This is a genomic window from Clostridium rhizosphaerae (assembly GCF_016765585.1).
Lineage (GTDB): Bacteria > Bacillota > Clostridia > Clostridiales > Clostridiaceae > Clostridium_AT > Clostridium_AT rhizosphaerae.
The window spans coordinates 1,211,100-1,326,442 of the sequence record NZ_JAESWC010000002.1 but is presented as its reverse complement, the minus strand read 5'-3'; the positions used below and the strand labels follow the sequence as shown (position 1 = coordinate 1,326,442).

Genomic DNA, 115,343 nt, shown 5'->3' with positions numbered 1-115,343 from the left:
CGGTGAAAGAGGACAAGTTTCCGTAAAGGCAGTTAATAACATAAGTTTTACTGTGGAAGAAGGAGAATTTATTGGTATCATGGGTCCTTCTGGCAGTGGGAAAACTACTCTTTTAAATGTTATAAGCGGTATTGCAAAACCAACTTCCGGCTTTGTAAAAATATCAAACAAGAATATTAATGAAATGAGTAAAAATGAACTAGCAATTTTTAGGCGTAAAGAGCTGGGATTTGTGTTTCAGGAGTTTAATTTATTAGATAGCCTAAGCCTAAAGGAAAATATAATGCTTCCAATGATTTTAGATAAAAAGCCTGCGGATTATATGGAGCAAAAGGTTGAAGAAACTATGTCATTATTTGGGATATATGATATTGCTTATAAGTATCCTTATAATGTTTCCGGGGGACAGCAGCAGAGAGCTGCAGTAAGCAGAGCTATAATTAATGATCCAAGTATAATATATGCAGATGAACCTACAGGAAATCTTGACTCAAAATCATCAAAATCAATAATGGAATGTTTTGAAAAGATGAATAAGGAATTTGAAAATACCATTCTCGTAGTAACCCATGATGTTTTCTCTGCAAGCTATTGCAATAAGGTTATTTTTATTAAGGATGGAATGCTGCATTCTTCAATTGATAAGAAAGGCAGTAGAAAGGAATTTTTTGATGAGATAATGAATAGTCTTGCTTTATTGGGAGGAGAAAAGGATGACATTTAACGAGATCACCTTTACAATGTTTAAAGCAAATATTAGAAAGTATTTATTATACTTTCTATGCAATAGCTTCACGGTAATGATATTATTCACATACTTAACGCTTATGACAAATAAGAATTTTATGAACTATAATAAAGTTAATTCTGTAATTTCAAGTAACTTGATAGCACCAAGCGTAGTAATAGGCATATTTTCTGTTTTTTTTATAATTTATACCCAAAATTCATTTATTAAGTTTAGAAAAACTGAGTTCGGGCTATTTATGGTCTTGGGAATGACTAATAATGATATAGCAAAGATTATGCTTATTGAAAACTGTATAATATCTCTTGCCTCATTGGCAGCAGGCTTAATAGTCGGTACACTATTTTCCGGGATATTTTATTTTCTTGTAACAAAGATTGTTGAGGTTAACGGAGTTGGCTTTTCTATCGGCTATAAGAGCTATCTTTTTACAATATTATTTTTTTTATGTATATATATTCTTCTTATTTTAATCAATCTCATTAGCTTATTTAAATTTGATATTGTGAACCTGTTGAAAAGCTCAAGAAAGGGAGATAGGAACTTATTAAGTGGCAAGATGGTTGGATTAATCAGCCTTTTAGCGGTTTCAGCAGCTATCTTTGATTTGATAGTTAATTATAAATCAGATCAGTCGGTGGTTTTATTAAGAAGCACAGTATTATTCTTTATAGGAATGTATATGATTATTTCTAATTTTGCAGGGCTTTTATCAAAGTTATTAAAGCCCAACCCCAAGAAATATTATAAAAATATGCTTTTTATTACAAGTATGAAATATTCCTTTAATCAATTAAAAAAAGTAATTCTAGTAATATCCCTACTTATAGGTATAACAATATTTTTTACTACAATAGGACTAGAAATTGTTTCGGATTCTAAGGATTTTGGAATAAATCATAATCCTTATGACATAGCATATGCAGAGCTATATGGGAAAAACATGATACCCAAAGAAAAGTTAAACAGTATAATTGAAAATGGTGAAACTCCATTAAAATCTCATCAAACCTTGGAACTTATAAGTATGCGCAACTTAACAATTTTATCTGCTAAGGATTTGAATACTGTTTCGAAAACATCAATAAGCATACCAAAGGGCAGCTTTATTAATTTATTTCAGATAGTAGAAAATGACGGATACAAACATGATACAACGGAAATGCAGAAAGCCTACATAGAAACAAAAAGTTCAAAGCAGGTGCTTACCTCCCAAGGTTCAATAAAAAAAATATTCTTCAATAATATAGTAGCACTAAATAATTCACGTTACATAATAGTCAATGATGAGGACTATAAAAATATAAAAGCGGAAGTCAAGCCTTCAGAAATAGGACATATCAATCTTATTAACTTTGAGAATTGGAAGAAGACCGAATCTATAGCTGAAAAGCTTGAATCGGAATTAGAACAATATAATAGAGCTAATACTAGATTGTACTATGATAGTATAGATAAGGATAATGCAGCTTTTAAGCTTGTATCAAAGATCGGTGAGTATATGGAGCAAAAACAATCGGGCTCATTCCTTTTGTTTTTAATAACCTTTGTAGGAATACTCTTTTTTATATCATCATGTGTAATTTTGCATTTTAAATTGCTGACGGAATTTGAAAGAGAGAAGATAAAATACAAAAAGCTCTCCAAGATAGGAATTACAACAGAAGAAATAGAAAGAAGTGTTTCTAAAGAGCTGGGAGTATTGTTTTTCTTACCATATATACTGGGTATATTATTTTCAATGTTTTATAGTTATTCTTTATTTTCAGGTATTATTAATATAAGTTATTTGACTTCCATTGGATACCCGTTTATTTTAGGATTATTATATTTAGGATTACAATTAGTATATTATGTTCTATATAAAAAGATTTATATAAAGAAAATTATAGCTTATGTATTTTAGTTTACGATGAGTTATAAATCATAAAGTTTACGGTCTTTTCTTTATAGATATTAAATTAACAATAATTAAGCAACTATTAGTAAAGGCTTTACCAATAGTTGCTTTTTTAAGTTTTGAATATTACCAGTTGAGGCTGTCAGTTCAGTTATCTAAGTGATCTATTTTACTTGCAGTCTCAAATAGAATTATTTTTTGTTAATCTGCTTAAAGACTTCAATATTAGCCTTCAAAACATTGACTCTTGCCTCACCTAGCACTCCAAGCTGTCTGTCTTCTGTAGAGGCTTCTATGATTTTATTCAGTTCAGCTTCACTTATACCCGTAGCTTTAGCTACTGAAGGAATCTGAAGCTTTGCGGCAGCAGGACTTATATGAGGATCAAGCCCAGAGCCTGATGCAGTTAAAAGGTCTGCAGGTATATCCTCTTTTTTAACACTGGGGTTTGCTTTTAAAAACTCATCCATATCCTTCTGGATTCTTTCTGCTAAGGCAGGGTTCGAAGGAGCAAGGTTTTGAGAGCCTGAAGAAACTCCTGAGTAAGCGGTTTTTCCGTCCTTATCAGGCTTTGTATCAGCTTCGGTATAGGTATTATAATTAACAGCGGAAGGTCTTCCTTTGAAATATCTTGCATCGCTAAAGCTTTGACCTAAGACTTCAGATCCCACCTTCTGATCATTTATGTCTATAATACTTCCGTTAGCCTGCTTTGGAAAAACAAGCTGACTTAAACCTGTCATTAGAAGCGGGTATCCAATACCAAATATGACCAATAATATTATACTTAAAAGAAAAGCTTTTTTTAAAATTTTCATAAACATTCATCCTTTCACAAAAAGGCTAAGCAAGGTTTAATGCTCTTAACAGAGGTGTAATAACAATATCTATTATTTTAATACCAACAAAAGGAGCAATTAAACCACCCACACCAAAGATTAGTACATTTCTTGCAAGCAGCACCGAAGCTTTCATAGGTCTGTATTTTACGCCTTTCATTGCTATAGGAATAAGCAGCGGTATAATTATAGCGTTGAATATTAGGGCTGAGATTATAGCGCTTTGAGAAGACTCAAGTCTCATTATATTCAAAATATTCATTTGTGGTATAGCGGCAGCAAACATAGCAGGGATAATGGCAAAATACTTTGCAACGTCGTTAGCTATACTGAAAGTTGTAAGTGCTCCTCTTGTTATTAAAAGTTGCTTTCCTATCTCTACAACCTCAAGTATCTTTGTTGGGTCGGAATCTAAATCCACCATGTTCGCAGCTTCCTTTGCTGCAATAGTTCCGCTGTTCATTGCAAGACCAACGTCAGCTTGGGCTAGTGCAGGAGCATCATTTGTACCATCTCCTGTCATAGCTACAAGCTTTCCTTCTGCTTGTTCTCTTTTAATAACAGCTATTTTATCCTCAGGCTTGCACTCGGCTACAAACTCATCTACTCCAGCTTCCTGTGCAATGGTAGCTGCAGTTAACGGGTTATCTCCAGTACACATTATAGTTTTTATTCCCATCTCTCTAAGCCTGTCAAATCTTTCTACAAGACCTGGTTTGACAGTGTCTTTAAGGTATATTACACCTAAAATATTTTTATCAACACATACTACAAGTGGGGTTCCACCAAGTTTTGATATTCTTTCAGTTATTTCATCAAGCCCTTCAGGTATTGTACCTCCTAGTTCCTTGACAAAGGTTTTAATGCTGTCAGCTGCACCTTTTCTAATTTGTGTGCCATTTTTCAAATCCAAGCCGCTTTTTCTTGTTTGAGCTGTAAATTCTATAAAATCACAGTCTTCGTATTCCTTTGTATCGACGGTAATGCCAAGCTTATTGGCAAGCTCTACTATAGATCTTCCCTCAGGGGTTTCGTCTTTTATTGAAGATATAAGAGCAAATTTAGTTAACTCATCCTTAGAAACACTATCAACTGGATAAAAATCCGCAGCCATTCTGTTGCCAAAGGTTATTGTACCAGTTTTATCTAGTATCATGGTGCTTACGTCCCCGCAAGCTTCTACAGCTTTTCCGGACATGGCTATTACATTAAAGCGTGTTACTCTGTCCATGCCTGCTATACCAATAGCAGAAAGAAGTCCTCCAATGGTTGTAGGGATTAAGCATACTAAAAGGGCAATTAAGGTGGCTACGTTAATAATTACACCTGAATATGAAGCCATAGGAAGCAGTGAGATTATAACAACCAAAAATATAATAGTTAAGCTCACTAATATAGTGTTTAACGCTATTTCATTTGGCGTCTTCTGCCTTGCTGCACCTTCAACCAAGGCTATCATTTTATCTAAGAAGGACTCACCTGGAGTTGCAGTTATTTTAATCTTTAAGAAGTCGCTGACAACTTTAGTTCCACCTGTAACAGAGCTGAAATCACCTCCTGCTTCCTTGACAACTGGAGCAGATTCTCCTGTTATGGCAGATTCATCTACAGAGGCTATGCCTTCAATAACTTCACCGTCATTTGGTATAATGTCTCCTGCTTCAACTAAAACAATATCATCCTTCTTAACTTCATTTGAGCTTACAATTTTAATGCTCTCATTTGAGTTAAGAAGCTTTGCCATGGTATCCTTACGTGTTTTCTTAAGACTTTCTGCCTGAGCCTTTCCTCTGCCTTCAGCAATTGCTTCAGCAAAGTTTGCAAAGAGCACAGTAACAAGAAGAATGACAAATATTAAAGCATTATATAGCCTTAAACTTTCACTTGTATCCCCAAATAAGTTGGGAAATATAGTTAAAATCAGAGTAATTATGGCTCCAAGTTCTACTATAAACATAACTGGATTTTTAATCATAAAGGCTGGATTCAATTTAATGAAGGCGTCCTTTATGGCTTTATTTACAATTTCTTTTGACATAAGCTTATTTTTACGTTCTTTACTCATAAATAATCTCCTTCTTATCTCCAAAGGGTTAAATGTTCTGCTATTGGACCTAATGCAAGGGCTGGGAAGAAGGTTAAAGCAGCGACAATTATAATAATAGAAATCAGCATAACAACAAACATAGCATTATCTGTTCTAAAAGTTGAATCTGTAACAGGAATTGCCCTCTTCTCTGCCAAAGAAGCTGCTACCGTCAGTAAAAGTATTATAGTTAAATATCTTCCAAAGAACATCACAAGTCCTGTTGATGTATTCCAGAATAATGTGTTATCTGCCATACCTTCAAAGCCAGAACCATTATTTGCTGCAGAAGAAGCATACTGGTACAGCACTTGAGTTAAGCCGTGAAAGCCAGGATTTGATATACCAGCAAGGCCTGCTTTGGTAACGAGGGCTATAGCAGAAGGTATCAATATTATAAATGGATGCACTAATATACCTATAGCTATAAGCTTCATCTCTTTACCTTCTATCTTTTTACCAAGAAATTCCGGGGTTCTTCCAACCATGAGTCCGCACAGGAATACTGTCAGAATAATGTACATAAGCATATTCATAAGGCCTACGCCTTTCCCGCCAAAGACCACGTTAAGCATCATCTGCCATAGAGGAATTAAACCTCCAAGTGGAGTCAAGGTATCATGCATATTATTTACAGACCCAGTTGTAAAAGCTGTAGTAACAGTTGTAAACAAGGAAGAGCCTGCTATACCAAATCGGACTTCCTTTCCTTCCATACTGCCCATTACCTGACTTAAACCAAGCTTTACAAGTACAGGATTACCTGCCTTTTCAGCCAGATAGCATACAGTAAGAGAAGCTATAAATAATATGGACATAGTTGCAAATATTGTATAAGCTTGCTTCTTATTTTTAAGGGCATAACCTAATGTAAATACCAAGGCTCCTGGTAATATCATCATTGACAGCATGTTGATTAAGTTGCTAAGCGGTGTTGGGTTTTCGAAAGGATGAGCCGCATTTGCCCCAAAAAATCCTCCTCCATTTGTACCGATGTGCTTAATTGCTTCAAGTGAAGCTACAGGACCTAAAGGTATATCCTGAAGTTTTCCTTCTATAGTATGAATTGTAAGGTTAGGAGCTAAGGTTTGCGGTACACCCTGCCATACAAGCATCATAGTTACTATTATTGAAAGAGGAAGAAGCACTCTTGTATGAATTCTTACTAAGTCAACAAAGAAGTTTCCAAAGCCTTTCTTTCCGGATAAACCTCTGATAAAGGCAACAGCTGCTGCAAAACCAGTACCTGCTGAAGTAAACATTAAGTAGGTAATAGCAGCCATTTGACTAAAATAAGAGAGCCCCGATTCCCCTGAGTAGTCCTGAAGATTTGTATTTGTGATAAAACTTATGGCAGTGTTGAATGATAGCGACTGCTCCATTGGTTTTATTCCATTTGGATTTAAAAGTCCCATACCTTGTATTCTAAAAATTAAATAAACAATAAATGTCATCACAGCATTAGTAGCTATCAGTGCTAAAACATATGTCTTCCAGTTCATTTCTTCTTCTTTAATTCCTGCAACCCTGTAAATAAACTTGTCAACAGGATTAAGTATAGGGTCTAAAAAGGTTTTATCATTTACTGAAACTTTGTACAAGTATCTTCCTAAAGGAATAATAATTAAAATAAACAGCAATAATGATATTGCAATCTGTAAAATGTCCATTTTGTTTCCGCCTTTCTAAAATTTTTCAGGATTTATAAGTGCATAGCCTAAGTAAATGAAAAGTAACACTGCAATTATAATTAGAATTATCATTTTTAATCTCCACCTTATCCTTCTTCTTTATGAGATATTTGCCTGTCACACCAGTTAGTAAATAAATAAGTTATAAAGAAGCATAGTACTAATGCTCCCAAAAATATTAAATCCTTCATGGTATACCTCCTTTAAAAACAACACATTACGCAATTAGTTACAGGATTTATTATGCGTTATATGTCTAATAACATACAAAGATTATACACCCCCTGATAGTTAAAGCTCGATTATTAAAACCTGTGCCTTAATAAGCTAATATAGCTTATAGCTTCTAATTTAAAGAAATTAAGTTCTTCTTTCACAGCAAGGATTAAGTTTTCTTTGGTTTGCACCTGTACTTAAGGAGCGTTTGACTTTTGTAATTGTAAAAATTATACTAGCTTTATTAAGGGAAGCTTTAAAATTAAAAGGGTTAATTATATAGGAGAGAGGATTATGTTAAAAACCTTAAAGGGCAAGTTTTTGATCGTTTATCTGCTGCTAGTATTTATACTCGCAGTGGTAGGGGCAACCTCCATAGCTAATATCTATTCCTTAGGTAAAAGCATACAGGGCCTTATGACAGACAATTATAAAAGTATAAATGCAGCCGGTTATATGCTGGATGCACTGGAGGGGCAGAATTCTGCTGCACTGACGTATATAAATACCAATAAAAATAAAGGAATTAGCGATTTTAATAAAAACAGCGGTTATTTTTATCAATGGTATAATGTAGAGGCTTCAAATATTACCGAAAAAAATGAGAAGCAATTTGTAGAAGATATAAATAATTCTTATACAGCTTACTTAACATTATTTTCGAGACTTCAGGAAACAGCAATAAATTCGGATAATTCCAAGGTAATAAATTTTTATAATGATGAAATGTACCCTGAGTACAGCAACCTCAAGAAACTATTGAGAGATTTATCTATTCTTAATGAAAAGGCTATGTTTAGCGGTAAGGAAAGAGTAATAAATGCTTCTGAGAAGTCCATGAATATAGTTATAATTCTATCTGTGCTTTCTATAATTGGAGGTCTTACTGCGGCATGGTTATCACTAATTAAATTCCTAAGTCCCTTGTACGCTTTAAGAGATAATATGAAAGCGCTAAAGGAAGGCGAATTAAATAAGCAGACGAAAATTGTAAGTCAGGATGAAATTGGTGAACTTTCTAAGGAATTCAATGATATGACTAAAAGACTTATGCAGTTTGAACAAAGCACCTTGGGCAAGGTTTTGGCTGAGAAGAATAAGTCTTTAGCTATAGTTAAAAGTATTTCGGATCCAATAATTGTTATGGACACAAATTATAAGATAGTGCTTATAAATGAGGCTTTTGAACAGTTATTTAATCTTGAAGAAAAAATTGTCCTGAACAAGTATTTTCTTGAGGTAGTGAGAAATGGTGAATTGTATGACTATATTAAAAATATATATAACTCAGAAGAAGATAAAATAGAACAGAAGATTTTTTATTTTAATTATAACAGTAAAGACTATTATTATAATGTTCTAGTAACTAGACTAAGAGAAACAGATAATAAGAGATACGGTTTGGTTGTACTTTTTCAAAACGTAACAGGTCTTAAAGAGATAGAAAAACTTAAAAGTGATTTTATCGCTACGGTTTCCCACGAGTTTAAGACTCCGCTTACTTCTATAATGATGGGGGCAAGTTTAATTGGAGATGAGGCTGCTGGAGGTCTTAGTAAAAAGCAGCAGGAAATAGTTGAGACTATAAATGAAGAAAGTGAAAAGCTTTTGAATTTAGTTAATAATCTTCTTCATCTTTCAAAGCTGGAGTCCAGTAAATCTATATTTAATATAGAGGATTGCACTATAGAAGCTATTGTAGAAAATAGTATTAAAAGTTTTGTCAGTGAGGCTAAAGAAAGAAATATAAGCCTGCAATATAATCCTATTGGAAGCTCTATAAAGGTTAAAGTGGATTTTGATAAAACTCTTTGGGTTTTAAATAATTTAATATCAAATGCACTAAAGTTTACTGAAGCTGGAGACAAAATACTAATCAGGTCTTTTGTTAAGCAGAATAGAATGTGTGTCTCAGTTAAAGATACAGGGAAAGGTATACCTGAAGATTATGTTGAAAAGATTTTTGAAAAGTTTGTGCAGGTCAAAGGAACAGAGGATAGAGGCACTGGATTAGGACTCTCTATAGCAAAGGAAATAGTAGAAGCTCAGGGCGGGGAAATATGGTGTGAGAGTGAGCTTCATGAAGGCAGCATATTTACATTTACACTACCGCTTGAGGAAAAATTTTAGTCTTTAATGGGTATATAGGAGGTAGTCATGAAAAAAGTTCTTGTGGTTGATGATACAAAAAGTATAAAGCAGCTGCTCACAACTTGTTTGGAGTTTAGTGGTTATGAGGTTTTTACTGCTAATAATGGAATAGAGGCTTTGGAACTATTAAAAAATCAGAAGGTGGATTTAATATTCTTAGATATAAAAATGCCTGAGATAAGCGGTACAGAGGTGCTGAGAAGAATTAGAGGCCTCGGCATAGAAACTCCTGTTATAATTATGACAGCCTTTGGAACAGTTAAAAATGCAGTTGAATGCACTAAGCTTGGTGCTGTTGCTTACTTGCAAAAGCCTTTTACAGCAGAAAAGGTAAGGCACCTGCTAATTGAAGTTGAACCTTACCTTGAAGGTGATGCTGTTTCTACAGAAAAATATATTAAAAAGGTTAAAGAGCTTTTAGGAATTGGAGAGCTTGAGGAAGCCTTTAATCTGTTAAAAAAAGCTTTATCCGAGAATGTGAATAATGGAGAAATCTATAGGCTTTTAGCTAGAGTATATGAACTTAGAGGCGATTTAAAAGAAGCTGAAAAATTTTATAACTTCAGTAAGCAGTTTGAATAGAACAATGAGTAATTTGAAGCATCAGAGTTTAAGACTAAGCTTGCTCTACGTAAGCTTAAGATTTAGGCTGTTTCAAATATGGATAATAAAAATTGCCGTCTGACTTTAAAATTGGTGTTTTGATTATACGGGAATATAATCAAAATGTACTGATCATTTAAAGGGGATGGCGATTTTTATGAAGAAGTTTATTATTATAATTATATTAACAATTTCGGTATTAGTTGGATTTGTTATATTAAAGGATAAAGGTTACAACCCTTATTCAGGAACCTATATTTATACAGGTGAAGGAAATTTAATTTTAAAGCTAAAAAAGGACAATAGCTATATTCTTTATTATCCTGTTGGCAGAAGAGACGATTTTGTTAAAGGTGAGTATGAAGTAAAGGATAATAATATTGCTTTAACTCCGGACAAAGATAATATAAATAAAATTATGACTAAAGCTTTGCACGGAAAAGTTGAAGGGTCAAGGATAAGATTTGTAGAGTATGATGGCGATTTTCTAAAGCATTAAATGATTTTGTGTGAAAAGAGGACTAACCATAAAAGCAGTTGAGTAAATATACTCCAAAATCATTTACATCAGCTAAGATAAGACTTTTTGATTGTTTTTAGTAAAGAAACAACTTTTGTATTTATAAGTTATGTATTATATGATAAGAATAAGACAAACTTAAGCAGAAAGTCCTGAGGGGTTTCTGCTTTGTTTTTTCTCAGGTTGAAGCCTAATTTAGGAGGTTAAACTCCTAAGAGGATTTTAACGAGTAATTTGCTATCGAGGTGAGTGGGCTTAACTATTCCATGTTTCGATAATAGGAGGAAATTATGAATCCAATAGGTGGATTTAAAAAAATAGCAATCAAATTAGTGCAATTAATTAATAGAAATAAATCATCAGGAAATAGTGAGTATAACACTAACAAGTCGCTAATAGTGAAGTGCATAGATAAAAACGGGAAGGTAAGTCTTGTGTGTTCAAGTTCTCTAAAAAAGGGAGATATTATAGAAATCTCAGAAGGGGAAATTATACCTTGTCATGGAGAAATAGTTGAAGGAGTAGCTACTGTTGATGAATCTGTTATTACAGGAGAATCAGCCTTAGTAGTAAGAGAAGCAGGTGGAGAGGCAAGCTTTGTAACTGCTGGGACAAAGGTTGTATGCAGTACAATTAAGGTAAGAGCTCTTCATACTAATAAATATGTAAATAAAAAAGAAGTTATTGAAGATAATAAAAGAGTTAACTCTATTAACTTTATAAATTTTGAGGTGTAGTTCATGGCAAAAAAAACTCCAGACCAGTTTCTTAAGGAAATCGAAAATTCCAGCAAGGGCAGACTAAAGCTTTATATTGGAGCAGCTCCAGGGGTAGGAAAGACCTATGAAATGCTTAGAGATGCCCATGAAATGAGGGAATCAAATATCGATGTAGTTATAGGTCTAGTTGAAACCTATGGCAGGAAAGGGACTATAGAACAGGTAAAAGATCTTGAGGTTATTCCTCTAAAGGAAATACACTACAAAGGTGTAGTTCTTAAGGAACTGGATTTAGAAGTCATAATTGAAAGAAAGCCTCAAGTGGTCATTGTAGATGAACTGGCTCATACTAATGTACCTACCTCCAAGAACAATAAGCGATATCAGGATGTGTTAGAGCTCATAAATAACGGCATTAGTGTTATGACAGCAATGAATATTCAACATCTTGAAAGCCTAAATGACTATGTAAACAGGATGACCGGGGTAAAGGTTAGAGAAACAGTTCCTGATTCTATGCTTGAGCTCGCTGATGAGGTGGAAGTAATAGACATCTCTATTGATGCTCTAAGAGAAAGATTGAAAAAGGGCAAAATTTACAGCCAAGATAAAATAGAAACTGCCTTAAATAACTTTTTCAGAGTTGGAAATTTAACAGCCCTAAGAGAACTCACCTTAAGAGAAGTTGCCAATGAAGTAGATGAGCATCTTATGGAGTATAAGAACCAAAAGCATGTTGAAGGGCTTATTGGTGCTCAGGAGAAAATACTAGTATGTGTTAATCTAAACTTTAATGCAGAATATCTTATTAGAAGAGGCTACAGATTATCAAAAATGCTGAAGGCACCTCTTTATGTGCTTTATGTAAGAAGACAGGATATCACCGGAAATTTAAACAAGTTAAAAAAGCTTGCTGATTTGGCACAGCTTTGTACAAAACTTGAAGCAGAATTTCAAGTTGTTACTGCAAAGGATGCAGCGGCACCAATTATAAAATTTGCAAAGAAAAATGGAATAACACAAGTAATAATAGGTCAGTCTGCAAGAACCAGATGGCATGAGATTTTAAGAGGTTCTATAGTAAGAAAGATTATGCGCGGAACAAAATATGTAGATGTTTTAGTGGTTGCAGACCCTATGGAATAGATAATAAGAGTTGTATAATGACAAGTTAAAAAGTGCACCCCAAATGTTATTTGGAACTAACATTTGGGGTGCACTTTACTTGGTGCTCCTTCTGTTATATCACAGCGATATCATTAGAATTTTCTTAAGTTATCTGAGCTGAATATTTTGCTATAAATCAAAACAGATACTAAATCTAAAGCCATAAGCTAAGGCTTTAAGACAACCTTTATGCAATTATCCAGCTTTTCATCAAATATTTTGTAGGCATGATCTCCTCTATCAAGGGCAAGCTTGTGGGTGATTATATCTGTAGCATCAAATTTTCCATGTCTTATAAGCTCAAGGATAGGGTCTACATAGGCATGGGCAGGACATTGGCCCATCTTTAAGGTTATGTTTCTGGCAAAGAAATTACCAAGAGGGAATAGGTTGTATCTTCCGCCGTAAACTCCAACCATCATAACAGTTCCACATTTTCTTACTGCCTCAGATGATATTTCTATGGCAGACTTTGAGCCGGCCTGCAGTTTTAAAAAGCTTTCTGCAGTTTCTACTACAGACATGGCACCATCCATTCCTACACAGTCAATAACTTCATCAGCACCTCCGTGAGTGATTTCTTTAAGGTAAAGCCCGGTATTATCATGATCTTCGATATTTACGGTTTCAACTCCGTAGTTTTTGGCATGATTTATTCTATAGGGAACCCTGTCCACTGCTATAATTCTTTTAGCACCCTTAAAAATACACCATTTTATAGCTAATAATCCTACAGGTCCGCAGCCTAAAACTATAACAGTATCTCCTGGTTTTACTCCTCCCATATCTACTCCCCAGCATGAAGTAGGAAGAATGTCTGTTAAAAACAAAACCTGCTCATCAGTTAAATCTTCTGGAATTATTTTAGGTCCAACATTGGCATAGGGAACACGAAGATATTCTGCCTGGCCTCCATCGTAGCCTCCATAGGTTTTACTATAACCGAATATGGCGCCTGCCTCACCATTTGGATTTGAATTATCGCACTGACTCCAATGTCCATGCTCACAGTACCAGCAGTGACCGCAGGAAACAGGGAAGGGCACGATTACTCTATCACCTTTTTTAACCTTGGTTACATCTTTTCCGGTCTCCTCAACAATGCCCATAGCTTCATGACCAAGTACAAAACCATGAGGCAGATTGCGGATCCTGCTGTGAATCAAGTGAAGATCAGAACCACAAATGGCAGTAGAAGTTATCTTTACAATAATATCATCATTTTTTTCTATTGACGGATCTTTTACATTATCAACTTTAACATTTTTATATCCGTCATAAACGAGAGCTTTCATGTATTATATCTCCTTTGTAAATTATTTTTATAGCATCACAATTAGTTTTATTTAAATACAAAGTTTTATTCAGATGAAATATATAGAGAATACTTTTTCTTGCAGAGTGAAATGACTTGTTTAAAAGTAGATAAAATTCTGAATGCAGCGAGGTTAAAATAAAATTTACGAATTAAATAAAAAATAATTGTAAAAATATTTATATGCACTTAAGAAAGGGTGAAATAGATGTCTAAGAAGAAAGAGCAAAATATGACACAAGCTCAAAAGGAATATCAGAAGTTTGCAAAGGAGAGAGAACCTAAGAGACCGGTATTAAAAAACTGCATTAAAGCTTTTATAGTAGGTGGCGCTATTTGTGCTTTTGGACAAATACTTCAATTTGCATTTATAAAATATTTTGGGTTTACTGAAAAAACAGCAGGAAACCCAGCTTCTGCGGTAATAATTATTCTTTCCGTTTTATTTACGGGACTTGGAGTATATGACCATTTGGGACAGTGGGCAGGAGCCGGCACTGCAATCCCCATAACTGGCTTTGCAAATTCAATAGCTTCTGCAGCTATTGAGCATAAAACCGAGGGGTATGTGCTTGGAACAGGTGGAAATATGTTTAAGCTTGCTGGTTCTGTAATAACCTTTGGTGTTTTCTCAGCTTTTATTGTGGCACTTATTAAAATGTGCCTTGTTTGGTTAGGGGTGATATAAATGAAGAAAGGAAGTCAATCTTGGATATTTAATAATAATCCTGTAATTATATCGTCTTCTGCTGTTGGTGGACCTTTTGAGGCAAAAGGGGCTTTGGCAGAGGACTTTGACCTGCTGCATGATGACATATGGCTTGAACAGGACAGCTTTGAAAAAGCTGAAAAAGTGCTCTTGGAAGAGGCTTGTGACATTGCAATAAAAAAGGGTAAATTAAAGAAGGAAAATATAAACTTCTTTTTAAGCGGTGATTTAATGAATCAGATTATTACAAGCAGTTTTGCTGCACGTACAATGTCAGTTCCATTCCTTGGTGTTTTTGGTGCCTGCTCAAGCTCTATGGAGGGATTAGCTTTAGCTTCGCTTATAGTAGACAGTAATTCTGCTGATTATGTTCTAGCTGCAGCCGCTACTCATAATGCTTCTGTAGAAAAGCAGTTTAGATATCCTACAGAGTATGGAGGACAAAAACCTCCTACAGCACAGTGGACTGTTACAGGGGCGGGAGCGGCACTAGTTGCTTCCAAAGGTGAGGGACCCAAAGTTACAGCAGCAACTATAGGCAAGGTTGTTGATATGGGACTTACTGATCCTTTTAATATGGGGGCGGCAATGGCACCTGCAGCAGTACATACAATAGAAACTCATTTCAAAGATCTAAATAGAGATCCATCCTACTATGATTTAATTGCTACAGGTGATTTAGGAAGCATTGGTCATAGCATAGCTTCAGACTTATTATCTCAGCATGGATTTAATATGCCCTCTAATATATTTAAAGATTGTGGACTTTTGATTTATAAAAAAGATCAGCCTGTTTTTGCAGGGGCAAGTGGATGTGCATGTTCGGCCACCGTTACTTATGGACACTTTTTAAACAGAATGAGAAAAGGCGAACTAAGAAAAATTCTTATTGTAGCTACAGGAGCACTGCTTTCACCAATGTCCTATCAGCAAAAGGAAAGTATACCCTGTATAGCTCATGCTGTTTCTATAGAAATGTAAAGGGGTGTAGATTATGATAAAAGTTCTTTTAGCGTTTTTAGTAGGCGGTGGGATATGTGTTATTGGTCAGATAATGATGGATGTATTTAAATTAACCCCGGCCCATACGACCTCTACTCTTGTTGTTGTAGGTGCGATTTTGGGCGGTATTGGACTCTACGAACCTCTTATAAAGTTTGCAGGTGCAGGTGCCAGTGTGCCTATAAGCAGCTTTGGAAATTCGCTGGTTAAAGGAGCGTTGGTTGAGGCGCAAAGAGATGGACTTATAGGGGTGCTTACAGGAATTTTTGATCTTACCAGTTCAGGTATTACTGCTGCTATTGTATTTGGTTTCTTGGCAGCGCTGATTTTTAAGCCAAGAGGTTAGATAATATCTAAAGGTAAATCCTTAATAATAGAAGGCGCTGGTCAAAATGGTATTATAATGGAAGAAAATTTAAAAGAAACAGGTCTTGATAAAACTGGATTTACAGCCAGCTGAAAAATCAAAATATAAATGATGTGACTGAAGTTTTTTATGGCGGCTTATATGGTAATAATAAACTACATATATCAAGGAGGGCACAAAATAAAAAGGAAGAGCATGGACAATATGGAATAGAGTAATTACACTAAAAACCAGCTGTCAATTTTGATATCTGGTTTTTAATATGAATTTTTATACTGCTGATAAAATCTAGTGCAGATTTGTTACAGTGTTATGATATAATCATTATTGGGGGTGAGGAAGTGGGAGAATGGCTTTTTAAAGAGGACGAGTACACTCCAAAAGAGGATAAGGACAAGTTTGTTGATAAAAGTACTTTTGCTATTTTAAAGATTCTTTCAAATATAAAAAAACAAGATTATATTATTAAAAAAGGACAGTTTTATTCCTTAAATCCAATGTTTAAACTGTCTTTTACTATTGCAATATTAGTTTTTATTTCGCTATCAAAGAATAGTGAATTTATTGTATTATCATTATTTTCGGCACTAGTATACCTTCTTTTTTTAGACAAGGAGGATGTAAAAACAATAGTTAAATTGAGCTTAATACTGCCTGTTTTTACATTGGTAATGCTGATCCCTTCTATAATATTAGGAAATATAAGCAATTCTTTAAAAATTATATTAAAGGTTTTCACATCTATTTTACTTATAAATGTATTATCTTATAGTGCAAAATGGAGTGAACTTACAAAAGCCTTAAAGGTATTTTTCGTGCCTGATATATTTATTTTTGTATTTGATATAACAATAAGATATATTTATGTTTTAGGAGAGTCAGCACTGGAAATGCTCTATGCACTAAAACTTAAGTCTATCGGAAGAAATCCTAAAAAATATAATTCTTTATCCGGAATACTTGGAAATCTGTTTTTAAAATCAAAGGAAACGGGGGAAGAAATGTATTCAGCAATGGAGTGCAGGGGCTTTACGGGAGAATATAGTTATTCGTCAAAATTCAGAATTAGTTACAAAGACATTTTATACTGCATCTATAATATAGCTTTGATTGCAGCTTACTTTATAATATAGGAGACTAAAAAATTATGATACAGTTAAACAACTTGAGTTTTAGTTACAAAGAAATAAGTGCACTAAGTAATATAAATCTTACTATACATAAAGGTGAGTCCATAGCCTTAATCGGAGCAAATGGCAGCGGAAAATCAACCTTGCTAAAGCTGATTAATGGTATTGTCTTTCCAAGTGGCGGCAGCTACATGTTTGATGGCAAGGAAATAACCGAGGATTCCTTAGAAGAGAGCAAGTTTTCAAAAATATTTCATAAAAGGATTGGCTTTGTTTTTCAAAATTCTGAGAGCCAGCTTTTTAATTCTAATGTATATGAAGAAATTGCTTTTGGTCCAAAGCAGATGGGACTTGAAGAAGAGGAGATAGAAATTAGAGTTAGTGACTGCTTAAAGTTGTTGGATATAGAAGCTTTAAGAAATAGAACTCCGTATAATTTGAGCGGCGGAGAGAAAAAGAGGGTAGCAATAGCAAGTGTATTAGCTCTAAATCCGGAGGTGCTTATTTTAGACGAGCCAATGAATGGTCTGGACCCTAGAACAAAAAGGTTTATTAGAGAACTTATGCTTAAGCTGAATGCTTCAGGAAAAACATTAATTTGCTCAACTCATGATTTTGAGTATGTGGACGGTGTTTTCAAAAGAGCAATAGTATTCTCTAAAGATCACACAATTATAAGAGATGGCTTGTACAATGAAATTATACAAGATGAAAAATTTTTAATAGAGAACAATATCAAGTAGGGGCTGCTATAAAACAGCCCCTGATTTTTTAAAAATTCATTTTTGTAATTTCTTTAACTTTCCATTTACCTTCTGCATTTATTAAAATTACTTTCATGTCTTGAGTAGAATTAGGACCGCAATACCAACTTCCAAGTGCACTCACTTCATTATTTTTTAAAATATCCATAGAGGTTATTGATAAATGAATTCCTTGTATTCCGTTAAAATTTAAATTGTTATTCTTGTCAAACATTCCTTTGTTCTTCAAATCATTAATAGAAGAAGCAATAACATTGATATGATTTATATCGTATTTCTTCATATGATTTAATACTTGAAGCTTTTCAGAAGCAGATAAGCTTTTAAATGGTTCTGTGCTCAAATCTATTGCAACATAGCTTTTATCTTTAAGAACCGTCTGATCCTGAAGCATGCTGTCTAAAACTTCTGTGCTGATTGAAATTATATCTTTACTGCTGAGTGAGGGGGAAGAGTGTACCGTAGTTGTATTTAACAGAATTATTAGGAATAACAAAGGTAAAGTAAGTATTTTTTTCATAACTTCATCTCCTATTACAGTATTCAAATTATAGTATTTGTAAAAATTTAAATAAAAAACATGAAATTATAAAAAATATTAAATTTTAATTTGTAAACCTTAAATGAATGATTGGTTGACAATACTATATTTTGATTGTAAACTTATAATATATTTAAGTTAACAATTTATAAAAGGAGATTACATATGAAAATTACTACAAGAGAAATGATTTTTACTGCATTATTTGCTGCACTTACTGCTATTGGTGCCTTTATTAAAATTCCTATAGGAGCAGTTCCTATAACTCTTCAATTTTTATTTACAGCTTTGGCAGGTATAATGCTGGGATCAAGGCTGGGTGCTTTATCTCAATTGCTTTATGTTATAATTGGCCTTTTGGGCATCCCGGTTTTTGCCTCTGGGGCAGTTGGGTTAAATGCTGTGATTAGTCCAAGCTTTGGGTATCTTATTGGATTTGTATTAGGAGCTTATGTTATAGGAAAAGTTACAGAGAGCAGCAGAAAAGCAGGTTTTGTAAGATTATTTACAGCTTGTATTTTAGGAATGATTGTTATTTACTTAATAGGAGTTCCATATCTTTATCTTATTATAAAAAATGTAATGGGAAAGAATATAAACTTTTCAAGTGTTTTAAAAACTGGGTTTATAGTATTTCTTCCTGGTGATTTAACAAAATGTATTATTGCAGCTGCTTTGGGAGCCAAGATAGTGTCTGTGCTTAAGAAAGCAGCATAAATAAAAGGAAGCTATATTGCATTATATATAGCTTCCTTTTCCGCGTATTGAAACTTCTCCTGAAATCAGATATTCCTGTCTTCCATCAGGGTATTCTATAAGTAGTCTGCCTCCTTCATCAATATCTAAAGCTTTTGCTTCAGTATTTTTGTCTCTGTTTATAACTATTATGTTGTTATTAATTAAGGCAGATTTTTCTCTGCAAATATCTAGTGAGGCTTTAATATTATTGTTATTGATAAATTCAAGGTAAAGATATTCGAAATTATTTAAAATCCTGCCTATAAGCTCTTGTCTGCTTATTTTATGCTTTACCTCTATTTTTAATGAAGTTGCTGTTTCCTTTAGGCTTTCTGGAAATTCAGCTTCATCTATATTGACATTTATGCCTATGCCTACAATAATATAGTTTATTCTCGTAAGCTCTGCACTCATTTCTGTTAGTATTCCGCAAACTTTTTTATGATTAATAACAATATCATTTGGCCATTTAATCAAAGTATCAATATTAAGCTCACTGCAGCCATTAACTACTGATGCAGCAGCTATTTGGGTCAACTTAACTGCATCCATTGGATTTAAGTCAGGCTTTAATATTATGGACATCCAAATTCCCTTATATTTTGGAGAAACCCAGGTCCTGCCAAGGCGTCCCTTACCGCTTGTTTGCTCCTCGCTGATAATAACGGCGCCATCTACCTTTAAAGAGTCTGCAAGCTGCTTGGCCTTAACATTAGTAGAATCTAAAGAATCAAAATGCAAAATATTTCTACCGATTAAAGCAGTTTTTAAATAAGGCTTTATTTCTTCAGAGGTTAATAAATCTGGAGAAGAAACAAGTCTGTATCCTTTGTTTGATATGGACTCTATTTCATAGCCATCTTCTTTTAATTGATTTATATGTTTCCATATAGCAGTACGAGTTACGCCTAATTTTTCACTTATATATTGTCCTGATATAAAATCATTTTTATCATTTTTTAGAAGCTCTAATATATCACTTTTCAAATAAGCTCTCTCCTTATTATAAATACTTCATTTATTATACCAATAATTCTAATCTATACAAAGCAAAAATTCTATTACAGTCTTCTCCAGTAAAAATCACTCAAGATTGAACATTTTGTATAATCATTAATGTAAGAACCTTACTGCATTATATACAATGCAAAAGTGAATATATTTTTTACAACTGAAGAAGAATAAGGTAGTAGAGTATAGTTATAGGGAGGTGTAAAAGTAAGCAAATGAAAAATGGTAAATTAGATGTATTATTAGTTGATGATAATAAAGACTTAGATTTTCTTATAAAAGATTATATGGATAACACAAAAGATAGGAACGGATTACTATGTGGTTAATCCGATTTCCTTTGAGTTATTAGAAAAAAAAGATAAAACAAACCTGCCTTAATACTGAGGAAGAGATAGTAATCAGTAATCAACGATATGTTAAAGAACCTGTAGGGTTAGATGCTGAAGAAGAAACAAAGGATTTACTTAAAATTATAGGTATGCCTTTTAATATTAAAGGTTATAGATTTGTAAAAGATGCTATTTTAATGGTTTTAGAAGATAGAGAACTTTTATCCTCAATTACTACAGTTTTATACCCCGATATTGTTAAAATACACAATACTACTGCAAGCAGAGTAGAAAGAGCAATAAGACATGCCATAGAAACTACGTGGCTTCATGGAAATATGAAAGAACTGCAAAATATTTTTGGTGATTTTTCAATGTTTCATAAATCAAGGCCAACTAACAGTGAGTTCATTGCTATATTAGCTGAAAAATTAAGATTGAATTTTAAATAAGATATTTATGGCAATACTGCCAATGATTTTATAGAGTATTTATCTTTTATCGGTTAATAATAATATTGCAAACAAAAATTATTACATAATAAAAAAAGGAGGAATACATTATGTCAAATAGAAGTAATAGAGTATTAGTACCACAAGCTAAAGAAGGTTTAAACAGATTCAAAATGGAAGCTGCTAGAGAAGTAGGAGTTGGCTTGAAAGAAGGTTACAATGGAGATCTTACTTCAAGAGAAAATGGTTCAGTAGGCGGACAAATGGTTAAGAAAATGGTTGAATCCTACGAACAAGGTTTAAAATAATTAATATTTAAATCATAAAGGTGCTGTTACCGTTAACAAGGTGACAGCATTTTTATTTTTGCAATAATAGTACAGGCTATGAAGTTTGTTGTATAATATTTTAAGTAAATATTATACAAAGGCTGTGATCGATACTAATGATAAATGAATTAAGATATAAAACAAAAACAGTGCCAATGCTTAAAGATAGACTCTTTACATATTCAATTATTATAATAATGCTTAAATCCATGTTGTTTTTATCAACACTGCATACAGAGAATTCTGCCGGAATAAGCATAACTAAAATGTACTTTTCACCGCCTCCATTTATATCTCATATAATGATGGTTGTAATTTTAGCGTCTTTTGGCTGGCTATTTAAAGGCAGAAAAAGACTTAGCTTCTATATTTCAATTGATTTTATAATAAGCCTATTGCTTGTTTGTGATCTTTGGTATTATAGAACTAATGGTAACTTTTTAAGTATAAGATTTTTATACAATAGTGAATTATTTAATCCAATGAAAAGAAATTTATTTTCAGTTCATCCTATAGATGTATTGTTTTTTATAGATGTTGTACCTATAGCAGTATCAATAAGAAAAGCTAATAAGTATGTAAATTTAAAACGAAACATAAAAGCTTTTGTTATGGGTTTAGTTTTTCCATTATTATTTATAAGCTTATCTCACTATTTAATTGATAAAGTGGATATAACAAAGGGAACAATGATGATGTTTAAAAATTCCTGGGCTCCTTTTCAGACTATGTCCAATCTTTCGCCTTTAGGCTATCATGCTTATGATATATATAGGGAATTTACAGAAAATACTAGAAAACCATTAAGTGATGAGGATAAAAAAGATATAAAAAGCTGGTTTGAAAAGAAACAGGAAAGCCTTCCTGATAATGAATATAAAGCTATGTTTAAGGGTAAAAATCTTATTGCAATACAAGTTGAGTCTCTTGAGAATTTTGTTATAGGACAAAGTGTTGAGGGGCAGGAAATAACACCTAATCTAAATAGGCTTCTAAATAACAGCTTATATTTTAATAATATTTATGAGCAAAATAATAATGGTACAAGCTCAGATGCGGATCTGCTAGTAAATACTTCTTTATTTCCTGTTAGAGAAGGAGTAACATTTTTTAGATATCCATATACAAAGTATAACTCCCTTCCTAAATTGTTAGAAGGAATAGGGTATAACACAATATCAACTCATGCAGAGATAGGCGGTAATTGGAATTGGGCTGAGGTTCACAGAGCTTCCTTAGGTTTTCAGACAATAATTGATGAAAATGAATATAAGCTGGATGATTTAATAAGAGGAGATCTTTCAGACGGTTCTTTATTCAAGCAGTTTGAAGATAAATTTAAAAATATTAAACAGCCATTTTACTCTTATTCAGTTACACTATCCAGCCATGGACCGTTTAATCTTCCTGAGAAATATAAGTACTTAAAGCTCTCTAAGGAACTTAATAGTACTATTTTGGGAGATTATTTTCAAAGTGTAAGATATGTTGATGAACAGATAAATAATTATCTTCTTCAGTTAAATAAGGATGGACTGCTTGAAAATTCTATTGTTATAATATATGGAGATCATACAGGTGTTCATAAGTTTTATAATGACAGATTAAAAGATGTAAAGTTTGAAGGAAACTGGTGGCAGACTGATGACAAAAAAATACCTTTTATAATATATAATCCAAGCCTTCAGGGCAGGAAGATTGAAACTATAGGGGGGCATATCGATATAATGCCAACTATGGCTTACATGCTTGGAGTAGAGGAAGATAAATTCAAATATACTGCAATAGGTAAGATTCTGGTTAAAACTAATAAAAACTTTACAGTATTAAATAATGGAAAGATTATAGGCAATACTTATAATGAAGAAGATAAGGAAAATATGCTTAAAGGAATTAAAATATCTGATATGATAATAAAAGGTGATTATTTTAAAAATTAAATATATAATTTTTTAAAAGGAGATGCATAAATTGAAAATAGTTGTACTTGAGCCTTTAGGAATTTCAGAAGAAGAAATTCTTAAAATAGCAAAACCAATTACTGAAAATGGACATGAAATTATAGTACATAAGAATAGAATAGAAGATGTAGAGGTTCTAAAAGAAAGAGCAAAAGACGCTGAAGTTCTGGTTGTTGCCAATATGGCTTTAAAGGGAGAGGTTATTAATTCTGACAGCAGCTTAAAGATGATTTCTGTTGCTTTTACAGGTGTAGACCATGTGAATTTAAAATCTTGCAAAGACAAAAATGTTACTGTATGCAATGCAGCAGGCTATAGTACTCCTTCTGTTGCTGAGCTTACCTATGGGCTTATTTTCTCTGTACTTAGAAATATAGTCCCACTTGATAAAGGTGTAAGAGAAGGCAAAACAAAAGAAGGCTTCAGCCAATTTGATCTCTCTGGAAAAACAATTGGTGTTGTGGGAACAGGGGCAATTGGTGCCAAGGTAGCTGAAATTGCTTTAGCCTTTGGCTGCAAAGTTTTAGCTTATAACAGAAGTGAGAAAGAAAACTTAAAAACAAAGGGAGTTACTTATGTTTCACTAGATGAGCTTGTATCTCAAAGCGATGTAGTAACTATACATACACCTCTAAATGCTTCTACAAAAGGACTTATAAGCAAAGAAAAAATTTCTATGATGAAATCAAATGCAATACTTATTAATACCGCAAGAGGGCCAATAGTTGATAATGCTGCTCTTGCTGAAGCACTTAGAGAAGGCAAAATAGCCGGCGCAGGAATAGATGTGTTTGATATGGAACCTCCTCTATCACTTGATTATCCATTGTTAAGCGCACCAAATGCTGTTCTTGCGCCGCATATAGGTTTTGCAACTAAAGAAGCAATGGTGAGAAGAGCGCATATAACCTTTGGAAACATTGAAAAATGGATGGAAGGAAATCCTGAAAACTTGGTTACACTATAAGTACATTGTGAAATAAATTGCCGCAGGCTGTGGTGTAAAGACCTTAGAGCCTTGTGTAGAAAATAATATTTTACTTTCTACACCTGCTCTCGGTCTTTACACCCAGTCTATACATCTTATACGCAATTATAATTATATATTTATATGATTTACTCAACGATTGATTTTATAATTAAAACTTTTTAATCTTTGACGCTATCTAATAATGGTGTTGATATAAGCATGTTTTTGATATTGTATAAAGCAAATCTACTTCAAACCAGCATGACTCAAGTAAATATTTAAATATTTTTATAGGTTTATATATAAATATACAAATGATAAAAAGGCCAAATATTTAATCTGATTAACTAGAGATCAAAAAAAGTATTATAGGCGTGCTTTAAAGTATGTAGGGCAATGTGGAAAATAATATATAAGATTATACATTATTTTCCACAAAAGCCCTGCGGACTTTAAAGCACAGCCTGCGGTCATTTTATTTCGCAATTTTATTAAGTCTTGCATATAATAACGCTGTAGATAAAAAAATAAAAAAATTTAGAAGGCGGGGAATTTTAGTGAGTATAAAAGATATGGCAGAAAAAATTAAAGGAACAGTAATACCAAATGATGTCAAAAAAGAAGACTTTGAAGTTACAGAAGATGAGAAAAAAGAAATAACTGAGAGCAATAAGGCAGAAAATGAAGATAGGCCTATAAGTGATGAAGTTGAAGATATAAATAATAATGAAGATAATCAAAATGAAGAGCCTATAAAAATAAAGACAATGTTTGTAAAAGAAGAAGATCAAAAGACTGAAGAAACTTCCAAGGATAAAATTAAAGGTGCAGCTAAGATAGCAGCAGGAGTTGGAATTGCAGTTATAGGATTAGCAGCGGTAATTTTAAAATCAAAAAGAAAAAGATAAGATATTCTCCATATTCTAGGATTAGCGCCCAAGTCTGCCTAAAAAAAATATTTATGGATAAGGTGTAAATATATTAATTATTGGGCAGAATTTAGTTATAAACTATTGGGGAGCGTGGTAGTATGGTAAGAAAGTTGTTTATCGGGGTAGGTGCATTAACAGCAGCCGGAGTTATCAGCATGGTTGGGTATGTCAGGAAAAAATATAAACCTTTATACAAATAATATTAAAGCCCATGAAGTTTTTTATAACTTCGTGGGCTTTAATATATATAAGCAATAAAATTCTTACATTAACGATGTCACGAAATATCCAATCTTCAAGGATTTTGGGACATCGGTAATGTATTAGAACTTTTGCATTATATATTATTTCAAATTTAGTCCTTTTCTCTTTTTAAGGATATGTGCTTCTATATTATTAGCAACTTCTATAGGATCATCACCTAAAGCTATTTTTCCACCGGTAACATCTTCAGCCTTTACCGTTAAAAGTTCAACAAGCTGAGGTGCTCCTGTCATAAATGGAGTAGGAGATAAATGAGTGTATGCACCATAGGCTAAAGCAAAGATACCGTCGATAGTTGCCTTTTGTTCCATCCATTCAGGTGCGGTAACAGCTATTGGAAGGTCAGATACATCTACATCAAGATGATCAGCAAGGGCACTAACCAGCATAGAAATTCTCCCAGTATCGGTACAAGTTCCAAAGCTCAGTACTGGAGGCATCTTTAATAAGTTACATACTTCTCTTAAGCCTTCGCCTGCTATTTCATTAGCTGCAGCAAGTGTACAAAGACCAGCCACTTCAAGAGCGTGATTTCCACAGCCGCCAGCAACTACTAATATATCTTTCTTTATAAGCTCTTTTGTAAGATTGATTGTATTCCAATCCTGAGGGCCGTTTCTTAAGGTTGAGCAGTTTGCAAGTGCCACAACTCCTTTGATTTTGCCTGCAGCAATAACATCAACTAACGGATCAAGCTTGCCGCCAAGTGCTTTAAGTACAGCTTCCGTTGAAAAGCCTGCAATTGCTTTTTGAGTTATTTTAGGTACAACAGGAGTTATTTTATCTTTTCTTTTTTTGAAGTTTTCAATAGCAAGCTCAATAAGTCTGTCTGCCATATTATCAACTTCAGATGGATCATAAGGAATTTTGTGCTGAAGTCCAGGCAAATCAATAATTGTGCTTACTGATACGAGAGTTACCTGATATTTTTCAGCATACATATCTATAGCAGGAGGAGAGCAGTTTTCTTCCATAGCCATAACATCCACTGTTCCGGTAGCTAAAAGAGGTTCTATAGTAAGCCAGTTTCCCATATGTCCAACAAATACATCATCCATTTCAAATCTTTGAAGGAGCTCCTGACCTGTTTCAATAGAACCTATAATTCTAAGGCCTTTTGCACCAGCGGCCTTAGCTCTGTCTTGAACTTCTTTGCTTCTTGCTTTTTCTATGGTAGCTGCTCCTGCCCAAGGCTGATGACCATTAAACACTACATTTATATATTCGGGATCCATGATTCCAAGGTCCATATTAACTTCATGAGGCATTGGAGTTCCAAAAAGAATATCCTGAACCATTTCAAGGCCAATTTGAGTATTGTAAATTGTAGCAATACCTAGCCTTAATGCCTTCATTGCCAAGGATACATGACTGCCATCTACATTGGTTAAACAGCTTGCAACGCAGTTTTGCTCTTCATGAACAGTACCTGCAGGATAGATTCCTAGCTTTCTCCAGAGTTCTTTTCTCTTTCTTGGAGCAAAGGCTTCAACCATTATGTTTTGTTCTTCAACACCAATTCTTTGCTGATCTTCAAGAAGTATAGCAAGTTCAATTGCCATATCATTTATATCCTGGTTTGTATCAATTCCTACTTTTTCGCACATCCACTTAAGTTTATCAACATCTTTAATTTTAAATGGTGTTTTTCCTTCTGCAGTTGCCTGAAGAGTTCTAAAGGCTTCATAAGCATGATGGCTGTAGGTCCCTGCTCCCATAATGTTTTTCAATAGAAAGTTTCTCATAGCCATTGCATCAGGGCCAATTCCGCACACACCTTTAGTCTGGCCTGTTTTTTCACTTATTCTGCAAGGACCTTGCGAGCATAATTGACAGCTTAAACCTTCAAGGCAGAATTTGCAGCGTATCTTTTCCTGAGAAGTCCATCTGTCAAATACATTGGACATCCCATCTTCTCTGATTCTCTTAAGCATTTCTTCAACTGAATCGTGATAGCTGACTCTGCCTTCAGTTTTTTCTAAAATTGTTTCATTCATCGTACATTCGCTCCTTTGTTATGTATGTAACAATATCCAAATATAAGTTTTCTCATAAAATTTAGAAATATGTATGAGATGAGAGAGAAGTAAGACAGGAGCTTAAAAGGTTATATGTAAAAACATATAACCTTTTAAACATTTATATAGGTTTTTTGAAGCCTTTTCCTAAGATCTCAGAAGTATCAATTATAGTCATAAATGCATAAGTATCAGAACTTTCAACTATTGATTTTACTTTTGGAATCTGAGATAAGGTTACAACACAGTAAATTATCTTTTTAGGGCTTTTTGAATAAGTCCCGATTCCGTAAAGCAAGGTACAACCTCTCTTTAAGTCAGTTTGTATATTTTCGATAATTTCATTTTCCTTATCTGTAACTATAAGAATCATCTTCTTTATATCAAAACCGTTTATAACTTTATCCATAAATGCAGAAACTATATACATGGATATTAAAGTATAAAGGCCTCTTTCAATGCCAAAGAATATGGAGCCTATTGATACAATTAACAGGTTTATGCCAAAGGATATTTTTCCTATTTCAAAATTGTATCTTCTTCTTATAATCATAGAAATAATATCTGTTCCTCCAAGAGAACCGTGATTGCTGAATATAAGTCCAAGTGCTATTCCATGCATAACTCCGCCGCATATACAGCTTAAAATCATATCTTTAGCAAAATAGAGCTGAGAAACATTTCTGGTTAATATCAAAAATATTGATTGGCATACAGTTCCTATAATAGTAAGTATAGTAAATTCTTTATCAAGCTCTTTTATACTAAGTACAAATAAAGGAATATTAATTAAAATTATAATAATACCTGCCTGAATACCTGATAAATATTGAACTATAAGAGCAATACCGGAAACACCGCCGCTTAAAAGCTTATGAGGAATAATAAACATATTAAGACCTACGGAAGAAATAAGACTTGCAATTGCTATTATAAAAGCACGCTTTATAAGATCAGCTTTATTTAATTTCATAATTAACCCACCTCCTAATAAAATTGCTGCAGGCTGTGGTGCATAGACCTTAGAGCCTAGTGTAGAAAATAATATTTTACTTTACGATAATTTTGCGTATGTTCTAAGGCTTATAATATTGAAAAGCTAAGAGCCTCTATGAATTCGCTTTGACTACTTGTTACTTTAATAGCCGCAGGCTTTAAAACATCTTTAGTAAGCTTAAAATACTTTTAGATTGCTCAGAAGAGAGTCTCTAAGCTTTTCAATATTACTTCGCCAAGAACATGAGCAAAGTTATCAATCAAATTAAAATATTATTTTCTACGCATGCTCTCGGTCTTTACACCCAGCCTATGTAGATTTTATCTACCATAATAAGTGCCTATATAACTTGATTAAGGATTTCTCTTTATAATTAAAATTTTTAATGCCTTAACTGATTAATTAGAGAGCAGCAAAAGCATTATAGGCTTGCTTTAAAGTCTGTAGGGCAGTATGGAAAATGATATATAAGATTAATTGAGGACTTTGCCAATGTTCTTAGTGAAATGAGTTCACGAACCTTAGAACAGTCGCAAAGTAATCACTAAGATTATATATTATTTTCCACGCAAAGACCTGCCAACTTTTAAGCATAGCCTGCGATCATTTTAGCTCGCAATCTACTTATTCTTTTATACCATAAAAACCTATATTATAAAATACATTTTTTATTAATATGCACTTAACTTTCCTAAAATATATAAAGATAAGTTTGGTTAAATTAATAGAGTAAAGAGTCTTATTAACAGGAGGTAAATTTATGGATAATAATAAAGGCTTAAGAAAAACAAGACATAAATCTAATCCTGAACTTAGAAAAATTCATTTTCAAAATGGAGGTCACTTTGGGATTGAAAACGGGCATAAAATAGGAATGCATGAGCCTGAAAAACATTCTTTGCAGGCAAATAGCGAAAAGTAATATATTAGTCCATAATTTAGGTTATAATATAATCTATATTATGGATTTTTTTGTTTATAAATAATTAACAGTTTAATTATCATAAATGAATTAGAATTGACTTATGAATAAAATAAATTATGAAAGTTTATTTATAAAAAAATAGTATATAGATGAACAAAAAGAGGAGGAGATTTTTTTGGAAGACAAGAAAATTGTAAAAATTATTCCCTTAGGAGGATTAGGGGAAATTGGAAAGAACATTACAGCTATAGAATATGAGGATGAAATAATAGTTATAGACTGCGGTGTGGCTTTTCCAGATGAGGAGATGTATGGTGTAGACTTAGTTATACCGGATGTTACATATCTTTTAAATAACAAGAGAAAGGTAAAAGGATTTTTCTTAACTCATGGACACGAGGATCATATAGGTGCTCTTCCATACGTTTTAAAACAACTTAATGTACCGATTTATGGTACTAGATTAACATTAGGATTAGTAGAGCTTAAACTGAAGGAGCATGATATTTTAAATGATTGTGAGCTTAATGTTGTAGAACCAGGGGATATAATAGAAAATAAATACATAAATGTAGAGTTTATAAGAAACAGTCACAGTATAGCAGGCTCCTGTTCCTTAGCACTGCATACACCAATAGGAGTAATTATACACACTGGAGACTTTAAAATTGATTATACTCCAATAGATGGGAAAATGATGGACTTTGAAAGACTTTCAACACTTGGAAAAGAAGGAGTACTTCTTCTTATGGCTGACAGCACCAATGTAGAAAGACCGGGCTACACTGTTTCAGAGAGAGTAATTGGAAAAACCTTTGACAGAGTATTTGCAAGAGCAGAAGGCAGAATAATTGTAGCAACCTTTGCTTCAAATATTCACAGAATGCAGCAAATAATAGATGCTTCTCTTCAATATGGAAGAAAAATAGCTTTTAGCGGACGAAGTATGGAAAAGGTTTCTCAGGTTGCTATGGAACTCGGCTACTTGAATATTCCAGAGGGATATAGTATAAGTATGGATGAAATGAATAAATATCCTAATGAAAATATTACTGTTATAACAACTGGAAGCCAGGGAGAGCCTATGTCTGCCTTAGCAAGAATGTCAATGGGTACTCATAAAACTCTTAGAGTTGAGCATGGGGATTTAGTTATTATTTCAGCTTCTCCAATACCAGGCAACGAAAAGTTCATATCCAGAGTTATTAATGAATTGTTTAAAAAGGGTGCAGATGTAGTTTATGAAGCTTTTGAGGAAGTTCACGTTTCTGGCCACGCAAGACAAGAAGAATTAAAATTAATTCATACTTTGGTCAAGGCAAAGTTTTTTATGCCCGTTCATGGTGAATATAGACATTTAAGACATCATTCAAAATTAGCTCAAAAGCTTGGAAGAGAAGAATCTGATATTGCTGTTGCAGAAACAGGACAGATTGTAGAATTGTCTAAGGATAGTATAAGAATTAATGGAAAAGTTCATTCCGGCGGTGTTATGGTCGACGGACTTGGAGTAGGAGACGTTGGACATATTGTTTTAAGAGATAGAAAACATTTAGCAGAAGATGGCATCTTAACTGTTGTAGTTACTATAGAAAAAGAATCCTTCAGCGTTATAGCGGGACCAGATATTATTACAAGGGGTTTTGTCTATGTAAAGGAATCAGAAAACTTAATTAACGAAGCAAGAGAAATAGTTAGACAGGAATTAGATAAATGTTTGGATAATAGGATAACAGAATGGGTTGTTATAAAATCAAATATAAAAAATGCAGTTAGTAAATACTTGTATGAAAAAACAAAAAGAAGACCAATCATTCTGCCAATTATAATGGAAATATAAAATAAAAGACGGTTAACAATTTTGGAATATAATCTAAAACTGTTAACCGTTTTTTAAATTTATGTTAGAATATAAGTTGTGTTATATAGATTTACTTTGAAATCTATATAAATAAAAGGGGGGGATTTTTTGAATACAATTAAAAAATTTATTAGTTACTACAAGCCATATAAAGGCATGTTTTTTATGGACATGTTTTGTGCTTTAACTCTTTCAGCCATAGATTTGGTTTTTCCTATAATTGTTAGATATCTTTTGAATGATGTTTATTTAAAGGATAAGTCAACAATAATAAAATATGTGGCTTTAATCGGCGTGGCACTTTTACTTATGTATGTAGTTAAGTATTTTTGTCAGTTTTATATAACTTCCTATGGGCATATAATGGGAGCAAGAATGGAAGCGGATATGAGAAATGATATATTCAGTCATCTTCAGAGATTATCATTTTCTTACTATGATAACACTAACACAGGTAAGCTAATGTCAAGAATAGTTACAGACTTGTTTGATATATCAGAGCTTGCTCATCACGGTCCTGAAGATGTATTTATATCTATTCTAAAAATAGCCGGTTCTTTCCTAATACTTTTGAGTATAAATATCAATATAACGCTTATCTTAATCTTTATTACTTTATTCATGCTTTATTTCTCTGTTAATTATAATAAAAAAATGAAGGCTACTTTTAAGGAAAATAGAGAGAAAATTGCTGTAGTTAATGCACAGGTTCAGGATAGCTTATCTGGGATAAGAGTCGTGAAATCTTTTTCTAATGAACACATAGAAAATAAAAAGTTTCAAAAGGGTAATAATGATTTTTTAAGAACTAAAGAAGATAACTATAATTTAATGGGAAGGTTCTTCAGCATGAATGGATTCTTCCAGGGGATTTTATATTTATCAGTAGTACTGTTTGGCGGCTTATTCATAAGCATGGGAAAAATATCAACTTCTGATTTAGTAGTTTATATACTTTATATAAATATATTCCTCAATCCTATAGACAAACTTGTTAACTTTACAGAGCAATATCAAAGAGGAATTACAGGTTTTGAAAGATTCTTGGAGGTTATTAATACTCATCCTGATATAGTAGATAATAAAGATGCGGTTGAGTTAAATAAACCAAAAGGGCAGATTACTTTTCAAAATGTATCCTTCAGCTATGATAATAGAAATACGGTACTCAATAATATAAATGTAGATATTGAAGCAGGAAAAACTTTTGCTATTGTTGGACCTTCAGGAGGGGGTAAGACTACCTTCTGCAGTATAGTGCCAAGGTTTTATGAGGTCGATAAGGGTTCAGTTAAGATAGACGGAATTGATATTAGAGATATAAAGCTAAAATCTCTAAGAAATAATATAGGTATTGTTCAGCAGGATGTTTATATGTTCGCTGGAACAATAAAAGAAAATATTGCCTATGGAAAACCAGGAGCTACTGATAAAGAAATAATTGAAGCAGCGCAAAGAGCAAATGCACACGAATTTATTATGGGACTTGAAAATGGATATGATACTTATGTAGGAGAAAGAGGGGTTAAGCTTTCAGGAGGACAAAAGCAAAGAATATCTATTGCGAGAGTATTCCTTAAGAACCCTCCTATATTAATACTTGATGAAGCTACCTCCGCACTAGACAATGAAAGCGAAAAATACATTCAGCAGTCCTTGGAGGAGCTGGCAAAGAATAGAACAACAATAGTAATTGCTCATAGACTGAGCACAATAAGAAATGCCGATAATATTCTTGTTCTAACAGAAGAAGGAATACAGGAAAGCGGAACTCATGAAGAGCTTCTAGATAAAAATGGGATATACGCTGGACTCTATAATATGCAGTTTGATATTGCATAATAGGAAAAAACAATTAATAAATAGCATTGATGTTTCGGACATCAATGCTATTTTTGTTTTAATTTATTTAATTGATAATAAGTAATATAAGTAAGAGGATGAGCAATATAATTAAGTGGCAGATAAAAATTTGTTCAATACTTGTTTATCTAATTGATAGGCCAATCAGATTGGGGGATAAAAATGTCTAAAATAATAAAAAACGGTAAAATTGTTACTGCTAGTGATATATACAATGCAGATATTATTATTGATGAGGGTGTTATAAAAGAAATTGGAATAGACCTTCCTCTAAATAATCATGAGGTTATTGATGCAATGGGAAAGTATGTAGTTCCTGGAGGAATAGATGCTCATACACACTTAAACCTAGACGTTGGAATTGCAGTTGCAAAGGATAACTTTTATACCGGTACAGTTGCAGCTGCATGTGGCGGGACAACGACTATTGTAGATCACATGGGATTTGGACCAAAAGGTTGTAATTTAAAGCATCAGACAGCAGTATATCATGGATATGCTGATGGGAAGGCAGTTATAGATTACAGTTTTCATGGTGTTTTGCAGCATGTAAATGAAGAAATTCTTAATGAAATGGAAGAGATAATAAATAACGAAGGAATTCCAAGCTTTAAAGCATATCTAACCTATGACTATAAGCTGTCAGATATGGAGGTTCTAAATGTTCTGATAAGGCTTAAGGAATTAGGAGGTTTGACAACTGTACATCCAGAAAATGATGCTGCAGTAAATTATCTTAGAAGCTACTATTCTAAAAATGGAATGCTGACACCAATCTATCATGCTTTAAGCAGACCGGCAGAGTGTGAGGCAGAAGCAATAAATAAGATGATTAATCTTGCTGCAATAGCAGGAAATGCACCATTATATATAGTGCATCTTTCCTGTGAACTTGGGCTTGATTATATAAAAATGGCCTCGGAAAGGGGACAAAAGGTATATGCAGAAACTTGTCCTCAATATTTATTATTGGATGATGAAAGATATAATGAGTCGAATAATGAGGGGCTAAAATACATAATGAGCCCGCCGCTTAGAAAAAAACAGGATCAGGAAAAGCTATGGAAAGGAATCAGGGATGGTTTCATACAAGTAGTTGCAACTGACCACTGTCCTTTTGACTTTAATGGGGATAAGCAGCTTGGTAAGGATGATTTCACTAAGTGTCCAAACGGAGCCCCTGGAATAGAGACAAGAGTACCTCTTCTATTTTCAGAAGGTGTTTCCAAAGGAAGAATAAGCATTAACAAATTTGTTGAAGTTATATCTACAAATCCGGCAAAGATATTTGGCTTATATCCAAGAAAAGGTACTATAGCAGTTGGAGCCGATGCAGACTTAGTTATAATAGATCCGGATAAAGAGGTGATATTGTCAAAAAATATTCTTCATGAGAATGTGGATTATACTCCATACGAAGGTATGAAGTTAAAAGGATACCCAGTAATGACTTTGGTTAGAGGTAAAGTAGCTGCTAAAGATAATAAGTTTGTTGGTGAAATAGGATATGGAAAATTTATAAAGCGATGTATCGATAAATGTCCTCTTTAAGTATTGGATTATACCTTTGCTTCATTTATAATAAATAGAAGAAAACGGATTTAAGTTCAAGAAAAATGACAGTAAAGGAAGCGAAGGGCATTATGATTACTCGAAACCGAAACATTGATATGACAAGAGGTCCTCTGTTTAAAAAAATCTTAATCTTTGCCTTGCCAATTATGGCAATGTATATTCTGCAGCTGATGTTTAATACAGCTGACATGGTAGTGGTAGGGCGGTTTTCCGGCAGCAAGGCACTCGCAGCAGTAGGTTCTACAGGTTCTCTTATTAATCTTATTATTACCCTATTTATGGGATTGTCAGTAGGTACAACCGTCATCGTGGCTCAAGACTCCGGAGCCGGTAAAAAAGAGGATGTTAGCAAGTCAGTTCACACTTCAATCGCTATCAGCATAATAGGAGGCCTTATTGTTATGTTGGCCGGAATACTTCTTTCCAAGCCTTTGCTTAACATGATGGGCACACCAGAGGATATTATAGGGCTTTCCACGTTGTATATGAAAATTTATTTCATAAGTACTCCTGCAACAATGGTATACAATTTTGCAGCTGCTATTCTGCGCGCTGCGGGTGACAGCAGACGTCCAATGTATTATCTAGTCATTACAGGAACCCTGCATGTAATATTAAACCTATTCTTTGTAATTGTACTGCACATGAGTGTAGCAGGAGTGGCAACAGCAACGGTTATTTCGGAGTATCTTTCCGTGGTGCTTATTATAATGTGCCTAATGAGATGTGACGGAGGACTACGTTTTATACCTAAAAAAATGCGCATTGATATGGAAAAGCTGAAGATCATTGTAAGAATCGGTCTGCCTGCAGGCATGCAGGGACTTTTATTCTCTATTTCTAATGTACTTGTTCAGTCAGCGGTTAATTCTTTTGGCTCTACTATGGTTGCAGCAAGTGCGGCTGCAGGAAATGTGGAAAACTATATAGGAACTACAATGAATGCCTATTATAATGCAGCTATTTCCTTTACCGGACAGAACATGGGAGCAAAGAAGTATGACAGAATTGATACTATTGCAAAGGTGAGTACAATATTGGTATTCGCTACCTGGATACTCTTAGGAGGTGCAATTTTGCTCTTTGGAAGGCCTCTTCTAAGCATCTATACTTCCGACCCCGCAGTAATAAAACTTGGAATACTGAGAATGAATATAATGATAGTTGCATTCTTTACCTGTGGAATTATGAATGTATTTCCAGGTCTTACCCGCGGAATGGGGTATTCAATAATGCCTATGCTTTCAACTCTTATTGGTGCCTGCCTAATGAGAATTGTTTGGCTGGTTACAATATTTAAATGGTATCCTACAGAGGTTATCCTCTTTACCTGCTACCCAGTAACCTGGACGCTGGCAGGGCTTGGTCAGGTAGGGATTTATTTTTATGCAAGACATCAGATTAGAAAAAACACTGAACTTGAGGTTGAAGCAGCCAAGATGTAGAATTATTATCATCAGATTTGAAGTTAATAATGATAAACGAAAAACAGTTGGAGAGACAACTGTTTTTTTGTTTTGAGAGAAAAATTTCTTTTTTATAAGGAATTTTACAATTTCACATAGATTTCACATAATTATCTGATAATGCTGCAACAATTTGATTATATAATTTAGTCAATAAATGAAATTGTATTTGAAAATTGGGGTGAGAGAATTATGTATGGAAAAACTTATTCTTTAGTAGTGCCCGTGTATAATGAAGAGCTTGTTATTTCTGAGAGCTATAAAAGATTAAAGCAAGTTATGGAACAGACTGATGAAGAATATGAAATTATATTTGTAAATGATGGAAGCAAGGATAAAACAAGAGAAAAATTAGAGTTCATATGTGGAGAAGATGAGTGTATAAGACTTATAAACTTTTCACGTAATTTTGGACATCAAGCGGCAATTACAGCTGGTATGGAATTATCTTTAGGACAGGCTATTATTGTTATTGATGCAGATTTACAGGACCCTCCTGAAGTAATTTTAGACATGATAAGAAAATGGAAGGATGGTTATGAGGTTGTTTATGGAAAAAGAGCAAAGAGAGAGGGAGAAACCTTTTTCAAGAAGTTTACGGCTAAAGCCTTCTATAGAATTTTAGGAAGCATGACTAATATTGAAATTCCTGTGGATACTGGAGATTTTAGATTGATTGATAGAAAAGTTTGTGATGCTCTTACTTCACTTCCTGAGAAAAATAGATATGTACGAGGGCTTGTCAGCTGGGTTGGTTATAAGCAGACCTATGTAGAATTTGTAAGGCAGGAAAGATTTGCAGGTGAAACCAAATACCCTTTGAAAAAAATGATAAAGTTGGCCCTTGACGGCATAACCTCTTTTTCATACAAACCTTTGGTAATTGGGAGTTACCTAGGGGGCCTTAGCTTTGCTGCAGGACTGATTTTACTTATAACAGACATCTTAAAGTCCTTTATAAATAATTCAAAAGTATTGGATTTAGGTTTGATTCTTTCTATTAACCTTATGATGTTCGGCTTAATATTCTGCTGTATTGGTATCATGGGACAATACATTGCCAGAATCTTCGATGAAAGCAAGGCACGTCCACTTTATATTATAGACAGCAAAATCAGTAAAAAGGAGCTTCATGAAGAATATGAAATTAGCAGTGGTAAACAATCAAACCTTTAGGCATATTAACAAATTCGGTTTTGTGGGATGCATGAACACCTTGATTGATTTTGGAATCTTTTCAGTTCTAAATGGTGTGTTTGGAATTAACTATGTAGTAAGCCAGATTTTATCGTATTTAAGCGGCACTCTAAATAGTTTTTTCTGCAATAAGTTCTGGACCTTTAAAGATACGAGAACTAATAAAAAAACTTTAAATGAAATTATTCAGTTTATTACTGTTAATTTAGCCTCGCTAAGTGTGAGTATATTAGGCTTAAGCCTATTGCTTAGTAATCATTATATGAATGCATTATTGGCAAAAATCATATCAATGGCATTGGCACAGATAGTCAATTTTTTAGGATACAGGTTCTGGGTTTTTGGAAGATTTATTAAGCGTCCGAGTGCTGCTAAGAAGATTTAGTATATAAAAATATTTAGTTAAAGATTATGGATAAAGACTTAAGTAAATATCATACTGGAGGTAAGTAAAGTGAAAAAAATCAGGGAAATAAAAGAATATCTTTATCTTGCAGTCATCGTAGTATTGTCTGCTGCATTTAATTTTGCAAATTTAGGAATAGAGGGAACATCTAATCAATATTACGCAGCAGGTGTAAAGAGCATGACCATGAGCTTGAAGAACTTCTTTTTTGTATCTATGGATCCAGCGGGGTTTGTTACTATCGATAAGCCACCTTTTGGTTTTTGGATGCAGGCCATATCTGCTAAAATATTTGGTTTTAGTTGGTGGAGCATACTGCTTCCACAGGCTTTGTCAGGAGTTCTTTCTACTGTAGTAATATATATAATAGTAAAAAAATCCTTTGGCAGTGCTGCTGGATTAATTTCAACTTTATGTCTTGCGATTACACCAGTGTTTGTAGCAGTAAGCAGAAATAACACTATTGACAATCAGCTCGTATTGGTTTTACTTCTTTCTTGCTGGGCACTATCTACTGCAGCGAGGAAAGGTAAATTTAAATATCTTGTGATAAGCATGATACTTATAGGAATTGGTTTTAATATAAAAGCGCTTCAGGCATATATGATTCTACCTGCTGTATATGTTATGTACTTGCTTGCCGGCACAATATCAGTGAAAAAAAGAATTGCACATTTAGCTTTAGGTACGGCAATTTTGCTTGCAGTATCTTTTTCCTGGGCTCTTATTGTGGATTCTATACCTGCAAGCAGTCGTCCTTATGTTGGAAGCAGCAGTAATAATACAGAAATGGGTCTTATTATTGGTCATAATGGCTCAGAAAGGCTTAGCCTTGGAAGTTTATTTGGAAACAGCAATAATCAGCAGGGGCAAGGAGGACCTGGAGGTTTTAGTCAGGGAGGTCCAGGACAAGGAGGTCCCGGAAATCCAGGACAGGGAGGTCAAGGTGCACCGGGAGGCTTTGATAAGGATGGACAGGTGCGCGGAGACAGGGGGCAAGATGGAGGAAAAGGTCAAGGTGCGCCAGGCATGGGTGGAGGTCCGGGAAGCAGCAGCGGACTAGCAGGTACCTTTGGAAATCAAACTCAGGCAGGTATTACACGTTTATTCTCCAAAAATATACTCTCAGATCAAATCGTTTGGTTTATACCGCTGGCTTTTATTGGATTTATAGCAGCGGCTGTAAAAGAAAAATTGAGAATCAAATTGGATAATGATAAAAAACAGGCACTGGTTTTATGGTTTATGTGGCTGTTCCCTGAATTTATATATTTCAGCTTTAATACAGGATTATTCCATCCACATTATTTAACAATGATGGCTCCTCCAGCAGCAGCTTTATCAGGAATTGGAATTGTGACTATGTGGGAAATGTACAAAGAGGGAGGCTGGAAAGCTTGGTTCCTGCCAGCAGCTTTACTTATTAATGGCTTAGTACAGCTGATAATGCTTTCTTATTTCGTAAGCTCCTCACAGATAGTTAAGATATTGTTAGTTTTATTAATTGCCTTGTGCTTTGTACCTGCACTAATAATGATTGGTGCTAAGCTGTTGAAAAAAGACTTAACTAAAATAAATAAGCTGCTTGTGTCCTTAGGCGTAGCAGGAATTCTTGTATCACCTTTAGCAGGCTCCGGTGCTGCAATGTTTTATCCCGTAGATTCATCAAACCCTTCAGCAGGTATAGAGCTTCTGTCGTCACAGCTATTCTCAAACCAAGATTCAACTGGAGATATGATGAGAAATAACGACCGTGGGTTTGGCTTTGATAATATAAACACTGAGGATTTAGTTAATTTTTTAAACAATCACAAAGTGAATGGAAAAGCTCAAATTGTGGTAAGTTCATCAAATACTGCAGAAAACCTTACAATTAATACTGATTTATATGTTGCTTCCCTGAGCGGATTTATGGGAAATGAAACTGTTATGAGTCTGGATCAATTTAAAGCTCTTGTAAAAAACGGAGAAATACGATATGTTTTAGAAGGTGATAACGGCAGGGGAAATTCTAACAGTGAAATTATGTCCTGGGTTCAGCAAAACGGAAAGCTGATTTCATATAGTAATGATTCATCCGATAGCTCAAGCCAGAATAGCTCAGAACAATTATATGATTTAGCGGGTAGTGTTAACAATTAAGCGGGATACTTAATGTATCCTGCTTTTTTATTTTAGGTTACATAATCATTAAAAATAGTAAATTGATAAAATTTATCAACTTATCTTTGCAATTTATAAGATATCCAAATTATAAAAGAATTAGAAGACAGCAAAAAAGTAAGGGTTTAAGCCATTTGATGATAAATATAGCTCATGGTTTAATTTTTTTTGCTATATCAATATATTTGGCATGTTTATTGCTTTATATATAAATGAAAATAAATTTATAATTTGTAGGGGGTAACCACAATGATATCAAAACAAATAATAGTGGAAAATAAAACAGGAATACATGCAAGACCAGCTGCAGTGTTTGTAAAGACAGCAGCAAGCTTTAAGTCCAATATAACAGTTTCAAAGGACGGAAGAACAGGAAATGCAAAATCAATGATAAATATATTATCGTTAGGCTTAACAAAGGGCTGCAGCATAACAATTTCTGCTGAGGGTGTAGATGAAGAAACAGCTGTAGATACACTTATAAAATTAGTTGAGTCAAAGTTTGGAGAAGAATAGTATATATAATGCAATAAAGTTCTTACATTGATATTGTCACAAAATATCCATTCTTCAAGGATTTATGGGACAACATCAATGTATTAGAATTTTTGCATTGTATATAGTAAAAATTATCAACTTTTTATTTTTCTTGATAAAAAATATCAAGCTGAAGAAAATGGAGGTAAAGCCTTTGAGAATAGTATTACTAGGTGCACCGGGATCCGGAAAAGGCACCCAAGCTAAATTGATTTGTGATTATCTTAAAATTCCTCATATATCAACTGGTGATTTATTTCGTGCGCAGATAAGAGATAACACTCCTTTAGGAATTAAAGCTAACGAGTATATTCAAAAAGGTGATTTAGTACCGGATGAGCTCACAATTTCAGTAGTTAAGGAAAGTTTTAATAAAGAAGAAAATAAAGGTGGATTTTTGTTGGATGGGTTTCCTAGAAACTTGCATCAAGCAAAAACGCTTCAATTAATATTAGCAGAGAATAAACAATACCTTGATAAGGCTTATTTAATCAATGTTTCAAAAGACACCGTTTTAGAAAGAATAGCAGGCAGAAGATTTTGCAGCAATTGCGGAGCCAGCTATCATGTAAGCTTTAATCCTTCAAAACTAAAGGATAAGTGTGAGGCTTGTGGAGGAACTTTAATTCATAGAAATGATGATGAGGAACATATAGTTTTAGACAGGCTGACGGTTTACAATAAATCTATACAGCCGGTATTGAATTATTATAAAGAGCTTGGGATTCTAGAGACTATAGAGGGAAATGCTGATGCTAACGATATTTTTTATGATATATGCAGTTCCTTAAAGGCTGTATAGATAAGTTCATCCCGCTCTATAGCTGATGCAATATTACTTAAAAGAGTAATAGAATAAAGAATTCATTAATAAAATAATATGATATTTAATAAAGCTGGGGGTAGCAAAATTTGAGCCAATTATCAAAATGTCCTTTGTGGGATGATAAGCAGTCATCAGCCTGGAGTATGGTTCATGAAGCTGTTAGAAGCATTAGAGAGGGAGAGCGCAAGAAGATAAATGCTATGTGGCTTGAGGCCACAGGCTGCTCAGGCAATATTATTTCTCTTCTGGATGCGACGGACCCTGATGTATTATTTTTTCTCAGGGAAATGGTGAATCTAACCTACAACAACAGCATAATGGCAAAAGAAGGAGAAATGGCCTTTGAGGAGTTCATAAAAACCCTGGAAACAGAGTTCATATTATTAGTTGATGGAGCTGTAGCATTAAAAAATAATGGGAACTACAATATTGTTGCTAAATACAGAGGAAAGGAAATAACTGCTCTGGAGGCGGTTAAAATGGCAGGAGAAAAGGCTAAGTATGTTTTGGCTGTGGGAACCTGCGCCTCCAGCGGCGGAATTTCAGCTGCAAGACCTAACCCCTCAGAAAGTGTGAGTTTAAAAACTGCAGTAAAAAGGGATGTAATTAACCTTCCCGGATGTCCTTGTAACCCAGCCTGGGTTATGGGAACTGTTGCTCATATCATTACAAAAGGAAAACCTGAGGTCGATAATATGAACAGACCTCTTCTATTCTACGGAGTAACTATTCACGATCGCTGCCAAAGAAGATCCTTCTTCGATAATGGAATTTTTGCAAAAAAGCTTGGAGATGAGTCTTGCATGTTTAAGCTAGGCTGCAGAGGACCAATTACCAGAACCGACTGCCCTACGAGGAAGTGGAATGGCAGGGTTAACTGGCCTATCGGAGACAATACGCCGTGCATCGGATGTGCTAATTTTGCATTTCCTGATGGCATGGAACCCTTTGTAAGATATTAAAGAGCAATAGAGAGTAAAGGTGAGTTTATGAGTAGAACAATAACAATAAATCCAATCACACGTATAAGCGGCTTTATGGAGATAGAGGTAAAGGTCGAAAATAGCAAAGTAATAGATGCTAAAAGCAGCGGTCTGTTATTTAGAGGCTTTGAGAAAATGCTTTTAGGCAGATCTCCCTTTGATGCAATTTATTTTACTGAAAGAATATGCGGAATTTGTTCCACAGCACATTCGGTTGTATCGACTCTTGCACTTGAAGATGCGATTGGAGTGCAGCCTAATGAAAATGACAAAATGCTGAGAGATATTATTCATGGATGGGAGTTTATTCAAAATCATATAAGACACTTTTATCTGTATACGTTGCCGGATTTTGTACTCACTCCTGAGGTTCAGCCTGTATCTTCTGCAGGGTTATATGACTTAAGGCTCCCGGAAGCCTTGAACAAGAAAATATCAGAGGATTACCTGGAGGCTGTAAAATTCAGCAGGCTTGCCCATCAAGGACTGGCAGTGCTTGGAGGAAAGGCACCTCACAATCATGGGGTCTTTGTAGGCGGAGTAACGGAAGGCTTGGATGCTTCCAAGCTTGTTCATCTAAAGTATTTAGTTTCTGAAACAAAGGCCTTTATCAATAACAGGATGCTGGAAGATGTGAATATCATAGCTGATTACTATAAGGACTATTTTAAGATGGGCATAGGTTATGGAAATCTGATGAGCTACGGAGTATTCGACACCTATAAAGAAAAAGAAATAAGCTATGTAAATCCCGCAGTTTTGATAAACGGGCAGTTAGGTCCCTTTGAGCAGATAAAAATGACTGAAAATATATATAACTCATGGTACAAAGGTGAAACAGTTCAGGATAATCTGTTTGGAGGTTTTACAGAAGATGATATGGATAAGGCTCAGGCGTATAGCTTTGTAAAAGCGCCTCGCTATCAAGGTCATCCTATGGAAGTAGGGCCTCTTGCCAGAATGATATTAAGCGGCAATTATGAAAATAAGATATCAATGATGGACAGAACTATTGCAAGGGTTTTGGAAACTAAAAAGGTAATAGAAATAATTGAAGGCCTTCTTGAAAGAGTCAGCTTTGAACCAGTAGGACAAAGACAGTATGACATACCTGACAGCTCAAGAGGCAGCGGACTTAAAGATACTACAAGAGGCTCTTTAGGGCATTGGGTGTCTATTGAAAATAATGCAATAAATCATTACAACATAATAACGCCTAGTGCATGGAACTGCTCGCCAACGGATTCAAAAGGAGTAAGAGGAGTAATAGAACAAGCACTTATTGGCACAGAGCTTCAAAACCCTGAGCAACCTGTTGAAATAGGCAGAATTGTAAGATCCTACGACCCATGTATATCCTGCGCAACACATGTTGTCAGTGATAGATTTAAACCGGTGGAAATGATAATATGTCCGTAAAAATAATTGCAATAGGAAACAGACTCATGGGTGATGATGGATTGGCTATTCAAATCCTTGAAAAGCTAAGTGAAAAATTTGAGAAAAACTGTATGAAGGTAATCATCGGAGAGACAGACTTTGAATATTGTCTTGGCATAATTGAAGAAAAAGATTATATAATCATTGTTGATGCAACCTGGTTTGGCATTGGGCCGGGGACAGTAACAGTTAATAGTTTAAAGGATGTTTATAGATTGAATGTTAATCAAAGTCTATTTTCTCAACATGGATATAGCCTTATAAAAGCTCTTGAATTCTCCTATAGATTTATTGACGGCATAATAGTAGGGATAGAGGGTAAAAACTTTGATTATTCTTTTTCTCTAAGCAATGACATTGAAGTTTCCTTTGATAATATATGTAATAAAGTTTATGAAACAATATGCAGCAAGGTAGGAATATAAATAGGTATGGAAGCAGGGTACTGTGATGTATCCTGCATTTTTTATTTTAATATGTTAAAATAATCTTATCATGTTATTTTATGGGGGTATTTAATACATGAGAGTTGCAGTAGTTAATTTTAATTCCAAGGAAAATATTGATGATAATATCATTTTAATGAAAAAATATATATATGATGCCATCAATAATAAAGTTTATTTTATTATATTTCCTGAATTGTGTTTAACAGGTTATCAATATTATATGGATAATATAACGCTTTTAAGTAAAGAGAAATTAGATAATGTTATTGGTTTGTTTTTAGAGTTCTCAAATAAAAATAATATTTATATTTGTTTTGGGGCTCCTTCTTTTAATGAAGACAAAATATTTAATTCAGCTATAGTAATTTGCCCTGATAAAACAGTTAAGAAATATAATAAGATTCACTTATACGGCGACGAGCATAAGATATTTTCAAAAGGTACTAAGCCACTGATTCTTGAAACAGAATTCGGGAAAATAGGCTTTGGAATTTGCTATGATACCATAAGTTTCCCAGAGCTAATCAGATATTATGCTTACAAGGGTGTAAATTTATATATTAATCTTTCAGCTATTTATTTATCAGACCTAAAAAGCTCCAAAGATTATATAAAGAGAGTAATAGAATATCATGTACAAAGCAATGGCATATATTTAGCAAGTTCAAATGCTTGCGGTATACAAAGTAATGAAAAATTTTTAGGCTGCAGCTGCGTTGTTGGTCCAGATGCAGAAAATGAGATTCCCATTCATTACTACTGTAATTCTAAGTTATCAATTAAACCAAATATGTTTATAGCTGATATAGAATTAGATGAGAATTTAAGGCTTATTTATGATGGAAATAGATTTAATCAAATTCCCGATTATGATATAGAATTGTATAAATATTGGTATAATTAATATGGAATTTAGATTGAAGGTTTATTTTTAAAAAAATATTAATGAACATATTATTAAAGAGCGTGGGCAGATTTAATAAATCAAATCTGTCCACACTCTTTTGTTATATAAATTCTTAAGAAGTTATATTCTTATCTTCCTGAATAAAAAATATATTGTGCAGTCTTATAATATAAGTCATAATTGTATTATATTAGAAATTCTATCCGTGGGGTGGAGAGGATATGTTTGTAGAGAATAATGTGAATTTAAAAAATAAATTGAAAGATAAAGTTATTCTATTAACCGGAGCAGGTGGCGGGATTGGTTTTGAAACTGCGAAGGCGCTCGTTTATATGGGGGCAAAGGTTATTGCTGCTGAAATAGATAAAAGAAAAATATCTTGTGCACAAAGTACACTTGATAGTATGTTTGGTAAAAACTCTATAGAATTTTATGAAATTGATTTAGCAGATGAGAACCAAATATATGAGTTTGTTTCTTATGTGAAAGATAAATACGGAAGCATAAATATTTTATTTAACAATGCCACTATAACTGCCATGGGAGCAGTAGAAGAAGTTCCTATTAATGTATGGGACAAGAGCTATGCAGTTAATTTCAGAGCTCCGCTACTATTAACGCAATTGGTTCTTCCTCTGATGAAACAAAAAAATGCTGGAACAATTGTATTTGTTTCATCATCTGGAGCAGCACCTTTCATGGGAGCTTATGAAGTATTTAAATCAGCTCAAGTGGAACTGTCTAATACAATACGTGGAGAATTGGAAAGTACAAACATAAAAGTATACACTATTGGTCCAGGCCTTGTTAAAACAGAAACGGCGATGAAGGGAATAGAGACAGTATCAGCTCATATGGGAATTACAACTGAAGAATTTTATACAATGAATGAGCATCATATACTTGGAGTTGAAGAAGCGGGCACTGGATTTGCTTTATCAATTTTAATGGCTGATAAATACGACGGTCAGGAAATCGGTTCTGTACAGGTTTTATCTGATTTTGGCTTATTATCAAAACCAGATAATAAAGGAAATGATAAGAGTTATGACTATGAAGACATTATTTCAATTGTTTTAAATGTGGTTAAAGTTTATAAAGAACAATATAATGGATGGATGAAAAGAAATATTTTCGAACGTCAGTGGGTATTGCGTGATTTTAAGAAAACAGCAGGTCATTCTGCTGATCAGTTTCTTGAAATTATGCAAAATATCGAGCAAATGGTTATCAATAAGCAAACTCAAGAAATAAGCATATATTCACCGGAGTTTCAAAAATTGATGGGATATTATAAGAGACAGTATGTTTTGCTGCAGGGATATGAAAAAGATCCTCAAAAACTCAAGGAATATTCTGCAGCACTTTTACAGTATATTGAGGATTTAAAGACTATTTGTGATAATTTATAAGTATGTATTTTAATTATAATAAACAGAATGTTAAGGCAAACAAAACAGCTTCCAGTCTGTAATCAAGTAAAAGGGGTGTTATCTTGAAACTAGTATTTATAATCGGAAATGCTGCTGTTGGTAAAATGACTGTAGGGCAGGAGCTTACTAAAATTACTGATTTACGGTTATTTCATAATCATATGACTATTGAACCAATATTAGATATATTTGGGTACTTTAACGGAAAAGCAATAACTCGTATGAGAGAAATTATTTTTGAAGAATTCGCTGAATCTAATAATTATGGATTGATTTTTACATATATGTGGGCCTTTGATCAGCAGTCAGACTGGGACTATGTTGAACATGTAGGTGATATTTTCAGAAAGCATAATGCAGATATATATTATGTTGAGCTAGTTGCATCTAAAGAAATAAGATTGCAAAGGAATGCTACAGAAAATCGGTTGAAAAATAAAGCTTCAAAGCGAGATATTGAAATATCAAATCAAAGAATTATGAATGATGATGATAAATATCGTTGTGTAAGCAATGAGGGTGAAATTCCTTTTGAAAATTATATAAAAATTGATAATTCCAATCTTTCTGCTGAAGCTGTTGCACAGATGATAAAGGAGAGGTTTGGCTTATAAAGAACTATAAATATAATTTTACACTATTATTTAGCAACTTATTTGTATAGAAAATTATAATGGGGTGTTAAAATGCTTAAAACGGACAGAAGTGTATTAAGAGGTTTCGAAGAAAAGGATCTAGACTCTTTCATGACTTATAGAAACAATGAGGAATGGATGAAGTATCAAGGCTTTAAGAATTTAACAAAAGATGAATATAGAAGAGCATTATTAGTTCCTTTAGATATAGAAAGAGGAATGCAAGTTGCTGTTGCAAATAAAGTTACAGATGAGCTTTTAGGGGATTTATATGTAGCAAAAAAAGATAAAACTATTACAATTGGATATTCTATCAATCCAATTTATGCTCGTAAAGGTTATATAAGCGAAGTTTTGAAGGCTTTATTGCCGAAACTTGAAGAATGCTATCATGGCTGCGAAATAGTAGCAATGACTGAAAAAGAAAATACCGCTTCTAAAAATTTGCTGCTTAAATTAGGTTTTGTATATGATGGATGGATAGAAAAGTGGCAGTCAGAAGTTTACGTTTATTCAAAATTATAAAAGTCTAGGATTATGGGTATAGCGTATAGTGAGTTTAGTTATAAGGGGTATTAATATGGGAAAGTACGAAAAACTTTTTTATAAAAGAAATTTACTTGTATGTTTGGTAGTGAGTATAGTGTTGGTCCTTATTATGAGTGCAGCGCATTATTTTAATAATAAATTGAAACCTACAAGTACGCCAGCAGTATCACATGAAAATAATATAAAGCCAAATAAGCTTGATATAATCAAAGATATTGAGTATATAGCTTTGTTACAGGAAGGTGATATAAAAGGAGTTTACTTAGACAGGATTATATTTTCTAATAAGGATAGAGAATTGACAGATAAAATAAAGAATTCAATCTTATCTGGTACAGTAATTGAGAACACAGATGCAGTGCAAGAAAGTTCTAATCCATTGATTATAGGAATTAAACAAAAGGATGGAAATTACTTAGAAGGTGAATATAAAGATGGAAGAATCAATTTTTATAAACCTTTTAAAACAACTGTAAAAACTAGTAGTAGCTTTGAAGATATTATACAAGAATTTAAAGCCAGAAAACTAAGTACTGAGCCTCAGGAAATAAATTATTTAGGCCAAGTACGAAATAATAAGATAGTGGTTGAAAGAAGTAAAGCATTTTCATATGGAAATGACTCAGTATTTGAGAAGTTTAAGGGCTCAGATAAAAAGCCCGCTGAATATGAACAGGAATTGATAGATAAAGCAGTAGAACTTGGAATGGACGAGAAAAAACTCAGTAATGCGCTAAAAAAGGCAAAACAATACAAGAACAATATTAAAACGCAATACCCAGTAATAATAAATACAGGTGTATATCGAGATAAACCTTGTTTTATTCTTACATTTACATGGGAAACAGCCAACATTGGCATAAATCCAAACAAAGTTCAAAATCTTGGACACATTTTTACTGTTATATTGGATGAAGAGGGAAATGAAATTTGTTACTCAACCTGTGGATAGTTTTATGTGTAAGAATACGGATATTGAAACTATGTTTATCCAAATAGCATAACTTTCACATAATCATTTGATATTTATCCTATAATCACTAACTATAATTAGAAAGTAATAATAGGTGAGTAAAGTTGCGTAATATCATCGTAAAAATTAAGTGATGTAGTGAAGGGGTGTATTCTTAATGAACATCAGAGAAATACCAGACAGGATAAAATGGAGCATGTTTCAGGAGAAGTTAGTAATGTTCCGCTGCCTTACTCTTTTAGCATTTATATTTGCTTTCATCATAGAAAAATATATCAATTTCGAGGGAAGGCCTTCTGCATTATTTGGTTTGGTTATGATAATTTCCGGTATGTCGCTTTTTAATGTGATTTCTCAGGCTGGCATAAGCTTTGTTGTATCATCGGCAATAATCTATCTTTCGCCAATTGGACTATCAAAATTTATGTTTCATGGAGTCTCACACTTTATTTTAAATTTTGCAACAATATGGTTTAGCCATTTTGCAATAGGAGTTACTATATCATATCTTATTAAAATACATATGAACGAGCATAAAATACTATGAATTTTGTAAAGACTCTAGCAAAGACTCTTGAATCCAAAGACAGCTATACTGCATCACATTCATTAAATGTTGTGAGATACTCCAAGATAATTGCAGAGAGATTACATTATTCAAAAAAAGATTGTGATACTATATTTATTGGTGCCCTTCTTCATGATATAGGTAAGATAGGTATAAAAGACAGTATATTAAATAAACCTGCAAGGCTTACTGCAGAAGAGTATACATCCATAAAACAGCACCCTGTTATAGGTTATGATATGTTAAAGCTTATAGAAAGCTTTGAGCAAAACAAAACACTGGAGATGGTCTTATTCCATCATGAAAGGTATGACGGCAAGGGTTACCCTTACGGTTTAAAAGGAAATGAGATTCCGGAAGCAGCAGCCATTATCAGTTGCAGATGCCTTTGACGCTATGAATTCCAGGCGTATTTATCGGGAGGGTTACGAAATAAATTGCTCTATAAATGAGCTTTTGAGAAATTCAGGTACGCAATTTAATCCTCATATTGTAAATGCGTTTGTTGATTATTTAAAAGATGGAAGTGCAGATATATTGCATAAGGATATAAATATCAAGGTTGTATAGTTATGGTTAAGGTACTCGATAATTAACTGATGCCGATTTTCGCTTTTTAATAAAACACATATTTTTCACATAATTTATCTAAAATCCTCACTAAATCTTGTGTTACAATATAATAAATCCTAAAGTTGAGGTGATTAAATTGGCTAAAAAGATTTATCTAGTTGAAGATGAAAAAAGTCTTAATATATTGCTTGAAAAATATTTGCAAAGAGAAGGGTATGAAGTAACTACATTTTCAGATGGCTTAACTGCACTTGAAAAAGTAAAGGATATGCCTGACCTTTGGATACTTGATATTATGCTTCCTGGAGTTGATGGCTATGAGCTGATTAAAGCTGTCAAAGCTAATAATAAAAATACACCTGTTATATTTATGTCTGCAAGAAATGAGGAATTGGACAGGGTAGTCGGACTAGAACTTGGAAGTGACGATTATTTATCTAAACCATTTCTACCTAGAGAGCTTGTTATAAGAACTAATAAGCTTATGGAAAGAGTTTATGGAGATAATCAGGCTGAAATGGCAGATTCAGTGTTAAATATATCTGGATACAAAATAAGCAAAAATCAAAGAACAGTTTTCTTAAACGATGATGAGATACAACTTACCAATAAGGAATTTGAGCTTTTAAGCTATTTTGTTGAAAATAAAAATAATCTTATTTCTAGAGAGCAGATTTTAGTAAATGTATGGGGAGATGACTACTTTGGTTCAGATAGAGTAGTTGACGATACAATAAGAAGACTTAGAAAAAAGATGGATAAAATGGCTTTAGAAACTGTTTATGGATATGGTTATAAATTGGTGAATAAATGATGAGAAAATTCAAGAATAAGCTTAAATTTAAGTCTTTAACCATGAGGATATGGACCACTTTTACAGTTATTATATTAATAATTATTTTTTGTATTTCGCTATTATACTTATTTGCCTTTAGAAAAATAAATGAAAGCGCTAGAATTCAAGATTTGAAGGGGGTTCATGGTTTTCTGCTAAACGGTAATAACTTTAGTGCTGCAGATGCCAACAGGTTTGACGAGTTTAAAAATCTTAAAGGAAGTAATAACTTTATATTAAATGTAAATGATAGTAAAACACAAATAGAAGATTTAAATAAGAGAGATCATGTACCGCCGCAGGGTAAGGATATGACGGGACCCCGACCACAGGATTTTATTAATGATAACGAAGTTAAAATGTGGATGGCAGGTTTTGTACAAAATAGCAATATGTACGAAAAGGAATTTAATCAAACTTATAAGAATGTTAGATTTTTATTTATAATAAGCTCTGTAAATAACAGTAAATCAGGAAAGTCATATTTGATAACCTATATGCCAAATAGAGAAGATAACAATTTACTTTATATGTTTATAATAGTGGGAGTTGTTTTTATCGCTATAGGCTTTGTAGCATCAAAGATTGTGGCTCAGTTTATTGCAAAACCGCTTAAAGAGCTTGAAGCATTCACTGAGAAAATTGCACGAAAGGACTGGAAGGATCCTATAATTATAAGAAATGAAGACGAAATAGGAAGTCTTGCAGCCTCTATGAATAAAATGCAGAAAGAATTAAAAAAGGCAGACGAAGAGGAAAAGACATTTTTGCAAAGTATTTCGCACGATTTAAAAACTCCGGTTATGGTTATAATGAGCCATGCAGATGCAATAATTGATGGGGTTTATATCGACTCTGTTGAAAACACAGCTGAAATAATAAGAGACGAAGCTATTGGTCTTGAGAAAAAAATAAAGCAGATACTATATTTGAATACTCTTGACTATGTCCTTGAAAATAACAGCGAGGATACTGAAATTAACTTTAAGGAGCTTCTTCTTCACATAACAAGCAGATTTGAGGTTGTAAACAGTAAAATAGAGTGGAATCTAGACTTACAGGATATTATGGTTAATGGAAACTTAGATAAGGACAAGGTTGCTATTGAAAATATATTGGAAAATGGACTTAGATATGCAAAAGAAGAAATATCAATAAGTTTAGACAGACAGGAGAACTTTGCAGTGCTCGAAATATACAATGACGGCCCTAATATAGACTCAAAGCATATAGATCATATTTTTGACAACCTTTATAAGGATAAAACAGGCAACTTCGGTCTTGGTCTTGCTATTACAAAGAAAATCATAGATTTTTACGGTGGAGAGATAAAAGCTGTCAACAGAGAAAATGGAGTAAGCTTTATAATTAAATATCCTGTTTTAAAGGAAGATAGCCAGCAGTAATGCTGGTTATTTTTTTATCACACAAAGTTCACATATTTATTTGATACTCATGCAACAATTGGTAGATATAATCCTTATATAGATGAGAGAAGGATAGTGGAGGCATGACAATTAATAATTGTCATGGACCTATAAGGAATACAGGAGGGTTAATAATGAAAAGTAAATTGATTAAAGCTATTGTTACAGGAGTGATTGTTATTGCAGTTGGTTTTGGAGGTTATTATGGCTACAAGACTTATTTTATTGCAAAACCTGCAACAGCAACGGTACAGAATATACAGGTTACAGCTAAAAAGATGAATCTTCAGGTTACAGTTCAAGGAACTGGGTCTGCTTATGCAGCAAATACAAAGGATGTAATGCCAAATAATAATGGAACAATATCAGGATTGTCTGTTAAGGTTGGAGACACAGTAACTGCAGGACAAAAACTGTTTACTGCTGACAGTGATCAGCTGAAAAATGCAGTAACAACTGCAAAGAATAACGTAACTAAACAAAGTCTTACTTTAGCAAGTGATGAGAGTGCAGAGAAAATAGATGATAATAAAATAGCTATGGACAAGTTATCTGTAAGTGATGCTAAAACTCAATTAAGCGATGCTAATAAAGCAGTCAGCAATATGACAGTTACAGCACCTATAGGCGGAGTTATTACTGCGGTAAATAACACTAACGGAGACAGTGCTCAATCAGCAAAGGCAGTGTTAACCATAGTAGACATGACTTCAATAAAAGTAAAGGTGTCTGTAGATGAACTTAATATTAATAATGTTAAAATAGGTCAAAAATCCGAAATAAAGTTTGATGCCATAAAAGGTAAAACATACGAAGGAGCAGTCGAAACTATAGCACAAACAGGAACTACTTCAAATAATGTAACAACTTATGATGTAGTAGTAGCTGTTAAAGACCCGGCAGGAATAAAGCTTGGTATGAATGCAAATGTAACTATTTCAATTGACAGCAAGGTAAATGCATTGGCAGTACCAGTAGAGTCTGTAACAGAGAGTAATGGCAAAAAGTATGTTAGAGTAGCAGACAGCAGCACTACTTCAGCTCAAAATAGTAATAATCAGCAAGCAAGCTCAACGAAGAGCAGTTCTAATGCCGGAAAGCAGGTCGAAATTAAAACAGGACTTGAGACAGATAACTATATTGAAGTAACAGAAGGACTTACAGAGGGTGAAAAGCTTGTAGTAAAATTACCTTCCACAAGCAGTAGCTCAAACAATAGTAGAAATAATATGGGCGGCTTTGGCGGAGCTGATATGATGGGCGGCGGCAGACCAGAAGGAGGACCCCAGGGAGCACCTTCAGGAGGATCACAGGGAGGAAATCAAGGCGGCGGCAAATAATAATTTGCTAAGCTCTGTTTTATTGGGAGGTTAAAGTCCTAAATGGACTTTAACGAGTAATTTTCGAGCGGAGCGAGAGTTTTAATTACTCAGTGTTCCGACGAAAGGGAGGTTGAAGATCTAAATGAGCTTCAACGGGTAGTTTGCGAGCGGAAGCGAGCAAGTATAAACTGCCCAGTGTTCCGACGAAAGGGAGGTATATATGGAACAAAATTTAAATAAAAAAGCTATGATAGAAATGACTAATATAGAAAAGATATATAAGATGGGAAACAGCAGCTTTAAAGCTTTAGATTCTGTTGACCTGACCATATATAAAGGAGAATACACAGCAATAGTTGGCCCTTCAGGAGCTGGTAAGTCAACGCTTATGAATATTATAGGATGCCTCGATACTCCTACAAATGGTGAGTATATTTTAGACGGTCTCAATACAAAATGCAGCGACAATAAGCTTGCAGAGATAAGAAACAAAAAGATAGGCTTTATATTTCAAAATTATAATTTGCTTGCTAAACTAAGCATATTAGAAAATGTGGAGCTGCCATTAATATATTTAGGATATTCCAATAGAGAAGTAAGGGAAAAGGCAAAGCTTGCACTGCAAAGAGTAGGACTTGAAACTCACTTAAAGCATAAGCCTTCAGAGCTTTCCGGAGGTCAGATGCAGAGGGTTGCTATAGCTAGAGCATTAGTAACTGACCCTCAAATAATCCTTGCAGATGAGCCAACTGGAGCACTGGATAGCAAAACAGGAAAAGAAGTACTCAAAATGCTTACAGATTTAAATAATGAAGGAAACACTATAATAATGATTACTCACGATAAAGAAATAGCCTCATATGCTAAGAGAATGATTACAGTAAGAGATGGAAGGATTACTTCCGATGAACTTAATAAAAAGGAGATGAGAGCATGAAAATCACAAGACTAATAAGAATGGCACTATCCTCCGTTTGGAATAACAAGATGCGCTCATTTCTTACAATGCTTGGTATAATTATAGGTATTTCCTCGGTAATTGTTCTTGTAGGTATGGGACAGGGAACCCAAAAGCAGGTTAGCGACCAAATAGAGAAGCTTGGGACAAACCTTATTACAGTAAATATTACAGGAAACAGAACTCCTACGATAACAGATGAGGAGCTTGCAGATTTAAAAACTAAACCTGGAATAAAAGAAATTGCTCCTGCAATATCTCAAGGAAGTATTAATATTAAAGCTGGAGAAAAAACCAGTACTACAATACTTGAGGCATCTACACCAAACTACGCAGAAATAAGAAAGCTTACAGTAGCTTCAGGAAGATTTATAAATCAAAGAGATGTTGACAGCAGATTAAATGTGCTTGTAATTGGTACTGAAACTGCTCAAAATATTTTCGGTTACACAAATGTAACAGGAAATACAATGTATGTAAATGGTATAGAGTTTACTATAATTGGAGTACTTCAATCATCAGGAACTTCAAGTCAGGGTTCCAGCGATGATAGAATTATAGTTCCGTTATCAACAGCAGAGAGATTATTAAAAACAGCTAGTGCAAAAACATTTTATATAGAAGCAAAGAGTAAAGACAAGGTTGATACTGCAAAGGCATATTTACAGCTCTTTTTAAATAAAAAATACAAAATAAACAGTAATACGAGCAGTACAACTACAAGAAGCTATTATAGAGTAATGGATCAGACAAGCCTTTTAGATACTGCAACTTCTACAAGCAAGAGCATGACAACAATGCTTGCCGGAATAGCTGCTATATCCTTAGTTGTAGGCGGAATAGGAATCATGAATATAATGCTTGTATCTGTAATTGAAAGAACAAGGGAAATAGGAACAAGAAAGGCCATTGGAGCCAAAAGAAGAACAATACTCACTCAATTTCTTATTGAAGCAGCAAGTGTAAGCGGCTTTGGAGGAATACTTGGAGTTTTATTAGGATACTTTAGTGCCTACATTGGACAAAAGTTTTTCAGTACAACAATACTGATTTCTAATAATATTGTAATTGCAGCATTTATATTCTCAGTGCTGGTGGGTATAGTTTTTGGAATTTACCCAGCAAATAAAGCATCAAAACTTAATCCAATAGATGCTTTAAGATTTGAATAGAAATTAAAATGTTACCTAAAGTTTATAAATAAAGTTACGATAGTATATCAGAATAAATTCAAACTGGGGGAAGGCAAGATGAAATTTTTTAAGAACGTTAAATTAGGGCAAAAAATAGGTATACTTTCAGCAAGTTTTTTAATCTTTCTTTTAGTAATTGGAGTAGTATCAGTAAAGCAAATATCTAATGTTAACTCAAAGGTTATTGAATTAAATGATTCGAGACTTGCTCCCATTGTTTATTTGGATGGAATTAAATCTGACGTTGAATATATAAGAGCTCAGGCTAATTCAATAATGGATGCCAGAGGTGATGAGAAAGCTATGAAAACAGTGCAGGACGATATGGATTCTCGTGCGGCTTCTCTTGAAAAGAAGATGGAAACCTATAAAAATAATGCTGAGAATAAGACCTTCATGGAAAAATATAATGCATTTATAGCTTCAAAGGATATATTTATAAAAGATAATGGAATTGGGGCAACTCAAAATACACAGGCTAATGGACAGCCGGGACCTCCACAGGGAATGACTGAATTTGACAGCACAAAAAAAGAATTAGTTAATGCGTTAGATAAAATTATTGCGGACCAGTCTGCTGCTGCAAAAAAGACCTATAATGACAGCAAACTAGTTTACAGTAATACTATCAAGGCAGTTATAATTTTATTGGCTATATGTGCAGTTATAGCACTAGTTTTATCTGTAGTTATAATAAGATCTATAATTGTTCCTGTAGGACAGGTTACAAGAAAACTTAAAGAGGTTTCACAAAATAACGGCGATTTAACTCAAAGAATAGGTTATGAAAGCAAGGATGAGATAGGAGAACTTAGCAAAAGTTTTGACTTGTTTATAGAAAGACTGCACAGTATTATTAAAGAAGTATCTTCTTCAGCAAAAACTATCACTTCTTCAAGTGAGCAGTTGGCTTCAGCAACCAGCATCACGACACAGTCACTAGAGCAAATATCAGGTACTGTTGTTGAGATAGCTTCAGGAACCTCTGATGGTGCTGCAGCCGCAGAAGAAACAATGGCAAGCCTTTCAGAAGCAGCAAAATTTTCAGAAGCAACTTCGTTATCAAGTAAGAATACTACGGATAACAGCAGAAAGGCTGAAGATGCAGCAAAGGATAGTGCAGAGAAAATATCTGAAATTGTTTCTTCTATTAAGGAAATTGCCGTATCATCAAAAGAAGTGTCTGTAATAATTAATGACCTGGATGATTCTTCTAAAAAGATAGGTGATATAATTCAAATTATAACAGCAATATCTGAGCAGACTAACCTTTTAGCACTTAATGCAGCTATAGAAGCAGCTAGAGCGGGAGAAGCAGGAAGAGGCTTTAATGTGGTGGCAGACGAAATAAGAAAGCTTGCTGATGAGAGCAATAATGCAGCAAATGAAATTTCTAAGCTTATAAAAGAAAACCAGTCAAAATCAGCTACAGCAGTAAACTCTGTTGGTCAAGTTGAAGAAAAAGTATCGCTTGGGGTTGAAAAAGCTTCTGAGGCTTCGCGCAGCATAGAAAACATAATTGATAGTATTCAGCATATTGTAAGTGAAATAGAACAGATTGAAGATGCTAATGAGCAGCAGGCTCAAAGCACAAAAGAAATAGAAAAAGCTATAGGCAATATTGCTGATACTTCAAATGAAATAGCCGGCGGTACAGAAAACATAAGTGCAAGTATAGAAGAGCAGTTAAGCACTATGACAGAAATAGAAAAGACTACAGAAGGATTGTCAGAAATGGCTAAAAAATTAAGTGAGCTTACCTCAGGATTCACAGTATAATATTAAAGGGGATGTTTTGCAGCATCCCCTTTAAATTTATCTAGGTTTGTTTTTCCATAGTTTGTTCAGTCTATCCTTGATTCTTCCTTCCACTCCATTTTCAGTAGGCTTATAGTAAATCTTGTTCTTATGTGAATTTGGCAGATACTGCTGTTCTACAAATCCGCCAAAGGCGTGGGGATAAAGATAGCCAATTCCGCGGTCAAGCTTTTGAGCTCCTTTATAATGGGCATCCATAAGATATGGGGGAATTCCGGAATCTCTATGCTGCTTAACATCGCTAAGAGCTGAATCAATAGCCATTATGGAGGCATTGGATTTTGGTGCACAGGCAGCATAGATAGCTGCTTGAGATAGATTTATTCTGCATTCAGGCATTCCTATCATATGGGCCGCTGTCATTGCGCTTGTAGCTACAACAAGAGCCATTGGATCGGCGTTGCCCACATCTTCGGAAGCAAATATTACAATTCTTCTTGCCACAAATACAGGATCTTCACCAGCATCCAGCATCTTTGAAAGATAATAAACTGCTGCATCAGGATCGCTGCCCCTCATAGATTTTATAAATGCGCTTATTGTGTCATAGTGATTATCACCGTTTTTATCATATAAAGTCATTTTTCTTTGGATACATTCTTTAGCATCCTCTACGGTAATAACAATTTTGTTATTTTCTTTTTTTGAAGTCTTAACAGCCATATCTAAAGCATTAAGCGCTTTTCGAATATCGCCGCTGCTGTGAATAGCAAAGTATTTAAAAACATCTTCTTCAATATCCACAGAAAGATTACCAAAGCCTTTTGGACTTTTTAAGGCATTCTTCAAAGCTTTTACTACATCTTCATCATTTAAAGCCCTAAGCTCAAAAATCATAGAACGTGAAAGAAGCGCGTTATTTACTTCAAAGTAAGGGTTTTCAGTTGTAGCACCAATTAAAGTTATAATTCCTTTTTCAACTGAGGGGAGAAGTGAGTCCTGCTGTAATTTACTGAACCTATGTACCTCGTCTAAAAATAGAATTGTTTTTCTGCTGTAAAGCTTTAAGCTGGTTTCTGCATCTTGAACTATCTTTTTAACATCTGAGGTTCCGGCGGTTACAGCACTCAATTCTATGAAATTAGCTTTTGTCTGATGAGCTATAATCCGAGCAAGAGTGGTTTTGCCTACTCCTGGAGGCCCGTAAAATATTACTGAAGATATATTGTCTGTCATAATAGCTCTATAGAGCATCTTATCCTTTGCAAGCAAATGTTCCTGTCCTATGTACTCTTCGAGAGTTTCCGGCCTGACTCTTTCAGCCAATGGCTTTAAAGATGTATTATTCTTTTGATTTGCTATATCAAATAAATCCATTTCTTCACTTCCTGCATTATATTAAATTAACCTTCAATATGCTGAATTAAAACTGTAATTAGTATTATATCATACAATGAGTTAAGACATCTAGAAAGTATAATTATTGATTTATCTGATATATAATAAAATATAAAAGGGACTGGATCAAAACACCATGCAGTAGGTTTAAGATGTTTTGAACCAGCCTTTTTTATATTAGGTGCATATTAAAAATAAAATAAGTATGATATGGAAGCGTTTATTCTTCTTTTGTATTTTCAGATTCCAAAGTAACAGTTTGAGAAGCATCTGGGGATTCTTTAGGGGAAGTTGTATCTTCCTTTGGTGCCTTGGAAGCTGATTCTGTAGTTGGCATTATATCTTTTAAAACAGGAAGTTTTCCGAGCAGTCCACTAAGTATATTAGTAACATCCAGTTTTCCTTGTAATTGAGGGAAAAGCTTAACAAGATCATCTTTACTAATATATATATATTTTGATTCCTCAGGTATGTTTTTATTGCTTTCAAATTTATCAGTTTCCTTATTTAAGGGGAATTCCTCTACATTAACAAACTGTGAAAGATTTGATAACTGGCCAAGCTGTGATATAGTATCAAAAATTTTCTTATAGTTATTGTTCATAAAATTAACCTCCTTCTAAATAATTAAAGGACTGTGACAAAAGTACGTTTATACTTTTGCCACAGAGATTAGAATATATTATTGATTAACTGATTCTATTCTTCCGCCAGCTTGTCTTATTCTGTCAAATATATCTTCATACTCATGGTGGCGGCTTGTACCGCATTCTCCACTTAGGAATGGAAGCCTAAGAATCAGGCATATACCTGTAGGTGAAGTAAGTTCAATAAGATTTAATAAATTTATGGTTGTGCCTGCTGGAATAAATATACGGAATATTGTTCCAGGAAGCTGTCTGCAAGCATTTTGGCTAGTAGGCTGCAAGTAGTTTGACATCTTCGTATCCCTCCCGTAAAGTTTAATAGATTATTTCTGATAGGTCTTACGTATATCTATGAATTTTACTCTTAGTGGTGACATTCGCCACATTCTCCACCTAAGAAAGGAAGTCTTAATATTAAGCATATTCCTGAGGGCGAAGTTAATTCTACAAGGTTAAGAATATTTATAGTTGCACCTGCAGGAATATTAATTCTTAATACTGTTCCAGGAAGCTGTCTACATGGGTCTGGATCTGGATGAGGGTGTGGATGCGGACAGTGTCCTTCAGGTGATATCTCTTGTGGTTTTTCGTATTTGCGTGGATTGTAGTTGTAATTTTGCTGCATTGGTTGTCCAAATATATCGTTCATAATATACACCTCCTTTTCGTAGTACATATTATTCATAATGCCTTAAAATTGTTACTAGCAAAATTAATTACTGGAAGGATTTTTTTTATGATTGTAGAATATATAATTTCTAGAAATTAGGAATTTTGCTGTGGGAGAAGCTTGATAAAATGGAGAATGAACAGAATTTAAACAAAAGAAAATGCTTTAGAGTTTATTTAAATACACCTTTATGTTCAGAAATAACAATTTCTAAAATTGATGATAAAAAAATAGATTCAAGCAGTACAAAGATTTGTGTAAATGATATTGGACCAGGAGGATTATTATTTACATCGAATTTAAAGTTTCCAGTAAATGATACTATAGTTTTTGAGTTTTATATAAAGCTTTTAGATCAGACTATAAGGGTAGAAGGATTAATTGTTAGACAGATCTTATGGAAAAATGATTTATTACAATATGGAGTAAACTTTGAAATGGATGATGGGAAAAGAGGAAGCCTTGTAAGGATATTAAATGAATTGGCTATTAAGCTAAGGAATAAGCGATTTCTTGTGAATAGTTCAATTTGCACAAAAAAAGATATGGTAAGATGCTTAAAGTAAAGATAAAAATAGGGAGTACTGCTCAGGTACTCTCTTTTTTATGCTCAAATGAGCACGAAACATCAAAAAATGGCTTAAATTGTTAATGAAAACGTATTGACTTGAGCACAATGTTACTATATAATTAAATCAATCAATCAAAAACGTTCAAAAACAATCATAAATAATCAGAGATGAGAGTGAGTGTAAATGTTTGCTGAAGAGAGACAAGAAAAAATAGCAGAGCTATTAAAAGAAAAAAGCAGTATAAAAGTTAATGAATTATCAAATATTTTTAATGTATCTGAATCCACTATAAGAAGAGATCTTCAAGAGATGGAAGCAAAAGGCTTATTAACTAGAACTCATGGCGGGGCTGTTGAAGTTAAAAAGACTAACTTTGAACCTACCTTTGAAGAAAAAGAAGATAAGAAGCACGATGAGAAATCCGATATTGGTAAACTAGCAGCTTCTTTGATTGAGGATGGGGATACTATTATTCTTGACTCAGGAACAACAACGTTAGAAATAGCAAAACATATAAATGCAAAGAATATTACAGTTATAACCAACTCAATAGATATAGCATCAGAACTTTCAAATAAAGAAGATGTAGAACTTATTGTTACAGGCGGAACCCTAAGGAAAGTGACAAGAGCTATGGTAGGTTACTTGACTGAAAGCTCTCTTAGAAATTTTAGAGTTGATAAAGCTTTTATTGGTTCAAATGGAATATCTTTAGAAGAAGGAATAACTACTCCGAATTTTACAGAAGCACAGAGCAAAAAGGCTATGATAAATGTAGCTAACAAGGTTTTCATAGCAGCCGATAGTTCAAAATTTAATAATGTGAGTTTTTCGGTAATAAGTCCTATTAGGGCAGTTACTGCAATAATTACAAGCAGTGATTTGGATGAAACAATTATTAAAGAATATCAAGATGCTGGCGTTGAAGTAATAACTAAGGAAAATTAACTAACATAAATTGAAAGGATGGTTAGGAATACATGGTAATAACTGTAACACTGAATCCTGCAATAGATAAGACCTTAACCATTGATAATTTCACACTTGGTACAGTAAACAGAGTATCAAATATCAGATATGATATAGGTGGTAAAGGAATAAATGTATCAAAAGTTTTAAAAAATTTTAATATAGATTCAATCAGTACAGGATTTCTTGGAGGAGTATGGGAGAAATACTTTCTTGAAGAATTAAAGGATAGAGAAATTGAAACTAAGTTTATTCATATTAAAAATACCACAAGAACAAATACTAAAGTAGTAGACGGCTTAAATAAAGTTTATACGGATATAAACGAAGCAGGGCCATTTATTGAAGAAGATGAATTAAATAATTTTATAAATAACTTTGAATCTTTGTGCAATGAAGAGGATATTGTAGTTCTTTCAGGAGGAGTCAGTCCATCAATACCAGTAGATATATATGCAAAATTAATAAAAGCTGCAAAGGGAAAAGGCGCCATAACAATATTGGATGCTGAGGGAAGTCTTTTGGAAGAAGGACTTAAGGAAAAACCTGATGTAATTAAGCCAAATATTCATGAACTTAGCAAATTGATGAATTTAGCTGATGAATCTGAAGAAACTATAATAAAAGCAGCACAAGAACTTATTGAAAAGGGAATAAATAAAGTGCTTGTATCCTTAGGGGATAAGGGAGCAATTTATATAACTAAAAACAAGGTTTGCAGCTGCAGCGGATTGAAGGTGCCGGTCAAAAGTACAGTTGGAGCTGGAGATTCTATGGTAGCAGCACTTGTTTATAGTTTAATAAATAAACTTGATGAAGAAAAAACATTAAAATTTGCAAATGCCAGCGGAGCTGCATCTGTAATGCTGGAAGGTACAGAAGCTTGTACATTAGATCAAGTAGAACTCTTATTAGAAGAGACAAAGGTTTTAATAAAGAAGCTAAAGGAGGATATATAAATGGCAACTAAGGATATGTTTTCAAAAGAAAGAGTAAGTTTTAATCTAAAGGCTTCTACAAAAGATGAAGTTTTAGAGGAGCTTATACAAATATTGATAAATGATGGCAAGATTATAGATAAAGATGAATTTAAGAAAGCTGTTTTAAAAAGAGAAGAAGAATTTTCAACTGGTATTGGAATGGGCATTGCAATACCACATGGAAAAAGTTCAGCAGTAAAGGAAGCATCCATAGTTTTTGGAAGAAGTAGCAAAGGTATAGACTATCAATCAATGGATGATGAGCCAGCCCATTTATTTTTCTTAATAGCTGTTCCAGAGCAGTCTAGTGATTTGCATTTGAGAGCATTAAGTGAAATATCAAGGAAGTTAATGCATTCTGATATAAGAGAGAAAATCTCTAATGCAGATACTTTTGAAGATTTTATTAAAGTTTTCGAAGAATAGTTTTGTTATTAAAGGAAAATAGCTTGAAGATGCACTAACGGAATTATTTTATATACTATGCTTTCTGCTGTTTTCCTAAATATAAAAATAATTATATTAGGGAGGTATTATTATGAAATTTGTTGCAGTGACATCTTGTCCAACCGGAATAGCACATACTTACATGGCTGCTGAAGCCCTTTTAATGGCAGCTAAAGAACTAGGACATGAGATAAAAGTAGAGACTCAGGGTTCTGTAGGCGCTGAAAACGTTATAACAGAAAAGGATTTAATGGAAGCTAAGGCTGTTATAATAGCGGCTGATACTAACGTGGACAAGTCAAGGTTTGCTGGTATGACAATTATTGAGGTTCCAGTTAAGGATGCTATAAAAGATTCTAAAGGACTTATTGAAAGAGCAGCTAATGCTAAACCAATACAAACAAATGTTAAGAAAGCAGATGAAAAGAAAACTGAACAAAAAGAATCAAAAACAGGAGTTTATAAACATCTAATGACAGGTGTATCTTTCATGATTCCATTTGTTGTAGCTGGAGGTCTTCTTATAGCTTTAGGTTTTGCTATTGGAGGTATTTATGTTTTCAACGCTCCGGGAACTTTAGGTGAAACTTTATTTTCAACTGGAAAAGCTGCGTTTGCTTTAATGGTTCCTATACTAGGTGCATATATAGCTTACTCAATTGCTGATAGACCTGGTATAGTACCTGGTATGGTAGGTGGTTTTATTGCCTCTAACAATGGATCGGGATTTTTAGGTGCAATGGTAGCCGGTTTTGCAGCTGGATATATTGTACTTGCAATTAAGAAGTATGTTAGACTTCCAAAGTCATTACAAGGCTTGATGCCTGTACTTGTTATTCCTCTACTTTCAGCAGCTATAATGGGAATACTTATGGTTTATGTTATTGGAAAACCAATGGCATTATTTAATACTACTCTAGCAGGATGGCTGACTTCACTTAGCGGTGCAAATGCTGCATTACTTGGAATTATTTTAGGCTGCATGATGGCATTCGATATGGGTGGTCCTGTTAACAAAGCGGCATATACTTTTGCAGCTGCTACAGTAGCAAGCGGAAAACCATCAGCAATAATGGCTGCCGTAATGGTTGCAGGAATGGTTCCACCACTTGGAATAGCACTTTCAACTGTAATAGCAAAGAACAAATATACATTAGAAGAGAGAGAAGCAGGAAAAGCTAACTGGGCGCTTGGTATATCCTTTATAACAGAAGGGGCAATACCTTTTGCAGCAGCAGACCCGCTTAGAGTTATACCATCATTAATGGTAGGTTCTGCAGTAGCTGGAGCCATATCTATGATATTTGGATGTACTCTTATAGTTCCACATGGAGGAATATGGGTTTTAGCTATTCCTAATGTTGTTACTGGACTTCTTCCTTATATAATTGCTCTGGCAGCAGGTACAGTAGTAACAGCTTTAATATTATCAGCAATTAAGAAACCAATTGAAAAATAATATATAAATAGTTAATTTACCAGCCATAGTTAAGATTAATAATCTCTAACTATGGCTTTTATTTTATTCATAATATGTTAACAATGTTGTCACTTTAGCTACACGTTCTCCACATAGTATTTAATTATTGTTTATGTATTAAGCAATTAAGTTGAGGTTAAAGTTAAAATAAAAAATATAGTTTTTAAATAATATTTTAGGGGGAATAAAAGTGAAAAGCAAAATAGTAAAAGCACTTATAGCATGTATAATAGTTTTAGGGGTAGGCTTTGGAGGTTACTATGGCTATAATAAAGTTTTTGCCAAAAAAGCGGTAACAGCTTCAGTTCAATATATGACAGTGACTGCTAAGAAAACAAATCTGCAGGTCAGCGTTCAGGGAACAGGTGCAGCATATGCTGCAGTTACTAAAGATGTTATACCTAATAATAACGGAACACTAAAAGATTTAACTGTGAAGGTAGGGGATACTGTTACAGCAGGTCAAAAGCTGTTTACTTCGGACAGTGATGATCTTAGAAAGACAGTTACTACCGCTCAAAATAATTTATCAAAACAAAATATTTCTTTACAAGCTGATTTAGATACACAAGCAGCTCAGGCAGCGCAAGCGGCTGCAGCTCAAACACCGCAGGCAGGCGGACAAAATGGGCAAAGCAGCGGCCAAAGTTCAGCAAAAGTAGATGATAATAAAATAGCAATGGATAGATTAAATGTAAGTGATGCAAAAAATCAGCTAAGCTATGCAAATCAGCAGGTAGCAAAAATGGCAGTAACTGCTCCAATCGGTGGAATAGTTACAGTAGTTAACAACTCAAATGGCGATAGTGTTCAGCAAAGCAAGGCTGTGCTTACAATTGTAGATACAAGCTCTATGAAGGTAAAAGTTGCAGTTGATGAGCTGGATATTGAAAAAATTAAGCAGGGTCAAAAGGCAGAAGTTAAATTTGATGCTATAAAGGATAAGACTTATGAAGGCTCAGTTGAAACAATTGCTCAAACAGGTACAACCTCAAACAACGTAACTACTTATGATGTTGTAGTAGCAATAAAAGACCCTTCAGGAATAAAGCTTGGTATGAATGCAAATGTAAACATCCAAGTTGAAAGCAAAGACAACGCATTAGTTATACCTTCAGAAGCTATAATAGATAGAAACGGCAATAAGTTTGTTATGGTTGCGAACTCTGATAGTAGTTCAGCAAATTCAAATGGGACAAATAATGCTGCTCAAAGTAATAATCAGCAAAATCAGTCAAATAATACTCAACCATCTGCGAATGGAAACGGACAAGGTAGAAATAGAAGTACTCAAAATGGACAAGGTGCAAGAAACGGAGCTTATGGTGGAGCAGCATATGCTGGAACAAGCAAGCAGGTTCAGATTAAGACTGGTATGGAAAATGAAAACTATGTTGAAGTAACAGAAGGATTAACAGAAGGCGAGAAGGTTTTAGTACAACTTCCACAAGCAAGCAGCACTACTAATAATAATGCTAACAGAAATAACCTTGGAGGCTTTGGAGCTGGTGGCTTTGGTGGCGGAAACATGGGCGTGCAAAGAAACCAAAGCGGAGGAAATAATACAAGGAAAAACTAATCTAGGGGGGAAGGCACATGTCGGGAACTGTTAATAGCAAAGAGATTATTAGTATGAAAAATATACAGAAAATATATAAAATGGGAAGCAGCAGTTTTACTGCCCTGGAAGAAATAGACTTAAGTATTACTAAAGGTGAGTATGTAGCAATAGTTGGACCTTCTGGAGCTGGTAAATCTACACTTATGAATATAATAGGATGTCTGGATACTGCAACAGATGGAGAATATATATTAGATGGATTAAATACGAAATGCAGTGATAATAAGCTTGCAGAAATAAGAAATAAGAAGATAGGCTTTATATTTCAAAACTATAATTTGCTGCCTAAGTTAAATATCTTGGAAAATGTTGAGCTTCCATTATTATATTTAGGATATCCAAACGGTAAAATTAGAGAAAGAGCAAAGCAATCACTTGAAAAGGTTGGTCTTGAAACACACCTAAAGCATAAGCCTTCAGAGTTATCGGGAGGTCAGATGCAAAGAGTTGCAATAGCCAGGGCTTTAGTTACAGACCCTCAGATTATACTAGCAGATGAACCTACAGGTGCTCTTGACAGCAAGACTGGTAAAGAAGTGCTTAAAATGCTGACTGATTTAAATAAAGAAGGTAATACAATAATAATGATAACTCACGATAAAGAAATAGCAGCTTATGCAAAAAGAATAATTACAGTTAGGGACGGAAAAATTACCTCGGATGTATTAAACGAAAATGAGGTGACAGCATGAAATTTACAAGATTAATAAAAATGGCTTTGTCGTCAGTATGGAACAATAAAATGAGGTCTTTTCTGACAATGCTTGGTATAATTATAGGAATATCCTCTGTAATTATACTGGTTGGAATAGGAACAGGGACTCAAAAACAAATTACAGATCAAATAGAAAAGTTAGGTACTAATCTTATTACTGTTAATATAACAGGAAATAGAACACCTACTATTACTGATACAGAAATTGAGGATCTCAAAACTAAGCCAGGAATTAAACAAATAGCACCTGCATTATCTCAAGGAAATATAAATATAAAGGCAGCAGATAAATCAGGTACAACAAACCTGGAAGCTTCAACACCTAATTATTTAGAAATCAGAAAGCTGACAGTAGTATCAGGCAGATTTATTAATCAAAAAGATATTGATGATAGATTTAAAGTACTAGTAATAGGACCGGAAACAGCACAGACTTTATTCAGTACTACAAATGTAGTTGGAAGTAAAATGTATGTAAATGGTATTGAATTTACTATTGTAGGAGTTCTTAAGTCAGAGGGAACTTCAGCGGCAGGATCAAGTGATGATAGAATAATACTTCCACTGTCTACAGCAGAAAGACTGCTTAAAAACAGCAATGTAAGAAATTTTTATATTGAAGCAGAAAGTAAAGATAAGGTTGATACTGCAATGTCATATCTACAATTATTCTTAAATAAAAAGTATAAGATTAGTAACACTAATACTAATACTCAAAATACTAGAAACTATTACAGAGTTATGAATCAGACAAGTATTTTAGAGACAGCTAATTCTACTACTCAAAGCATGACAGCAATGCTTGCTGGAATAGCCGCAATATCACTTTTAGTAGGTGGAATTGGTATTATGAATATAATGCTTGTATCTGTAATTGAAAGAACCAGAGAAATTGGTATAAGAAAAGCAATCGGGGCAAAGAGAAGGACTATACTTATTCAATTTCTTATTGAAGCTGCCAGCATAAGCGGCCTAGGAGGAATAGTAGGAGTACTTTTTGGACATTTAGGTGCTTATTTAGGACAGCAGTGGTTTAAAACAACAATTGTTATTTCTAATAACATTGTACTTGCAGCGTTTATTTTCTCGGTTGTAGTCGGTATAGTCTTTGGAATATATCCTGCTAACAAGGCTTCTAAACTTAATCCTATAGAAGCACTTAGATTTGAATAAAAAATGGAGTATAATTAACTAGATTGCAAAATAAATTGCCGCAGGCTTTGCTTTAAGGTCCGTAGGGATTTGAGTGGAAAATAATATATAATCTTAGTGATTACTTTGCTACTGTTCTAAGGTTCGCGAAGTCATAAAACTAAGAGCCTCTAAGAATTCGCTTTAATTTTTGCTATCTTTAAAGCGAAGCTTCTATAACAAATTTTTATATCATATTTAATTTTTGTTAGCTCAGAAGAGAGGCTCTAAGTTTTATGACCTCACTTCACCAAGAACATGGGCAAAGTACTCAATTAATCTTATATATTATTTTCCACACTGCACTACAGACTTTAAAGTAAGCCTACAGTACTTTTGTTGATCTCTAGTTAATCAGATTAAATATTAGGCTTTGTTAAAAGCAAGTAATGGCCTTTTTATCATTCGTATATTTATATATAATCCTATAAACCTATAAAAATATTTAAATATTTACTGTAACCATGCTGGTTTGCAGTAGATTTGTTTTCTACAATATCAAAGAACATGCTTATATCAGCACCAAATATAAAAAAGTTTTAATTATAAAAACAATTGTTGAGTAAGTCGTATAGAAATATAATTATAATTGAGTATAAGCTATATAGGCTGGGTGTAAAGACCGAGAACAGGTGTAGAAAATATTATTTTCCACACAAAGCACTAAGGTCTTTATGCCACAGCCTGATGTAACTTTAGTTCACAATTTTATTACAGGAGGATTTTATGAAAGAGAAAATTCTTGTTGTAGATGATGAAGAAAGAATGAGAAAGCTTATAGTAGCTTATTTAAAAAAGCAGGGATATGAGCCCATAGAAGCAGAAAACGGTTTGGAAGCACTAAGAATTTTTGAAAACGAAAAAATTCACTTAATAGTACTTGATGTTATGATGCCGGTTATGGATGGATGGACAGCCTGTAAGGAAATAAGAAAAGTATCGGATGTACCTATAATATTTCTAACAGCTAAAGGTGAAGATGAGGATATGCTGCTTGGATTTGAATTTGGTACTGACCATTATTTAACTAAGCCTTTTGATATGAGAGTGCTTTTAGCTCATATTAAAGCATTAATTAATAGAGTTTATAATGCGCAAACTCAGACAAAAAAGGAAATTCATATTAATGGACTTTATATAGACGAATTATCTCATAAGGTTACCTTAGAGGGAGAAGTTTTGAATCTATCGCCAAAGGAATATGATTTGTTAGTGTATTTTGCTGCTAATAATGGTATTGTTTTAACTAGAGAGCAAATACTTGATTATATATGGGGTATGGACTATTTTGGAGATTATAGAACAGTTGACAGCCATATAAGGAGATTAAGAGATAAATTGGGAGAAAAGGCTAATTTGATAGCAACAATAAGGGGGGTTGGATATAGGTTTGAAGCTTAAAAGGATTAACCTTAGGAAGTTTAATTTAAAGAATATATTTATTGGAAAAGCAGGAGTTACCAGAAAGCTTTTTATTATAACAACATTAATGTTTGCTGTATTTATATTAGGAACTCTTATTATTCAATCACTATTTTTTGAAAGATTATATGTAAGTAAAAAGAAAGGTGATTTGCATGAATATGTGGAAAAGTTTAAGGCAGATTACAACAAGTCAGCCTCTGATGAGCAGTCGTTGCAAATAATAGATGAATATGAACTTACTTATAATATGAAGATTCTTATACTGGATAAAAGTTATATATTAAAGGGTGGAACCCAGATTTCTTCTAAAAGCAGAAACGATGGCTTTAGAGTAAGGGAACTTACAGACTTTGTAAGACAGATTACCACTCAATACGATAATCAGCAGATATTAAGCCTTGGTAATAGCAATAAAATATATTTAATTAACAATAAGCAGGCAGGAACAAAAGCTATTGTCGGAATCTCATCCAATATTCAAAAGCAGGAGATAATTTTTGCTTCTTCGTCGCTGCAGCCTGTTAACGAAGCTTTATCAGTAATAGAAAAAATATACCTGTATTTTAGTATAGGAGCTATCTTATTTACAATATTATTGGCATTTATTTATTCTAAAATGATTGCTAAGCCGCTCTTAAAAATTAATAATGCAGCAACAAAAATGGCTCAGCTTGATTTTACAGAAAAGTGTGATGTTGAAAGTGATGATGAGATTGGAAATGTAGCGGCTTCATTAAATTTTTTATCCGAAAATCTTCATGATGCTCTTACTTCGTTAAGAGGAGCTAATGAACAGCTTGAAAAAGATATTGAAAAAGAAAGAAATTTAGAGAAGATGAGAAAAGAATTTGTTGCTTCAGTTTCTCATGAACTAAAGACTCCTATAAGTTTGATAGATGGATATGCAGTAGGACTCAAAGATGAGATTTTTGAAGATGCAGATAAAGATTATTATCTGGATATTATAATAGATGAATCTAAAAAAATGAGTAATTTGGTTTCAGATATGCTTGATTTGTCTCACTTGGAATCAGGACTATTTAAGCTTTCAAAAGAGGAATTTAATATAACAGAGCTTATTAATTTTACTTTGAGAAAATATAAAGGCAATATGGAAGAAAGAAATATTAAACTTGAAACAAGTTTGATTGATGATATTTTAGTTGATGCAGATTGGGATAGGATGGAACAGGTTTTAACTAACTTTATTACAAATGCAATTAAAAATGTTGAAGATAATGGAACTATTTATGTAAACATGATTGAGGAGAATGGGTTTATATCAATTGAGGTAGAAAATACAGGTTCGAGCATACCTGAAGATGAACTTCCAAAGGTATGGGATAAATTCTACAAGCTTGATAAGTCAAGAAATAGGAAGCTTGGGGGAACAGGTATAGGATTATCTATTGTAAAGAATATATTAAATCTTCATGGATATGTTTTCGGAGCGTTAAACACAGAAAAAGGCGTAAAATTTTACTTTAGCATTCCTAAATATTTGCAATAAATTAGAGCATGAGAGACCTAAATAAGGGATTCTCATGCTTTTTTAAATGGTAATATAATATAGTTGCATATGCAATGAATTTGCAATATAATGATTTAGTGCCAAAATAGAATCTTGTATTAGAGTATAGGTTTATCAGATAATTTTATAGAAGTGGAGGAGTATAATGGAAAATAAAAATAATCAAGTAAATTCCAGCAGGTGGATTATACTGTTTACAATATTAATGATGACTTTTATGTCAACGCTGGACAGCAGTATAGTAAATGTAGCTTTGCCTGCTATGTCTAAACATTTAAATGTGAGCATGGCATCAATTGAGTGGGTAGTAACAAGCTATCTTATAATTATTTCTGCATCCATTCTTATGTTTGGAAGGCTGGGGGACATAAAAGGTAAAACTAAAGTATTTAAATTTGGTATTATATTATTTACTTTTGGATCTTTATTGTGTGGTATTTCCAACAGTCTTGTCATACTTGTTGCTTCAAGAGTTATACAAGCTATAGGAGCTGCGGCTAGTATGGCTACAAGTCAGGGAATTGTAACTCATGTTTTCCCAAGCAATGAAAGAGGAAGAGCTTTAGGGTTAACAGGTACTTTTGTTGCATTAGGATCTATGGTAGGGCCTCCTCTTGGAGGATTTATTATTACAGTACTTAGCTGGAAGTATATATTTTTAATAAATGTACCTATAGGAATTTTATCATTTACTCTTGGAATGAAGACTCTTCCTAAAGAAATGAATAAATTAAACGAAAAGTTGGATTTCAAAGGAACCATATTATTTGCTGCATCAATAGTTTTGATTTTTGGTTCATTAACTCAAGGGCAAAATACTGGATACAATAACCCAGCTATAATAACGGGTTTTGTTTTAGCAATAGTATCAATGGCTGCTTTTTTAATAGTGGAAAAGAAGATTTCTATGCCATTATTAGATCTTGAGATATTTAAAAACAAGCTGTTTTCTTTAAGTATTTTCTGCGGCTTTGTAACTTTTATTGCAATTGGTTCATCAAATATTATTCAGCCATTTTATCTGCAAGATGTTAAGAAGCTCTCACCAGGTACTACAGGCTTAATAATGATGGTATATCCTATTGTACTTTCAGTTGTTGCTCCGGTGAGCGGATATATATCGGATAAAATAGGTTCTGAGTTTCTTACCTTTATAGGTCTTTTAATAAGCAGCACAGGTCTTCTTTTAATGTCTACATTAACTCAAAGTTCGTACTTGTGGATACTTATTATTTTTGTAGGGGCAATGGCACTGGGAAATGGATTATTCCAATCGCCTAATAATTCCTTAATTATGTCTACTGTGCCTAAACACAAACTTGGTATAGCAGGAAGCGTTAATGCCTTGGTAAGAAACCTTGGCATGGTTTTGGGGGTATCTCTTTCTACAACGCTCTTATACAACAGAATGAGTTACAAGATAGGCTATCGCGTGGTCAACTATGTAGAAAATAGAGATGATGTATTTGTATATGGAATGAAATATGTATACATTGCAGCTGCATCCATATGCTTTATTGGAGCAATATTGACTGCCTACAGACTATATGGAAGCAAGATTAAAAATAAGAAAATGGCAATAGATACAATAAATAAGTAGAATGCTAGGCAATCTACTTAAGTTTAGAAACAGCATTTACAGACATTTTCTTTAAAAGATCGATAGCAAGTTCTTTTTCTGTATCAGTTAAGTTTTCAGAAAGTATATTTGATGAAGCTTTTAGTACTTTAAAAATCTCGGGCTTAATGGCATATGCTTTTTCAGTTGCATAAACCTTATAGGCCCGTTTATCTTTATCATCAATTTCTCTTCGTATATATCCTTTAGCTTCAAGTTTTTGAAGTGCTCTAGCCGTTGTGCCTTTATCTATACTTAATATTTCAGACAGCTTATCCTGACTGATTCCGTTATTATCGAATAGAGTTATGATAAAAATATATTGTCCGCTTCCTATATCATATTTTTTTAAGTTTTTGCTTATGTAGGCTTGACAGTGTCTGTTTAAAATAGAAATCCATTTTCCAACGGAACCTGCATCTTTAGTCATGTGATTGTTGCCTCCTAAATAAATATAAAGTAAGTCTATAAATATAATAGCCAAAGATTGATAAAAAATCTACTTATTTTAATTATTGTTTTATGCAATTTAACAGTTGTGTGTGCAACAAATGTCAAGTATAATTAATATGCTGCAGATAGATATAATGAAATAAAGTTCTTAAGTTAATAATGTCACAAAATATCCACGCTTCAAGGATTTTTGCGACATTATTAATGTATTAGAATTTTAATATTATATAGCGAGCGTGATTATATAATAAAGGGGGCGTGTATATTGAATAAAACAAATGAATTAGGAACAGAGAGTGTTGGAAAGCTTCTATTGAAATTTTCAATACCTTCAATTATAGGAATGCTTGTAAATGTATTATACAGTATTGTTGATAGAATATTTGTAGGTCAGGGTATAGGATCGATTCCCCTTTCTGGAGTTGCAGTAACTTTTCCTATAACAAATATTATCATGGCTTTTGCAATGCTTGCCGGAATAGGAGCTTCTGCTGTAGTTTCCATAAAACTTGGGCAGCACAAGAAAGATGATGCGGAGAAGGTTCTAGGAAATGCATTTGTGCTGCTAGTCATTTTTTCAATAATGCTTACAGTTCTAGGTTTATTATTTTTAAATCCAATTTTAAGAGTCTTAGGTGCAAGTGAAGAAATTTTACCTTATGCAAGACAATTCTCATTTATAATAATACTCGGAATAATGTTTCAAAGTGTCAGCATGGGATTAAATAATATTATCCGTGCAGAGGGTAATCCTAAAACAGCTATGATGACTATGCTTATTGGAGCATTGATCAATTTTATTGCTAATCCTTTATTAATATTTGTTTTCAAGTTAGGGGTAAGAGGTTCCGCATTATCAACAATTATTTCTCAATTTATTACTACTGCTTGGACTTTAAGATACTTTACAAATGGTAAAAGCTTATTAAAGCTTACTAAGGAGAACATGAAATTAGATTCAGCGATTATAAAAGAAATAGTCGCTATTGGAGCATCTCCTTTTGTAATGCAGGTTGCAGCAAGTATGGTTACAGTAACCTTCAATAAAAGTCTTGCTACCTATGGAGGAGACCTTGCTATAGGAGCTATGGCTCTTGTAAACAGTGTAGCAATGCTTATACTTATGCCTATATTTGGAATAAATCAAGGTGTCCAGCCAATAATAGGGTATAACTATGGAGCGAAGAATTTTAAGAGAGTCAAGAAAGCGCTAAAATATGCGATGCTTGCTGCTACAGCAATTACTACAGTAGGTTTTGTATTTGTTCAGCTTTTCCCAGTACAGATAATAAAGGTGTTTAACTCAGATGATGCTGCATTAATTGCAATAGGTTCTAAGGGATTATCAATATTTCTTATGATGCTTCCAATTATTGGTGTAGCCATAGTAGGATCAAATTACTTCCAAGCGGTTGCCAAGGCAAAGCTTTCAATGATATTAAGCCTTTTGAGACAGGTTATTTTATTGATACCTCTAATACTTATATTACCTCATCATTATCAACTTAATGGAGTATGGATGGCTCAGCCGGTTGCAGATTTACTTTCAACTATAATAACTGTTTTGGTAGTTTTTAAAGAGATGAGAAAACTAAATAAAGTAGAAATTATAAATCCAAAGGATAACATGGATTTAGTTAGAGCTGAGGAATATTAATAATATAATGGAATAATTAGGTATATAAAATATCATTTAGCATAATAATATATTTGGATAGGATTTGTGAAAGGATGTGTTATTATGTCATTAAAAAATGCAATGACAGCAGATTTTTTACGTTCAGCATACGGCGGCGAAAGCATGGCTCATATGAGGTATCTTATATGGGGAGACTCAGCTGAGAAAGATGGTTTTCCTAACATAGGAAGATTATTTAGGGGAGTAGCCTATGCAGAGCAGGTTCATGCAACTAACCACTTCAATGTAATGAAAGAACAGGTTGGTGACAGTACAGTTGCTGCTGGAGCAGTTTTTGGTCATACAAATATTGTAGAAAATCTTCAGGGAGCTATAAATGGAGAGCTTCATGAAATTGATCAAATGTATCCTGTATATCTTGAAACTGCAAGGTTCCAGGAAGAAAAAGATGCTCAAAGATCTTTTCATTACGCTTTAGAAGCTGAAAAAATACATGCAAGATTGTTCCAGGAAGCTCAGAATAGTGCTAAGGAAGGCAAAGATATTAGGTCAGAAACTATTTATATATGTCCAGTATGCGGATTTACTGAAATCGGTGATGAAGTTGAAAAATGTCCAGTTTGTGGAGTTAAAAAAGATTTGTTTAAGGCATTTTAATTTAGAGTGTATTTTAAATTAAAATAAGACCAGAGAAATAAGTACAGGGGTACTTGATCTCTGGTCTTTAAATTTTGTTCATAATTTATTAACTAAATCGTGATAATACTGCCACAATAGGATAGTAACATAAAGCTATTAATGATAATAATAGAAGGTGAGAGAGGATGGAGCTTTACAACAGTAATGTTGGACCTGATAAAATAAGTCTGCAGTGGATAGAACATTGGGATGTGCTTTCGTTTCTGGTTATAGTTTCTGCAAAGGTACTTTATTACGGCAAGCAGATTTCCCCTGAAAGATTTGATATGAGACTTGTTCAAGCACCAGTAATAGCTTCTGTTTTAACTATAGCAGCTACTTCTTATTTATTTAAAGAAAAGGGAAGAATTAAATTTTTATATATAGTAAATATAGTAATAAGCTTAATTCTAATTTCAGATACAGTCTATTTTAGAAATTTTATGGATGTAATATCTATTGGTGCACTTAGAAATGGGTTCTTGTTTAAAAACATACTTAATAATACATTCAAAGTAATAGAGCCTTTTGATTTTATTTATTTTCTTGACTTGATTTTATTAATTCCATTAATAAAAATAATGAAAACAGTAAGAAGAAAACCATTAAGCTTTAATGGAAGGTTAGTTATTTTTAGCGTTATTTTTTGTTTAGGAATTACTTTAGACGGAAAGTTTATTTATAAGTTTTCAGGTACTCAGCCTCATCCCAGCACAAAAATAAGCAGCAGTATGTACTTAACTAATTCTCTTGGAAGTATAAATTATCATGTTTTAGATATATATAATCTGTTAGTAGATACTATAGTAAACTAATATTAGTCAAAATAAAAGTGCCAGACGCTTAATAGTAGTCTGACACTTTTTATTTTATGTCCAATTTTCAGCCCAATTTTGAATTTCATCCATAGATTTTTCTAAGGCTTTACCTTTTTCAGTAAGCTTATATTCAATTCTAACAGGCATTTCTGGGTAAACATTACGAGATATAATGCCTTGTTCTTCTAGCTCTTTAAAACGCTCAGTGAGCATACGAGCACTTAGATTAGGAATAATTTCTTGTATATCTGAAAATCTTTTAGGGCCGCTAAGCAATGAACGTATAATTAATCCTGTCCAGCGTTTACCTAAAAGCTCAAAAGCAGCTTCGAATCTTGGACACATATGAAATTTATCCATGTTTATCATCTCCTAAGATTATTATAACATATTTACTTGACAAAAGTAAGTAAAAAAATATAATATAGTTATGCAAAGTAAGTATGTTATATTATTACATAATTAACTGAATTGTATACTAAGATGGAGGGGTTTGTAATGGCAGAACTTAAAAATATTATAGAAGAGAGACGATCAGCTAATAATTTTATTAAAGGTATAAAAATACTCAAACAGGACTTTATTGATATATTTGAAATGTTAAAGCTTGCGCCATCCTGCTTTAATATTCAACATGCAAATTATTTAGTTATAACTGATGAAGAAAAAAAAGAGGCATTAAGAGAAGCTGCATTTAATCAATATAAAATTCATACAGCTTCTGCAGCCATAATTGTACTTGGAGATAAAGAAGCATATAAAAAAGCGGATAAAATTTATTCAGGAATGCTTAATTTAAGAATGTTATCACAATTTGACTATGATAACATGCTGAATGATATAAATAGTATGTATGAAGGAAGAGGAGAATTATTTCAAAGGGATGAAGCAATAAGAAATGCCTCTTTGTCAGCTATGATGTTTATGCTTATTGCTAAGGATAAGGGTTGGGATACATGTCCTATGATAGGTTTTGATTCTGAAAAAGTTAGGGAGTTATTTAATATTCCAATAAATTTAGAGCCAGTAATGCTCATAACAATGGGAAAAGAGGATACAACAAAAAGAAGATTTAGAGGTTATAGGAAGCCTGTAGGAGAGTTTGTGGTCTTCGAAGAGTTTAAATAGTTGACAAATATAAAAGTAATTCGTACACTAATTATATAGTTAGTGTACGAATTACTTTTATGGAGGAAAATTATGAAGGGTAAAGTATTAGTTACTGGTTTTACTGGAAATGTAGGAAGCTTTGTAGGAAAATATCTTAAAGAAGCTGGAGTTAACTTTAAAGCTGCTGTCAGAAATGTAAAGAGGGCGGAGGAGAAGTATAGTAATGAAATTGAATTTGTTGAGTTTGATTTTGAGAAGGCTAGTACTTTTGATAAAGCACTTGAAGATGTAGATAAAATATTTTTGATGAGGCCGCCTGCTGTTTCTGATGCTAAGAAATACGTTAAGCCCTTTATAGAAAAAGCTAAAGAAAAAGGAATAAAACAGATAGTATTTCTTTCTTTAATGGGGATAGAGCATAATCCTATACCCCCTCATTATAAAATTGAAAAATTTATAGTAGAGTCAGGAATTCCTTATACATTCTTAAGACCTAGCTTTTTTATGCAGAATTTAGATACAACTCATAGATTTGATATTAAGGAAAACAAAGATTTATTTATACCAGCAGGTAAATCAAAGTCAAGTTTTATTGATACCAGAGATATAGGAGAAGCTGCAGCAAAGGTTTTAATAGAAGATAATCATTTGAATAAGGCCTATACTTTAACTGGATCAGAAGCATTAGATTATTATGAAGTAGCAGAAATTTTTTCTAAGGCTTTAGGTAAGAAGATAATATATTCAAACCCTTCACCTTTAAGATTTAGAAAGGTTATGATAAATAGAGGAATAGATAAAACCTTTGCTAATGTAATGGTGGGCCTCTATATGTCAACAAAGATGGGTATGGCAAAAAAAGTAACTTCTGAACTTGAAAAGATTTTAGGAAGAAAGCCAACTTCAGTAGAAAAATACATTCAGGATTATATTGATTGCTGGAAATAAAAGTGTAATGAAAGGAGTACAACTGTTGAAGAATTATAGTAGTGAAAATATAGGATATCTTTTAAATAAAGCGTCACGTTCGTTAAAATGGCAGCTTAATAAAAGCTTGGAAAAATATAATATTACCTCATCTCAATGGTCAGTACTTAAAGACCTAAGCTTTTTGACGGAGGAAAATAGACTTCAAGAAGCTACACCTGCGGCTATAGCAAACAGGCTCAATATGGATAGAGCTACAATGTCTGGTATAATAAACAGGCTCGCCAAAAGTGGCTGGATAATAGCTGAAACAAATCCTGAAGATAAGCGTTCTCAAATAATCAATCTTACAGACAAGTCTATAAAAATTTTAAGTGAACTTGAAGCATTAAGTGACGAAATATTAATTCACGCTCTAAAAGAGTTTAAATTTGACGAAATAGATACTTTAAAAGGATTCTTAATAAGAATAATTGATAATCTTTCATAAATATTATTGACAGTTTTATATAAAATGCTATAATGAACTCAATATAAAAACATTAAACACTATGATGAGAAGAGTAAGCTTTCTATAATTTCAAGAGAGAAGATACATTAGCTGAAAGTATCTTTAAATGTATAAAAGCTGAAGACCACCTCAGAGTGACTCTAATAAAGTCCGGTAATTCCGTTATAATTTTCAAGTGGCTTATATTTAAGTATAGGCAATTTGGGTGGAACCACGGGAGAAGTATACACTCTCGTCCCATATTTTTATATTTGGGACGGGAGTTTTTATTTTGCTTAAATTTGTTAATAATAGAAATATATACAATGCAAAAGTTCTAATACATTAATGAAGTCCCAAAAATCCTTGAAGATTGGATATTTTGTGACATAATTAATGTAAGAACTTTATTGCATTATATAGATGAAAGGGGATTTTCAGATGATAAAAATAAGTTTAAAAGATGGTTCAGTAAAAGAATACGAAGCTGGAATTTCTGTTATAGAAGTTGCTAAGGATCTAAGCGAAGGCTTGGCGAGAGTAGCTTGTGCAGGAAGCGTAAACGGAAAGACAGTGGACTTAAGATTTAAACTAGAAGGAGACTGCGAGCTAAACATTTTAACTTTTAACGATGATGAGGGTAAAAAAGCTTTCAGACATACTACAACACATATACTAGCTCAAGCAGTAAAAAGACTATTTCCAGAAACTAAACTTGCTATAGGACCAGCTATAGAAGAAGGTTTCTATTATGATTTTGATAAAGAAGGCTCTTTTTCAGCTGAGGATTTAACAAAGATTGAAGAGGAAATGAAGAAAATCGTTAAGGAAGAATTAAACCTTGAAAGATTTGAACTTCCTAGAGAAGAAGCACTAAAGCTGATGGAAGAAAAAAATGAAATTTACAAGGTTGAGCTTATAAATGATTTACCTAAAGATGCAGTAATTTCCTTCTATAAGATGGGTGAGTTTGTAGATCTTTGTGCAGGACCTCATTTAATGAATACTAAATTTGTTAAAGCCTTTAAGCTTACTCAAGTTGCAGGAGCTTACTGGAGAGGCAGCGAAAAGAATAAGATGCTTAGCCGTATTTATGGAACTTCCTATACAAAGAAAAATGAATTAGAAGAATATTTAGCAAAAGTTGAAGACGCTAAAAAAAGAGATCATAATAAGCTAGGCAGAGAGCTTGAACTTTTCACAACTGTAGATGAAATAGGTCAGGGACTTCCACTTTTAATGCCTAAGGGAGCGAAGGTAGTTCAGCTTCTTCAAAGGTTTGTTGAGGATGAAGAAGAAAGAAGAGGCTATCTTCTAACTAAAACTCCATTTATGGCTAAGAGTGATTTATACAAAATTTCAGGACACTGGGATCATTATAAAGATGGAATGTTTATACTTGGAGATGAAGAGAAGGATGAGGAAGTTATGGCACTTCGTCCAATGACTTGTCCTTTCCAATTTGAAATTTATAACTCAAGACAAAGAAGCTATAGAGATCTTCCATTAAGATATGCAGAAACTTCAACACTATTTAGAAATGAATCTTCAGGTGAAATGCACGGACTTATAAGAGTAAGACAATTTACTATATCAGAAGGACATTTAATTGTTAGACCAGATCAGCTTGAAGAGGAATTCAAGGATGTTGTTGATTTAATTAACTTCATGTTAGATACATTAGGAATTAGAGAAGATATAACTTACAGATTCTCTAAGTGGGATCCGGATAATAAAGAAAAATATATAGATAATCCAGAGGCTTGGGAGGATACTCAAGCTAAGATGAAGAAGATACTTGATGATTTAGGCTTAGACTATAAAGAAGCAGTGGGAGAAGCTGCCTTCTATGGTCCAAAGCTTGACCTTCAATTTAAAAATGTTCATGGTAAAGAGGATACAATAATAACTGTTCAAATTGACTTTTCACTTCCGCACAGATTTGAAATGACTTATGTAGACAGCGATGGAGAAAAGAAGTATCCATATGTTATACACAGAACATCTATAGGCTGCTATGAAAGAACATTAGCAATGCTTATTGAAAAATATGCAGGAGCTTTCCCAACTTGGCTTGCACCAGTTCAAGTTAAGGTACTTCCGATTTCAGAGAAGTATCATGACTATGTAGAAAAGGTAGTTAAAGCTCTTCAAGCTAGAGGTGTTAGAGTTGAGCCAGACTACAGAGCTGAAAAGATAGGCTATAAGATAAGAGAAGCAAGAATGAATAGAATTCCTTATATGCTTATAGTAGGTGAAAAAGAAGCGGCTGAAAATACTGTTTCTGTAAGAAGCCGTAAGAATGACGATGAAGGTGCAATTGCACTAGATGCATTTGTTGAAAGAATTGTTAATGAAATTCAAACAAAAGAAAAATAATAGTCTATAAAAATTAGAGCTGCAAGCTTAAACTTGCAGCTCTAATTTTTTTTACTTAACTACTAAATTAAGATAATAGAATAAGAAACACATAAATATAATATAAATAAGGATTAATTATAGATAAACAATACGAAAACTTAACTTACAGACAATAAAAATAGCAAATCTTCAATGCTTTTTTATTGTTTGTAAGTTTATAGTTGAAGTTGTTTATCTATAAACTGTTGATGTAAGGTGGATTAACAAAATAAGAAGAGAGGGTGGGAAAATGTACACAGTGGGAATTATAACTGCAAGTGATAAAGGGGCAGTAGGGGAAAGAGAAGATATTAGCGGTAAATTAATTAAAAAAGTTGTTGAGGAGTTCGGATATGAAGTCAAAAGATATATAGTTCTTCCGGATGAACAGGAACAAATTGCAGAAGAACTAAAATATCAAGCAGATAAATTAAAGTTAAACTTAATATTTACGACAGGTGGAACGGGTTTTAGCAGAAGGGATGTAACACCTGAAGCTACTTTATCAGTTATAGATAGACAAGCTATGGGGATTGCCGAGGCTATACGCTTTTATAGTTTAAAAATTACTCCGAGGGCGATGCTCTCAAGGGCGGTTTCAGGAATAAGAAAAGGTACATTAATAATTAATCTTCCAGGAAGCCCTAAGGCTGTTGAGGAGGCGTTTGTATTTATTTTAGATTCTGTAGAACATGGACTTGAGATACTTACAGGCGATGCATCTGAGTGTGCGAGAAAATAGAGGATTTTCATACTAAATTAGCTTTCAGAGTAAAGGGGAGAATGAAAATGAAAAAAATTAATGTACATGAAGCTGTTGGTTCAGTAATTTGTCATGATATAACTCAGATAATACCTGGAAAAGTAAAGGATGCAGCTTTTAAAAAAGGTCATATTGTGAGAGAGGAAGATATACCTGTACTATTGTCTCTTGGAAAAGAACATCTATATGTTTGGGAAAAAAAAGAAGGTATGCTTCACGAGAATGAAGCAGCAGAAAGACTTAAAAATTTATCTGCCGGGAAAGGCCTATGCTTTAGCGAAACTAAGGAAGGCAAGATTAACTTTATAGCTGAAGCTGATGGGCTTCTTAAAGTAGATAAAGAACTTTTACTTGAATTAAACAGCATGGGTGAAATTATTTTATCTACTCTGCATAATAATATGCCGGTAAAAAAAGGTCAAAAGGTTGCAGGTACTAAAATAATACCCTTAGTTATAGAAGAAGAAAAAATTAAAAAGGCTGAAGAGATTATTAATAAAAAAATAATAGAAGTACTTCCTTATAGGGCAAAAAAAGTTGCTATCGTTACTACAGGAAGTGAGGTATATAGTGGAAGAATAAAAGATTCCTTTGGGCCTGTGATAAAAAGAAAGGTGGAAGAATTTAATTGTCAAGTTATAGGACAAGTAATTGTTCCAGATAACTTAGAGGTAATTAAGAAAGCGATAAAAGAATGGATAAGTAAGGGAGCAGAGATGATTATATGCACTGGGGGTATGTCAGTAGATCCGGATGATTTAACTCCAACCGCGATAAAAAGTATAGGCGGTGAGCTTGTTTCTTATGGTGCTCCCATATTGCCCGGTTCAATGTTTTTACTGGCCTATGAAAAGGAACTGCCTATTTTAGGACTTCCTGGCTGCGTAATGTATAATGAAAGAACTGTTTTTGATTTGGTGCTTCCAAGGCTTCTTGCAGGTGAAAAGCTTACTAATTATGATATAGCTGCCTATGGTCATGGAGGGTTATGCATGGAATGTGATCCGTGCAGGTTTCCAAACTGCAGCTTTGGAAAGGGAGTGTAATGATGCAGTATAACCTAACACATTTTGATGAGGACGGGAAAGCCAGAATGGTAGATGTAAGTGAAAAAGCAGAAACCAAAAGAACAGCTCTTGCTGAAGGGAAAATTCGAATGAAGGCTGACACCCTATCACTAATAAAGCAGGGACGTATAGAAAAAGGAGATGTGCTTGGAGTTGCAAGAGTTGCAGGAATTATGGCAGCTAAGAAAACTTCAGACATTATTCCTATGTGCCATCCTATTATGATATCGGGATGCTGTCTAAATTTTAAAATAAATGACAAGGAAAGCTATATAACTATAGAGGCTGAAGCAAAGACAACAGGAAAGACAGGAATTGAAATGGAGGTATTAACCGCAGTTTCTGCTGCAGCTCTTACCATATACGATATGTGTAAGGCTGTAGACAGAGGAATGATAATAGAAGACATTCATCTGCTTAAAAAAGATGGAGGAAAGAGTGGAGAGTGGATATATTGATTGACCAATGGGGAAGAACTATAGATTATTTGCGAATATCTGTTACTGACAGGTGTAATTTAAGATGTAAATACTGTATGCCTGATAAAGATATATCTTTTATGCAGAAGAAAGAATTATTGACAAAAGATGAAATCTGCAGAATAGCTAAACTTGCTTCGGATATAGGAATAAAAAAAGTACGAATTACTGGTGGAGAGCCTTTAATTAGAAAGGACACTACAGATATTATAAAAGATATAAAATCTCTTAAAAATATAAAGGAAGTTTGCTTAACAACAAATGGTATATTCTTAAATAGTTATCTAGATAAGTTGATAGACTCTGGTATAGATGCAATCAATGTAAGTCTGGATACATTAAAAGAAGATAAATATAGGGATATAACAGGCGGCGGGGATATTATGCCTGTTTTAAACTCTATTAATAAATGTATTGAAAAAGGTATTAAAGTAAAATTAAATGCTGTTATTATAAAGGACTTTAATGATAAAGAAATTCTTGATTTTATTAAGTTCGCAGAGGAAAAAAATATAGAGTTTAGATTTATTGAAATGATGCCTTTAGGAGCAGGAAAAAAATTTGAAACTATTACTGTTGATGAAATAAAAAAGTTAATTGAAGAAAATAGAAAATTAATTCCATATAAAAGCTCTCCTAAAAATAATGGACCGGCAGTTTATTATAAAACAGAAGAAGGAAAAGGAACTATTGGTTTTATAAGCCCTATAAGTCATACCTTCTGCGGGAACTGTAACAGAATTAGATTAACTGCTGATGGCTTTTTAAAGCAGTGTCTTCACTTTAAGAAAGGAGAAGACTTAAAAAAATTAATGCGACAAGGAATAACTGATGAAGAGCTTACTAATGTAATAAAAGAATGCTGCTACTCAAAACCAGAGCAACATGCATTCCAATCAGAAAACCAAGATTCAGAAAAAAGGTTTATGTACCAAATCGGAGGGTAAAAGCCCTAAATGGGCTTTTACGGACATCCTGCGAACGGAAGTGAGTAAGTATAGGATGTCCCGGGTCTGAAGACAAAGCCCTAAATGGGCTTTTACGGACATCCTGCGAACGGAAGTGAGTAAGTATAGGATGTCCCGGGTCTGAAGACAAAGCCCTAAATGGGCTTTTACGGACATCCTGCGAACGGAAGTGAGTAAGTATAGGATGTCCCGGGTCTGAAGACAAAGCCCTAAATGGGCTTTTACGGGCATCCTGCGAACGGAAGTGAGCAAGACCAGGATGCCCCGGTTCGAAGAAAGGAGTTGTTTTGAATGGCAGAAATATTAGCCTTATGCATAAGTGAAAAAAAAGGTACAGAGAAAGTTGATGCAGGTGAAGCAGAGTTTATAGAAGATTATGGAATAAAAGGCGATGCCCATGCAGGTAACTGGCACAGACAAGTAAGTCTTTTATCCTATGAAAAAATTGAAGAGTTTAATAATAGAGGGATAAGTGTAAAATTTGGAGCCTTTGGAGAAAATATAGTTGTAAAAGGAATTGACTTAGCTAAGCTTCCTATAGGTACAAAACTTAGAATAGGAGAAATACTTTTAGAGGTAACTCAGATAGGGAAAAAGTGTCATGACCGATGTCATATTTATTATACAGTTGGCGATTGCATAATGCCAAGAGAGGGAATATTCTCAAGAGTACTAAAGGGTGGAATTGCAAAAATAGGAGACAAAATAGAAATCGACCAATGGAATAATTTATGATAAAATGAAATTGAAAAAACTGATGATTATATAGGAGAGAATTATGGATAAAAAAATTATATCTACAAAAAATGCTCCAGGAGCAATAGGACCATATTCACAAGCAATAAAGGCAGGAAACTTTGTTTATACCTCAGGACAGCTTCCGGTTAATCCTGCTACAGGAGAATTAGTTTCTGATATTAAGGAAGCAACTGCACAATCTTTAGAAAATGTTAAGGCAATATTAGAGGAAGCAGGCACTTCTTTAAACAAGGTAGTTAAAACATTAGTATTTATAAGTGACATGAATGATTTTGCGGCAATGAATGAAGTATATGCAAAATATTTCACAGAAAATCCTCCGGCAAGGTCCTGTGTTGAAGTTGCAAGACTTCCAAAGGATGCAAAAGTGGAAATTGAAGTTATTGCTTTAATGGATTAAGTAATAAAAATTCCTGCAACTTTATATTGCAGGAATTTTTATTTTTCTAATTTTTCTGTCATCAGGCTACCAAATTAAAAAAAATATTGCTATAATAGGGATAAGTGGTGAAAATTTGACAATGGGGGAGAAAAAATGAAAAAGAGAGTAGCTAATGACAAATTAAAGCTAAAATCACGAATTGGATTTAAATTAATTGTTATTCTTATACTTTTAACAATTATACCTATAACTTCTCTTGGTCTAGTTTCTTATGTAAGCTCTAAAAAAGTGATAATGAATAGATTTACGGTTAGTACACAGCAGACATTATCTGAAGTTAACAGGGGAATTGATAATTATTTTGACAGTTTAAAAAGACAAATAAATATTTTAGCTGCAAATGAAAATGTACAAGCGATTAATACTGATCAGCAGGCATATCAGCAGAAGCTAATAGATTCTCTTTCAACAGTTAAGGAAAACAATAGGGACCTTATGTCTGTATACCTGGCAACAAGTACAGGAAAATTATATTCATATCCAAACAGTGAAACAGCAGCTAATGTAGATTGTACAAATAAACCGTGGTATACAGAAGCGTTAAAAAATAAAGATTCTATTGTTGTAAGCGACCTTTATAAGGATGAAAAATCAGGACAAACTACAGTAACTATATCGAGAACTGTGCAATATAAAAATGATATAGTTGGTGTACTTGCTATGGATATTGATATGAATAATCTTGCCAACCAATTATCAAACATTAAAATAGGTAAAGAAGGATATGTATTTATAATCAATAAAACAGGAATCGTAATTTCACATCCAGACAACTCAAAAATAGGAACGGATTTACCAACTAAAATGAGTTATTGGAAAAATGTAAGCACCAAAGAAAGCGGCTTTGAGAAATATAATGATCTTGGTACAGAAAAGTATAATGTATATGTTACTAACAAAGAAAGTGGATGGAAAATTCTTGGTGTAATTGATCAAAAAGAGATAATGACTGATGTTCAAGGAATAGGAACTGCTATTTTAATCTTTACAATAGTATCAGTAATATTATCTACTATTATTGCAGTATTCTTAAGTATATGGATAACAAAGAATATAAATAGATTGAATGATGTATTTAAAAAAGCAGCTGATGGAAATTTGTCATCTAGAATTAACATCTTAACTAAAGATGAGTTTGGACAACTTGGTACTAATTTTAATAATATGCTTTCAAGTATAAGTACATTAATAAAAAGCGCTAAGGAATCATCAGATAATATATTAGAGGCTTCGAAAATTATAGATAATATTAGCAGTGAAACAAATACTTCAGTAAGTGAAGTTGCCTCTGCTATAGATTCAGTGGCAATAGGTGCTTCAAATCAAACAAGAGACATTGAAGAGGGTGTAAATAAGTTTAATGAACTGGAACAAAAAATTGATAATATAGTTAATTTATCTACTGATATGGAAGGAATATCAAGTAATACAGAGAAGGTAAGCAGAGAGGGCTTAAGCATCATAGACACGCTATTTGAAAAATCAAGAAAAACTATAAAAACAACTTCAAACATTCAAGATGCAGTACTTAATATGAGTAAATCAACTAATGAAATCGGAAGCATTACAGAAACTATTAACGATATAGCAGAGCAAACAAATCTTTTAGCTCTTAATGCGGCTATAGAAGCAGCAAGAGCAGGAGATGCAGGAAAGGGATTTGCGGTTGTAGCAGATGAAATAAGAAAGCTTGCTGAGCAATCTACAGATGCCACAAAAAAGATTCAACAGCTAATTGAAAAAATCAGCACGAAATCCAAGGCTACTGTTGATGCTATGAATGGAGCCGTAGCAATTGTAAATGAGCAAAATAAAGTAGTAGAAAGTACGAAACAAATATTTGGAAATATAATTAGTTCTATAAATGAGCTTGTTAATGGACTTCAAAGCATCGAAACAGCAGTTAGAGATGCGAATAACAGTAAAAGCGAGATTGTCGGAATAATGCATAATATCGCTGCAGTATCTGAAGAATCAGCAGCCAGCACAGAGGAAGTATCTGCTTCTATTGAAGAAGTTTCAGGAGCTTTAAATGGGTTTATGAGTAACGCAAATAGCTTGAAAGACATAGCTGTTAAGCTTCAAAATGAAATTAATAAGTTTAAGCTTAATGAATAATTATTGTATTTTATGTAATTTAATGCTAGTATATAAGCATAGCATATGAATGCTGCAAATATATAAAGTTATATGAGGTGTGAAATGAGCAATTGTTTTTTAACTAACAACTAATTAAATAGTAATCTTAAAATAGTACAGGTCAAAGTGTGTACTTTTTAAGAGATGATAGTTAAAAAACGCGTACAGGCAATTTATTTCACAGCTTAAATATAAGATATATATAATGCAATAAAGTTCTTACATTAATGATGTCACAAAATATCCAATCTTCAAGGATTTTTGGGATATCATTAATGTATTAGAACTTTTGCATTGTAGATGTTTAGTTTTTATGCTTAAAATAGCTGTAACCTGATTATGGGTTACAGCTTTAATATTTTTTGATACTTTAACTATCGTCTCGCAATTAATAAAGGAGATGAGCATATGAACGTTATTTTTGAAAATTTATATAAAGATTATGAAGGCAAAATAGTACTGAGCAATCTTACAGGAAGAATTAATGAAAATGATAAGATTGGTTTAATAGGTATAAACGGAGTTGGCAAGACAACTTTGGCAAAAATAATTGCAAAGCTGGAGTCATATGAAGAAGGAATGCTAAAATATTCACCTGGGAATATAAAAGCTATATATCTGAATCAGAATTCAGATAATTATAAAGCGATGTCTGTATATGATTTTTTATTTGAAGTTCTTAATGATAGAAAGAAGGATAAAATATATCAAGTTAAACTTAAACAAGCGATAGTAGAAGCAGGCTTAAGTGAACAAATATATAGTAAACAGTTTGGCCTTTTAAGCGGAGGAGAAAAAACTAAACTGGCTTTATGCAGAGTACTGATTGAAGATTTTGATTTGCTTATACTAGATGAACCAACAAATCATCTTGATTTGGAAGGGTGTAAATGGCTGGAGAATTTTTTGAATGGATTAAGAAAAACAGTTTTAATTATTTCTCATGATAGATATTTTTTAGATAAGACAACAAATAAAACTTGGGAATTATCTGCAAAGTTCCTGAAGGAATATGAAGGAAATTATAGTGATTACAAGCAGCAGAAAGAAATTGAAACTAAGAATAAGATTAAAGAATATGATAAGCAGGAGAAAAAAATAGAACACCTTAAAGAAGTTATAAATGACAGAAAGAATTGGTTTGATCAGGCTCATATGGCAGCCGGGCAAAATGATTTTGCAAGAGCAAAGGCTAAGAAACATGTAAGTGTTATGAGAGCTAAAGAGAAAGAGCTGGAAAGAGTAGAAAAAAATAAAATTGATAAACCAAAAGGAGAGACTGCAGCTTACTTTGATATATTAAATAGAAGCCTCATAAATACAAAACTTCCAAAGTATTTAGTTCAGATATATGATTTAAGCAAGCGCTATGAAAATAGAAATATATTTTCAAAAGCTTCCTTTAATATTATGAGAGGCGAAAAGATTGCTCTTTTAGGTGAGAATGGTGCAGGAAAAACAACTCTTCTTAAAATTATTAATGGACTTGATAAAAAATTTGAAGGAAAAGTAACTATAAATCCTTCTGTAAAAACAGCATATTTTGCTCAGGAATTAGATAGTCTTGATTATGACAAAAGTATATTGGAAAATGTTCTTTATTATGGCATAAACCATGCAGAGACTAGAATGCTTTTAGCTTGCCTTTTGTTTAAAGGAGACGAAGTGTTTAAGCTTGTTAAAAATTTAAGCATGGGAGAAAAATGCAGAACTGCATTTGCTAAAATAATTTTGTCTGAAGCAAATTTATTAGTATTAGATGAACTAACTAATTATATGGACATAGTTTCAAAAGAAAAAATAGAAGAGATTTTGAGTGAGTTTAAAGAAACTATCCTATTTGTGTCTCATGATAGATATTTTGTAAATAGATTAGCAACTAAAATTATTGAGATAAACAATGAAAAACTGATTTCTTATCCAGGAACTTTTGATGAGTATATAAGCAGGAAACAGAATTCAGATAGCAATAACACTGACTATAACGCTATAAGGGATATTATTAGCAAACTAGAATGTGAGTTGGCATTTTTAAGCGGCAGATTTAACGAAAAGCTGTCCGAAAGTGAAAAAGAAGAATTAGATAGAAAGTTTATTGAGATATCTAGAGAAATTAATACCTATAGACTCAAATTATAAAGAAGATAAGAATTTATCTTCTTATCTTCTTTATATAAAAAGTATGTGCATTAGAAAGAGAGCTATGCTAACATAAGATATATTATTTACCTGGGGTAAAGCTACAATAGCCTATTTTATCACAAGCTTCTTTCATTTCAGTCCATAGATTTTCTTCTTTTAATGTTTGTACAGAGGAAGGATAAAGTATATGGTTTTCTTTATATATGTGATCTCTTAAATTAAATATTAAAAACTTAGCTGCTTCATCAAGCTGAGTTTTAAACTCAGTAAAGTTCATATTTTGTACCTCTTCGGCAAGCTTTTTAATTTCATGCTTCTTAGCTCTAAGCATATCGTGTTCCATTCTCATTACTCTAGTAGGTCCTGTAACGCCTCTTTTTTCAAGCTCTGGGAAAAGAACATCTTCTTCTCTTTTATGATGAGGCTCAGCTCCAATTATTTCTACTGCTGTAGAATGGAGTTTGGCGAATATATCGTTATTTTCATCATAGCTTTCTAGTTTTTGAATCTCGTTGTTTATACCTTCTAATATATGAAGGCGTTTATTAATTTCCTCGTGCTCATCAATTAATGTTGTCAATACATGATCAGGGGTTAGGCCGAGCTTTAACCTGTCTAGTTCATCCTTTAAAACTTCCATATGAATATCGCAAAGATGTCTCAAATCTTCTGGCTTTGTCCCGTTTTCGATTAGCTTTTGTTCAGCTAAGGAAAGCTCAAGTGGGTCTACATTTTGAACCATTGTTAAGGCTTCCTGTCTTAATTCTGGAGATATATCACCGCTGTTTAATTTTTGAAGCAATTCTACTAAGCTATCTATTCTATTCATAAAAATCTCCCTTCAACATTCCGTTTATTTAACTCGTTGAGTTTATTATAACTTCATTGGTATTTATTTTCTGTGATTTAAATCAAATTTAAGGAGACAATATTAAAAGAATAGGAAATTGTAGATATATTTATTAATATGAATTATAATTATTATGTTAAATTTATAACTGATTTTGAATATGGAGAGTGATTATAATGATTCCAACACCGCATATTAATGTAAGTGAGCAGGGAATAATTGCAGAAACAGTACTACTACCAGGAGATCCTCTGAGAGCAAAATTTATTGCGGAAACTTTTTTAGAAAATCCTGTTCAGTTTAATACTGTTAGAAATATGTTTGGTTATACTGGTACATATAAAGGTAAAAGAATTTCTGTAATGGGAACAGGAATGGGAATGCCTTCAATAGGAATATATTCCTATGAATTAATTCATTTCTATGGGGTTAAGAATTTAATTCGTATTGGCTCAGCTGGTTCTCTTCAAGAAAATATTAAGGTAAGAGATATAGTTATTGGTATGGCAGCATCAACAAATTCAAATTTTGCAGCACAGTATAATCTGCCAGGAACTTTAGCACCAACAGCTTCCTTTGAGCTTGTAAAGAAGGCTGTAGATGCAGCAAATTCAAAAGGAATAGAACCTAAGGTAGGCAATATCTTATCATCAGATACTTTTTATGATGATGATTCGGAAAGTTGGAAAAAGTGGGCTAAGATGGGAGTGTTAGCAGTAGAAATGGAAGCTGCTGCTTTATATATGAATGCTGCACGTGCAGGAGTAAATGCTCTTTGTATTTTGACAATATCAGATTCTCTTGTTACTCATGAAGCTACTACAGCTGAGGAACGTCAGCATACTTTTACTCAAATGATGGAAATAGCTTTAGAGTTAGCTTAATAGTAAGGAGAGTGCTTATCACTCTCCTTTAATCTATTTAATATTAAAGCAAACAGGTGATAAAAATGAAATTTTTTAATAAGAACAAGCTAAGAATAAAAAAAGAGATTATAAAAGAAAAAGTTAAGTTTTATATTGATTATTCAAATTTAAAAGATAAATTTGAGTTTAAAAACAAACTACTAACTGATTTTATTAATAAGGAAAATTGTTTATTAATCATAGATTCAAAATTACAGCAAAAGGGCATTAATCAGGAAGAGACATCAGATAAACTTGAAGGTTGTCTGATTGGCAGCAATATTATATATAAGAAGATAGAAGATAGAGCCTCAGACAGCGTATCAGTTCTTGGCGTTTCTGTTAAACTTGATAATAAAAACAGACCCAAAAATTATATAATAGCATTTATAATTTCAGACAAAGACTTATATAAAGTGGAAACAATTATAAAGAAGTATAATAGTCACTTTTATATAGGTTTTATAAATGAAAGTTTAGAAGACATTATAAAATTATATAAAAATGATGATGATTTTAGTGAAAAATTTAAGTACACTATTTTTGACAATAATTCATTGGAAAGTATGGCTGTTTTATCTGAAATTGAAGATTTAGATAGAACTAAAGATATTATTGAACATGCAGCTAATTGATAAAGTTACTTTATGGCAACCCTTCACACATAATCATAAGCTTTCATACTATAACATTGAAGCAATATTTGGAGTGAGTATTTTTGCTGTATGCACTAATATTAGCAGGAGGAAAAGGCCTAAGATTATATCCATTATCTCGTGAAAAAAACCCAAAACAGTTTTTAAAGGTCATAAATAACAAAAGCTTTCTAAGAAATACAGTAGATAGAATCAAACCCCTTGTTAATAAGGAAAACATTTATGTAGTTACTAATGAAGAGTATTTGGATAAAATTTATGAGGAGCTTCCTGACATCAATAAAGCTAATATATTTGTTGAGCCTGCAAACAAAGAGACTGCAACATGCATTGGACTTTCAGCAGTTAAGCTTTTAAAAAAAGATAAAGATGCAACCATGATAGTTCTCCCCTCAGATCATTATATTGAAAATGATAAATTATTTCTAGATACTTTAGATCAAGCAGTGGAAATTGCTGAACGAAGGAGAGGCTTAATAACTATAGGAGTAAGTCCAACAAGACCTGAAACAGGCTATGGATATATTGAAATGGGTACTCGAATAAGTGGAGACATAGCTACATTCAAAGTTGAGAGGTTTACTGAGAAACCTAATGTGGAAGTAGCTAAAGATTTCATTATAAAAGGAACTTACCTATGGAACAGCGGCATGTTTGTTTGGAGAGCAGATGTATTTCTAAGAGAGATGGAAAAGTATCTTCCTAAAATGTATAAAAACTTAATGAATATATATCAGAGTCTAGGAGAACAAAATGAACATGATGTTATAGTTGAGCAGTATAACCTTATAGATGGAATTTCTGTGGACTTCGGTATTATGCAAAAGACTAGAAAAGCATATGTTATTAAGTGTGAGTTTATTTGGGATGATATAGGAAGTTTTGCTGCTTTGGGCAGATTTTTGACAGATTTCCGGGGAAATAACGTATCCGGAATAGCTTTTATGGAACAAAGCGAGAACTGTTATGTATTTGGAGATAAAAAGCTGATTATAGGTTTTGGAGTTAAGGATTTGGTAATTGTAGATGCTGGTGATGTGATTTTAGTTATGGATAGAAATAAAGAACAGGAAGTTAAACATTTAGTTAATGAAATAAAGCAGGAGAATGGATTAGAACAATACTTGTAGCTGTAAGCTTTAGTGAGAAATAATGCTCACTAAGGCTTTTTAATTTTTTCAAGGCAAATTTAATGTAACAATTATATTGTGGTCTGTGCTTTTTTATAATTATTATTAATATATTTATATTATACATATGGACGATAACAATTATCATTTACAAATCTGTATCATTATGATAGCATATTTGTAGGTTAAATGGCACAAACTTTGAATATTAAAACAAAAAAAGAAATAGGGGGAAATACGATATTGGAAGATTTAACTTCAAAGAGTGAGTTAAGAAGCTCTAGGAAAAAAGAGCATGTTCAACATTTTTTAAATGGTAATTTCGAAGGAGATAACTTTTTTAGACATATATATTTGGAACATAACTCCCTCCCTGAGCTGGATTTTGAAAAGATAGATACAAGATGCAGCTTTCTGGGAAAGAATATAAGCTTTCCTTTAATGATAAATGCAATGACTGGAGGTTTTAAGGACGGAGTTCGAATAAACGGTAATCTTGCAAGGCTTGCAGAGAAACTAAATATACCAATGGCAGTAGGTTCTCAGGCTATCGCTGTAGCAGATAAAGAGTATGAGTCATCTTTTAAGATTGTAAGAGAAATATTAAAAAATGGAGTGGTTATTTCAAATATTAATGCCTTTGCAGGAGTGGATGAAGTGCTTAGGGCTATTGATATGATACATGCTGATGCTGTTCAGATTCATTTGAATCCAGCACAGGAAATTGTTATGCCTGAAGGGGATAGGAATTTTAAAGGGGTATTAAGAAATATTCAAAACATAGTAACAAAAATAGATAAGCCAGTTATAGTAAAGGAAATCGGATTTGGCATTTCAAAATACACAGCTAATAGATTATTTGATGCAGGAGTAAGATATATAGACATAGGGGGAAGCGGTGGAACTAATTTTATAAAAATAGAAAGTGAGAGAAACAAGGAATTTGAATTCAGTGAATTATTTGACTGGGGAATACCCACAGCCTTAAGTCTTTTAGAGTGCAGAACTGTCAGCAAAGATTTAAACATTATCTGCAGTGGTGGAATGAAAAGTGCAGACGAGATAGTAAAGGCCTTATGTGCAGGAGCGGATATGACGGGAATAAGCGGACCTATTTTAAGAGAACTTTTAGAAGGTGGCTTTGAGGGAGCTTATAAATACCTGAAAAATATTATTTATAAAACTAAAGTAATTATGCTCCTTTTAGGCAAGGAAAATATAAATGACCTTAGAACCGTACCTTATAGGATAAAGGGAGAACTTAAGGAGTTACTTGAGTGCTAAACTGAGAAAGGACGAACTAATATGAGTACATTTTTTGAAAATCAAGCTATAGGAGAGGCACACAGCAAGCTGATTTTAGTCGGCGAACATGCTGTTGTTTATGGAAAGCCTGCTATTGCTATGCCTTTTCCGCTTAAGGCAAAAGCTATAGTTCACAGAATAGATGGATCTATTATGCTTGAATCATCAGTTTATACGGGACCTATTTCATGCCTGCCTGATAAAATGAAAGGAATATCAAGCTGTATTAATAAGACGCTAGAGTATTTAAATCATACTTCTGATGGACTATATATAAAAATTGATTCGGCGATTCCTTTAGGTCGCGGATTAGGATCAAGTGCTGCGGTTGCTATTGCATGTGTAAGAGCTTTAGCTTATTTATATGGAAAAGAGTTCACACAAAAAGAACTATTCTCACTTGTACATGTGGCTGAAACCTATGCTCACGGCAATCCCAGTGGAATTGATATGGCAGCAGAACTAAGCGAAAATCCGATATGGTTTCAAAAGGGACAAGAAACAAGTACTTTAAACGTGAAAGATAACTTATACATAGTAGTTGGTGATACAGGAAGAGCAGGAGATACACGCACAGCGGTAGAAAACGTGAGAAAAAACTATGATTCAGATCCAATGAAAATAAAAGAATCCATAATAGAAATAGCTAATATAGCAATTGAAACAAAAGCTGCTCTTGTTAGGGGAGATATGTATCTTCTTGGAAGTTTGCTTAATAGAAATCAAAAAGAACTTATGACTCTAGGTGTCAGCGATGAAGGACTAAATAAACTAATTGAAGCATCAAAAAATTCTGGAGCCTTAGGGGCAAAGCTTACTGGAGGAGGCCTGGGAGGATGCATAATTGCTCTTGCGCCAGATTTAGCAAAGGGCAGAATAATCTCAAAGGAACTCATAAAAGCAGGAGCAGTTCAAAGCTGGTGTTTTTCAACTGCTGAAGGTATACTTTACGAAACATAAGAATAGAAGGGGATAGTGAAATGAAGGCTGCAGCAAGAGCGAATACAAATATTGCACTTATTAAATATTGGGGAAAGCGTGACGAGAAATTATTTTTGCCAATGAACAGCAGTTTGTCCATAACGTTGGACAGGTTTTATACCGAAACATCTGTGGAGTTTAGAGAGGAGCTTAAAAGCGATGTATTCCTTCTTAATAATAAGCCTGCAGGTGAAGCTGAAGCTAATAAGGTATTTAGGTTTCTTGATAATATAAGAAAATTGGCTGGTACCAAAATGTATGCAGTAGTCATCTCTGAAAATATGGTTCCTACAGCGGCTGGCTTTGCTTCTTCAGCATCAGGTTTTGCTGCTTTAGCAGCCGCAGGGGTAAAGGCTCTCAATTTGAATTTAAATGAAAAGGAATTATCAATATTAGCTCGTCAAGGTTCAGGCTCTGCTTGCCGTTCTATATATGGTGGATATGTAGAGTGGCAAAAAGGAGAGAGGGGAGATGGAATGGATTCCTATGCAAACCAGCTTTTGACTGAAAAAGACTTGGATATATGCATTCTTTCCGTTTTAGTAGAATCAAATCAAAAGAAAATATCCAGCAGAGAAGGAATGAAGCGAACAGTAGAAACGTCACCTTTTTATTCAGGGTGGCTTGATACAGTAGAAAAAGATTTAGAAAAAGCAAAAGAGGCTATTAGAAATAGAGATTTTCAAAGCCTTGGAGAAACGGCAGAAGCAAACGCTTTAAAGATGCATGCTACTATGCTTGGAGCGAAGCCGCCGGTTTTGTACTGGCAAAGTGGAACTATGGAGATAATTCATCAGGTTCAAAGTCTTAGAATGTCTGGGATTAAAGTATATTTCACAATAGATGCGGGCCCTAATGTAAAGGTGCTTTGCCTTCCAAAAGATGAGCAAAAAGTTAGTGATACATTAATGAAACTTCCTGCTGTGAAGCAGATTATAACTTGTCATCCAGGGTCAGGAATTACTTATGTATAACAACCAAACTGTGTTTTTAATAAGAAAAAAATAAGCCTTACGCTATTCAATATATATAAGTTTTGAAGTTGTACCTAATAGAAGTCAAAAACAATTTAAAGGAGCTGATTAAATGAACAATATAAATAATGATTCAAAGAACAACATTGAGGTCTGGGAGGATCTTGTTAATATTAAAGATTTGGTTATATCGCTTATTATTTGCAGCGTTACAACTATGGGGGCGTATTTTCTTGCGCCTAAACAGCCACCTAAGCCTTTGCTGTTTGGATTATCCGGGGCAATACTTGGCTTTGTAATCTGCAGCATTGTTATAAAACCTAAAAGAGTATTTATAGAAACTGATAAGGAGAATTAAGATGGACATTGTTTTAATTTTGCAGATGATTCTTGCAGCTGTTATTGCAGCAGTTATGTATACAATAATTGGGGCAGCTCCCGGAGCAGACGAAACCGCAACTATAGCACCTGTAACATTAGTACTTGTTTTATCAGGGGTAAAACCTGTAATAATATTAGCCTTCTTTATTTCAGCTATTGTGGCAAGTAAGCTTATTGATGCTGTTCCTGTTTCCATAGCAGGAATTCCGGCAGGTGTTATGTCTACTCCTATGGTTGAGCATGCTATGGTGCTGAAAAAGAATGGACTAACAGATACAAGCATTCGAAAAATTGCGTCAGGAGCTATAATCGGCACCATAGTTTCAATACCTGTAAGCTTGTTCCTGGCTCGTGCATTGGTTCCTTTTTCAGCAGTTATAAAACAGTATGGAGATCCAGTTTTCTTTATTGGCGCCATACTTTTAGCTTTGATGTCTAAAAACAAATGGATATCTCTAGCTGCAATTTTGCCATTTGCCTTATTGATTCAAGGGCTTAGGTATATGTACTGGGGTATTGGAGTTGTACCAAAGGGAACTAACGTATTTACATCCTTCTTCTTAGCCATCACTATAGGACCAGTAATTTTAACATTGTTTGAACTTTTGAATAAAGATAAAAGAGACAATATGAAACGTTTTGATAAGAAGGAAATTAATTTAAAGAAGACAGAAGAAATTAAAAAGTTTCCAAATCCGTTTAAGATTCTTACTAAAAAAGAGGTTGGCTATAGCGCACTGGCTTCCCTAATAGGATCTGTTACATTTATCTTAAGTCCTGTTGGGCTTACTACTTTTCTTGGAGAACTTTTCTCAAGCCGTACAAAGGATCCGGTAGAAAAAGCTTCTCTTGCAGTATCAACTATGGAAGCTTTGGCTCAGGCAACCTATTTTTCAGGAACCTTAATACCACTTGTAGCTTTAGGAATACCTTTGTCACCAATGTCTATTGGTCCGGCAAATCCTTTGTTTAATGCTCCGCCAGTGTTTACCCTGCAGCACAATATGCATCATATATTAACAAACTCTGATTTTGTTTGGGCTACAATAATAGGTGCAGCAGTTGCAGCAACTTTTACCTATTTCATAACAGTTAAATACTCAAGACAGATCTGTGCTTTTGTATTTAAAAGAATACCTCACGAAGCATTGCTGGGCTTATTCTTCAGTTTAGTATTATTATTAGCCTTTATGGATGCAGGATGGATTAATATTGCAGGTGTTCTTCTGCTTGGTATTGTCGCAGGTACATTATATCGCTTGGGAGTTAATTACGGTGTGCTATTTATGATTTTATATTCTGCACCATGGATTATTAAAACAATAGCAGGTCAATAATAAAATATTGAATAGTTTTAACAGAAAGGATGAATAGCAATGACTTACTTAAGCTATAGTGTGAAAGTACCAGGAAAACTTATGATTGCTGGAGAATATGCTGTGCTTGAGCCTAATCAGAAGGCTGTGGTGGCAGCTGTAAATCGTTATGTAACAGCGTATATAGAGCCTTTCAGCCAGAACTGTATTTCTCTTCCTCAAATGGAACTTGAAGATATAACTTGGGAGATAAATGATGAAAGCATACAGTTTAGTATATCTGATTCACGCTTAGGCTTTATTGGGAATGCTATTGTTTCAGCAGTTAAATTTTTAAAAGAAAAATCGGTCATGCTATCTCCTTTTAAATTACAGATTAAAAGTCAGCTGGATGATCCGGCGACCGGAAAGAAATATGGGCTTGGTTCAAGTGCTGCGGTTGTTGCTGCAGTTATTTCTGCTGTATTATATTTACATAGTGCTCAGCTTGGAATACTTGAACTTGATGATATCTTTAAGCTTTCGGCTATTGCACATGTAAAAACACAGAAAAGCGGTTCTGGGGCTGATATTGCAGCAGCTGTTTATGGAGACTGGCTTGAGTATTCTGCCTTCAGTGCAGAGTGGTTACTAAAACAGCTAGATCAGGAAAAAATACTCACTGATATAGTTAAGAAAACTTGGCCAAATTTATCAATCAGGTCATTAACTTCTCCAGCAAACCTTCAATTAGCAGTAGGCTGGACAAAAGAATCAGCTGCAACAGCACCAATGATTCAAAAAGTGCATAATTTTAGATGCATCAATTTTGAAGCTTACAGCAGTTTTTTAAAAGAAAGTCAGGATTCTGTATCAAGCTTAATTAGAAGCTTCGAAACAAATAATTGTAATGGTGCTATTAATGCTCTTTCACAAAATCGCAGGACTCTCAGAAGGTTAGGGGAAAATGCAGGTATAAGCATTGAAACTAAAGAGCTTAAAACCTTATGTGATATTGCTGAAAACTTCGGCAGCGGCAAGCCTTCAGGCGCTGGAGGAGGAGATTGCGGAATTGCTTTTATAATAGGAAAACACAAGGTTCAGGAATTATATGAAGCGTGGCAGGAAGCTGGAATTGAGCCATTAGATTTATGTGTATCGAAAACTGGAATTAAAGTGGAAGTGTTAAAAAAAGTACATTTAAATTTCTTGAATTTTTGAGAAGTATAACAATTATTAAGATTATAGAGTGGTAGTTTAAAAATACTAAATAAACAAGGCCTTAAGTATAATGAAAAGTTACTAAAGTCTTGTTTATTTTTTGTTTTATTAAAAAATACCACTTTAAAAGAAAATTAACTATCAGAAGGAAAAGCAAATGTAAAAGTTCTTGCTTCAAATGAAAAATGGTATGGAGTTACTTATAGATAGGACAAGCAAATTGTAAAACAAGCTATACAGGCTTTAGTTGATAAAGGAGTATATCCAATAAATTTATGGGGGGATAAAGTTGGTAAATAATTATAACTTTGAGAAATACTTAGCAAATTTAATTTTAAAGGTAAGTATTTAGAAATAAAGCCGTATGGACTAGGACATATTAATGATACTTATGCAGTAAGTTATATGCAAACGATGGCAAGGTTATTAGATATATACTGCAAAGGATAAATACAAACATATTCAAAATACCTGATAAATTAATGGAGAATGTTGAAAACGTGACAAGATTTTTACAAAAAAAATAATAGCAGCAGGGGGAAACCCAGAGAGAGAAACACTAAATTTAATTAATACAATTGATGGAAAGTAATTTTATATGAACTCATCAGGAGAATTTTGGAGAAGCTATGTATTTATTGAAGGAGCTCAAACGTAACAAGTAGTTGGAAATTTAAAGCATTTTTATAATGCAGGAAAAGCTTTAGGCAAATTTGAGCAGCAGCTTAAAGATTTTCCTGCCGGAAAACTATACGAGACAATACCAGACTTTCACAATACCCAAAAACGTTTTGAAGCTTTTGTTAAAGCAGTTGAAGAAGATGAAAGAGATTTGACTAAAGTTTGTATGGATATGAATCTTTTTGAACATTTTACGCATGGATTTTTAGACGGTGTTAATAATTCCTTAACTGATATTGAACTTGAATGTTTACCATTTGGCGCTAAATTGATGACATTTGAATGCGGAATGAGATTTTTAGCAGATCATTTAAATGGTGATATTTATTTTAAAATACACAGAGAAAATCATAATCTAGATAGAGCAAGAACCCAATTTAAGATGGTGGCAGATATGGAAGAAAAGTTTGATGAAATGAAAAAGATAGTAAAGAAGTATAGTTAAATCGTTTCTAAAAGCTGATTATATTATAATTTGATTATGATATAAATAATTTTAAATAAAAGCACATGTATAGATTTTCAGACATATACTGATCAGATATTGAAAAAAGTGAGGACGTCCATAATTTTGTGTAAATTATGGACGTCCTCTAACTATATGAGTGTATCTCTAATCCACATTCATTTGCTGCTAAAAATAAGGACAAATAGTTTGATTATTTTAATGATTTGTCCATCTAATCAAAATTTATGACCGAATTGTTAAATACATAGGAAAATAAAAAAATTACAATGGAAGTAAATGGAGGGAAAAATATAAGTGAATTCTATGTTGAAGGAAAAAATTTACTTTTGGCAATGTGCCAACGATGATTTTATCAATTTAATGTAAGGTGGGAAATTATTGAAAAGGTATAAAATTGGAATAATTGGTGCTGGACTTAGATCGGTATTTTTTGTGAATGAAATACTTAAGAAAGAAAAGCTGGAAATAGCTGCAATAGCAGATATAGAGATGAATAACATGGATCACCTATGTAACATATACGAAAAGAAGTGGGATAAATATTTGAATTATAAGGATTTGCTAGAGAGAGAAGATATTGAGGGCATAGTTTTAGCCACTCCTGATTATATGCACGAAGAGCATGCTGTTGAAATATTAAGAGCAGGGAAACATCTTTTTCTTGAAAAACCAATAGCAGTTACTTTAGAAGGTGCCAGAAGGATAATTAAAGAAAGAAATAGAAGTGGAAAGATACTTATTGTTGGCTTTGTATTAAGATATAATAATCTTTATAAAAAAATGAAGGAATTAATAGATAGTGGAATTATAGGAGAAGTAAAATCAGGATGGGTGCTACATTCTGTTGGAACGAGCAGTGAATGGTTTTTTCACGATTGGCACTGCAAAATGGAGAATACCGGCGGACTTTTAATTCAGAAGGGAAGTCATGATTTTGACATAATAAACTGGATTGCTAATTCTAAAGTGAAAAAAATTGCAGCTATGGGAAGTTTGGATTTTTTTGGCGGAAATAATTTAAATGAACTAGAATGTCAAAACTGCAAGGATAGAAGTAGATGTAGCGAAGCTATTAAAGGAAATAATGTTATTTTGAGAAAATACAATGGTAAAATAGCTAAAATTGTTTATAATCAACGGAAAAATAAATGTGCTTTTAGAGAAGAAATAAATGTTTTAGATAACTATCAAGTATTGCTTGAGTATGAAAATGGAGTTAAAGCATCTTATTTTGAAAACCATTATACTCCTGATGATAATAGAGAGTACATATTCATTGGAACAAAAGGCAAGTTAATACTTAATGATGAAGAAGACACGATTACTTTAAAACTTAGAAATGGAATGCAGGATAGAAAAGAAAAAATAGTATATGAGAATTTGAAAGCTTTAAAGTGGCATGGAGATGGCAATAGCTATATTTTAGATGATTTTATTAGTGCTATGGGGAGTGGAATAAATCCGAATGCCAGTGGTGAGGCAGGATTAGATGCCATAGAAATAGCAATTACGGCACATATGTCTATAATAAGCGGAGAAGTTAAATATTTGATTAAATAAATAGGAGGCATTTATATGTTAAATAATGAATTACAGGAAGAGTTTTTTACAATGACAAAAATTGATTGGATAGAAAATAAAAACAATATAACTCATATAAAATCCGGAAGCTGTGAGATAAAGATTAATTTTTACAAAGAAGATATCGTTAGAATATGGATGGAACCTAAGGGAAAGTTTCAAGATCCCACAGAAGGTAAAATTTTAGCTCTAAATAATTTTAAAGCTCCTGAAATCGTTTTTGATGATGAGGGAAACTATTATAAAATACAAAGTAAAAAATGTGTCATTAGAGTATATAAAAATCCATTAAAATTTGCTATGTATGATTTTAGAGATGTAAGCTCTATTTGGGAGGAAGAAGTTTCACTGCAATATTCAGAAAAAAGTACAAAGCAAACTTTAAAAACAAAAGAGGATGAATATTTCTATGGCGGAGGAGTACAAAATGGGTATTTCTCACATAAAAATAAAACTATTTGTATAGAAAATCTTATTACTCATTGGAATGATGGTGCTGTATCTAATCCTGTACCATTTTATATGAGCACAGCAGGATATGGAGCATTTAGAAATACTTTTAAAAAAGGAGTTTATGAATTCAAACAAACTGCGGTTACATGCCATGATGAAAATAGATTTGATTGTTTCTATTTCTATGGACCATCCTTAAAACAAATACTTAATGGATATACTCAAATTACAGGAAGACCGGCCTTTATACCAAGATGGGGATTAGGGCTTGGTGATGCTGATTGCTATAACACAAGCAATACAACTTATAGTGGAACACATAATAAACCAAATAAAGTAACAACCATAGATGTTTTGCAAGTTGCCCAAAAATATAGAGATATGGATATGCCTGGCGCCTGGATACTTCCCAACGATGGCTATGGATGTGGATATAATGATTTGGATATAGTTGTTAAAGAATGCTATGAGAAGTATGGTTTTAGAGTTGGACTTTGGACAGAGAATGGAGTAGAAAAGATTCAGCATGAAGTTGGAAAATTAGGAAGCAGATTATGTAAGCTTGACGTTGCATGGGTTGGATCAGGATATGATTTTGCATTAAATGCATCCAAAACAGCTTTTGAAGGTATTGAAAATAGTACTACAGTAAAGAATTCCGATGGAACATATTCAGAAAGAGGATATATATGGTCTGTTTGCGGATGGGCCGGTACACAAAGATATTCTACAGTTTGGACAGGAGATCAAAGTGGTAATTGGGAATATATAAGATTCCACATTCCAACATATATAGGTTCCGGATTATCAGGAATTCCATATATAGGTAGTGATGTAGATGGCATATTTGGTGGTTCGGCAAAGACTCAAGTAAGAGATCTGCAATGGAAGGTTTTCACTCCTATAATGATTAATATGTCAGGCTGGGCGGATAAAGACAAACAGCCTTGGGTATGGGGAGAACCATATACAAGTATAAACAGAAAATACCTAAAATTAAGACAAAGATTAACTCCTTATCTATATACTTATGCAGAGGAAGCCTATGAAACCGGTATGCCAATGGTAAGAGGAATGGTTTTAGAATTTCCTAAAGATAATTTTGCTAAGACCAAAAATACACAATATCAGTTTATGTGCGGTAAATGGATTTTAGTTGCACCTGTATATGAAGATAAAGAATCGAGAAATGAAATATACCTGCCGGAAGGTAAATGGATTGATTATTGGACAGGAAAACAATATGATGGCGGGAAAGTAATAAATAATTATGAAGCAGCTTTAGATACTCTTCCATTACTAATCAGAGCAGGAGCAATTATACCTATGTATCCTGAAGCTTTATATGATGGACAAGTCCAAACAGATGAAAATAATCCATTAACAATAGAGGTTTATCCAAGTGGGATAACATCCTTTGAATTATATGAAGATGATGGACATACTACACTGTATAAACAAGGAAAATTCTCCAAAACTACTATTATATCTAAAGAAGGTAATGGTGAATTTACTATTAATGTTGGTTCTGCTATTGGGAACTATTATGGAATGCCATTTGCAAGAAAATATGAATTTAAAATTCATAGTGCTGTAGAACCAAACAATGTGAAGTTTATTTGCGGAGAAGGCTCTGGAAGCTTTAATAAGGCAGACTCAATGGAAGAATGGAAGAATACAAAATGCTGCTGTTGGTACTTTAATAAAGAAGAAAAAGTAGGTGTGCTATATGTAAAAACAAAGGCAATTCCTCTGCACAGTGAATTTAAATTATGTGTAGATAAGTTTTGCTCTGAAATTTATAAAGAAATGCCCAAAGATATTGAGGTACCAAATGTTCCAAGTGGCTTTAAAATAACTGAAATTCAAGATACAGAATTAAGAATTCAATGGAATAAAGCAGATGGTGCAAATTATTACGAGATAAAAGCAGATGGAATTATATACTCAAATCTTTACGATATATTTATCCATAATGAATTAGATTTTTTGTCAGAGCACAGATATCAAATAAGAGCTGTAAATGCAAGTGGATATAGTAAGTGGAGTGAAGAAATTTCAGGTACAACTCTAGAAGATAAAATGAAAGGTGCTATACCTTTTGAAGAACTTACAGCATATAGCTCAAGTGCTCTTGGAGAAAAATACTATCCGGAAAAAGCTGTAGATGGAGAAAATTCTACAGAATGGATTTCAAATTATAAATATGAAAAGCTTCCTCAAAGCATTACTATAGATATGGCAAAAATCTATGAGGTTGAAAAAATTGTTTATACTCCTAGACAAGAAAATTCAAAAGCAGTAATTACAAAATATAATTTCTATACAAGTGAAGATGGAAAGAGATTTGAGAAAGTTGTATCTGAAGGAACTTGGCTAGATGATGGTAAAGATAAAACTATTGAAATTAAACCTACTAAGTTAAAAAGTGTAAAGCTTGAAGCTTTGGAGTGTTCAACCCCAGAATTTGAAGGTGCGTCTGCTATTCAAATTAGTATATTCAAAGCTCATGAGGCTAAAGGTGAAGTGGCTGCTGACTTTACAGGAGATGGAAAAGTAGATATGGCAGACCTAAACTTTGCACTTCAATATTATGGATCAAAAGAAGGAGATAATGATTGGCCTTATGTTTCTAAGGCAGATATAAATAAAGATGGAGTTATAGGCATATACGATGTAGCTTATACATCAAACTTAATTGAGCCAAGAAGTATTTATATAAATGAAAATAAAGCAAGCGGTACTTTAAAATTGAAGTATGAAAAACTCGAGGTTAATGCAAATCAAGAGTTTACTGTAGACATAACTGGAGAATGTATTACAGATTTATATGCCTTTGAGAGTGTAATTAAACTTGATAAGAATATTTATGAATTAGTAAGCTTTGAAGCTGCAGAAATATCTAAAATGATGATTTCGGCTTGTAAAGAAAAAGAGGATAAAATTTTAGTGGCATATACAAATTTAGGAGACATAGAAGGTATAAATGGAAATGGTGTTCTTGCAAAAATTAAACTAAGAGCAAAGGTGAGTGCCAAAGTAGATATTAATATGGAAAGCGGAATAATAATAGGATCAAATTTTGATGTGGTTAGCATGCAAGACTCAATAATTTCTGATAGTAATAAAGAAGGATTTGAATTCCAAATACCAAAAGCAAAACTTGCAGCAGAAGCAAGCTCAGAGCAAGCAGAAGAAGGAGATGGAAGTGCGGGAAGTATTTTAGATAAGAATCCGGATACTCATTGGCATACACCATGGAATAAGAGTGCGTTACTTCCACAAAGTATCACTGTTGATTTAGGTAAAGAATATACCGTAAGTAAAGTAAAATGCAAATTAAGAGGAATTGGAGCATATGGAGTCATCACCTCATACACTATTTTTTCCATAGATGAAAAGAATAATGAAGCCAAAATTTCTGAGGGTAAATGGATAGATGATGGAAAAATTAAATGTGTGATATTTGAAAATCCAATATCAGCAAGAAAAATAAAAATTCAGGCAAATGAAGGAAATGGCGGGTTTGCTACTATGGTTGACCTAAATATTTACGCTGTTATTTAAAAATTATAGGGTTTTAAGTACAGTTATTAACTTATACATGCTCAAAAAGTGTTAAAGCTTTACTATTTTGAGTCATGTATAAGTTTAGATTAACAGTTAAAACCTTATATGGCTAATTAATAAAAAAATGTGACTAAATTGGTAAATACATTAATAATTAAATAAATTAAAATATATTTAAGTAAACGTTTTAAATAAAGGGTTTATAATTAAAAATTAAGGGGGAAAAATAATGAATAAGACGTTAAGAAAACTTGCATTAGCAATTGTTGCTGCAATAACAGTTACGTCGTTTGTTGGCTGCAATGATACTAAAAGTACAGGCGTCGGCAAAAGCAGTGGTAAAAAAGAATATGCTGAACCAACTGTAAACAAAGATAAAGTTATGAACATGGCCGGATATTGGTCTAAACCACCTCAATTTAATGGAAACTTCTTTAATAGTGATGGAAATAACGTAGCACAATATTTTGTCTATGAAAGATTATGGACAACCTTACGTGTTGGAACAGGAAAAACTTATATGCAGTTAGCAGATAAGGTTGAAAATACAGAAGATAAAACAATAGTAACTTTGAAAAAAGGTATTAAGTGGCATAATGGGGAAACGTTTACAAGTAAAGATATATGGGCTTACTATATGCTTAAAAAAGTTGATACAACTAAATATGTAGCAAGCATTGAAACGCCTGATGAAAATACATTAGTATTCAACTGGCAAAAACCTGCTGTATTTGAAGATATGAGAATGAAGCTTATTGCAAAAGATTTAAATGGTACTATGCCATACCATATTTATAAAGAATTTGCAGATAAAGCAGCTGAGATTTATAAATCAGGAGCTCCAAATACAGATTCAAAGAAAAAGCCTACATTTGGCGTAAATTTAAATGAAGAGCAAACAAAAGCATTTGCTGATAACAATAAAAATCTTGTTAATTTAAAAATGGAAAAGCCAATAGGTACAGGACCATATAAATTTTCAAGTGTTGATGATAATAACCTTGTATTAGTAAAGAATGCAGATTATTATGATGCTAAAAATGTTCATTTTGAAAAAATCAACTTTAAAATGGCACCGGCAGATATTTCACAGTATTATGCTATGCTTAGAAATGGTGAATTTGATATAGATAATGGAACTCCTCCAAAAGATGTTCTTGAGTCTACACTTGCTGCAAACCAAGATTTAGTTCACTACACTATGTTTGATATGGCTAGTTATGGAGTTATGTTTAATACAAGAAAAGCCCCTTTTGATAATTTAAAATTCCGTCAGGCAATAGCTTATATAATTGATAAGGGTAAAGTAAGAGAAGTTGGTAACTACTATGGAAAAGAATTTAATTCAATTTCTGCTATAGGCTTTCCACCTTCAATGATGGAAAAAGTTCTTGATAAAAATATGAAACTTACTGACTATACTAAGAATGAAGAAAAAGCAGCATCACTTCTTAAGGAATTAGGCTGGACAAAAGGAAGCAATGGTCAATGGGCTGATTCAACCGGAAAGAAAGCTGAATTTATTATAGGTTCCGATGCAGGCTTTGATATTACATTAAACTCAGCACAAGTTGTTGCTGAACAATTAACAAAATTCGGTATCAATACTCAAGTTAAAGCAGTTGATGGCTCAGTATTCTATACAAATGCAAAAGCAGGAGAATATGATATGACTTGCTATTTAATAGATATGTGCTGGGGTATGAATGATGCTTGGGATGGTTTAAATAATGCATATGTAGGGTTAAAAGATTATATGGGATTACCTAATAATCTAACAGCAAAAGGATATGATGGAAGTGATGTTGATGTTTATTCATTATTAGATCAATATCCACGTACTCAAGATGCCAAAGAAAGAGAAAAAATTGCAAGCAATTTAGCCTATGTATACAATGAAAACTGCTATGCAGTAAATCTATTCCAAACATCCTATGGTGTATTTCTTAATATGAAAAATATAGATGGTAACTTCCCGGCTGCAGAAGATATTGAAAAATATGATAGGAATATGCCGTTATATACTGATAATAAAGATATAAATGACAGAATAGTTGAACTTAATTACGAGTTCCAATGCAATAGAAATTGGACAAGTGGAGAGTTCTGGCCTAAATAGAAAGAAATTAGTCCAAATATGAGGCATAGGCTATTAGTTGTTTAACAAGTAGCTTATGCCTTTATAAATAAATATCCATATTTCATATAATTTATAAAGATAAAGGAGGGGCAAAATGTCGTTAAGAGGATTATTAAAAAAATTAGGAATTTCACTTGTTACAATATTTGTATCAATGTCTCTGACATTTTTTATGCTTAGATTAACCCCTGGAAATGCTTTTGATAAATGGGCTCAGGATTTAGCTAAAAAACAAGGTGTAAGCTATGAAGAAGCTAGAGCACTTGTTACATCTATGTCCAATTATGATCCAAATGAAAAACTTTTACATCAATTTACCAGATATGTGAATGGTTTGATACATGGAAATTTTGGAGCTTCTATGTATAATGAAACCTTAACTGTTCAAAGTATACTGGAAAAAGCATTACCATGGACAATTTTTATTCTTACAATTTCATTGCTGATTAGTTTCATAGTAGGAGTTAATCTTGGAATAATAATGGCTTGGAAGAGAAAGAGTATTTTAAATCCTATTATATCTTTTTATGCTATTATTTCTAATGCAATACCTAATTTCTTAGTTGCAATCGCATTAATAATAATTTTCTCCTTTAAACTGAAATGGTTTCCAATGAGAGGAGCATATGATTCTAGTAGAGCGGCACCGGGATTTAATATTAAGTTTATATTAGATGTGCTTCACCATGCTATACTTCCAATAGCCACTTATGTTTTAACTACACTTGGAGGCTGGGCGCTTACAATGAAGGGAAGTGCTGTTAGTGTACTTGGAGAAGATTATATAACTGCTGCATGGGTTAGAGGAGTACCGGAAAATAGAATTATGAAATATTATATTAAAAAGAATGCCATGTTACCTCTTGTTACATCCCTTGCAATAAGCTTTGGATATATGATGGGCGGTTCTGCACTTATTGAAAATCAATTTAATTATCCGGGATTAGGTTTTTATATGGCTCAAGCTGCCGGAAAGCGTGATTACACAATAATGCAGGGATTGCTTTTAATTACAAGTGTAACCGTTATTATAGCTAATTTTATAGCTGATATCATATATGCTAAGCTTGATCCTAGAGTAAAATTGGAGGATTAGTAATATGGAAGGAATTAAATCATTTTTTAGAGTAATATATAAAAACAAGCAAGCTTTTGCAGGGCTTATAATGCTCATAGCCTTTATTATAATGGCTGTAGCAGGAGTGTTTGTTAAGGTAGATATGACAGTTCAATTTGATCAAAGATACCAACCTCCATCTATTCAGCACATACTGGGAACAGATTATGCAGGCAGGGATACTTTCCTGCAGCTTGTGAAAGGTTCCACGGATGTTTTGACCATAGGAATATATGCAGGCTTTATGACACTCATTATAGGATTTATAATTGGTGCGACGGCGGGGCTTGCAGGAGGATGGATTGATATTATTTTAACATTTTTTACGGATTTGTTTTTAACAGTACCAACCTTTCCTTTAATGATGATTCTAGCTACAACAGTTAAAATAAATAATAATATCATCTTTGCTTTAATTTTAAGTGTATTCTCTTGGGCAGCTCTTGCAAGGTCTATTAGAGCTCAAATTCTTTCTTTAAAAGAAAGAGAATTTATAGTGGTATGTAAAGCTATGGGTCTTAAAACACCATATATTGTATTTAAGGAAATAATGCCTAACATAACTTCTTATCTTGCAATAAACTTTGTTATGATTATACAAAGTGCTATAGTATCAAGCGTTGGATTGATGCTTTTGGGATTATCCCCATATACTCCAACTAACTGGGGTATGATGTTAAATTTAGCAATTAAAAATACAGGCGGTATTTTTAATCCAAAAGGTTATTATTACCTATTGTCTCCTATGCTATGTATAGCATTATTCCAAATGAGCTGCATTTTCTTTTCAAGCGGATTAGATGAAGCGCTTAATCCAAGACTTAGATCTTAATAGAAAAGGAGGATTAAAATATGGCAGAAAACTTGATTGAAGTAAGAAATTTAAGTATTGAATTCCCCCTTAGAAATGGAATTCTTCATGTGGTAAATAATGTTGACTTTGATATACCTAAAGGAAAAATAACTGCTCTAGTTGGTGAAAGCGGCAGCGGAAAATCTACAATGGCTATGGCGTTATTAAAAGTAGTATCTACTCCTGGAATTATTAAAAATGGGAATGTATTTTTTAATGGAAAAGATGTTTTAAAATTTAATAATGAAGAGCTTATTAATTATAAATGGGTTGATGTTGCAATGGTATTCCAAGCAGCACAAAATGCATTAAATCCTGTAATGCTTATAAAAGATCAAATGATTGAAACAGCAAAAGCACATAAAAAAGATATGACTGAAGAACAAATTATAAAAAAAGCTACTGAATTATTAGAATTTGTAAGATTAGAGCCTAGTAGAGTTTTAAGTGCATATCCTCATGAATTATCAGGAGGAATGAAACAGAGAGTTATGATTGCATTTAGCTTATTACTTGATCCTGAACTATTAATATTGGACGAGCCTACAACAGCGCTGGATGTTATAACTCAAGACTATATATTTGATATACTTGTTCAAATTCATAAAAAATTAAATATAACTATGTTACTTCTTACACATGATATAGGAATTGTCGCTAAAGTTGCAGATAGAATAGGGGTTATGTATGCAGGAAATATTGTAGAGGTCGGAGATGTACATACTATATTTAAAAAGCCATCTCATCCGTATACTGCAAACCTTATAAATGCAGCTCCATCTCTCATAGATGAGTTTAAAAATAAAAAAGCAATAATCGGGTCACCGCCTGATTTATTTAATGTACCAACAGGATGTTCATTTAGAGAAAGATGCGAAATAGCAAAAGAAAAATGCGACAATGAAAGACCTTGCTATAAGCAAATAAAAGATGGGCACATTGCAGCTTGTCACTTTTGCATAGAATACAATACGGAGGTAGAATAGGATGGAAAAAAATACTCCGGTATTAAGTTTAAAAAATATTAGTGTTATATTTAAAAAAAGAAAGGGATTATTTTCAAAACCTATAGAAGCAGGTGCAGTTGTTAATGTAAGTTTAGATATAGATCCAGGAGAAGTTGTGGCAATAGTTGGTGAGAGCGGATGTGGAAAAACAACCATGGGAAGAGTTATATCCGGACTTTTAAAACCAACTGAAGGTCAAATATTTTTTAATGGAATAGATATATCTAAAATGAATAAAAAACAATATGAAGAGTTTAGAAATGGAGTACAGATTGTACAACAGGACTCTTATGCAGCACTAAACCCTTCAAGAACAATTTATCAATCTCTTGCGGATCCTCTTATAAATAAAAAAATTGCAAAAAATCATGCTGAGGCAAAGAAAAAGATATTTGAACTTTTAAAGCTTGTTGAGATAAATCCGCCGGAACAATTTATAGAGAAATATCCGCATCAATTATCTGGTGGACAAAGACAGAGAATACTTATGGCTAGAGCTATATCTTTAAGCCCTAAACTTATAGTAGCAGATGAACCTATTTCAATGATAGATGTATCATTAAGAATAGCTATATTAAATTTGATGGCTAATTTAAATAAGAAATTTGGTATTGCTTTTGCATATATAACCCACGATTTAGCAACTGCAAGATATATAGCTCAAAATGGAAAAATTGTAGTAATGTATCTTGGAAAGCTAGTTGAAATGGGAGATGTAAATAAAGTTATAGAGGAACCAAAACACCCATATCTTCAAGCACTTTTAAGTGCAGTACCGATACCAGACCCAGCTATTGCAAGACAAGAGAAAAAGTTGCCGCTTAAAAGTCTTGATATGCCAAGTATTACAAATCCTCCGACTGGCTGCAGGTTTAATCCAAGATGCATATATGCTACTGAGCTTTGTGAAAAAGATGAGCCGATTTTAAAACAGTGTGGAGAAGAAATTGTAGCTTGCCACAATGTAGATAGTATTCCAATTTGGAAGCTTCCACGCAAAAGTAATAAATAAAGTAATAAGAAAAGAGTTGTAAAGATATGAAGGATGAAATGCTAAAGTTGATACTTGGAATTGCAGTAACATTACTATTATTTTCACTTATAGGATTTTGTTACGTCAAAAAAGGTACGGCAGAATATGTTGTTTCAATATTATCTGTTCTTATTAATTTGTTTATAATAACGGCAGTTGCAATTATTATAAGAAGAAAAAATAAAAAGTAATTTTAACTAACGAAAGGAAGGATTATTAATGAAAAAGTTTAAAATAGGTATAATAGGAACTGGCATGAGAACCATATTTCTTATAAATGAAGTATTAAAAAGAAAAGAGCTTGAGGTGGTTGCGGTATGCGATATAAATCAAGAAAGCTTAGATATGATAAATTCATATAAAGTTGATTGGACAACTTATACTGATTATAGAGAATTATTAAAAAGAGAAGATATAGAAGGAGTTATAATTGCCAGCCCGGATTATTGTCATGAGGAACAAGCTATAGCTGCTTTTGAAGCCGGAAAGCATGTCTTTTTAGAAAAGCCTATAGCAATTACTATAGATGGGGCTAAAAGAGTGTTACAAAAAAGAGATGAATCAGGCAAAACCTTGCTAATAGGTTTTGTATTAAGATACAATAAACTTTATAAAAAAATGAAAGAAATTATAGACAGCGGAATGATTGGTGAGCTTAAGTCTGCTTGGATATTGCACTCAGTTGGAGCAGGCAGCGACTGGTACTTCCATGATTGGCATGGACGTATGGACAATACCGGAGGACTTCTTCTTCAAAAGGGAAGCCATGACTTTGATATTATTAATTGGGTTGTTAATTCCAAAATAAAGAGAATTGGTGCTATTGGAGGTAGGGATTTCTTCGGTGGTGATAAAGAAAATGAATTAGTATGTCAAAATTGTAAGGAAAGAGACAACTGCAGTGAAAATATAAGAGACAGCAGATATAATTGGACTGCACCTAATGGAAGTAAAGTTGATATACTTTATAATGTTTGGAGAAATCAATGTGCATTCAGAAAAGAAATTGATGTGTTAGATGATCATCATGTTTTGCTTGAATACGAAAATGGAGTAAAGGCAACTTACTTAGAGTGTCACTATACCCCAGATGACAATAGAGAATATATATTCATAGGAACAAAAGGAAAATTAAAACTTGATGATGCAAATGATTTAATTACTGTTCAGCTAAGAAATAGTATGTATGACAGAAATGAGAAGATAGTATATCAAAACCTTCAATCTTCAGAAGGACATGGCGGCGGGGATAAATATATCCTTGATGATTTCGTATATGCTCTTGAAACAGGAAAGCAGCCTAAAGCAGGCGGAGAAGCAGGATTAGAGGCTATAGAAGCAGGATTAACTGCACATAGAGCAATCAAAGAAGGAAGATTTATAGAACTATAGGATTTTAAGTTCAACTATTAACTTATACATGCTCAAAAAGTGTTAAAGCTTCGCTATCTCGAGTCATGTATAAGTTAAGTTTCACAGTTAAAACCCTATATTTTAGAGCCAGCCAATTATAGGCTGGCTCTGGCTTTTACAGATGAAGCATATTCTGAAGGAGACATGTTTATAGCCTCTTTAAAAGCACGAGAAAAAGTGTGTAAAGATTTATATCCAAGCATATCTGCAATTTGTGAAAAATTATATTGCTGTTCTCTAATAAGTTTTTTTGATTCATCAATTTTAAGGTTTTTAAAATATGTCATTACTCCCGTATTAGTTTTATTCTTAAATAGCGTTTTAAGGTAGGTTTTACCTAATGAAAATTGATTGCATATATCTTCAAAGGATAAATCAGAATTTATGTTTTCATGCATATATTCAATAATACAATTTACTAAGGTTTTTTCCATTATTTCAAGTGTGCTCTTATTAAACCTTCCAGAATTGTTTACCAGATTACCATTACGTATTAAATTAATAAGAAACAATTCAAGATATAGCTTAATTAATTGTTCAGCGCCAAAAATGGCATTTTCACGTTTTTCTAACTTATTATGGCCTCCTAGTGCATTGATAAAAGCTGCTTTTCCTTCTTTCACTATTTGGGCAATTAGGTTTTTCTCTGACGGATCTATTTTCATAATTTTGTCTTTAAAAAAATCCATAGCAGGATTTTTACATTCAAAGCTAACCACCACTAGATTTGGAGCAATTTTACCGTTAGCCCATTCACTATGAAACTCATTTGGTTTATGGAAAATAATATCTCCTTGAGTGAGTTTATAACCATTTGTATCAGCCATTATTTCAACTTCACCTTTGTCAACGTATAGAAATTCCCAAAAGTCATGTTTTTCGCCTTTAAACACATAATTAGAGGCAAATTCAAAATAATGTATAGTTACAATCTTATCAATATTAATAACTGTATCTAATTGGGTCATACAATACTCTAATGAAGTTTTTTCCATTAAAAATCATCCTTTCTGATTATATAGGTTTTAAAGTAAACACCTATTTTGCTTATGGCACAATCACCAAAGCAAATGCCACTTGTATACTACTTTCTGAAAAATCTTCTATTTAAGTTTCTCAAAAACTTTTAGAAGCGCCTAGAGCTTTGCTCATTCAAATAGCGATTTACTAATTAAAATTATATAGTTATTTTGTATTTATAAGTGCTTTAAAAATATTATATATAAGTTCTAATAAAGTTTCTACATTATATAGTCAAATTGATTTTCTATAACTTGGGTAATATACTATAAAACTAATAACTGAGATATATTTCATGGGATTTAATAAATATAGATTATTAAATTCTATTTTTTTGTATAACAAATAAACCTTACACAAATTAATAAAATGTATAGGAAAGTTGTCTAAAAACAATATAATTATATAAAATGAATTAGTTATAAATTTATGGAGTCTGTTAATGAATAAAAGTCTGATTTTATTATGCTTCAAGA

General features: G+C 33.2%; 106 protein-coding genes and 1 other annotated feature (1 of these 107 only partly in view). Of the genes, 89 read left to right on the top strand and 17 right to left on the bottom strand.

Annotation, left to right across the window (positions count from 1 at the left end):
- Together JK636_RS09365 and JK636_RS09360 are read left to right on the top strand one after the other, a co-directional pair.
- A protein-coding gene (locus JK636_RS09365; RefSeq protein WP_202748556.1) for an ABC transporter ATP-binding protein crosses the window boundary here: on the top strand, nucleotides 1–724 show its 3' portion. It extends 41 nt beyond the left edge of the window; only the last 724 of its 765 coding nucleotides appear in the window; the start codon falls outside the window, past its left edge; the stop codon is at nucleotides 722–724.
- Nucleotides 714–2,654, top strand: coding sequence for an FtsX-like permease family protein (locus JK636_RS09360; protein ID WP_202748555.1), 1,941 nt, complete (start codon nucleotides 714–716; stop codon nucleotides 2,652–2,654). The genes JK636_RS09365 and JK636_RS09360 overlap by 11 nt, the downstream gene beginning before the upstream one ends.
- A gap of 185 nt (nucleotides 2,655–2,839) precedes the next feature.
- Here JK636_RS09360 and JK636_RS09355 read toward each other — a convergent pair whose 3' ends face one another.
- From JK636_RS09355 to kdpF, 4 genes are read right to left on the bottom strand one after another with little or no spacing between them, the layout of a single operon-like run.
- The gene (locus tag JK636_RS09355) at nucleotides 2,840–3,466 is read right to left on the bottom strand and encodes a K(+)-transporting ATPase subunit C (RefSeq protein ID WP_202748554.1); all 627 of its coding nucleotides are present in this window, start codon (nucleotides 3,464–3,466) and stop codon (nucleotides 2,840–2,842) included.
- 25 nt (nucleotides 3,467–3,491) lie between these two features.
- Nucleotides 3,492–5,552 carry a potassium-transporting ATPase subunit KdpB gene (gene kdpB, locus JK636_RS09350; protein ID WP_202748553.1) on the bottom strand — a complete coding sequence of 687 codons (2,061 nt, stop codon included), beginning with the start codon at nucleotides 5,550–5,552 and terminating at the stop codon, nucleotides 3,492–3,494.
- A gap of 14 nt (nucleotides 5,553–5,566) precedes the next feature.
- Entirely contained in the window at nucleotides 5,567–7,243 is a 1,677-nt protein-coding gene (gene kdpA / locus JK636_RS09345) for a potassium-transporting ATPase subunit KdpA (RefSeq protein ID WP_202748552.1), read from the bottom strand.
- A gap of 15 nt (nucleotides 7,244–7,258) precedes the next feature.
- Nucleotides 7,259–7,336 carry a K(+)-transporting ATPase subunit F gene (kdpF, locus tag JK636_RS24135; RefSeq protein ID WP_202748804.1) on the bottom strand — a complete coding sequence of 26 codons (78 nt, stop codon included), beginning with the start codon at nucleotides 7,334–7,336 and terminating at the stop codon, nucleotides 7,259–7,261.
- A 438-nt stretch (nucleotides 7,337–7,774) separates the two neighbouring features.
- On the opposite strand from kdpF, the gene JK636_RS09335 reads away from it, so the two are divergent.
- The 5 genes from JK636_RS09335 to kdpDN all read left to right on the top strand — a co-directional run bounded on the left by JK636_RS09335 (nucleotide 7,775) and on the right by kdpDN (nucleotide 12,619).
- The gene (locus JK636_RS09335) at nucleotides 7,775–9,610 is read left to right on the top strand and encodes an ATP-binding protein (RefSeq protein WP_202748551.1); all 1,836 of its coding nucleotides are present in this window, start codon (nucleotides 7,775–7,777) and stop codon (nucleotides 9,608–9,610) included.
- Nucleotides 9,611–9,637: 27 nt separating this feature from the next.
- Nucleotides 9,638–10,213: a response regulator gene (locus tag JK636_RS09330; protein WP_202748550.1), complete on the top strand. Its 576-nt coding sequence runs from the start codon at nucleotides 9,638–9,640 to the stop codon at nucleotides 10,211–10,213.
- Between the two features lie 178 nt (nucleotides 10,214–10,391).
- Nucleotides 10,392–10,733 (top strand): hypothetical protein, encoded by a 342-nt coding sequence (locus JK636_RS09325; RefSeq protein ID WP_202748549.1) that lies wholly within the window; start codon nucleotides 10,392–10,394, stop codon nucleotides 10,731–10,733.
- A gap of 311 nt (nucleotides 10,734–11,044) precedes the next feature.
- The gene (locus JK636_RS09320) at nucleotides 11,045–11,491 is read left to right on the top strand and encodes a P-type ATPase actuator domain-containing protein (protein ID WP_202748548.1); all 447 of its coding nucleotides are present in this window, start codon (nucleotides 11,045–11,047) and stop codon (nucleotides 11,489–11,491) included.
- A gap of 3 nt (nucleotides 11,492–11,494) precedes the next feature.
- Complete coding sequence (gene kdpDN, locus JK636_RS09315; protein WP_202748547.1) at nucleotides 11,495–12,619, top strand: KdpD-like non-kinase potassium sensor; 1,125 nt, start codon at nucleotides 11,495–11,497, stop codon at nucleotides 12,617–12,619.
- Nucleotides 12,620–12,807: 188 nt separating this feature from the next.
- Here kdpDN and JK636_RS09310 read toward each other — a convergent pair whose 3' ends face one another.
- A complete protein-coding gene (locus tag JK636_RS09310) occupies nucleotides 12,808–13,935 on the bottom strand; it encodes a zinc-dependent alcohol dehydrogenase (protein WP_202748546.1) in 1,128 nt (375 codons plus the stop codon).
- A 228-nt stretch (nucleotides 13,936–14,163) separates the two neighbouring features.
- Here JK636_RS09310 and spoVAC point away from each other — a divergent pair, with 228 nt between their 5' ends.
- The 5 genes from spoVAC to JK636_RS09285 all read left to right on the top strand — a co-directional run bounded on the left by spoVAC (nucleotide 14,164) and on the right by JK636_RS09285 (nucleotide 17,906).
- A complete protein-coding gene (spoVAC, locus tag JK636_RS09305) occupies nucleotides 14,164–14,643 on the top strand; it encodes a stage V sporulation protein AC (RefSeq protein WP_202748545.1) in 480 nt (159 codons plus the stop codon).
- Complete coding sequence (gene spoVAD, locus JK636_RS09300; RefSeq protein ID WP_202748544.1) at nucleotides 14,644–15,645, top strand: stage V sporulation protein AD; 1,002 nt, start codon at nucleotides 14,644–14,646, stop codon at nucleotides 15,643–15,645.
- A gap of 13 nt (nucleotides 15,646–15,658) precedes the next feature.
- Nucleotides 15,659–16,012 carry a stage V sporulation protein AE gene (spoVAE, locus tag JK636_RS09295; RefSeq protein WP_202748543.1) on the top strand — a complete coding sequence of 118 codons (354 nt, stop codon included), beginning with the start codon at nucleotides 15,659–15,661 and terminating at the stop codon, nucleotides 16,010–16,012.
- A gap of 362 nt (nucleotides 16,013–16,374) precedes the next feature.
- A complete protein-coding gene (locus tag JK636_RS09290; RefSeq protein WP_202748542.1) occupies nucleotides 16,375–17,166 on the top strand; it encodes a CbiQ family ECF transporter T component in 792 nt (263 codons plus the stop codon).
- 14 nt (nucleotides 17,167–17,180) lie between these two features.
- Nucleotides 17,181–17,906: an energy-coupling factor ABC transporter ATP-binding protein gene (locus JK636_RS09285; protein ID WP_202748541.1), complete on the top strand. Its 726-nt coding sequence runs from the start codon at nucleotides 17,181–17,183 to the stop codon at nucleotides 17,904–17,906.
- A gap of 28 nt (nucleotides 17,907–17,934) precedes the next feature.
- Here the strand turns inward: JK636_RS09285 and JK636_RS09280 are convergent, their stop codons facing one another.
- Nucleotides 17,935–18,447, bottom strand: a complete 513-nt coding sequence (locus JK636_RS09280) for a hypothetical protein (protein ID WP_202748540.1) — start codon at nucleotides 18,445–18,447, stop codon at nucleotides 17,935–17,937.
- A gap of 186 nt (nucleotides 18,448–18,633) precedes the next feature.
- Here JK636_RS09280 and JK636_RS09275 point away from each other — a divergent pair, with 186 nt between their 5' ends.
- Nucleotides 18,634–19,185, top strand: a complete 552-nt coding sequence (locus JK636_RS09275; protein ID WP_202748539.1) for a biotin transporter BioY — start codon at nucleotides 18,634–18,636, stop codon at nucleotides 19,183–19,185.
- A 21-nt stretch (nucleotides 19,186–19,206) separates the two neighbouring features.
- On the opposite strand, the gene JK636_RS09270 is transcribed toward JK636_RS09275, so the two are convergent.
- The gene (locus JK636_RS09270; RefSeq protein ID WP_202748538.1) at nucleotides 19,207–20,193 is read right to left on the bottom strand and encodes a biotin--[acetyl-CoA-carboxylase] ligase; all 987 of its coding nucleotides are present in this window, start codon (nucleotides 20,191–20,193) and stop codon (nucleotides 19,207–19,209) included.
- 385 nt (nucleotides 20,194–20,578) lie between these two features.
- Here JK636_RS09270 and JK636_RS09265 point away from each other — a divergent pair, with 385 nt between their 5' ends.
- The 5 genes from JK636_RS09265 to JK636_RS09245 all read left to right on the top strand — a co-directional run bounded on the left by JK636_RS09265 (nucleotide 20,579) and on the right by JK636_RS09245 (nucleotide 25,169).
- Entirely contained in the window at nucleotides 20,579–21,001 is a 423-nt protein-coding gene (locus JK636_RS09265; protein WP_338025757.1) for a sporulation initiation factor Spo0A C-terminal domain-containing protein, read from the top strand.
- Nucleotides 21,002–21,111: 110 nt separating this feature from the next.
- Nucleotides 21,112–21,309 carry an alpha/beta-type small acid-soluble spore protein gene (locus JK636_RS09260; RefSeq protein WP_202748536.1) on the top strand — a complete coding sequence of 66 codons (198 nt, stop codon included), beginning with the start codon at nucleotides 21,112–21,114 and terminating at the stop codon, nucleotides 21,307–21,309.
- A 137-nt stretch (nucleotides 21,310–21,446) separates the two neighbouring features.
- A complete protein-coding gene (locus JK636_RS09255) occupies nucleotides 21,447–23,270 on the top strand; it encodes an LTA synthase family protein (RefSeq protein WP_243428146.1) in 1,824 nt (607 codons plus the stop codon).
- 31 nt (nucleotides 23,271–23,301) lie between these two features.
- Nucleotides 23,302–24,258, top strand: a complete 957-nt coding sequence (locus JK636_RS09250) for a 2-hydroxyacid dehydrogenase (protein WP_202748535.1) — start codon at nucleotides 23,302–23,304, stop codon at nucleotides 24,256–24,258.
- 560 nt (nucleotides 24,259–24,818) lie between these two features.
- Complete coding sequence (locus JK636_RS09245; protein ID WP_202748534.1) at nucleotides 24,819–25,169, top strand: hypothetical protein; 351 nt, start codon at nucleotides 24,819–24,821, stop codon at nucleotides 25,167–25,169.
- Between the two features lie 368 nt (nucleotides 25,170–25,537).
- Here the strand turns inward: JK636_RS09245 and cooS are convergent, their stop codons facing one another.
- A complete protein-coding gene (cooS, locus tag JK636_RS09240) occupies nucleotides 25,538–27,454 on the bottom strand; it encodes an anaerobic carbon-monoxide dehydrogenase catalytic subunit (RefSeq protein WP_202748533.1) in 1,917 nt (638 codons plus the stop codon).
- A 142-nt stretch (nucleotides 27,455–27,596) separates the two neighbouring features.
- Nucleotides 27,597–28,448, bottom strand: a complete 852-nt coding sequence (locus JK636_RS09235) for a YitT family protein (protein ID WP_202748532.1) — start codon at nucleotides 28,446–28,448, stop codon at nucleotides 27,597–27,599.
- A 784-nt stretch (nucleotides 28,449–29,232) separates the two neighbouring features.
- Here JK636_RS09235 and JK636_RS09230 point away from each other — a divergent pair.
- From JK636_RS09230 to JK636_RS09105, 26 genes are all read left to right on the top strand, one after another.
- On the top strand, nucleotides 29,233–29,394 hold the full coding sequence (locus JK636_RS09230) for a hypothetical protein (protein ID WP_202748531.1): 162 nt from the start codon (nucleotides 29,233–29,235) through the stop codon (nucleotides 29,392–29,394).
- Nucleotides 29,395–29,572: 178 nt separating this feature from the next.
- Nucleotides 29,573–31,237, top strand: a complete 1,665-nt coding sequence (locus JK636_RS09225; protein WP_202748530.1) for a ribonuclease J — start codon at nucleotides 29,573–29,575, stop codon at nucleotides 31,235–31,237.
- 129 nt (nucleotides 31,238–31,366) lie between these two features.
- The gene (locus JK636_RS09220) at nucleotides 31,367–33,100 is read left to right on the top strand and encodes an ABC transporter ATP-binding protein (protein WP_202748529.1); all 1,734 of its coding nucleotides are present in this window, start codon (nucleotides 31,367–31,369) and stop codon (nucleotides 33,098–33,100) included.
- A gap of 183 nt (nucleotides 33,101–33,283) precedes the next feature.
- A complete protein-coding gene (hydA, locus tag JK636_RS09215) occupies nucleotides 33,284–34,672 on the top strand; it encodes a dihydropyrimidinase (RefSeq protein WP_202748528.1) in 1,389 nt (462 codons plus the stop codon).
- Nucleotides 34,673–34,764: 92 nt separating this feature from the next.
- Nucleotides 34,765–36,141 carry an MATE family efflux transporter gene (locus JK636_RS09210; RefSeq protein ID WP_243428145.1) on the top strand — a complete coding sequence of 459 codons (1,377 nt, stop codon included), beginning with the start codon at nucleotides 34,765–34,767 and terminating at the stop codon, nucleotides 36,139–36,141.
- 213 nt (nucleotides 36,142–36,354) lie between these two features.
- Nucleotides 36,355–37,338 carry a glycosyltransferase family 2 protein gene (locus JK636_RS09205; RefSeq protein WP_202748526.1) on the top strand — a complete coding sequence of 328 codons (984 nt, stop codon included), beginning with the start codon at nucleotides 36,355–36,357 and terminating at the stop codon, nucleotides 37,336–37,338.
- Complete coding sequence (locus tag JK636_RS09200) at nucleotides 37,304–37,744, top strand: GtrA family protein (RefSeq protein ID WP_243428144.1); 441 nt, start codon at nucleotides 37,304–37,306, stop codon at nucleotides 37,742–37,744. Before JK636_RS09205 ends, JK636_RS09200 begins: the two co-directional genes overlap by 35 nt.
- A gap of 69 nt (nucleotides 37,745–37,813) precedes the next feature.
- Nucleotides 37,814–39,907: a glycosyltransferase family 39 protein gene (locus tag JK636_RS09195; protein ID WP_202748524.1), complete on the top strand. Its 2,094-nt coding sequence runs from the start codon at nucleotides 37,814–37,816 to the stop codon at nucleotides 39,905–39,907.
- Nucleotides 39,908–40,177: 270 nt separating this feature from the next.
- The gene (locus tag JK636_RS09190; RefSeq protein ID WP_202748523.1) at nucleotides 40,178–40,444 is read left to right on the top strand and encodes an HPr family phosphocarrier protein; all 267 of its coding nucleotides are present in this window, start codon (nucleotides 40,178–40,180) and stop codon (nucleotides 40,442–40,444) included.
- 175 nt (nucleotides 40,445–40,619) lie between these two features.
- Nucleotides 40,620–41,267, top strand: a complete 648-nt coding sequence (locus JK636_RS09185) for an adenylate kinase (RefSeq protein WP_202748522.1) — start codon at nucleotides 40,620–40,622, stop codon at nucleotides 41,265–41,267.
- Between the two features lie 167 nt (nucleotides 41,268–41,434).
- Nucleotides 41,435–42,253 (top strand): hydrogenase small subunit, encoded by an 819-nt coding sequence (locus JK636_RS09180; protein ID WP_202748802.1) that lies wholly within the window; start codon nucleotides 41,435–41,437, stop codon nucleotides 42,251–42,253.
- Between the two features lie 27 nt (nucleotides 42,254–42,280).
- Nucleotides 42,281–43,693, top strand: coding sequence for a nickel-dependent hydrogenase large subunit (locus tag JK636_RS09175; RefSeq protein ID WP_202748521.1), 1,413 nt, complete (start codon nucleotides 42,281–42,283; stop codon nucleotides 43,691–43,693).
- Complete coding sequence (locus JK636_RS09170; protein WP_202748520.1) at nucleotides 43,684–44,139, top strand: hydrogenase maturation protease; 456 nt, start codon at nucleotides 43,684–43,686, stop codon at nucleotides 44,137–44,139. Before JK636_RS09175 ends, JK636_RS09170 begins: the two co-directional genes overlap by 10 nt.
- 97 nt (nucleotides 44,140–44,236) lie before the next feature.
- On the top strand, nucleotides 44,237–45,067 hold the full coding sequence (locus tag JK636_RS09165; RefSeq protein ID WP_202748519.1) for a carbon-nitrogen hydrolase family protein: 831 nt from the start codon (nucleotides 44,237–44,239) through the stop codon (nucleotides 45,065–45,067).
- A gap of 224 nt (nucleotides 45,068–45,291) precedes the next feature.
- Nucleotides 45,292–46,482: an SDR family NAD(P)-dependent oxidoreductase gene (locus JK636_RS09160; RefSeq protein ID WP_202748518.1), complete on the top strand. Its 1,191-nt coding sequence runs from the start codon at nucleotides 45,292–45,294 to the stop codon at nucleotides 46,480–46,482.
- A gap of 83 nt (nucleotides 46,483–46,565) precedes the next feature.
- The gene (locus JK636_RS09155) at nucleotides 46,566–47,117 is read left to right on the top strand and encodes a DEAD/DEAH box helicase family protein (protein ID WP_202748517.1); all 552 of its coding nucleotides are present in this window, start codon (nucleotides 46,566–46,568) and stop codon (nucleotides 47,115–47,117) included.
- Between the two features lie 72 nt (nucleotides 47,118–47,189).
- The gene (locus JK636_RS09150) at nucleotides 47,190–47,663 is read left to right on the top strand and encodes a GNAT family N-acetyltransferase (protein ID WP_202748516.1); all 474 of its coding nucleotides are present in this window, start codon (nucleotides 47,190–47,192) and stop codon (nucleotides 47,661–47,663) included.
- A 55-nt stretch (nucleotides 47,664–47,718) separates the two neighbouring features.
- Nucleotides 47,719–48,639 carry a hypothetical protein gene (locus tag JK636_RS09145; RefSeq protein ID WP_202748515.1) on the top strand — a complete coding sequence of 307 codons (921 nt, stop codon included), beginning with the start codon at nucleotides 47,719–47,721 and terminating at the stop codon, nucleotides 48,637–48,639.
- 178 nt (nucleotides 48,640–48,817) lie between these two features.
- Nucleotides 48,818–49,207, top strand: a complete 390-nt coding sequence (locus tag JK636_RS09140) for a hypothetical protein (protein ID WP_202748514.1) — start codon at nucleotides 48,818–48,820, stop codon at nucleotides 49,205–49,207.
- Nucleotides 49,204–49,620, top strand: coding sequence for an HD-GYP domain-containing protein (locus tag JK636_RS09135; protein WP_243428143.1), 417 nt, complete (start codon nucleotides 49,204–49,206; stop codon nucleotides 49,618–49,620). Before JK636_RS09140 ends, JK636_RS09135 begins: the two co-directional genes overlap by 4 nt.
- A gap of 317 nt (nucleotides 49,621–49,937) precedes the next feature.
- Nucleotides 49,938–50,615, top strand: a complete 678-nt coding sequence (locus tag JK636_RS09130) for a response regulator transcription factor (RefSeq protein ID WP_202748513.1) — start codon at nucleotides 49,938–49,940, stop codon at nucleotides 50,613–50,615.
- On the top strand, nucleotides 50,615–52,042 hold the full coding sequence (locus tag JK636_RS09125) for a sensor histidine kinase (RefSeq protein ID WP_420839265.1): 1,428 nt from the start codon (nucleotides 50,615–50,617) through the stop codon (nucleotides 52,040–52,042). The genes JK636_RS09130 and JK636_RS09125 overlap by 1 nt, the downstream gene beginning before the upstream one ends.
- A gap of 155 nt (nucleotides 52,043–52,197) precedes the next feature.
- Nucleotides 52,198–53,403: an efflux RND transporter periplasmic adaptor subunit gene (locus JK636_RS09120; protein ID WP_202748511.1), complete on the top strand. Its 1,206-nt coding sequence runs from the start codon at nucleotides 52,198–52,200 to the stop codon at nucleotides 53,401–53,403.
- A gap of 202 nt (nucleotides 53,404–53,605) precedes the next feature.
- Nucleotides 53,606–54,322: an ABC transporter ATP-binding protein gene (locus tag JK636_RS09115; RefSeq protein WP_274601594.1), complete on the top strand. Its 717-nt coding sequence runs from the start codon at nucleotides 53,606–53,608 to the stop codon at nucleotides 54,320–54,322.
- Nucleotides 54,319–55,515, top strand: coding sequence for an ABC transporter permease (locus JK636_RS09110; RefSeq protein ID WP_202748510.1), 1,197 nt, complete (start codon nucleotides 54,319–54,321; stop codon nucleotides 55,513–55,515). Before JK636_RS09115 ends, JK636_RS09110 begins: the two co-directional genes overlap by 4 nt.
- A gap of 78 nt (nucleotides 55,516–55,593) precedes the next feature.
- The gene (locus JK636_RS09105; RefSeq protein WP_202748509.1) at nucleotides 55,594–57,315 is read left to right on the top strand and encodes a methyl-accepting chemotaxis protein; all 1,722 of its coding nucleotides are present in this window, start codon (nucleotides 55,594–55,596) and stop codon (nucleotides 57,313–57,315) included.
- Between the two features lie 36 nt (nucleotides 57,316–57,351).
- Here the strand turns inward: JK636_RS09105 and JK636_RS09100 are convergent, their stop codons facing one another.
- From JK636_RS09100 to JK636_RS09085, 4 genes are all read right to left on the bottom strand, one after another.
- A complete protein-coding gene (locus JK636_RS09100) occupies nucleotides 57,352–58,671 on the bottom strand; it encodes a replication-associated recombination protein A (RefSeq protein WP_202748508.1) in 1,320 nt (439 codons plus the stop codon).
- Between the two features lie 241 nt (nucleotides 58,672–58,912).
- Entirely contained in the window at nucleotides 58,913–59,296 is a 384-nt protein-coding gene (locus JK636_RS09095; protein ID WP_202748507.1) for a hypothetical protein, read from the bottom strand.
- A gap of 78 nt (nucleotides 59,297–59,374) precedes the next feature.
- Entirely contained in the window at nucleotides 59,375–59,632 is a 258-nt protein-coding gene (locus JK636_RS09090; protein WP_202748506.1) for a hypothetical protein, read from the bottom strand.
- Between the two features lie 71 nt (nucleotides 59,633–59,703).
- Nucleotides 59,704–59,988: a hypothetical protein gene (locus JK636_RS09085; protein WP_207751735.1), complete on the bottom strand. Its 285-nt coding sequence runs from the start codon at nucleotides 59,986–59,988 to the stop codon at nucleotides 59,704–59,706.
- Nucleotides 59,989–60,137: 149 nt separating this feature from the next.
- Between JK636_RS09085 and JK636_RS09080 the strand changes: the two genes are divergently transcribed.
- The 11 genes from JK636_RS09080 to JK636_RS09030 all read left to right on the top strand — a co-directional run bounded on the left by JK636_RS09080 (nucleotide 60,138) and on the right by JK636_RS09030 (nucleotide 72,540).
- Complete coding sequence (locus tag JK636_RS09080) at nucleotides 60,138–60,575, top strand: PilZ domain-containing protein (RefSeq protein ID WP_202748505.1); 438 nt, start codon at nucleotides 60,138–60,140, stop codon at nucleotides 60,573–60,575.
- 189 nt (nucleotides 60,576–60,764) lie between these two features.
- A complete protein-coding gene (locus JK636_RS09075) occupies nucleotides 60,765–61,529 on the top strand; it encodes a DeoR/GlpR family DNA-binding transcription regulator (protein ID WP_202748504.1) in 765 nt (254 codons plus the stop codon).
- Nucleotides 61,530–61,561: 32 nt separating this feature from the next.
- Nucleotides 61,562–62,509: a 1-phosphofructokinase gene (pfkB, locus tag JK636_RS09070; protein WP_202748503.1), complete on the top strand. Its 948-nt coding sequence runs from the start codon at nucleotides 61,562–61,564 to the stop codon at nucleotides 62,507–62,509.
- The gene (locus JK636_RS09065; protein ID WP_202748502.1) at nucleotides 62,510–62,956 is read left to right on the top strand and encodes a PTS sugar transporter subunit IIA; all 447 of its coding nucleotides are present in this window, start codon (nucleotides 62,510–62,512) and stop codon (nucleotides 62,954–62,956) included.
- Between the two features lie 112 nt (nucleotides 62,957–63,068).
- Entirely contained in the window at nucleotides 63,069–64,436 is a 1,368-nt protein-coding gene (locus tag JK636_RS09060; RefSeq protein ID WP_202748501.1) for a PTS fructose transporter subunit IIC, read from the top strand.
- Nucleotides 64,437–64,647: 211 nt separating this feature from the next.
- Entirely contained in the window at nucleotides 64,648–66,036 is a 1,389-nt protein-coding gene (locus JK636_RS09055) for an efflux RND transporter periplasmic adaptor subunit (RefSeq protein WP_202748500.1), read from the top strand.
- Nucleotides 66,037–66,053: 17 nt separating this feature from the next.
- Nucleotides 66,054–66,770, top strand: coding sequence for an ABC transporter ATP-binding protein (locus JK636_RS09050; protein ID WP_207751706.1), 717 nt, complete (start codon nucleotides 66,054–66,056; stop codon nucleotides 66,768–66,770).
- Nucleotides 66,767–67,966: an ABC transporter permease gene (locus JK636_RS09045; RefSeq protein ID WP_202748499.1), complete on the top strand. Its 1,200-nt coding sequence runs from the start codon at nucleotides 66,767–66,769 to the stop codon at nucleotides 67,964–67,966. Before JK636_RS09050 ends, JK636_RS09045 begins: the two co-directional genes overlap by 4 nt.
- 744 nt (nucleotides 67,967–68,710) lie before the next feature.
- A complete protein-coding gene (locus JK636_RS09040) occupies nucleotides 68,711–69,385 on the top strand; it encodes a response regulator transcription factor (protein ID WP_202748498.1) in 675 nt (224 codons plus the stop codon).
- Nucleotides 69,375–70,919 carry a sensor histidine kinase gene (locus tag JK636_RS09035; RefSeq protein WP_338025745.1) on the top strand — a complete coding sequence of 515 codons (1,545 nt, stop codon included), beginning with the start codon at nucleotides 69,375–69,377 and terminating at the stop codon, nucleotides 70,917–70,919. Before JK636_RS09040 ends, JK636_RS09035 begins: the two co-directional genes overlap by 11 nt.
- Before the next feature lie 166 nt (nucleotides 70,920–71,085).
- Nucleotides 71,086–72,540, top strand: coding sequence for an MFS transporter (locus tag JK636_RS09030; protein WP_202748497.1), 1,455 nt, complete (start codon nucleotides 71,086–71,088; stop codon nucleotides 72,538–72,540).
- Between the two features lie 13 nt (nucleotides 72,541–72,553).
- On the opposite strand, the gene JK636_RS09025 is transcribed toward JK636_RS09030, so the two are convergent.
- On the bottom strand, nucleotides 72,554–72,988 hold the full coding sequence (locus JK636_RS09025; RefSeq protein WP_202748496.1) for a MarR family winged helix-turn-helix transcriptional regulator: 435 nt from the start codon (nucleotides 72,986–72,988) through the stop codon (nucleotides 72,554–72,556).
- A 288-nt stretch (nucleotides 72,989–73,276) separates the two neighbouring features.
- Between JK636_RS09025 and JK636_RS09020 the strand changes: the two genes are divergently transcribed.
- The 3 genes from JK636_RS09020 (at nucleotide 73,277) to JK636_RS09010 (ending at nucleotide 76,143) form a co-directional block, all read left to right on the top strand.
- Entirely contained in the window at nucleotides 73,277–74,668 is a 1,392-nt protein-coding gene (locus JK636_RS09020; RefSeq protein ID WP_202748495.1) for an MATE family efflux transporter, read from the top strand.
- Nucleotides 74,669–74,752: 84 nt separating this feature from the next.
- Nucleotides 74,753–75,307, top strand: a complete 555-nt coding sequence (locus JK636_RS09015; RefSeq protein WP_202748494.1) for a rubrerythrin family protein — start codon at nucleotides 74,753–74,755, stop codon at nucleotides 75,305–75,307.
- A 167-nt stretch (nucleotides 75,308–75,474) separates the two neighbouring features.
- Nucleotides 75,475–76,143 (top strand): hypothetical protein, encoded by a 669-nt coding sequence (locus tag JK636_RS09010; RefSeq protein WP_202748493.1) that lies wholly within the window; start codon nucleotides 75,475–75,477, stop codon nucleotides 76,141–76,143.
- A gap of 54 nt (nucleotides 76,144–76,197) precedes the next feature.
- Here JK636_RS09010 and JK636_RS09005 read toward each other — a convergent pair whose 3' ends face one another.
- Nucleotides 76,198–76,506, bottom strand: coding sequence for a winged helix-turn-helix transcriptional regulator (locus tag JK636_RS09005; protein WP_202748492.1), 309 nt, complete (start codon nucleotides 76,504–76,506; stop codon nucleotides 76,198–76,200).
- A gap of 138 nt (nucleotides 76,507–76,644) precedes the next feature.
- Between JK636_RS09005 and JK636_RS09000 the strand changes: the two genes are divergently transcribed.
- The 12 genes from JK636_RS09000 (at nucleotide 76,645) to abc-f (ending at nucleotide 89,829) form a co-directional block, all read left to right on the top strand.
- Nucleotides 76,645–77,274, top strand: coding sequence for a nitroreductase family protein (locus JK636_RS09000; protein ID WP_202748491.1), 630 nt, complete (start codon nucleotides 76,645–76,647; stop codon nucleotides 77,272–77,274).
- Between the two features lie 72 nt (nucleotides 77,275–77,346).
- Nucleotides 77,347–78,204, top strand: coding sequence for an SDR family oxidoreductase (locus JK636_RS08995; RefSeq protein ID WP_202748490.1), 858 nt, complete (start codon nucleotides 77,347–77,349; stop codon nucleotides 78,202–78,204).
- A gap of 25 nt (nucleotides 78,205–78,229) precedes the next feature.
- Nucleotides 78,230–78,673, top strand: coding sequence for a MarR family winged helix-turn-helix transcriptional regulator (locus JK636_RS08990; protein WP_202748489.1), 444 nt, complete (start codon nucleotides 78,230–78,232; stop codon nucleotides 78,671–78,673).
- A 52-nt stretch (nucleotides 78,674–78,725) separates the two neighbouring features.
- Nucleotides 78,726–78,937, top strand: a binding site (T-box leader).
- A gap of 177 nt (nucleotides 78,938–79,114) precedes the next feature.
- Nucleotides 79,115–81,052 (top strand): threonine--tRNA ligase, encoded by a 1,938-nt coding sequence (gene thrS / locus JK636_RS08985; RefSeq protein WP_202748488.1) that lies wholly within the window; start codon nucleotides 79,115–79,117, stop codon nucleotides 81,050–81,052.
- A 271-nt stretch (nucleotides 81,053–81,323) separates the two neighbouring features.
- Complete coding sequence (locus tag JK636_RS08980) at nucleotides 81,324–81,815, top strand: MogA/MoaB family molybdenum cofactor biosynthesis protein (protein ID WP_202748487.1); 492 nt, start codon at nucleotides 81,324–81,326, stop codon at nucleotides 81,813–81,815.
- A gap of 47 nt (nucleotides 81,816–81,862) precedes the next feature.
- Nucleotides 81,863–82,882 (top strand): molybdopterin-binding protein, encoded by a 1,020-nt coding sequence (locus tag JK636_RS08975; protein ID WP_202748486.1) that lies wholly within the window; start codon nucleotides 81,863–81,865, stop codon nucleotides 82,880–82,882.
- A gap of 2 nt (nucleotides 82,883–82,884) precedes the next feature.
- On the top strand, nucleotides 82,885–83,361 hold the full coding sequence (moaC, locus tag JK636_RS08970) for a cyclic pyranopterin monophosphate synthase MoaC (RefSeq protein WP_243428142.1): 477 nt from the start codon (nucleotides 82,885–82,887) through the stop codon (nucleotides 83,359–83,361).
- A complete protein-coding gene (gene moaA / locus JK636_RS08965) occupies nucleotides 83,358–84,329 on the top strand; it encodes a GTP 3',8-cyclase MoaA (protein WP_202748797.1) in 972 nt (323 codons plus the stop codon). Before moaC ends, moaA begins: the two co-directional genes overlap by 4 nt.
- A 312-nt stretch (nucleotides 84,330–84,641) precedes the next feature.
- Nucleotides 84,642–85,085, top strand: a complete 444-nt coding sequence (locus JK636_RS08960) for an MOSC domain-containing protein (protein ID WP_202748484.1) — start codon at nucleotides 84,642–84,644, stop codon at nucleotides 85,083–85,085.
- Nucleotides 85,086–85,128: 43 nt separating this feature from the next.
- On the top strand, nucleotides 85,129–85,509 hold the full coding sequence (locus JK636_RS08955) for a RidA family protein (protein ID WP_202748483.1): 381 nt from the start codon (nucleotides 85,129–85,131) through the stop codon (nucleotides 85,507–85,509).
- Between the two features lie 135 nt (nucleotides 85,510–85,644).
- Nucleotides 85,645–87,669: a methyl-accepting chemotaxis protein gene (locus tag JK636_RS08950; protein ID WP_202748482.1), complete on the top strand. Its 2,025-nt coding sequence runs from the start codon at nucleotides 85,645–85,647 to the stop codon at nucleotides 87,667–87,669.
- Between the two features lie 429 nt (nucleotides 87,670–88,098).
- Nucleotides 88,099–89,829, top strand: a complete 1,731-nt coding sequence (abc-f, locus tag JK636_RS08945) for a ribosomal protection-like ABC-F family protein (RefSeq protein ID WP_202748481.1) — start codon at nucleotides 88,099–88,101, stop codon at nucleotides 89,827–89,829.
- A gap of 82 nt (nucleotides 89,830–89,911) precedes the next feature.
- On the opposite strand, the gene JK636_RS08940 is transcribed toward abc-f, so the two are convergent.
- Complete coding sequence (locus JK636_RS08940; protein WP_207751705.1) at nucleotides 89,912–90,661, bottom strand: DUF438 domain-containing protein; 750 nt, start codon at nucleotides 90,659–90,661, stop codon at nucleotides 89,912–89,914.
- Between the two features lie 197 nt (nucleotides 90,662–90,858).
- Between JK636_RS08940 and deoD the strand changes: the two genes are divergently transcribed.
- The 19 genes from deoD (at nucleotide 90,859) to JK636_RS08845 (ending at nucleotide 113,826) form a co-directional block, all read left to right on the top strand.
- A complete protein-coding gene (deoD, locus tag JK636_RS08935; RefSeq protein ID WP_202748480.1) occupies nucleotides 90,859–91,566 on the top strand; it encodes a purine-nucleoside phosphorylase in 708 nt (235 codons plus the stop codon).
- Nucleotides 91,567–91,631: 65 nt separating this feature from the next.
- The gene (locus JK636_RS08930) at nucleotides 91,632–92,222 is read left to right on the top strand and encodes a hypothetical protein (protein WP_202748479.1); all 591 of its coding nucleotides are present in this window, start codon (nucleotides 91,632–91,634) and stop codon (nucleotides 92,220–92,222) included.
- An 83-nt stretch (nucleotides 92,223–92,305) separates the two neighbouring features.
- Nucleotides 92,306–93,373, top strand: a complete 1,068-nt coding sequence (locus tag JK636_RS08925) for a mannose-1-phosphate guanylyltransferase (RefSeq protein ID WP_202748478.1) — start codon at nucleotides 92,306–92,308, stop codon at nucleotides 93,371–93,373.
- Between the two features lie 243 nt (nucleotides 93,374–93,616).
- Nucleotides 93,617–94,657, top strand: coding sequence for a type 2 isopentenyl-diphosphate Delta-isomerase (gene fni / locus JK636_RS08920; RefSeq protein ID WP_202748477.1), 1,041 nt, complete (start codon nucleotides 93,617–93,619; stop codon nucleotides 94,655–94,657).
- Nucleotides 94,658–94,678: 21 nt separating this feature from the next.
- A complete protein-coding gene (mvk, locus tag JK636_RS08915; protein ID WP_202748476.1) occupies nucleotides 94,679–95,638 on the top strand; it encodes a mevalonate kinase in 960 nt (319 codons plus the stop codon).
- Nucleotides 95,639–95,658: 20 nt separating this feature from the next.
- Complete coding sequence (gene mvaD / locus JK636_RS08910) at nucleotides 95,659–96,633, top strand: diphosphomevalonate decarboxylase (protein WP_202748475.1); 975 nt, start codon at nucleotides 95,659–95,661, stop codon at nucleotides 96,631–96,633.
- A 112-nt stretch (nucleotides 96,634–96,745) separates the two neighbouring features.
- Nucleotides 96,746–96,991 (top strand): hypothetical protein, encoded by a 246-nt coding sequence (locus JK636_RS08905; protein ID WP_202748474.1) that lies wholly within the window; start codon nucleotides 96,746–96,748, stop codon nucleotides 96,989–96,991.
- A gap of 1 nt (nucleotide 96,992) precedes the next feature.
- The gene (locus JK636_RS08900) at nucleotides 96,993–98,351 is read left to right on the top strand and encodes a tripartite tricarboxylate transporter permease (RefSeq protein ID WP_202748473.1); all 1,359 of its coding nucleotides are present in this window, start codon (nucleotides 96,993–96,995) and stop codon (nucleotides 98,349–98,351) included.
- Between the two features lie 39 nt (nucleotides 98,352–98,390).
- Nucleotides 98,391–99,530, top strand: a complete 1,140-nt coding sequence (locus tag JK636_RS08895; protein WP_202748472.1) for a phosphomevalonate kinase — start codon at nucleotides 98,391–98,393, stop codon at nucleotides 99,528–99,530.
- Between the two features lie 832 nt (nucleotides 99,531–100,362).
- Nucleotides 100,363–100,656, top strand: coding sequence for a hypothetical protein (locus JK636_RS24025; protein WP_338025744.1), 294 nt, complete (start codon nucleotides 100,363–100,365; stop codon nucleotides 100,654–100,656).
- Nucleotides 100,657–101,058: 402 nt separating this feature from the next.
- A complete protein-coding gene (locus tag JK636_RS08885) occupies nucleotides 101,059–102,240 on the top strand; it encodes a Gfo/Idh/MocA family protein (RefSeq protein WP_202748471.1) in 1,182 nt (393 codons plus the stop codon).
- Between the two features lie 15 nt (nucleotides 102,241–102,255).
- Complete coding sequence (locus tag JK636_RS08880) at nucleotides 102,256–106,281, top strand: discoidin domain-containing protein (protein WP_202748470.1); 4,026 nt, start codon at nucleotides 102,256–102,258, stop codon at nucleotides 106,279–106,281.
- A gap of 232 nt (nucleotides 106,282–106,513) precedes the next feature.
- Nucleotides 106,514–108,403, top strand: coding sequence for an ABC transporter substrate-binding protein (locus JK636_RS08875; protein WP_202748469.1), 1,890 nt, complete (start codon nucleotides 106,514–106,516; stop codon nucleotides 108,401–108,403).
- Between the two features lie 115 nt (nucleotides 108,404–108,518).
- Nucleotides 108,519–109,520: an ABC transporter permease gene (locus JK636_RS08870; RefSeq protein ID WP_202748468.1), complete on the top strand. Its 1,002-nt coding sequence runs from the start codon at nucleotides 108,519–108,521 to the stop codon at nucleotides 109,518–109,520.
- A gap of 4 nt (nucleotides 109,521–109,524) precedes the next feature.
- On the top strand, nucleotides 109,525–110,373 hold the full coding sequence (locus JK636_RS08865) for an ABC transporter permease (protein ID WP_202748467.1): 849 nt from the start codon (nucleotides 109,525–109,527) through the stop codon (nucleotides 110,371–110,373).
- A gap of 20 nt (nucleotides 110,374–110,393) precedes the next feature.
- Nucleotides 110,394–111,380, top strand: coding sequence for an ABC transporter ATP-binding protein (locus JK636_RS08860; protein WP_202748466.1), 987 nt, complete (start codon nucleotides 110,394–110,396; stop codon nucleotides 111,378–111,380).
- A 1-nt stretch (nucleotide 111,381) separates the two neighbouring features.
- The gene (locus JK636_RS08855) at nucleotides 111,382–112,413 is read left to right on the top strand and encodes an oligopeptide/dipeptide ABC transporter ATP-binding protein (RefSeq protein WP_202748465.1); all 1,032 of its coding nucleotides are present in this window, start codon (nucleotides 111,382–111,384) and stop codon (nucleotides 112,411–112,413) included.
- Nucleotides 112,414–112,439: 26 nt separating this feature from the next.
- Nucleotides 112,440–112,625: a hypothetical protein gene (locus JK636_RS08850; protein ID WP_202748464.1), complete on the top strand. Its 186-nt coding sequence runs from the start codon at nucleotides 112,440–112,442 to the stop codon at nucleotides 112,623–112,625.
- Between the two features lie 28 nt (nucleotides 112,626–112,653).
- Entirely contained in the window at nucleotides 112,654–113,826 is a 1,173-nt protein-coding gene (locus JK636_RS08845) for a Gfo/Idh/MocA family protein (RefSeq protein ID WP_202748463.1), read from the top strand.
- 116 nt (nucleotides 113,827–113,942) lie between these two features.
- Here JK636_RS08845 and JK636_RS08840 read toward each other — a convergent pair whose 3' ends face one another.
- Nucleotides 113,943–114,842, bottom strand: coding sequence for an AraC family transcriptional regulator (locus JK636_RS08840; protein WP_202748462.1), 900 nt, complete (start codon nucleotides 114,840–114,842; stop codon nucleotides 113,943–113,945).
- Nucleotides 114,843–115,343: the final 501 nt, after the last annotated feature.

What these genes read in the sequence shown, in the direction of transcription:
- JK636_RS09190 (WP_202748523.1), top strand. Translation starts at nt 40,178, where the DNA reads ATGATATCAAAACAAATAATAGTGGAAAATAAAACAGGAATACATGCA.
- abc-f (WP_202748481.1), top strand. Translation starts at nt 88,099, where the DNA reads ATGAACGTTATTTTTGAAAATTTATATAAAGATTATGAAGGCAAAATA.
- spoVAE (WP_202748543.1), top strand. Translation starts at nt 15,659, where the DNA reads ATGATAAAAGTTCTTTTAGCGTTTTTAGTAGGCGGTGGGATATGTGTT.
- mvk (WP_202748476.1), top strand. Translation starts at nt 94,679, where the DNA reads ATGAGTACATTTTTTGAAAATCAAGCTATAGGAGAGGCACACAGCAAG.
- JK636_RS08875 (WP_202748469.1), top strand. Translation starts at nt 106,514, where the DNA reads ATGAATAAGACGTTAAGAAAACTTGCATTAGCAATTGTTGCTGCAATA.
- cooS (WP_202748533.1), bottom strand. Translation starts at nt 27,454, where the DNA reads ATGAATGAAACAATTTTAGAAAAAACTGAAGGCAGAGTCAGCTATCAC.
- JK636_RS09050 (WP_207751706.1), top strand. Translation starts at nt 66,054, where the DNA reads ATGTCGGGAACTGTTAATAGCAAAGAGATTATTAGTATGAAAAATATA.
- JK636_RS09325 (WP_202748549.1), top strand. Translation starts at nt 10,392, where the DNA reads ATGAAGAAGTTTATTATTATAATTATATTAACAATTTCGGTATTAGTT.
- JK636_RS09355 (WP_202748554.1), bottom strand. Translation starts at nt 3,466, where the DNA reads ATGAAAATTTTAAAAAAAGCTTTTCTTTTAAGTATAATATTATTGGTC.
- JK636_RS09210 (WP_243428145.1), top strand. Translation starts at nt 34,765, where the DNA reads ATGATTACTCGAAACCGAAACATTGATATGACAAGAGGTCCTCTGTTT.
- JK636_RS08900 (WP_202748473.1), top strand. Translation starts at nt 96,993, where the DNA reads ATGGACATTGTTTTAATTTTGCAGATGATTCTTGCAGCTGTTATTGCA.
- JK636_RS09110 (WP_202748510.1), top strand. Translation starts at nt 54,319, where the DNA reads ATGAAAATCACAAGACTAATAAGAATGGCACTATCCTCCGTTTGGAAT.
- JK636_RS08995 (WP_202748490.1), top strand. Translation starts at nt 77,347, where the DNA reads ATGAAGGGTAAAGTATTAGTTACTGGTTTTACTGGAAATGTAGGAAGC.
- JK636_RS09145 (WP_202748515.1), top strand. Translation starts at nt 47,719, where the DNA reads ATGGGAAAGTACGAAAAACTTTTTTATAAAAGAAATTTACTTGTATGT.
- JK636_RS09285 (WP_202748541.1), top strand. Translation starts at nt 17,181, where the DNA reads ATGATACAGTTAAACAACTTGAGTTTTAGTTACAAAGAAATAAGTGCA.
- JK636_RS09125 (WP_420839265.1), top strand. Translation starts at nt 50,615, where the DNA reads ATGAGAAAATTCAAGAATAAGCTTAAATTTAAGTCTTTAACCATGAGG.
- kdpDN (WP_202748547.1), top strand. Translation starts at nt 11,495, where the DNA reads ATGGCAAAAAAAACTCCAGACCAGTTTCTTAAGGAAATCGAAAATTCC.
- JK636_RS09045 (WP_202748499.1), top strand. Translation starts at nt 66,767, where the DNA reads ATGAAATTTACAAGATTAATAAAAATGGCTTTGTCGTCAGTATGGAAC.
- JK636_RS08950 (WP_202748482.1), top strand. Translation starts at nt 85,645, where the DNA reads ATGAAAAAGAGAGTAGCTAATGACAAATTAAAGCTAAAATCACGAATT.
- kdpF (WP_202748804.1), bottom strand. Translation starts at nt 7,336, where the DNA reads ATGATAATTCTAATTATAATTGCAGTGTTACTTTTCATTTACTTAGGC.
- JK636_RS09160 (WP_202748518.1), top strand. Translation starts at nt 45,292, where the DNA reads ATGTTTGTAGAGAATAATGTGAATTTAAAAAATAAATTGAAAGATAAA.
- kdpA (WP_202748552.1), bottom strand. Translation starts at nt 7,243, where the DNA reads ATGGACATTTTACAGATTGCAATATCATTATTGCTGTTTATTTTAATT.
- JK636_RS09275 (WP_202748539.1), top strand. Translation starts at nt 18,634, where the DNA reads ATGAAAATTACTACAAGAGAAATGATTTTTACTGCATTATTTGCTGCA.
- JK636_RS08975 (WP_202748486.1), top strand. Translation starts at nt 81,863, where the DNA reads ATGAAAAAAATTAATGTACATGAAGCTGTTGGTTCAGTAATTTGTCAT.
- spoVAC (WP_202748545.1), top strand. Translation starts at nt 14,164, where the DNA reads ATGTCTAAGAAGAAAGAGCAAAATATGACACAAGCTCAAAAGGAATAT.
- JK636_RS09085 (WP_207751735.1), bottom strand. Translation starts at nt 59,988, where the DNA reads ATGAACGATATATTTGGACAACCAATGCAGCAAAATTACAACTACAAT.
- JK636_RS08980 (WP_202748487.1), top strand. Translation starts at nt 81,324, where the DNA reads ATGTACACAGTGGGAATTATAACTGCAAGTGATAAAGGGGCAGTAGGG.
- JK636_RS08895 (WP_202748472.1), top strand. Translation starts at nt 98,391, where the DNA reads ATGACTTACTTAAGCTATAGTGTGAAAGTACCAGGAAAACTTATGATT.
- thrS (WP_202748488.1), top strand. Translation starts at nt 79,115, where the DNA reads ATGATAAAAATAAGTTTAAAAGATGGTTCAGTAAAAGAATACGAAGCT.
- JK636_RS08865 (WP_202748467.1), top strand. Translation starts at nt 109,525, where the DNA reads ATGGAAGGAATTAAATCATTTTTTAGAGTAATATATAAAAACAAGCAA.
- JK636_RS09135 (WP_243428143.1), top strand. Translation starts at nt 49,204, where the DNA reads ATGAATTTTGTAAAGACTCTAGCAAAGACTCTTGAATCCAAAGACAGC.
- JK636_RS08870 (WP_202748468.1), top strand. Translation starts at nt 108,519, where the DNA reads ATGTCGTTAAGAGGATTATTAAAAAAATTAGGAATTTCACTTGTTACA.
- JK636_RS09360 (WP_202748555.1), top strand. Translation starts at nt 714, where the DNA reads ATGACATTTAACGAGATCACCTTTACAATGTTTAAAGCAAATATTAGA.
- JK636_RS09100 (WP_202748508.1), bottom strand. Translation starts at nt 58,671, where the DNA reads ATGGATTTATTTGATATAGCAAATCAAAAGAATAATACATCTTTAAAG.
- kdpB (WP_202748553.1), bottom strand. Translation starts at nt 5,552, where the DNA reads ATGAGTAAAGAACGTAAAAATAAGCTTATGTCAAAAGAAATTGTAAAT.
- JK636_RS09025 (WP_202748496.1), bottom strand. Translation starts at nt 72,988, where the DNA reads ATGACTAAAGATGCAGGTTCCGTTGGAAAATGGATTTCTATTTTAAAC.
- JK636_RS09105 (WP_202748509.1), top strand. Translation starts at nt 55,594, where the DNA reads ATGAAATTTTTTAAGAACGTTAAATTAGGGCAAAAAATAGGTATACTT.
- JK636_RS09065 (WP_202748502.1), top strand. Translation starts at nt 62,510, where the DNA reads ATGGCAACTAAGGATATGTTTTCAAAAGAAAGAGTAAGTTTTAATCTA.
- JK636_RS09235 (WP_202748532.1), bottom strand. Translation starts at nt 28,448, where the DNA reads ATGAAATTAAATAAAGCTGATCTTATAAAGCGTGCTTTTATAATAGCA.
- JK636_RS09335 (WP_202748551.1), top strand. Translation starts at nt 7,775, where the DNA reads ATGTTAAAAACCTTAAAGGGCAAGTTTTTGATCGTTTATCTGCTGCTA.
- JK636_RS08930 (WP_202748479.1), top strand. Translation starts at nt 91,632, where the DNA reads ATGAAATTTTTTAATAAGAACAAGCTAAGAATAAAAAAAGAGATTATA.
- JK636_RS08880 (WP_202748470.1), top strand. Translation starts at nt 102,256, where the DNA reads ATGTTAAATAATGAATTACAGGAAGAGTTTTTTACAATGACAAAAATT.
- JK636_RS09175 (WP_202748521.1), top strand. Translation starts at nt 42,281, where the DNA reads ATGAGTAGAACAATAACAATAAATCCAATCACACGTATAAGCGGCTTT.
- JK636_RS08905 (WP_202748474.1), top strand. Translation starts at nt 96,746, where the DNA reads ATGAACAATATAAATAATGATTCAAAGAACAACATTGAGGTCTGGGAG.
- moaC (WP_243428142.1), top strand. Translation starts at nt 82,885, where the DNA reads ATGCAGTATAACCTAACACATTTTGATGAGGACGGGAAAGCCAGAATG.
- JK636_RS09170 (WP_202748520.1), top strand. Translation starts at nt 43,684, where the DNA reads ATGTCCGTAAAAATAATTGCAATAGGAAACAGACTCATGGGTGATGAT.
- JK636_RS08860 (WP_202748466.1), top strand. Translation starts at nt 110,394, where the DNA reads ATGGCAGAAAACTTGATTGAAGTAAGAAATTTAAGTATTGAATTCCCC.
- JK636_RS09200 (WP_243428144.1), top strand. Translation starts at nt 37,304, where the DNA reads ATGAAATTAGCAGTGGTAAACAATCAAACCTTTAGGCATATTAACAAA.
- mvaD (WP_202748475.1), top strand. Translation starts at nt 95,659, where the DNA reads ATGAAGGCTGCAGCAAGAGCGAATACAAATATTGCACTTATTAAATAT.
- JK636_RS09120 (WP_202748511.1), top strand. Translation starts at nt 52,198, where the DNA reads ATGAAAAGTAAATTGATTAAAGCTATTGTTACAGGAGTGATTGTTATT.
- JK636_RS09005 (WP_202748492.1), bottom strand. Translation starts at nt 76,506, where the DNA reads ATGGATAAATTTCATATGTGTCCAAGATTCGAAGCTGCTTTTGAGCTT.
- JK636_RS09230 (WP_202748531.1), top strand. Translation starts at nt 29,233, where the DNA reads ATGGATAATAATAAAGGCTTAAGAAAAACAAGACATAAATCTAATCCT.
- JK636_RS09280 (WP_202748540.1), bottom strand. Translation starts at nt 18,447, where the DNA reads ATGAAAAAAATACTTACTTTACCTTTGTTATTCCTAATAATTCTGTTA.
- JK636_RS09090 (WP_202748506.1), bottom strand. Translation starts at nt 59,632, where the DNA reads ATGTCAAACTACTTGCAGCCTACTAGCCAAAATGCTTGCAGACAGCTT.
- JK636_RS09115 (WP_274601594.1), top strand. Translation starts at nt 53,606, where the DNA reads ATGGAACAAAATTTAAATAAAAAAGCTATGATAGAAATGACTAATATA.
- JK636_RS08845 (WP_202748463.1), top strand. Translation starts at nt 112,654, where the DNA reads ATGAAAAAGTTTAAAATAGGTATAATAGGAACTGGCATGAGAACCATA.
- JK636_RS09060 (WP_202748501.1), top strand. Translation starts at nt 63,069, where the DNA reads ATGAAATTTGTTGCAGTGACATCTTGTCCAACCGGAATAGCACATACT.
- JK636_RS09255 (WP_243428146.1), top strand. Translation starts at nt 21,447, where the DNA reads ATGATAAATGAATTAAGATATAAAACAAAAACAGTGCCAATGCTTAAA.
- spoVAD (WP_202748544.1), top strand. Translation starts at nt 14,644, where the DNA reads ATGAAGAAAGGAAGTCAATCTTGGATATTTAATAATAATCCTGTAATT.
- JK636_RS09030 (WP_202748497.1), top strand. Translation starts at nt 71,086, where the DNA reads ATGGAAAATAAAAATAATCAAGTAAATTCCAGCAGGTGGATTATACTG.
- JK636_RS08955 (WP_202748483.1), top strand. Translation starts at nt 85,129, where the DNA reads ATGGATAAAAAAATTATATCTACAAAAAATGCTCCAGGAGCAATAGGA.
- JK636_RS09205 (WP_202748526.1), top strand. Translation starts at nt 36,355, where the DNA reads ATGTATGGAAAAACTTATTCTTTAGTAGTGCCCGTGTATAATGAAGAG.
- JK636_RS08855 (WP_202748465.1), top strand. Translation starts at nt 111,382, where the DNA reads ATGGAAAAAAATACTCCGGTATTAAGTTTAAAAAATATTAGTGTTATA.
- JK636_RS09320 (WP_202748548.1), top strand. Translation starts at nt 11,045, where the DNA reads ATGAATCCAATAGGTGGATTTAAAAAAATAGCAATCAAATTAGTGCAA.
- JK636_RS09165 (WP_202748519.1), top strand. Translation starts at nt 44,237, where the DNA reads ATGAGAGTTGCAGTAGTTAATTTTAATTCCAAGGAAAATATTGATGAT.
- JK636_RS09095 (WP_202748507.1), bottom strand. Translation starts at nt 59,296, where the DNA reads ATGAACAATAACTATAAGAAAATTTTTGATACTATATCACAGCTTGGC.
- hydA (WP_202748528.1), top strand. Translation starts at nt 33,284, where the DNA reads ATGTCTAAAATAATAAAAAACGGTAAAATTGTTACTGCTAGTGATATA.
- JK636_RS09000 (WP_202748491.1), top strand. Translation starts at nt 76,645, where the DNA reads ATGGCAGAACTTAAAAATATTATAGAAGAGAGACGATCAGCTAATAAT.
- JK636_RS08960 (WP_202748484.1), top strand. Translation starts at nt 84,642, where the DNA reads ATGGCAGAAATATTAGCCTTATGCATAAGTGAAAAAAAAGGTACAGAG.
- pfkB (WP_202748503.1), top strand. Translation starts at nt 61,562, where the DNA reads ATGGTAATAACTGTAACACTGAATCCTGCAATAGATAAGACCTTAACC.
- JK636_RS09310 (WP_202748546.1), bottom strand. Translation starts at nt 13,935, where the DNA reads ATGAAAGCTCTCGTTTATGACGGATATAAAAATGTTAAAGTTGATAAT.
- JK636_RS09330 (WP_202748550.1), top strand. Translation starts at nt 9,638, where the DNA reads ATGAAAAAAGTTCTTGTGGTTGATGATACAAAAAGTATAAAGCAGCTG.
- JK636_RS09015 (WP_202748494.1), top strand. Translation starts at nt 74,753, where the DNA reads ATGTCATTAAAAAATGCAATGACAGCAGATTTTTTACGTTCAGCATAC.
- JK636_RS08850 (WP_202748464.1), top strand. Translation starts at nt 112,440, where the DNA reads ATGAAGGATGAAATGCTAAAGTTGATACTTGGAATTGCAGTAACATTA.
- JK636_RS09075 (WP_202748504.1), top strand. Translation starts at nt 60,765, where the DNA reads ATGTTTGCTGAAGAGAGACAAGAAAAAATAGCAGAGCTATTAAAAGAA.
- JK636_RS08940 (WP_207751705.1), bottom strand. Translation starts at nt 90,661, where the DNA reads ATGAATAGAATAGATAGCTTAGTAGAATTGCTTCAAAAATTAAACAGC.
- JK636_RS09150 (WP_202748516.1), top strand. Translation starts at nt 47,190, where the DNA reads ATGCTTAAAACGGACAGAAGTGTATTAAGAGGTTTCGAAGAAAAGGAT.
- JK636_RS09080 (WP_202748505.1), top strand. Translation starts at nt 60,138, where the DNA reads ATGGAGAATGAACAGAATTTAAACAAAAGAAAATGCTTTAGAGTTTAT.
- JK636_RS09180 (WP_202748802.1), top strand. Translation starts at nt 41,435, where the DNA reads ATGGTTCATGAAGCTGTTAGAAGCATTAGAGAGGGAGAGCGCAAGAAG.
- JK636_RS09040 (WP_202748498.1), top strand. Translation starts at nt 68,711, where the DNA reads ATGAAAGAGAAAATTCTTGTTGTAGATGATGAAGAAAGAATGAGAAAG.
- JK636_RS09010 (WP_202748493.1), top strand. Translation starts at nt 75,475, where the DNA reads ATGGAGCTTTACAACAGTAATGTTGGACCTGATAAAATAAGTCTGCAG.
- JK636_RS09140 (WP_202748514.1), top strand. Translation starts at nt 48,818, where the DNA reads ATGAACATCAGAGAAATACCAGACAGGATAAAATGGAGCATGTTTCAG.
- deoD (WP_202748480.1), top strand. Translation starts at nt 90,859, where the DNA reads ATGATTCCAACACCGCATATTAATGTAAGTGAGCAGGGAATAATTGCA.
- JK636_RS09260 (WP_202748536.1), top strand. Translation starts at nt 21,112, where the DNA reads ATGTCAAATAGAAGTAATAGAGTATTAGTACCACAAGCTAAAGAAGGT.
- JK636_RS08840 (WP_202748462.1), bottom strand. Translation starts at nt 114,842, where the DNA reads ATGGAAAAAACTTCATTAGAGTATTGTATGACCCAATTAGATACAGTT.